The organism is Algoriphagus winogradskyi (assembly GCF_900182815.1).
Lineage (GTDB): Bacteria > Bacteroidota > Bacteroidia > Cytophagales > Cyclobacteriaceae > Algoriphagus > Algoriphagus winogradskyi.
The window spans coordinates 57,672-173,014 of sequence record NZ_FXUA01000004.1 but is presented as its reverse complement, the minus strand read 5'-3'; the positions used below and the strand labels follow the sequence as shown (position 1 = coordinate 173,014).

Annotated in this window: 93 protein-coding genes and 1 riboswitch (2 of these 94 cut by a window edge); of the genes, 50 read left to right on the top strand and 43 right to left on the bottom strand. The window is 39.5% G+C overall.

From position 1 onward, the window contains the following. Window positions 1–918, bottom strand: the 5' portion of a protein-coding gene (locus QOL76_RS12245; protein ID WP_283413256.1) for a RagB/SusD family nutrient uptake outer membrane protein. It extends 708 nt beyond the left edge of the window; 918 of the gene's 1,626 nt are visible here — the first part of the coding sequence; it begins with the start codon at window positions 916–918; its stop codon lies beyond the left edge, outside the window. A gap of 123 nt (window positions 919–1,041) precedes the next feature. Beyond that, window positions 1,042–4,089, bottom strand: a complete 3,048-nt coding sequence (locus QOL76_RS12240) for a SusC/RagA family TonB-linked outer membrane protein (RefSeq protein WP_283413255.1) — start codon at window positions 4,087–4,089, stop codon at window positions 1,042–1,044. A 749-nt stretch (window positions 4,090–4,838) separates the two neighbouring features. Beyond that, window positions 4,839–4,953, top strand: a riboswitch (TPP riboswitch). Between the two features lie 30 nt (window positions 4,954–4,983). Here QOL76_RS12240 and pnuC point away from each other — a divergent pair. The 5 genes from pnuC to QOL76_RS12215 all read left to right on the top strand — a co-directional run bounded on the left by pnuC (window position 4,984) and on the right by QOL76_RS12215 (window position 11,550). Then, window positions 4,984–5,610 (top strand): nicotinamide riboside transporter PnuC, encoded by a 627-nt coding sequence (pnuC, locus tag QOL76_RS12235; protein WP_283413254.1) that lies wholly within the window; start codon window positions 4,984–4,986, stop codon window positions 5,608–5,610. Continuing rightward, on the top strand, window positions 5,588–6,661 hold the full coding sequence (locus tag QOL76_RS12230) for an acyl-CoA dehydrogenase family protein (RefSeq protein ID WP_283413253.1): 1,074 nt from the start codon (window positions 5,588–5,590) through the stop codon (window positions 6,659–6,661). Before pnuC ends, QOL76_RS12230 begins: the two co-directional genes overlap by 23 nt. A gap of 218 nt (window positions 6,662–6,879) precedes the next feature. Next, on the top strand, window positions 6,880–8,379 hold the full coding sequence (locus QOL76_RS12225; RefSeq protein ID WP_283413252.1) for a rhamnogalacturonan acetylesterase: 1,500 nt from the start codon (window positions 6,880–6,882) through the stop codon (window positions 8,377–8,379). Between the two features lie 62 nt (window positions 8,380–8,441). Beyond that, window positions 8,442–8,759 (top strand): L-rhamnose mutarotase, encoded by a 318-nt coding sequence (gene rhaM / locus QOL76_RS12220; protein ID WP_283413251.1) that lies wholly within the window; start codon window positions 8,442–8,444, stop codon window positions 8,757–8,759. A gap of 10 nt (window positions 8,760–8,769) precedes the next feature. Next, a complete protein-coding gene (locus QOL76_RS12215) occupies window positions 8,770–11,550 on the top strand; it encodes a glycosyl hydrolase (protein ID WP_283413250.1) in 2,781 nt (926 codons plus the stop codon). A 115-nt stretch (window positions 11,551–11,665) separates the two neighbouring features. Here the strand turns inward: QOL76_RS12215 and QOL76_RS12210 are convergent, their stop codons facing one another. Beyond that, window positions 11,666–11,887 carry a hypothetical protein gene (locus QOL76_RS12210; protein ID WP_283413249.1) on the bottom strand — a complete coding sequence of 74 codons (222 nt, stop codon included), beginning with the start codon at window positions 11,885–11,887 and terminating at the stop codon, window positions 11,666–11,668. 97 nt (window positions 11,888–11,984) lie between these two features. Between QOL76_RS12210 and QOL76_RS12205 the strand changes: the two genes are divergently transcribed. From QOL76_RS12205 to QOL76_RS12170, 8 genes are all read left to right on the top strand, one after another. Next, complete coding sequence (locus tag QOL76_RS12205) at window positions 11,985–13,409, top strand: purine-cytosine permease family protein (protein ID WP_283413248.1); 1,425 nt, start codon at window positions 11,985–11,987, stop codon at window positions 13,407–13,409. 2 nt (window positions 13,410–13,411) lie between these two features. Continuing rightward, a complete protein-coding gene (locus QOL76_RS12200) occupies window positions 13,412–13,600 on the top strand; it encodes a hypothetical protein (RefSeq protein WP_283413247.1) in 189 nt (62 codons plus the stop codon). Between the two features lie 102 nt (window positions 13,601–13,702). Next, window positions 13,703–14,980 (top strand): sugar isomerase, encoded by a 1,278-nt coding sequence (locus QOL76_RS12195; protein ID WP_283413246.1) that lies wholly within the window; start codon window positions 13,703–13,705, stop codon window positions 14,978–14,980. A 302-nt stretch (window positions 14,981–15,282) separates the two neighbouring features. Next, window positions 15,283–15,513: an acyl carrier protein gene (locus QOL76_RS12190; protein ID WP_283413245.1), complete on the top strand. Its 231-nt coding sequence runs from the start codon at window positions 15,283–15,285 to the stop codon at window positions 15,511–15,513. Window positions 15,514–15,612: 99 nt separating this feature from the next. Further along, on the top strand, window positions 15,613–16,824 hold the full coding sequence (locus QOL76_RS12185; protein ID WP_283413244.1) for a hypothetical protein: 1,212 nt from the start codon (window positions 15,613–15,615) through the stop codon (window positions 16,822–16,824). A 244-nt stretch (window positions 16,825–17,068) separates the two neighbouring features. Continuing rightward, window positions 17,069–17,650 carry an RNA polymerase sigma-70 factor gene (locus tag QOL76_RS12180; RefSeq protein ID WP_283413243.1) on the top strand — a complete coding sequence of 194 codons (582 nt, stop codon included), beginning with the start codon at window positions 17,069–17,071 and terminating at the stop codon, window positions 17,648–17,650. A gap of 12 nt (window positions 17,651–17,662) precedes the next feature. Continuing rightward, complete coding sequence (locus tag QOL76_RS12175; protein WP_283413242.1) at window positions 17,663–18,637, top strand: FecR family protein; 975 nt, start codon at window positions 17,663–17,665, stop codon at window positions 18,635–18,637. Window positions 18,638–18,782: 145 nt separating this feature from the next. Then, window positions 18,783–20,498, top strand: coding sequence for a peptidase associated/transthyretin-like domain-containing protein (locus QOL76_RS12170; RefSeq protein WP_283413241.1), 1,716 nt, complete (start codon window positions 18,783–18,785; stop codon window positions 20,496–20,498). Between the two features lie 137 nt (window positions 20,499–20,635). On the opposite strand, the gene QOL76_RS12165 is transcribed toward QOL76_RS12170, so the two are convergent. Beyond that, window positions 20,636–21,550, bottom strand: coding sequence for a DUF4097 family beta strand repeat-containing protein (locus QOL76_RS12165; RefSeq protein ID WP_283413240.1), 915 nt, complete (start codon window positions 21,548–21,550; stop codon window positions 20,636–20,638). 219 nt (window positions 21,551–21,769) lie between these two features. Between QOL76_RS12165 and QOL76_RS12160 the strand changes: the two genes are divergently transcribed. Together QOL76_RS12160 and QOL76_RS12155 are read left to right on the top strand one after the other, a co-directional pair. Continuing rightward, on the top strand, window positions 21,770–21,907 hold the full coding sequence (locus QOL76_RS12160) for a hypothetical protein (RefSeq protein ID WP_283413239.1): 138 nt from the start codon (window positions 21,770–21,772) through the stop codon (window positions 21,905–21,907). 188 nt (window positions 21,908–22,095) lie between these two features. Beyond that, on the top strand, window positions 22,096–22,413 hold the full coding sequence (locus QOL76_RS12155; protein WP_283413238.1) for an antibiotic biosynthesis monooxygenase family protein: 318 nt from the start codon (window positions 22,096–22,098) through the stop codon (window positions 22,411–22,413). 314 nt (window positions 22,414–22,727) lie between these two features. On the opposite strand, the gene QOL76_RS12150 is transcribed toward QOL76_RS12155, so the two are convergent. Further along, window positions 22,728–23,297 (bottom strand): hypothetical protein, encoded by a 570-nt coding sequence (locus QOL76_RS12150; RefSeq protein ID WP_283413237.1) that lies wholly within the window; start codon window positions 23,295–23,297, stop codon window positions 22,728–22,730. 284 nt (window positions 23,298–23,581) lie between these two features. On the opposite strand from QOL76_RS12150, the gene QOL76_RS12145 reads away from it, so the two are divergent. Together QOL76_RS12145 and QOL76_RS12140 are read left to right on the top strand one after the other, a co-directional pair. After that, window positions 23,582–24,169 (top strand): hypothetical protein, encoded by a 588-nt coding sequence (locus QOL76_RS12145; RefSeq protein ID WP_283413236.1) that lies wholly within the window; start codon window positions 23,582–23,584, stop codon window positions 24,167–24,169. A 4-nt stretch (window positions 24,170–24,173) separates the two neighbouring features. Then, window positions 24,174–25,241: an alpha/beta hydrolase gene (locus tag QOL76_RS12140; RefSeq protein WP_283413235.1), complete on the top strand. Its 1,068-nt coding sequence runs from the start codon at window positions 24,174–24,176 to the stop codon at window positions 25,239–25,241. 45 nt (window positions 25,242–25,286) lie between these two features. Here QOL76_RS12140 and QOL76_RS12135 read toward each other — a convergent pair whose 3' ends face one another. From QOL76_RS12135 to QOL76_RS12080, 12 genes are all read right to left on the bottom strand, one after another. Continuing rightward, window positions 25,287–27,188 carry a sialate O-acetylesterase gene (locus tag QOL76_RS12135; RefSeq protein WP_283413234.1) on the bottom strand — a complete coding sequence of 634 codons (1,902 nt, stop codon included), beginning with the start codon at window positions 27,186–27,188 and terminating at the stop codon, window positions 25,287–25,289. A 96-nt stretch (window positions 27,189–27,284) separates the two neighbouring features. After that, window positions 27,285–29,069 carry a glycoside hydrolase family 9 protein gene (locus QOL76_RS12130; protein ID WP_283413233.1) on the bottom strand — a complete coding sequence of 595 codons (1,785 nt, stop codon included), beginning with the start codon at window positions 29,067–29,069 and terminating at the stop codon, window positions 27,285–27,287. Between the two features lie 8 nt (window positions 29,070–29,077). Next, complete coding sequence (locus QOL76_RS12125) at window positions 29,078–32,416, bottom strand: VCBS repeat-containing protein (protein WP_283413232.1); 3,339 nt, start codon at window positions 32,414–32,416, stop codon at window positions 29,078–29,080. Between the two features lie 288 nt (window positions 32,417–32,704). Further along, the gene (locus QOL76_RS12120) at window positions 32,705–33,913 is read right to left on the bottom strand and encodes a glycan-binding surface protein (protein WP_283413231.1); all 1,209 of its coding nucleotides are present in this window, start codon (window positions 33,911–33,913) and stop codon (window positions 32,705–32,707) included. Between the two features lie 90 nt (window positions 33,914–34,003). After that, window positions 34,004–35,668, bottom strand: a complete 1,665-nt coding sequence (locus tag QOL76_RS12115) for a RagB/SusD family nutrient uptake outer membrane protein (protein ID WP_283413230.1) — start codon at window positions 35,666–35,668, stop codon at window positions 34,004–34,006. An 18-nt stretch (window positions 35,669–35,686) separates the two neighbouring features. Next, window positions 35,687–38,845, bottom strand: a complete 3,159-nt coding sequence (locus tag QOL76_RS12110) for a SusC/RagA family TonB-linked outer membrane protein (RefSeq protein ID WP_283413229.1) — start codon at window positions 38,843–38,845, stop codon at window positions 35,687–35,689. 430 nt (window positions 38,846–39,275) lie between these two features. After that, on the bottom strand, window positions 39,276–40,274 hold the full coding sequence (locus tag QOL76_RS12105; RefSeq protein WP_283413228.1) for a glycoside hydrolase family 5 protein: 999 nt from the start codon (window positions 40,272–40,274) through the stop codon (window positions 39,276–39,278). A 228-nt stretch (window positions 40,275–40,502) separates the two neighbouring features. After that, a complete protein-coding gene (locus QOL76_RS12100; RefSeq protein WP_283413227.1) occupies window positions 40,503–44,612 on the bottom strand; it encodes a hybrid sensor histidine kinase/response regulator transcription factor in 4,110 nt (1,369 codons plus the stop codon). 151 nt (window positions 44,613–44,763) lie between these two features. Beyond that, entirely contained in the window at window positions 44,764–46,077 is a 1,314-nt protein-coding gene (xylA, locus tag QOL76_RS12095; RefSeq protein WP_283413226.1) for a xylose isomerase, read from the bottom strand. 45 nt (window positions 46,078–46,122) lie between these two features. Then, window positions 46,123–47,622 (bottom strand): xylulokinase, encoded by a 1,500-nt coding sequence (locus tag QOL76_RS12090; protein ID WP_283413225.1) that lies wholly within the window; start codon window positions 47,620–47,622, stop codon window positions 46,123–46,125. A 12-nt stretch (window positions 47,623–47,634) separates the two neighbouring features. Continuing rightward, a complete protein-coding gene (locus tag QOL76_RS12085; RefSeq protein WP_283413224.1) occupies window positions 47,635–49,278 on the bottom strand; it encodes a sodium/sugar symporter in 1,644 nt (547 codons plus the stop codon). A gap of 121 nt (window positions 49,279–49,399) precedes the next feature. Beyond that, window positions 49,400–50,212, bottom strand: coding sequence for an aminotransferase class IV (locus tag QOL76_RS12080; protein ID WP_283413223.1), 813 nt, complete (start codon window positions 50,210–50,212; stop codon window positions 49,400–49,402). A gap of 168 nt (window positions 50,213–50,380) precedes the next feature. Between QOL76_RS12080 and sdaAB the strand changes: the two genes are divergently transcribed. Genes sdaAB through QOL76_RS12065 form a run of 3 tightly spaced genes read left to right on the top strand, consistent with a single transcriptional unit; the run spans window position 50,381 to window position 53,720 of the window. Beyond that, entirely contained in the window at window positions 50,381–51,058 is a 678-nt protein-coding gene (gene sdaAB, locus QOL76_RS12075) for an L-serine ammonia-lyase, iron-sulfur-dependent subunit beta (RefSeq protein WP_283413222.1), read from the top strand. A 7-nt stretch (window positions 51,059–51,065) separates the two neighbouring features. Beyond that, window positions 51,066–52,403 (top strand): TolC family protein, encoded by a 1,338-nt coding sequence (locus QOL76_RS12070; RefSeq protein WP_283413221.1) that lies wholly within the window; start codon window positions 51,066–51,068, stop codon window positions 52,401–52,403. Between the two features lie 3 nt (window positions 52,404–52,406). Beyond that, entirely contained in the window at window positions 52,407–53,720 is a 1,314-nt protein-coding gene (locus QOL76_RS12065; RefSeq protein ID WP_283413220.1) for an efflux RND transporter periplasmic adaptor subunit, read from the top strand. A gap of 81 nt (window positions 53,721–53,801) precedes the next feature. On the opposite strand, the gene QOL76_RS12060 is transcribed toward QOL76_RS12065, so the two are convergent. Genes QOL76_RS12060 through QOL76_RS12050 form a run of 3 tightly spaced genes read right to left on the bottom strand, consistent with a single transcriptional unit; the run spans window position 53,802 to window position 57,166 of the window. Continuing rightward, entirely contained in the window at window positions 53,802–54,389 is a 588-nt protein-coding gene (locus QOL76_RS12060) for a Maf family nucleotide pyrophosphatase (protein ID WP_283413219.1), read from the bottom strand. After that, the gene (locus QOL76_RS12055; protein ID WP_346771408.1) at window positions 54,373–55,719 is read right to left on the bottom strand and encodes a DUF1015 domain-containing protein; all 1,347 of its coding nucleotides are present in this window, start codon (window positions 55,717–55,719) and stop codon (window positions 54,373–54,375) included. The genes QOL76_RS12060 and QOL76_RS12055 overlap by 17 nt, the downstream gene beginning before the upstream one ends. Continuing rightward, window positions 55,670–57,166, bottom strand: a complete 1,497-nt coding sequence (locus QOL76_RS12050; RefSeq protein ID WP_283413218.1) for an acetyl-CoA carboxylase biotin carboxylase subunit — start codon at window positions 57,164–57,166, stop codon at window positions 55,670–55,672. The genes QOL76_RS12055 and QOL76_RS12050 overlap by 50 nt, the downstream gene beginning before the upstream one ends. A gap of 178 nt (window positions 57,167–57,344) precedes the next feature. Between QOL76_RS12050 and QOL76_RS12045 the strand changes: the two genes are divergently transcribed. Both QOL76_RS12045 and QOL76_RS12040 read left to right on the top strand, forming a co-directional pair. Continuing rightward, the gene (locus QOL76_RS12045) at window positions 57,345–58,595 is read left to right on the top strand and encodes an aminotransferase class I/II-fold pyridoxal phosphate-dependent enzyme (protein ID WP_283413217.1); all 1,251 of its coding nucleotides are present in this window, start codon (window positions 57,345–57,347) and stop codon (window positions 58,593–58,595) included. Between the two features lie 101 nt (window positions 58,596–58,696). Further along, window positions 58,697–58,873 carry a histone H1 gene (locus QOL76_RS12040; RefSeq protein ID WP_057938062.1) on the top strand — a complete coding sequence of 59 codons (177 nt, stop codon included), beginning with the start codon at window positions 58,697–58,699 and terminating at the stop codon, window positions 58,871–58,873. Window positions 58,874–58,943: 70 nt separating this feature from the next. Here QOL76_RS12040 and QOL76_RS12035 read toward each other — a convergent pair whose 3' ends face one another. From QOL76_RS12035 to QOL76_RS12005, 7 genes are all read right to left on the bottom strand, one after another. After that, on the bottom strand, window positions 58,944–60,785 hold the full coding sequence (locus tag QOL76_RS12035; protein WP_283413216.1) for a M1 family metallopeptidase: 1,842 nt from the start codon (window positions 60,783–60,785) through the stop codon (window positions 58,944–58,946). 121 nt (window positions 60,786–60,906) lie between these two features. Then, window positions 60,907–61,959: a dTDP-glucose 4,6-dehydratase gene (gene rfbB, locus QOL76_RS12030; protein WP_283413215.1), complete on the bottom strand. Its 1,053-nt coding sequence runs from the start codon at window positions 61,957–61,959 to the stop codon at window positions 60,907–60,909. Window position 61,960: 1 nt separating this feature from the next. Next, on the bottom strand, window positions 61,961–63,013 hold the full coding sequence (locus QOL76_RS12025; RefSeq protein WP_283413214.1) for an NAD-dependent epimerase: 1,053 nt from the start codon (window positions 63,011–63,013) through the stop codon (window positions 61,961–61,963). Between the two features lie 130 nt (window positions 63,014–63,143). Further along, window positions 63,144–64,310, bottom strand: a complete 1,167-nt coding sequence (locus tag QOL76_RS12020; protein WP_283413213.1) for a glycosyltransferase family 4 protein — start codon at window positions 64,308–64,310, stop codon at window positions 63,144–63,146. An 89-nt stretch (window positions 64,311–64,399) separates the two neighbouring features. Then, entirely contained in the window at window positions 64,400–65,344 is a 945-nt protein-coding gene (locus tag QOL76_RS12015; RefSeq protein WP_283413212.1) for a hypothetical protein, read from the bottom strand. A gap of 134 nt (window positions 65,345–65,478) precedes the next feature. After that, window positions 65,479–65,679 carry a helix-turn-helix transcriptional regulator gene (locus QOL76_RS12010; RefSeq protein WP_283413211.1) on the bottom strand — a complete coding sequence of 67 codons (201 nt, stop codon included), beginning with the start codon at window positions 65,677–65,679 and terminating at the stop codon, window positions 65,479–65,481. A gap of 43 nt (window positions 65,680–65,722) precedes the next feature. Beyond that, window positions 65,723–66,139, bottom strand: coding sequence for a hypothetical protein (locus tag QOL76_RS12005; RefSeq protein ID WP_283413210.1), 417 nt, complete (start codon window positions 66,137–66,139; stop codon window positions 65,723–65,725). Window positions 66,140–66,322: 183 nt separating this feature from the next. On the opposite strand from QOL76_RS12005, the gene proC reads away from it, so the two are divergent. Beyond that, entirely contained in the window at window positions 66,323–67,123 is an 801-nt protein-coding gene (proC, locus tag QOL76_RS12000; protein WP_283413209.1) for a pyrroline-5-carboxylate reductase, read from the top strand. 285 nt (window positions 67,124–67,408) lie between these two features. On the opposite strand, the gene QOL76_RS11995 is transcribed toward proC, so the two are convergent. The 3 genes from QOL76_RS11995 to alaS are packed head-to-tail and all read right to left on the bottom strand — an operon-like array spanning window position 67,409 to window position 72,628. Further along, the gene (locus QOL76_RS11995) at window positions 67,409–68,506 is read right to left on the bottom strand and encodes a redoxin domain-containing protein (RefSeq protein WP_346771407.1); all 1,098 of its coding nucleotides are present in this window, start codon (window positions 68,504–68,506) and stop codon (window positions 67,409–67,411) included. A gap of 15 nt (window positions 68,507–68,521) precedes the next feature. Beyond that, on the bottom strand, window positions 68,522–69,982 hold the full coding sequence (gatB, locus tag QOL76_RS11990) for an Asp-tRNA(Asn)/Glu-tRNA(Gln) amidotransferase subunit GatB (protein WP_283413208.1): 1,461 nt from the start codon (window positions 69,980–69,982) through the stop codon (window positions 68,522–68,524). 21 nt (window positions 69,983–70,003) lie between these two features. Then, on the bottom strand, window positions 70,004–72,628 hold the full coding sequence (alaS, locus tag QOL76_RS11985) for an alanine--tRNA ligase (protein WP_283413207.1): 2,625 nt from the start codon (window positions 72,626–72,628) through the stop codon (window positions 70,004–70,006). Between the two features lie 615 nt (window positions 72,629–73,243). On the opposite strand from alaS, the gene QOL76_RS11980 reads away from it, so the two are divergent. From QOL76_RS11980 to QOL76_RS11970, 3 genes are all read left to right on the top strand, one after another. Continuing rightward, window positions 73,244–74,350, top strand: coding sequence for an alanine racemase (locus QOL76_RS11980; RefSeq protein ID WP_283413206.1), 1,107 nt, complete (start codon window positions 73,244–73,246; stop codon window positions 74,348–74,350). Between the two features lie 77 nt (window positions 74,351–74,427). Beyond that, on the top strand, window positions 74,428–75,006 hold the full coding sequence (nudK, locus tag QOL76_RS11975) for a GDP-mannose pyrophosphatase NudK (protein WP_283413205.1): 579 nt from the start codon (window positions 74,428–74,430) through the stop codon (window positions 75,004–75,006). 375 nt (window positions 75,007–75,381) lie between these two features. Then, the gene (locus tag QOL76_RS11970) at window positions 75,382–75,501 is read left to right on the top strand and encodes a DUF2306 domain-containing protein (protein ID WP_283413460.1); all 120 of its coding nucleotides are present in this window, start codon (window positions 75,382–75,384) and stop codon (window positions 75,499–75,501) included. Between the two features lie 268 nt (window positions 75,502–75,769). On the opposite strand, the gene QOL76_RS11965 is transcribed toward QOL76_RS11970, so the two are convergent. Further along, window positions 75,770–76,357, bottom strand: coding sequence for a copper resistance protein CopC (locus QOL76_RS11965; RefSeq protein ID WP_283413204.1), 588 nt, complete (start codon window positions 76,355–76,357; stop codon window positions 75,770–75,772). A 478-nt stretch (window positions 76,358–76,835) separates the two neighbouring features. On the opposite strand from QOL76_RS11965, the gene QOL76_RS11960 reads away from it, so the two are divergent. The 6 genes from QOL76_RS11960 (at window position 76,836) to QOL76_RS11935 (ending at window position 83,426) form a co-directional block, all read left to right on the top strand. Further along, complete coding sequence (locus tag QOL76_RS11960; RefSeq protein WP_283413203.1) at window positions 76,836–77,930, top strand: hypothetical protein; 1,095 nt, start codon at window positions 76,836–76,838, stop codon at window positions 77,928–77,930. Window positions 77,931–78,212: 282 nt separating this feature from the next. Then, window positions 78,213–79,073 carry an ATP phosphoribosyltransferase gene (gene hisG / locus QOL76_RS11955; RefSeq protein WP_283413202.1) on the top strand — a complete coding sequence of 287 codons (861 nt, stop codon included), beginning with the start codon at window positions 78,213–78,215 and terminating at the stop codon, window positions 79,071–79,073. A 40-nt stretch (window positions 79,074–79,113) separates the two neighbouring features. Beyond that, window positions 79,114–80,409 (top strand): histidinol dehydrogenase, encoded by a 1,296-nt coding sequence (hisD, locus tag QOL76_RS11950; RefSeq protein ID WP_283413201.1) that lies wholly within the window; start codon window positions 79,114–79,116, stop codon window positions 80,407–80,409. After that, window positions 80,406–81,473 (top strand): histidinol-phosphate transaminase, encoded by a 1,068-nt coding sequence (hisC, locus tag QOL76_RS11945; protein ID WP_283413200.1) that lies wholly within the window; start codon window positions 80,406–80,408, stop codon window positions 81,471–81,473. Before hisD ends, hisC begins: the two co-directional genes overlap by 4 nt. A 3-nt stretch (window positions 81,474–81,476) precedes the next feature. Then, window positions 81,477–82,574 (top strand): bifunctional histidinol-phosphatase/imidazoleglycerol-phosphate dehydratase HisB, encoded by a 1,098-nt coding sequence (gene hisB, locus QOL76_RS11940; RefSeq protein ID WP_283413199.1) that lies wholly within the window; start codon window positions 81,477–81,479, stop codon window positions 82,572–82,574. Window positions 82,575–82,694: 120 nt separating this feature from the next. Then, window positions 82,695–83,426 carry a tetratricopeptide repeat protein gene (locus QOL76_RS11935; protein ID WP_283413198.1) on the top strand — a complete coding sequence of 244 codons (732 nt, stop codon included), beginning with the start codon at window positions 82,695–82,697 and terminating at the stop codon, window positions 83,424–83,426. Between the two features lie 35 nt (window positions 83,427–83,461). Here QOL76_RS11935 and QOL76_RS11930 read toward each other — a convergent pair whose 3' ends face one another. After that, the gene (locus QOL76_RS11930; protein ID WP_283413197.1) at window positions 83,462–84,337 is read right to left on the bottom strand and encodes an ATP-grasp domain-containing protein; all 876 of its coding nucleotides are present in this window, start codon (window positions 84,335–84,337) and stop codon (window positions 83,462–83,464) included. A 101-nt stretch (window positions 84,338–84,438) separates the two neighbouring features. Here QOL76_RS11930 and QOL76_RS11925 point away from each other — a divergent pair, with 101 nt between their 5' ends. Then, window positions 84,439–85,194 carry a polyprenol monophosphomannose synthase gene (locus tag QOL76_RS11925; protein WP_283413196.1) on the top strand — a complete coding sequence of 252 codons (756 nt, stop codon included), beginning with the start codon at window positions 84,439–84,441 and terminating at the stop codon, window positions 85,192–85,194. Here QOL76_RS11925 and QOL76_RS11920 read toward each other — a convergent pair. After that, window positions 85,169–86,386, bottom strand: a complete 1,218-nt coding sequence (locus QOL76_RS11920; RefSeq protein ID WP_283413195.1) for an ABC transporter permease — start codon at window positions 86,384–86,386, stop codon at window positions 85,169–85,171. The two genes, QOL76_RS11925 and QOL76_RS11920, sit on opposite strands and share 26 nt — an antisense overlap. A gap of 237 nt (window positions 86,387–86,623) precedes the next feature. On the opposite strand from QOL76_RS11920, the gene fmt reads away from it, so the two are divergent. From fmt to QOL76_RS11890, 6 genes are all read left to right on the top strand, one after another. Further along, on the top strand, window positions 86,624–87,550 hold the full coding sequence (gene fmt, locus QOL76_RS11915; RefSeq protein WP_283413194.1) for a methionyl-tRNA formyltransferase: 927 nt from the start codon (window positions 86,624–86,626) through the stop codon (window positions 87,548–87,550). 99 nt (window positions 87,551–87,649) lie between these two features. After that, entirely contained in the window at window positions 87,650–88,582 is a 933-nt protein-coding gene (locus tag QOL76_RS11910; RefSeq protein WP_283413193.1) for a DUF4412 domain-containing protein, read from the top strand. Between the two features lie 64 nt (window positions 88,583–88,646). Beyond that, window positions 88,647–89,147: a dihydrofolate reductase gene (locus tag QOL76_RS11905; protein WP_283413192.1), complete on the top strand. Its 501-nt coding sequence runs from the start codon at window positions 88,647–88,649 to the stop codon at window positions 89,145–89,147. 1 nt (window position 89,148) lies between these two features. Beyond that, the gene (locus QOL76_RS11900; protein WP_283413191.1) at window positions 89,149–89,934 is read left to right on the top strand and encodes an SDR family oxidoreductase; all 786 of its coding nucleotides are present in this window, start codon (window positions 89,149–89,151) and stop codon (window positions 89,932–89,934) included. A 4-nt stretch (window positions 89,935–89,938) separates the two neighbouring features. Then, window positions 89,939–91,189 (top strand): competence/damage-inducible protein A, encoded by a 1,251-nt coding sequence (locus QOL76_RS11895; protein ID WP_283413190.1) that lies wholly within the window; start codon window positions 89,939–89,941, stop codon window positions 91,187–91,189. 95 nt (window positions 91,190–91,284) lie between these two features. After that, on the top strand, window positions 91,285–92,580 hold the full coding sequence (locus tag QOL76_RS11890; protein WP_283413189.1) for a dihydrolipoamide acetyltransferase family protein: 1,296 nt from the start codon (window positions 91,285–91,287) through the stop codon (window positions 92,578–92,580). A gap of 74 nt (window positions 92,581–92,654) precedes the next feature. On the opposite strand, the gene QOL76_RS11885 is transcribed toward QOL76_RS11890, so the two are convergent. The 5 genes from QOL76_RS11885 to QOL76_RS11865 form a co-directional block, all read right to left on the bottom strand. Beyond that, window positions 92,655–95,522, bottom strand: a complete 2,868-nt coding sequence (locus QOL76_RS11885; protein WP_283413188.1) for a PAS domain-containing hybrid sensor histidine kinase/response regulator — start codon at window positions 95,520–95,522, stop codon at window positions 92,655–92,657. Then, entirely contained in the window at window positions 95,522–96,529 is a 1,008-nt protein-coding gene (locus tag QOL76_RS11880; RefSeq protein ID WP_283413187.1) for a cysteine protease, read from the bottom strand. Before QOL76_RS11880 ends, QOL76_RS11885 begins: the two co-directional genes overlap by 1 nt. A gap of 22 nt (window positions 96,530–96,551) precedes the next feature. Further along, on the bottom strand, window positions 96,552–96,791 hold the full coding sequence (locus QOL76_RS11875) for a hypothetical protein (protein WP_283413186.1): 240 nt from the start codon (window positions 96,789–96,791) through the stop codon (window positions 96,552–96,554). Beyond that, window positions 96,788–97,204 (bottom strand): OsmC family protein, encoded by a 417-nt coding sequence (locus QOL76_RS11870; protein ID WP_283413185.1) that lies wholly within the window; start codon window positions 97,202–97,204, stop codon window positions 96,788–96,790. The genes QOL76_RS11875 and QOL76_RS11870 overlap by 4 nt, the downstream gene beginning before the upstream one ends. A 77-nt stretch (window positions 97,205–97,281) precedes the next feature. Then, window positions 97,282–100,659 carry a methylmalonyl-CoA mutase family protein gene (locus QOL76_RS11865; RefSeq protein WP_283413184.1) on the bottom strand — a complete coding sequence of 1,126 codons (3,378 nt, stop codon included), beginning with the start codon at window positions 100,657–100,659 and terminating at the stop codon, window positions 97,282–97,284. A 230-nt stretch (window positions 100,660–100,889) separates the two neighbouring features. Here QOL76_RS11865 and QOL76_RS11860 point away from each other — a divergent pair, with 230 nt between their 5' ends. The 3 genes from QOL76_RS11860 to QOL76_RS11850 all read left to right on the top strand — a co-directional run bounded on the left by QOL76_RS11860 (window position 100,890) and on the right by QOL76_RS11850 (window position 104,465). After that, window positions 100,890–102,182, top strand: coding sequence for an acetyl-CoA hydrolase/transferase family protein (locus QOL76_RS11860; protein ID WP_283413183.1), 1,293 nt, complete (start codon window positions 100,890–100,892; stop codon window positions 102,180–102,182). Window positions 102,183–102,265: 83 nt separating this feature from the next. Beyond that, on the top strand, window positions 102,266–103,612 hold the full coding sequence (locus QOL76_RS11855) for a sugar porter family MFS transporter (RefSeq protein ID WP_377918654.1): 1,347 nt from the start codon (window positions 102,266–102,268) through the stop codon (window positions 103,610–103,612). Continuing rightward, a complete protein-coding gene (locus tag QOL76_RS11850) occupies window positions 103,602–104,465 on the top strand; it encodes a carbohydrate kinase family protein (RefSeq protein WP_283413182.1) in 864 nt (287 codons plus the stop codon). Before QOL76_RS11855 ends, QOL76_RS11850 begins: the two co-directional genes overlap by 11 nt. Before the next feature lie 81 nt (window positions 104,466–104,546). Here QOL76_RS11850 and QOL76_RS11845 read toward each other — a convergent pair whose 3' ends face one another. From QOL76_RS11845 to rsmA, 5 genes are all read right to left on the bottom strand, one after another. Further along, window positions 104,547–104,939, bottom strand: coding sequence for an HIT family protein (locus tag QOL76_RS11845; protein ID WP_283413181.1), 393 nt, complete (start codon window positions 104,937–104,939; stop codon window positions 104,547–104,549). A 41-nt stretch (window positions 104,940–104,980) separates the two neighbouring features. After that, window positions 104,981–105,454, bottom strand: a complete 474-nt coding sequence (gene greA / locus QOL76_RS11840; RefSeq protein ID WP_111611179.1) for a transcription elongation factor GreA — start codon at window positions 105,452–105,454, stop codon at window positions 104,981–104,983. Between the two features lie 151 nt (window positions 105,455–105,605). After that, the gene (locus QOL76_RS11835) at window positions 105,606–106,541 is read right to left on the bottom strand and encodes an NAD(P)-dependent oxidoreductase (protein WP_283413180.1); all 936 of its coding nucleotides are present in this window, start codon (window positions 106,539–106,541) and stop codon (window positions 105,606–105,608) included. A gap of 10 nt (window positions 106,542–106,551) precedes the next feature. Continuing rightward, a complete protein-coding gene (gene mgtE / locus QOL76_RS11830) occupies window positions 106,552–107,919 on the bottom strand; it encodes a magnesium transporter (RefSeq protein WP_283413179.1) in 1,368 nt (455 codons plus the stop codon). Continuing rightward, window positions 107,906–108,691 (bottom strand): 16S rRNA (adenine(1518)-N(6)/adenine(1519)-N(6))-dimethyltransferase RsmA, encoded by a 786-nt coding sequence (rsmA, locus tag QOL76_RS11825; protein WP_283413178.1) that lies wholly within the window; start codon window positions 108,689–108,691, stop codon window positions 107,906–107,908. The genes mgtE and rsmA overlap by 14 nt, the downstream gene beginning before the upstream one ends. A gap of 121 nt (window positions 108,692–108,812) precedes the next feature. Here rsmA and pdxA point away from each other — a divergent pair, with 121 nt between their 5' ends. From pdxA to QOL76_RS11785, 8 genes are all read left to right on the top strand, one after another. Beyond that, complete coding sequence (gene pdxA, locus QOL76_RS11820) at window positions 108,813–109,835, top strand: 4-hydroxythreonine-4-phosphate dehydrogenase PdxA (RefSeq protein ID WP_283413177.1); 1,023 nt, start codon at window positions 108,813–108,815, stop codon at window positions 109,833–109,835. 108 nt (window positions 109,836–109,943) lie between these two features. Next, window positions 109,944–110,513: a YceD family protein gene (locus QOL76_RS11815; RefSeq protein WP_283413176.1), complete on the top strand. Its 570-nt coding sequence runs from the start codon at window positions 109,944–109,946 to the stop codon at window positions 110,511–110,513. 18 nt (window positions 110,514–110,531) lie between these two features. After that, a complete protein-coding gene (rpmF, locus tag QOL76_RS11810) occupies window positions 110,532–110,723 on the top strand; it encodes a 50S ribosomal protein L32 (RefSeq protein ID WP_057938136.1) in 192 nt (63 codons plus the stop codon). Window positions 110,724–110,950: 227 nt separating this feature from the next. Beyond that, on the top strand, window positions 110,951–111,949 hold the full coding sequence (locus QOL76_RS11805) for a beta-ketoacyl-ACP synthase III (protein ID WP_283413175.1): 999 nt from the start codon (window positions 110,951–110,953) through the stop codon (window positions 111,947–111,949). 29 nt (window positions 111,950–111,978) lie between these two features. Further along, window positions 111,979–112,542, top strand: a complete 564-nt coding sequence (efp, locus tag QOL76_RS11800) for an elongation factor P (RefSeq protein WP_283413174.1) — start codon at window positions 111,979–111,981, stop codon at window positions 112,540–112,542. A 95-nt stretch (window positions 112,543–112,637) separates the two neighbouring features. Continuing rightward, on the top strand, window positions 112,638–113,117 hold the full coding sequence (gene accB, locus QOL76_RS11795; RefSeq protein WP_283413173.1) for an acetyl-CoA carboxylase biotin carboxyl carrier protein: 480 nt from the start codon (window positions 112,638–112,640) through the stop codon (window positions 113,115–113,117). Window positions 113,118–113,141: 24 nt separating this feature from the next. Further along, on the top strand, window positions 113,142–114,491 hold the full coding sequence (gene accC, locus QOL76_RS11790; protein ID WP_283413172.1) for an acetyl-CoA carboxylase biotin carboxylase subunit: 1,350 nt from the start codon (window positions 113,142–113,144) through the stop codon (window positions 114,489–114,491). A 258-nt stretch (window positions 114,492–114,749) separates the two neighbouring features. Further along, window positions 114,750–115,343, top strand: partial view of a PSD1 and planctomycete cytochrome C domain-containing protein gene (locus QOL76_RS11785; protein ID WP_283413171.1) — the beginning only. Its footprint extends 1,719 nt past the window's final position; 594 of the gene's 2,313 nt are visible here — the first part of the coding sequence; it begins with the start codon at window positions 114,750–114,752; the stop codon falls past the right edge of the window.

Sequence of the window (115,343 nt, the reverse complement as noted above, 5' to 3'; positions counted from 1 at the left end):
TGGAAGTAAATTATAGGTCTTGTATGGCGCATTCCCAGCTACTTCAGAACCTCCTAAATATGGCCCATTGTAGTTTTGCTGTTGATTACCAATTTCGGATGGATCTGAACTGATAGATCCAGGACTAAACTGAACGGAGAAGATCACTTCTTCATTCATGTCATTTCCAGGAGTCCATAGTTCTTCTGAAGACAAATTCAAACCCTGTCCAGCAATCACATTCTCTGCATAACTTGCAGCTTTTGCGAAATCATCGCTTTCAGCAAAATCCTCATAGGCTCGGGTTAGGTGTACTTTTGCTAACAAGTTTTCTACTGCTCTTTTATTTACTCTTCCGGTGTAATCCCCAAAAGAAACTTCATTCATAGCTATTTCCAATTCAGAAATTATCAATGAATAGACTTCTTCAGCTGAGGATCTGTCAAAAGAGAGAATAGGTTCCGCAATGAAATCAGTGATTATCCCTACTCCACCATAAGATTGAACAAGAAGAAAATAGGCATTGGCTCTTAGGAATCTCACCTCTCCTACATACTGAGCAATGTTTGGAGATGGTGCAGTCTTATCAGCATAATAGATGGCAGTATTTGCTAACTGTATAGCTTTGTAACTATTAGTATATAGGAAATCCACACCCTCTGAAGAGGAATTCAATTGTGAGTATTTGCTCAAACCCTGCGGTTCAGGTGATCTGCCCTCTTCGTAAAGGTCAGTACCACTCATAAACATCCATGGAGCTTTTCCATAGATATTTCTCAAAGCCGAATAATTAGAATTGATCAATGCTGCATACCCTTCTTCAGTTGCATAAAATTCTTCAGCTGTTACATTTGATCTGTTGTCCTCTTCTAGAAAATCAGCACAACCTGTGTTGACTAGAATAAGGGCTATTGCGAAAATTGAAAGTATATTTTTCATCTCTTTATAATAGATTTTTTTATTGTCAGATAGCCTTTCCCGATTCTCGGAAGGATCTCGTGAAGCTGATATTCATCCCTTGTGTGGAGTCTATCATCATGCTCGATTTCATATCTATTTTATTTAAAACTTTAAGCTTAAACCAAATTGGGTAGTTATGCTGCTCACTCGCCCTACGCCCAAGGAAGCCTCTGCCCACTCTGGATCCCATCCATCGTAATCTGTGAAAGTGAATGGATTGAGCACATTTACATAAAGTCTCAGGCTCTGCACATTGATCTTGCTTAGCAAGCTTTGTGGAATGGTATAGCCTAGGGATATGTTATTGATTTTCACAAATGAAGCATCCTTATAATAAGCTATTCCATTTCCCCAATACTGGCCCTCTGCTCGTGGCTGAGGATATTTATTGGTATATTGAGTAGGTACACCTACACTGTTTTCAGGAACATAAAACTCACCGATATTTGCTTTTTGTCTACCTCTATCTTTCACATCGGTGAAATTTTTGTGAAAATCACTGAAAGCCAAAACTCCTTGTTGAGTAGCCAAAGCAATATTCATATCAAAGGCACCAACTTGTAGTCTAGAAATCAATCCTCCTGTCCAAGAAGGATTAGATGATCCTAAAATAACTCTATCATCATTTGGACTGATTTTTCCATCGTTATTTACATCAACTACTTTAGCCTCCCCTTCTTTCTGATTGTAAGCGGCAGCATCTTCATTAGCTTGCCATACGCCGTCATACACAAAGTTGTAATGTGAATCAATTGACTCACCAATGAACCAGCCATTTCCTACGTCATCAGTTTCAGATTGACCATAAATAGATTCTATTGTATTGGTGTTTTTGGTAAAAGTGAACATGGTGGACCAAGTCACTAAGTTGGTTTCCAGATTTATTGTATTCAACATAACCTCAACCCCGGTGTTTTTCACAGATGCAGCATTTGATCTGATGTTACTAAAACCAATTTCCAGCGGAAGCTTTTGACTTACCAGTAATTCGTCAGACAGTCTATCATACCAATCAATGCTACCAGTAATGCGGTTATTAGCAAAACCAAAGTCCACACCTAGATTAATTTCTGTGGTTTTCTCCCATGTAAGGGATTTGTTGGCAAGTGAATTCTGTACCCAACCATTAGCAGTAGTGCCATTAAAATCATAATAAGTCTGATTGGTCAGTGTATTTACCGTAGTATACGGAGCCACGTTGTTGTTACCTACTGTGCCGTATCCCGCTCTCAATTTCAAATCTGAAACAGTGCCGGAATTAACCAAAAAGTCCTCTTCACTCAATCTCCAGCCTAAAGCAACTGAAGGAAAAGATTGCCACTTGTTTCCTTCTGATAATAGAGAAGATCCATCCCATCTATTGGAAACTGTGACTAAATATTTATCCTTTAAGGCATAATTTAAGCGTAGAGCAAAAGAAGCTAACTGATTCTTACGAAATGAATTTCCTAAAGAATAAGTAGACTGTAACCCTGATCCTACATTGTAAAACTCTGTTTCGAAAGGCTGCTGAGTCGAGCCCATGTAGGCAGTTTCAGTGCGATCCACAAAAATGCTTTGTAATGCAAGAAAGTTGAACGCATGATCGCCAAAAGCTTGATTTACATTAAGTTGGTTATCCCAAGTGTAATTCAATTTATCTACAAATTCCAGTTCGGAAGATGGTAAATTACCATTGCTGATACCAGTATTGGTCATTGCTCCCCAGTATAATCCTCTTCTATTATTATTCAATCCAACAGAAAATGTAGATTTCAAGCTTAACCATTCTAATGCATCATATTGTAAGAAAGCATTCCCAACTCCACGTATAGTGCGTGTCTCATCACTTGTATTGGCTATCTCCAAAAGGGGGTTGTATGTACTTGTCTTATTTACTGCAAATGACCCATCAGGGTAAGTCAATTTACCTGGCTGTGGGAAGAGCTCTCCACTTATCTCATTTCCATTTTCATCAACTGCATAAGGAGTTAAAAATGGATTTAGCCTAAATGCTTCCTGCATTGCTATGCTACTCCCTCTTTGATTTGTGCCAAAAGAAAAAGCCATATTCGCTCCAGCGGTTAGCTTATCGTTTATACTTTGGTTGATATTTATGTTGAATGTGTACTTATCTAAAGACTCATTCTTCAAATTCCCAGTTTCATTTTGATAACCTATACCCAAATTGTAAGTGGATGCACCATTTCTATGCGAAACAGATAGGTGGCTGTTTGTCTGAAGACCGTTTTGTAGCACACCATCATACCAGTCGTAGCCTTCCAGATTATCAAATCTTTCCTTCAAGACTGCATTTGAGCCCCCTATCACCACATTTTCATAATCAGCAGGGGTCATACCAGCGCCATTTTTGGTAGTTCCCAAGTACGCAGCATAATGATAATCCCTCCATTGCTCCAAGCTCATCATTTCTGGCAATCTGGCAGGAGTCTTCACACCGTAAAAAGTCTCGAACGAAACATTTGTCTTATTTTGTGATGTGGTTCCAGTCTTAGTTTGTACTATCACTACACCACCAGCAGCTCTAGAACCGTAGATAGCAGCCGAAGACGCATCCTTTAATACTTCTATTTTTTCAATATCATTTGGATTTAAAAAATCAATCCCACTAGTAATCACTCCATCGACTACATAGAGCGGAGATGAACCCGCAAGTGAATTATTACCACGAATGGTCATATTAAAACCATCTCCTAATCGACCTGTGCTATTACTGACCTGAACACCAGCCACTGTTCCTTGTAAAGACTGAATAGCACTAGTAGTTCCTCTTTCAGTGATGATTTCACTATCCACTCCCGCAATAGCCCCTGTTACATCGGCTCTTTTTTGTGTACCATACCCTACTACTACCACAGACTCCAGCTCGGTGATGTTTACACCAAGCTCAACATCTACAATTGACCTTGATCCTACCACCTCTTCCTGAGAGTTGTAGCCAATAAAGGAAAAAACTAATACGGATTTTTCATCCGGCACAGATAACGAATACTTTCCATCAACATCACTCGTGGTTCCAGTGGTGGTCCCCTTAATTAGAATTGAAACACCGGGTAAAGCAAGTCCATCATCTGATGAAATTATCGTCCCGGTAACTGTCTGCTGAGCAAAACCTGAAATAGAAAAGCAAATTCCTAATAGGAATACCAAATACCATTTTTTTAAAGAATTACTCCGTGGAGGAGATTCTAGAGACGGCGGAATTTTGGGTAAATTTTGTACCATGATAAAATTTAGGTTTAGTGTTAAAATTATAACTACGCCCTATCGATTGCGCAATCGATTGCATTATAACACGTATTTTTTTTGCCTCCAAATCAAAATCAAATTATTTTTAGTTTTCCCAGTAGTAACTAATGCCTAGAGCAATTTCAGCCAATGAAATTTTAAGTAATCTTAGTTTAACAGAATATCTAGCTTTCAAGTGGTTTAGGTAGAGTGAGCAGATCAAGCCCTTCCATAAACTACTTTAAATAAAAAATATCAATCGAATCTTCTTTTATAGTTTGAAAAAGCACACAATTGAACCTTTTACGCTCACTTGTATTAAAAAAAACTGTAAGGATGCTTAAAAACCGTGGCATTTTTTTTTGGCCTTTTGTTTCAAAGAAGGATTGCTCAGACTGGAGTTTTTGACTTGGCAACCGTAATAGAAATGTAGATTAATAGTTTGAAAATATTTGTTTAGAATAAAAAGTAGAGATTATTTTCACTGGATTATAAGAATTGAAGTGCAACCGATAGCACATATTTTTTCTAACAAAAGACCCTTACTAAGTACCATATCTTGCATTGCTTTTGCCTCCTTATTGTTAGAAAATCAGATATACAAATAATTAAATTCAAGCAGCTTCTACATCAAATCATCTAGCTCTCGAAATAATAATTCTATATTTGACTCATCAATTAAGGGGTGCCCTAAAAGTTACGGGCTGAGATCATACCCATCAGTGAGTGATCACTGTACACCTGATCCGGGTAATGCCGGCGTAGGGACTAGATTACTGTTCTCCCTTTTTTGAATAATCATAAAACGTTATTCAAATGTTAGTATCGATTGACCTGAGTCTGCTCGCTGAGCAGATCAAAGCCACCAGTTTACTGGAATGGATTGCTGTGAGTTTTGGAGTCACTGAAGTGCTTCTTGCTCGCAAAAATAATGTCCTACTCTACCCTGCTGGAATTATTGGAATTCTGTGTTCAGGCTTTCTGCTCGTGGATGCCAAACTCTATGCAGAAACTTTACTCCATGCTTACTACCTCGTCATGAGTATTTACGGCTGGGCTATGTGGAAAAATCGCTCTGCCAGCGGAGCTTCTTCTATCTCCAGAAGTACGGCAAAAGAACAGAAAATCACTTGGGCCATTGCTTTACTAGGCTGGGGATTTCTCTATTTTATGCTCACCAATTTCACAGATTCGGATGTGCCAGTGGTTGATGCTTTTGTTTCCTCAACGGCCTGGGCTGGTATGTGGCTTTTGGCCAAAAGAAAGCTGGAAAATTGGATTTGGCTGAACGTATCGAATATTATTGCCATTCCCTTGCTCTTTCATAAAGACTTGATTTTAATCTCATTACTGACCATTTTCCTTTTCATCGTAGCTATTTTCGGCTACTTCGATTGGAAAAAAGAACTGGACCAACCCAATGCAAAACTCAAAACTGTTTAATCAGGAACTTGCACAGGAGGCAGAAAAATTGGGAAAGCTTCCAAAAGAGTGGCTGACAGAAATTTATGCTAAAAAGTACTTTAAGCTTTTCGTTCCAAAAGATCTAGGAGGCCTGGAATGCACCTTACCCAAAGCGCTAAAAATCGAAGAGAAATTGGCAAAGCTGGATGGAAGTTTGGGCTGGACCGTGACTCTATGCGCAGGCGCAGCTTGGTTTGTGGGATTTATGGATGAGTCAGTGCGCAAAGACATTTTTCCTGACGAAAAACTCTGTCTAGCTGGAAGTGGCTTTGTAGGAGGAAAAGCCGATAAAATCGGAGAAAACTACTTGATTTCGGGAAGCTGGACCTATGCTTCGGGAGCTTTACATGCCACACATCTTACTGCAAACTGTGAGATTTATGAAAATGGAAAAGCGCTTCTTGATAAAAAAGGAAAGCCAGTCGTAAAAGCCTTTGTATTGGATAGAAAAGACGTGGAGATTCTTGACGGCTGGAATTACATGGGAATGATCGCAACCGGAAGTCATGCTTTTAAATGTGAGAACTTAAGCGTTCCTCTAAGTCGCTGCTTTGAAATCCTTCCCAACAAAGCTCAATTGAAAGCTTCAGTTTACCAATATCCATTTTTACAATTTGCTGAAACTACACTGGCGGCAAATATTCTAGGCATTTCCAAACACCTAAAAGAATTGATAGAACAGTCTTTCTGGAAAAGACATGAGTATAGAAAGTATGACAAAAAACACCTTCGCTACTTCCAAGATCTTCTAACTAAACAAGATAAAAAGCTTCAAAAACTCAGAGATGAATTTTATAGCCAAGTGAACTCATCTTGGGAAGAACTGGAGCAAAAGGGCAGAATCTCTCATGCAAGATTAAAGAAAGTCAGCAAAATCAGCCGTAAACTTACCCAGCAGTGCAGAGAGATAAACGGGAAACTTTATCCATTCTCCGGTTTGGAAGCTGCAAAAACTCACACAGAATTGAATCGGGTATGGCGTGATTTTAATACTGTGGGACAGCACGCCTTGCTGATATTTCCATTTTAGCCAAGGTTAACTGACATTTTCCCGCAGACCTGCTCAGATTTATTTCGCAGGTTCGTGCAGAGAATTTTCTTTTTAGGTTTCAACTGTTTACAATCAAATTTATAGGCAATTCGATCAAATACACCTTTAAAAGGTAAGCACAGGCAGGTTGGTCAACTATTCTTCCTTACATTGGGTCAGTAAAAAACAGCGATTGTTATTGCAAACCCTTCTAACAAATGAATAGTAAAGCAGCCCTAAAAACCTTTTCAATCCTTGTTCTAGCACTACTTTTTACTGCCTTTCATCAATACAGAAATGATAAGAAAACTCTCTACTTAATCGGTGATTCTACAGTTAGAAATGGTGGAGAAGGCAATTTGCAACGAGGTTGGGGAAATGTACTTCAGGAGTTTTTTGATAGCACAAGACTTGAAGTAAGCAACCAAGCCATGGCTGGCAGAAGTACCCGAACCTTTACCAAAGAAGGCCGATGGGAAAAAGTTCTAGAAACCTTAAAGCCTGGGGACTACGTAATTATGCAATTTGGTCATAACGAAGGTTCTGTTCCTGATACCACAAAGGCTGGTTATAGAGGTGTGTTACGCGGAATGGGAGATGAAACCAAGGAACTCATCTGGCCAGATGGAACAAAAGAAACTGTACATACCTATGGCTGGTATCTTGAAAAGTTCATCACCGATACCAAAGCTAAAGGCGCAACTCCAATCGTGGCATCCATGATTCCACGCAATAAATTCCAGGATGGAGATGTAGAAAGAGCCAATCAAGACTTTGGGAAATGGGCCAAAGATGCAGCAAGAAGACATGGCGTTCCATTCATTGACCTCAATTCAATAGTTGCAGATCAATATGACAAATGGGGTCAGGAAGTCGTAAAAGGACTTTTTGAAAGAGATCACACGCATACCAATGAAGCTGGGGCAAGAATCAATGCTTGGTCAGTTACGGAAGTTTTGCGAGATCTGAAGGATTGTGATTTGAAAGATTATTTAAAAAAGGATAAGCCCACGCTATTTCTAATTGGTGATTCTACGGTGAAAAATGGACAAGGTGATGGCGCGGGAGGACTTTGGGGATGGGGAGATTTTATCGCTACATATTTTGATGGAGAAAAAATCAAAGTGCAAAACCATGCGTTAGGTGGAACCAGTAGCCGTACCTTTCAGACTTACGGCATGTGGCAGAAGGTTTTGGATAAATTGGAACCGGGAGATTACCTGATCATGCAATTTGGTCACAATGATTCAAGCCCGCTGGATGATGAAGCTCGTGCTCGCGGTACAATCAAAAGTGCTGGTTTGGAAGCTGAAAACATCTACAACCCAATCACAAAAAGTCAGGAAACAGTCTATTCCTATGGCCAGTATTTACGCCAGATGATTTTGGCAGCAAAAGCCAAAGGCGTCACTCCTATTGTTTGCTCGCTAATTCCTAGAAATAGCTGGAAAGATGGCAAAGTTGTCACTGCTGAAAATGATTATGGACTTTGGGCAAAACAGGTTGCTGAAGATACCGAAACCGCCTTTATCGATCTCAATCAATTAGTAGCTGATCAATATAATGAACAGGGTGAGGAATATGTAAAAGCCCATTATTTTAACGATACCGATCACACACATACTATAGAAGCAGGAGCTAAATTGAATGCCAAAATTGTGGCAAATGCCATAGAAAGTCTAAACGGAATAGCACTTAAAGACTTCTTAAAAAAATGAATAACTTTTAATTCTATAACGCCTAATCCTTTCTTTTTTGTAACGTACAAACTCAACCCAAAATGCCTCAAAAACTAGCCTTTCGAATGAAACTGATTCCAGGTTTTGAAGAAGAATACGAAAGAAGACATCGTGAAATTTGGCCTGAATTGGTCACTTTACTCAAAGACACAGGAATCATTGATTATCAGATATTTTTGGATAGAGAAACTTCTAACCTTTTTGCCTTTCAGGTAATAGCAGGAGAAGCAAATTCTCAGGATCTTGGAAGTACCGAGATCGTCCAGCGCTGGTGGAAATACATGGCTGATATCATGGAAACTAATCCTGATAACTCTCCTATTTCTGTCGAACTTCCAAACGTTTTCGACCTCAAATAATCAATTTTCTATGCTTTCAAAATCAAGGTTCCTGCTTTTACTTTTCCCTATTTTACTATTCTTTGGCTTTCAACTAATAGAACAAAAATCCCCCGTTTCTAGCGATTGGCCTGAGATCACACAAACTGCCAAACCTTGGACGCGCTGGTGGTGGATGGGAAATGCTGTAGATGAAAAGAATCTCTCCAAACTGCTGGAAACGTATAATGAAGCTGGACTTGGCGGTGTGGAAATCGCTCCTATCTATGGCGCAAAGGGCTATGAAGATCGATACATAGACTTTCTTTCTGAAGACTGGCTGAGCATGTTAGACTTTACGGTCACGAAGGCTCATTCACTTGGAATGGGAGTTGATATGACCCAAGGCACGGGCTGGCCATATGGTGGACCCCAAGTAAGTGTGGAGAATGCCGCAACTCGTATGGTGATTCAGGATTATGAAAAGGTAGATGGTCAACCTTTGTCAACTCCCATTACATTCCAAAAGAAAAGAGAAAATCAATATGATGCTGAGCTTGTAGCAGTAATGGCTTACGACAAAAACTTAAATTCAAAGGATATCACCTCGTATGTAAATGCTAGTGGGCAACTTGATTGGAACGAAGCCGGAGCTTGGCATATCAAGGCTATTTTTCTAGATAAAACAGGTCAAATGGTAAAACGTGCAGCTCCAGGCGGCGTTGGCTTCACGCTAGATCACTTCAGTAAACCTGCTGTGGATTCTTACAATTCATATTTTGAAAAGGCATTTGCAGGAAAGAATTACGGTTTCCGTTCTTTTTATAACGACAGCTTTGAAGTCTATGGTGCGGATTATACAGGCAACCTTTTTGAAGAGTTCCAGAAGCTAAGAGGATATGATTTGAAAGAATTTCTTCCGTATCTAGAAAGTGAGAAAAACACAGAGCTAGTTCGAAGAGTCAAGTCCGATTATAGGGAAACTATCAATGATCTCCTATTGAATAATTTTACTAAGAACTGGACTGATTGGGCACATGAACAATCCAAACTCACCAAAAATCAAGCACATGGATCGCCGGGAAACCTTCTTGATCTCTATGCCGCAGTTGATATTCCGGAATGTGAGACTTTCGGATCCAGTTACTTCCCTATTCCTGGACTGAGGAGAGACAGCGCAGATATCAGAAATGTAGATCCTGATCCTATTATGTTGAAGTTTGCATCTTCCGCAGCTCATTTGACTGGAAAAAATCTAGTTTCCTCCGAGACTTTCACTTGGTTGGGAGAGCATTTCAAATCTTCCTTTTCCCAGATGAAACCTGAAGTGGAGCAGGCGTTTTTGGCAGGGGTAAATCACATTTTCTATCATGGGGTCACTTACAGTCCTGAAGATGTCTCCTATCCAGGTTGGCTTTTTTATGCATCGCTGAATCTGACGCAACAAAACAGTCTTTGGCCACATTTTAAAGGCTTTAATGATTACATCGCTAGATCACAAGCCATTTTGCAAGCAGGTCAAGCAGACAATGAATTGCTGGTTTACTGGCCTGTTTACGACGTTTGGGCGGAGCCAAAAGGCAAAATGGAAATGATCACGGTTCATGCTGTCGATGAATGGCTGCATCCAACGGAGTTTTACAAGCAGTCGAAAAGCTTAATGGAAGCAGGTTATTCCCTCGATTTTATCTCGGATGAAATGATAGCAAATTCATCCGTGAAAGATGGGCACATTCAAACCTCTCCTACTAACTCAGCGAAAGTGTTACTCATTCCTGAGACTGAGTTTATGCCTTTGGAGACATTGAAGGATATCTTGAAATTAGCTGAAAGTGGTGCGAAAGTTATCTTTCAATCTAAGCCAAAATCAATCCCAGGATATCATTCTGACCAAAAGTCAAAACAAGCGGAATTTGATGCATTATGGGCTTCAATAGCATTTCAAGATGGAAAAGTAAATTTTGGAAAAGGCCAGGTCATTCTGAATAGAGACTCACGTGCAGCTTTGGAAAGCTTAAAAATCAACAGAGAAAAGTTGGTGGATTCTGGACTTGATTTTATCCGTAGAAAAGTTGCTGACGGCACCTATTATTTCTTGGTAAATCACAGTGCAAATACTATTTCTCAAAGCATTTCTCTAAATGCGAAAGCAGGAACAGTGATGATAATGGATCCACTGACCGGAAAAACGGGTACACTTCCTACCACCTATAATTCAGAAAACACAACTGTTTCCATCTATTTAAAATCAGGGGAATCCATTTTTCTGAAGACTTTTGAAGATAAAGTAAACTTAGCTATTCCTGCTTGGCCTGACTATTCCCAATCATCAAAAAGCACGGACATTTCGAATAACTGGAAACTTACCTTTACCCAAGGCCAGCCAAAGCTACCAGCAGCACAAACCATGGAAACAATCGAACCATGGACAAGTACAAGTGATGCAGAGGCGGATGACTTCTCTGGTCAGGCCAGCTATACCAGTGAATTTGAATTTAAAAAGGTAGAAGGCAAGCAATACTTATTGACAATTGATAAGGTCTATGAATCTGCCAAAATATGGATTAATGGAGAGTACGCAGGGAATATCTGGAGCATTCCGTACCAATTGGATGTCAGCGAGCAATTGAAAAATGGCAAAAATTCAATCAAAATAGAAGTTGCAAACCTTATGGCTAATAGCATTCGCTATCTTGATAGAAATGGAATCGAATGGAGAAATTACCACGAAATCAACTTTGTGAATATAGATTACAAACCCTTTGATGCCAGTAACTGGAAAACTATGCCATCGGGATTAGAAGGAAAAATTCAGATATTAGAATTTGATTAGTGTTGAATATGATTGTTTGCAATGATGTCAGTATACTTATTTTCTTTGATTTGCTGGCTCGAAGACCGAAGACGGGTGACCGAAGTAGCCTCAAAGCTAGAGTTAATCAATTCCCCTAGTACTTATTGTTCTTTTCAGGTAGAAACTGATTTAACAAAACCAAATATAAAATTATGTACATCCGCTTTTCTACCAGTAAGGTGTCAAAAGCAATGTATGATCTGTTATACTTAAAAATTGAGGCCACTTCTGCCTGTCCCGCCACTGCGGGAGTCATCGGTCTTCCAACCTGATAAGCAAAGAATCTAAGGTGACTGGCATCATTGCGGATAATCATATAAAATAAACACTAAATGCACTCCCCACCCATATAGCACAGGATACATGAAACTGTCCTCTAACCTAATTTCATCTTTAAGCCCAAAAGAAAATCAATGTCTGAAAAACAAAATCTTAAACAACGGCTCGAAGCTGTAAACGAATACGAACGCACGCCCATTCCAAAAAACAAGCTTAAAGGCTGGAAAAGCTTTATAGGAACCTATGCCGGTGAGCATACCGCAGGAACAGAGTTTGTATTAGGCCCACTTTTCGTAGCTCATGGAGCTTCTGCTGGTGATCTGGTGAGTGGTCTGATTGTTGGAAATATTCTCGCCATTCTAAGCTGGGCATTTTTCACAGGAAAAGTAGCTGTGAAGACCAGAACTACATTGTATTATCAATTGGAGAAAATTGCTGGAAATCGATTTACGATGATTTACAATGTCGTAAATGCAGCTTTATTCTGCTTTCTGGCAGGTTCTATGATAGCAGTCTCAGCCACAGCAGTTGGCATTCCCTTCAATCTTCCTATGCCCTCTCTCACCGATGTCTATCCAAATAGTGTAGGTTGGATTGTCACAGTATTTGCGATTGGTACTATCACTACTTTTGTAGCCATGTTTGGCTTCGGTGTGATATCAAAATTCGCCAATATCGCCGCACCATGGATGATTATGATCTTTATCGCTGCAGCAGTGGGCGTACTTCCTAGATTAGGAATCACCTCATTTTCTGAGTTTTGGCCTGTAGCAGACAGTACAATTTGGAATGGAGTTCCTTTAGAAGGTCAAAGCAAATTCACCTTCTGGCATATCATGTTTTTTGCTTGGTTTTGTAACATGGGCATGCATATAGGTATGGCTGATATGTCACTTTTGCGCTACGCAAAAAAATGGACCTATGGATTTTCATCTGCAACAGGCGTTTTCCTAGGTCATTTTATCGCATGGATGGCCTCTGGAATTTTGTATTCTCTTTTCCTATTGGAGTCAAAAGGCAGTTTAGTATTTGCTCCTGGCCCTATTGCTTATGAAGCAGCGGGAATAGCAGGCGCAGTTTGCGTAGTGATCGCGGGTTGGACTACTGCGAATCCAACTTTATATCGCGCTGGACTCGCTATCCAATCTATCAATCCGAAATGGAAAACCTGGAAAGTGACTTTGTTTGTAGGATTGATAACAACAATCGCCGCTTGTTTCCCAGCTTTGGTAATGCAGTTATTGGAGTTTGTTGCGCTTTATGGATTGATTTTGATGCCACTTGGAGCCGTGATTTTCTTGGATGTATTTGTCCTGCCAAAAATGGGACTTGCCAGCAACTATGCAGAATTGACCAAATCACATTTCAATCCGGCAGTAGGAATTACTTGGGCCATCTCGCTCATTTTCTGTTTAGGTTTGAATATTTATGGAGGAGTTGAAATCTTCTTCCTAGGACTTCCTGGTTGGTTTGTAGCAGTGATTGTTTACTTGATTGCTTCAAAAGCTATCCAGAAAAAAACAACGAATGTCTCTCCTACTATTCCTTTAACCTACTGATTATGAAAAGTGTATTAAAAATAATATCATTCGCTGCTTTAGCACTGACACTTATCCCTTCCTTTCTGGTTTTGAAAGGAAGCATTACTCCTGAACTTTCCAAAACCCTGATGCTGATCGGCACCATAATCTGGTTTGGCACTGCTTCTTTTTGGATGAATAAGTCCGAAGAGGAAGAAGTGGAAAGTTGAATTAAAGTCCAGCTTCTGGAGAAGCAAGACATCAAATATATTCACTATTACTCTGTGTACTCCGCGTGAACTCCGTGTCCTCTGCGGTTAAAATCTAAAACAATGAAACTTACATTAGATCAAATACAAGCTCAAAATACATCTCTTAGCGCCGACCACACAAGAAGCTTTGAATTCCTTGCCGAAAGCCTGGACAAAAAAGGAAACAACGTAGAAGAACTGATTTCCAAGATTCAAGCCTTACAAATCGCAATACCAAGTTGGGCGCTGGGAACAGGCGGAACACGATTCGGGAGATTTTCAGGAGGTGGAGAACCGGCAACCTTAATCCAGAAAATTCAGGATGTGGGAATTCTTCATGCGTTAAACCAATCGAGTAATGCCGTTTCCCTGCATATTCCCTGGGATATTCCATCCGATTACCAAGCGATAAAAGATAGTGCATCAGAGGTTGGAATAGGCTTCGATGCTGTCAATTCCAATACTTTTCAAGATCAGGCAGACCAAACGCATAGCTATAAGTTTGGTTCTTTGGCAAATTCCGACGCTGCCGTCCGTGAATTAGCTGTGGAGCATAATAAGCAGGTAATAGAGATTGGAGAGAAACTGGGTTCCAAAGCATTGACTGTTTGGCTGGCAGATGGCAGTAGTTTCCCTGGGCAGCATAGTTTGAGAAAAGCGCTGGAAAACACGCATTTATCCCTTCAGGAAATCTATAAAGTAGTTCCAGAAGACTGGAAGCTTTTAATTGAATACAAGCCATACGAACCGAACTTCTACAGCACAGTGATCCAGGATTGGGGAACGTCTTTTCTGCTAGCTAATAAGCTTGGTAAAAAGGCTTATACGCTCGTAGATTTGGGACATCATTTACCAAATACAAATATTGAGCAGATTGTAGCGACGCTGATGACTGAAGGTAAACTGGGTGGATTTCACTTCAATGACTCTAAATACGGAGATGATGATTTGACAGTTGGAAGTGTAAAACCCTATCAATTATTCCTGATTTTCCAGGAATTGGTGAAAGGTTTTAGCGAAACGAATAATCCCCCACTTTCATGGATGATCGATGCAAGTCACAATCTAAAAGATCCAATGGAAGATTTAATTCAGTCTGTTCAGGCCATTAAGCTAGCCTATGCGCAGGCACTTTTGGTAGACAGCAAGAATCTAGAAGCTGCTCAGGAAGTCCATGACGTGGCTGCTGCGCAGGAGATTTTACAGGACGCTTATAGAACGGATCTTCGTCCATTACTTGCCGAAGCAATGCGCAGATCCGGAGGAGCAATTGATCCAATCAAAGCTTTCCGATCACTTAAAGTAAGAGAAACTCTAATTGAAGAAAGAGGCTTAAAATCAATAGCTTCTGGATTGTAAAAAATATTATTATCCGTAATCTTGCCAATAAACATAATTTCTTTGCTCACTAGGTCTGAAGACAGAAGACCGGTGACCGGTGACCGGTGACCGAAGCTGCCTCACTCCTAGTGTTAACCAAATCCTTATTTGGTTTAATCTTATAACATGTGGAAAAAAGGATATAAATAAAAAAACATCCATATTAAATTTCACAAAGAGCTGTACTATAAGTGCGGCTCTTATTTTTTGATTTTTTGAATCCTAACTAAGGGTAATCTCCACCCGAGCTGTCATAGACGTAACATCACAAAAATGACAACATGGGAAAATATAGCCAACTCAGAAAAATCACTCAAGTGTTCAGCGAATACGGAATCGTATTAACTGGTGCTCGAAAGCACGACCACTTCATCTTTGACCTAAGAATGGACAAAATCTTCCTTAATGGATTGATTTACGAATTGGAATATGCTCTCAATATAGAGCTCGAGGACTATAAAGTCATCAATGTGGATGCCCCATCCCAACTGATCGCTTTGCTGCTTGATTGATTCATTCAGCAAAATTTCACACATCATTATCATTCTACATTCCTCCGACTAGCACATCGTGCTGTGGTCTTTGGTCTATGGACTAATTATACAAACGCTATGAAAGCTCTCCAATTAAAAGCACCTCTCTTCACCTTTCTGTTTTTCACTTTCATCTCTATTTCCTACGCTCAAGAGAAAAGCCCTGCACATTTAGGCTTTTTCTACCCCATTTCTACCCATGGAACTGAAGCTGCGAATTACACCAACAATTTCAGTTTACATGTGCTCACAGGAATCTCCGGAGGAGAAAATGGAGCGGCTATTTATGGATTGGCAGGAATGGTCAAAGGAGATGTAAACGGAGCTCAAATTTCCGGACTTTGGAATCATGTCACTGGAAAAGTTGTCGGCGCTCAAATCGCTGGATTACTGAATCAAAGTTCCGAAGCTAGTGAAGCAGCTCAGATAGCTGGTTTAAGCAATATTAACCTAGGCAATTCGGCTTTCCAGGCTTCAGGTATCTTCAATAAGGCAGTTTTGGTAAATGGGGGGCAGTTTGCTGGAATCTCAAATATTGCAAATCAGATTGACGGAATCCAAGCTTCTGGAATTGCCAGTCTTTCAAAATCAGTGACTGGAATGCAGGTTTCGGGGATCGCAAGTATTTCTCCCAAAATAGATGGAGCACAGATAGCTGGCATTGCAACTCTATCGAAAACTGTCAAAGGAGTCCAAATAGCAGGAATTTCCAATGTAGCTGAGCACGTAGACGGAGTTCAGATTTCCGGACTTGTCAATCAGGCTAAAACAGTAAAAGGAATGCAAATAGGATTAATCAATATCGCTGATAGCAGTGATGTGACGATTGGTTTGATCAACATTGTGAAAAATGGAGATCATAGATTAGGTGTCTCCATAGATGAAAACTTCAATTCCTTTTTGACTCTTCGCTCAGGTGGAAAGCGAGTTTATGGAATCCTTGGATTAGGAACTAATTTGGAAGTAAAAGACCTGAAATACGGTTTTGAAGCTGGTTTAGGTCTAAATCTAGCAGAATCCAGGCATTTCAGACTAGATGTAGAAGGAGTCAGCAAATATTTGACAGATTTTGAAGGCAGCGATTTCTCCAAGTTCAGCTTTCAATTACTTCCAACTTTGAAGATTTCCCAAGGCATACATCTCTTTGCTGGACCGAGCCTCTCCTATATGCATTCAAGTGATATTGAAGCTGTAGATCATACTGGCTTGACAATTTGGGATGAGACTTGGAGAGAAAATTACCACGCGGCCTTATTGGGTTTTACTGCGGGAATTAATGTGAGGTTTTAAATTAGACGGAAGACAGGAGACTGAAGTCGGAAGAATTCAAGCATCATAGCCCTATTATTATTTAAAAGCGGCTGTTATGAAATCCTTCACTTTTTCGGCTAATCAATGAAATTGAGCCAACTTCGGTCTTCCGTCTACTGCCTTCCAGCCTACTCTGATGTAAAATCTTAGTATTTTTACCAAATGCACTAAGGGTAAATTCTGTTCAGCTTGTCATTTTAATGAAAGCATCAAAAAATTGAAAGTGACTGAGATACACTTAAATCCGTCTAACCCTCCCACACTCGTTGATGAAGAGTCATTCGAGGCCGTTTTCAAAACCTATTTTAAGGCTTTGCATGCCTATGCCATGGCGATTCTCAAAGAATCGGAAACTGCCGAGGAAATCGTACAGAGCGTTTTTCTTAAGCTTTGGGAAAAGCGGGAAACCTTAGAAATCAGCAGTTCGCTAAAGGCTTACCTCTACCGAGCTGTTTACCACGACAGTCTAAACCACATCAAGCATCTACAAGTGAAACGAAAGCATTGGGACCATGCACACTACGAAATGACTCAGGGCAAACCTGAGCAGGTCGGCGAGCAGATAAAGGGCCAGGAAAATGAATTATATGAGCGCTATCATTTGGCTTTGGAAAAACTGCCAGAGAAATGTCGGATGGTATTTAACCTTAGCAGGTTTGAGGAATTGAAGTACCAAGAAATAGCCGATCGGCTAGAGATCTCCATCAAAACGGTGGAAGCACATATGGGAAAAGCACTGAAAACTTTGCGGGTGGAACTCGCAGAATTTCTTCCGCTGCTTTTGATGTTTTTGATAAATCTATAAGCTATGGAAACCATGAACGAAGAAAAATTGATCAAATATTTGCTTCAGGAAAGTGACGCCGAGGAGACCAAAGCTATACAGAAATGGATTTCGGAAGATGAAGCAAACCAAAAACAGTTTGAAGAAATCAAGTGGATCTGGGATTCCAGTAGCTTGCTTTTGGAGAAAAGTGAAGTGGATGAAAACCGAGCTTGGCAGAAATTCACACAGCTTAGAGACAAACACCAAGCTAAAAAACTGCAGTCGAATCAACGCTTTTTACAGAGCAACTGGGTTAGAGTAGCAGCTGCAGTTACTTTGATTTTCGTATCCGCTTGGGTTTATTCGACATTCCTACCACAATCGGGAAAAGCATATTTTAGCTCCGTTGAACTACAGTCAGAAAATTCTCCTATCGAAGTTCCGTTACTTGATGGAACCCAGATCACGTTAAATAAGAATACTGCTTTAAACTATTCCCAAAAACTTTTCGCAAGCCAAAGAAAAGTTAACCTGAAAAGCGGAGAAGCCTTTTTTGATGTGAAAAGGAATGAAAATAAGCCGTTTGTAATTCACTCTGAAGGCGTTCAAATCACTGTGCTTGGAACAAGTTTTCATGTAAAAACAACTGGAAATATCACTGAGGTAATCGTTGTTACTGGTTCAGTGCAAGTTGAGATTGATGGTAAAAAAGAAGTTCTAAAACCTGAAGAAAAACTTACTGTAAATCAAGAAACCGGAGAAATGCTGAAGACTACGCCATCCAATAACCTTTACAATTATTACGTCAGCAAAAGATTCCAAGCTGATGGAATTCCGTTGCAGGAATTAGTCGCGTCATTAAATGAAGCCTACGATTCAAACATAGAAATTGCTAGAGGAGAATTGAAAGCATTGACCATCACCACCACGTTGGAATATGGCTCACTAGAAAAGAATCTTGAAGTGCTAAGAGAAACGCTAAACCTCACAATCGTTCAACAAAGCGGGAGAATAATCATACAGTAAGAAACTTTCTCATGGAAATAAAGGACTATGGTTGAAAAAATCATAGTCCTTACTTTGTTAAATTACCCCAGATTTTAATCCTAAGTTATCAATGCTGCGATTCAACTCATTTTTTAGATACTGTCTCCTTCCCCTGGCTTTTTTGATGTGTTCATTAGAAGGTTTTTCACAAATGATGCTTGAAAAGAAAATCAAAATAGAATCAGATGAAGAATTGAGTTTACGGCAAATGCTTGACTCCCTTTCGGCACAAAATAATTTCTATTTCTCCTACGAAAGCAGCCTTTTGGAACTGAACAAAACGCTGGAAGCCCCCAAATTCTCAGGTTCCATAGGCGATTTTTTACTGAAAGAATTGGGAGATGACTATGAATACAAGGAACTCCCCGGCTATATTATCATTCGATTTGCTCCTGAGAAGCTAGATCTGGATGCAGAAATGGACACCCGATTCAATACCGTAACGGTAAAGGGCTACATAAAAAATGTACAGACACAAGAGGTGGTGAGCCAAGCAAGTATTTATGATAAAAACAGCCTTGCTTCCACCCTGACGGACAAAAATGGCTATTTCAAATTAAAATATAAAAAGAAGGATTCTTCAATTTGGCTTACCCTGAGCAAGGAAAATTATCGTGATACCACCTTTTTGCTTTTGCCAACGGTGAGTATTGTAGCAGAGAAGGAGAACCGTCGCTTCCGATATATCCCTGGTGATAGTGCCACCAAAGCATTGGAAGAGAGTTTTCTCGGTAAAGCATTTATAGGTTTTAAGCAAAGGCTTCAGGGCATCAACATGGGAAATTTCTTTGCTGAAAGCCCTGTGCAAATGTCCTTGATTCCTGGTTTAAGTACAAAAGGAATGTTCAGCAGTCAAACGATTAGCAAGTTTTCGCTCAACCTAATCGGCGGATATACAGCTGGAATCGAGGGAATGGAAGTAGCTGGGATTTTTAACATCAACAAGCGGGATGTTAAGTCACTACAAGTAGCCGGGATTTTCAACTTGGTTGGGGGAAGTTCCAAAGGCTTGCAAGTAGGTGGAATTTATAATTCTGTCTATAAAAATGTGGATGGACTGCAAGTTGGTGGAATTTTAAATCAAGTAAAGGGAAATGTAAAAGGCCTTCAGGTAGGCGGAATAGCCAATTATGTCAAAGATACAGCTACGGTGCAAATTGCCGGAATTGTAAATCTCGCTGATCAATCTCTACACTTTCAACTTGCCGGAATCACTAATAATACCTCAAAATCAGCTGGCTTCCAGTTAGCGGGCATATCAAATATCGCAGGAGAGTCTGTTGACAATCAAATAACCTCCATTTACAACCGAGCCAAAGTTGTCAATGGATTTCAATTTGCTTTGATCAATAGTGCCCAGGAAAGTGATTATCCTATTGGCCTGTTGAACTTCATAAAAAATGGAGAGAAGAATCTTGGACTTTCCATTGATGAGTCTGGGTTCACGCATTTTGACTTTAGATCAGGTGGCAGAAAAATGTATGGAATTCTCGGAGTGGCATACAACCTTAGAGATATAGATACTCCAATCGGGCTTGAAGCAGGATTGGGTATTCATCTGATTCCTGAAAAGAAGTTTTCTTTGGACACAGAATTTGTCTCGCTTACAGCAAGTGATTTTGTGGAAGTAGCAAACCACATTCAGTCTTTTCGACTCTTCCCTGGCTTTAAATTCGGGAATCATCTGCGAATCTTTGCTGGCCCGAGCTTGAATTTTGCCTTCCTAGATCCTGGGCAGGAGGATTTCACCAAAGGTTGGAATATCCTGGAAAAAACTACGTTAAATGGCATTTACAGGAGTTATGGAGGCGTTAGTGGTGGGTTGCAAGTGATTTTTTAACATTAAGCAGTTCTTCTATTCCTCTACAAAACATCAGGTCTATAATGTTTCGGCCTTACTCTGAAAAATCCGGCAATTACCTGAACAAAAAACCCGGCCTTAGCCGGGTTTCTGGGTGATGTGAAAACAACTTTTCACTAGTTCCCTATTTTAATGTTGCCACTTGAAACAACACCTGACACGGTATAAGGAGACCCGTTATCTATCTTCAAACTGCCAGAAGAATTACTACCTCCAACTCTAATATTTCCACTGGAGGTTTTAAGATCAAAGTTAAAATCGCTCAAATCGGAATTTGTCTGTATGTCAAAATTTCCAGAAGATCCTTCAAATTGAGTATTTGAACCAAAGTAAGAATTGTTAACAGTATAATTTCCTGAGGAAATCTTCAATTTGCCTAGCTCCTGAACTCCGTTCAAAATTCCATTTCCTGAGTTTAAAGAACTATTAACCTTTCCACTAATCAATTTGAAGTTAAACTTCCCACTTGATCCTACTGCATTCAAATCTCCTTCTAGATTGGAAATACTTGCATTCCCAGAAGAAATTTCCAACTCAACATCTCCAATGAGATCATAAGCATTAATCTTACCTGAACTTAATTTCAATTCCAAAAGCGGTGCTTTGATATCACCTAGTTCAATATTTCCAGAACCTCCATCGAATTCAAATTTCTGAGCAGTCACTTGATGAATTTGAATATTTCCTGAACCTGCCTCCAAATTCATATTCATATGTTGAGGTCCCGTTAGATTAATATATCCGCGGCTGTTTCCGCCTCCGATTCCATGTCTTACTACTTCTATGATCAGCGTATTCTGATCCACTCTGTATTCGATCGCAAAATTTCCAGCTTTACTGGATTCCAAAGCCCCAATTAGCTGTACAGACTCCATATCAGGATTTCCTATATAGGATACATCCAAAAAGGATGATTCTATTTCTATTGAATTCACCTCGGTGAACTCTTCATTGATTGACTGCACCAACTCAAGGTTAGTATCACAAGACGTCAAAGAGGCAATTGTAGTACTCACTAGTGCAATTGCCACTAATCGAAATTTACTTTGTTTTGTTCTCATAAACAGATAGCATTTCAGAATTAACTGTTGGAAATATAAATTAACTAGTCTGCTTGCATACCATAGTACGCCGAGCTGAATTTCAGGTTTCTAAATAAAATATTCCTTGATTTAGATCAATTGACCATTGGAGTTTATCTATCCATTTCCTTTGTAAAGCCAAAAACCACATTAACCATATTATAGAATATGATTATCCGCACTGATGCCAGTCACCTTAGATTTTTTGCTTACCATGTTGGAAGACCGGTACTTCGGCTTCGCTCAGAATTAGTGACCGAAGACTCCCGCAGTGGCGGGACAGGCAGAAATGGCCATAGTTCTTAAGTTTAACATATCTTATATTGCCTTTGCCACCTAAGAATAAGAAAAACGGATTTACATAGTATTGAAAATTAGAACCTTATTTCAATGATCTTTAATCTGAAATATTTGAAATTGAACCTTAACTCATCTCAAGCAGATATAGTAAGGACAGCTTACTTTACATTTACCCTTATTGAACTATTAAAAAAATGATAGCTACAACTCCAGCCCCTCCCTACTACGCGGTTATATTTTCAAATATTCGAACAGAAATTGAAGATGGTTACGAAGAAACTGCTGCAGAAATGTTGCGCTTAGCTGAAGCTCAAATAGGCTACCTTGGCCATGAAAGTGTTAGAGATGGATTAGGAATTACTGTCAGTTACTGGTCTAACTTAGATGCCATTAGAAATTGGAAACAGCAAACCGACCATCTCCTTGCTCAAAGAATGGGAAGAGAAAAATGGTATTCAGCATATAAAACAAGAATTTGCTTGGTAGAACGGGATTACGACTTCTCCCTTTGAAGTTCAATTCACAATTGAACTGAACTGATTTTCAATTACTTTAGTAAAAATAAGTCAGGATCTTATTTACTAAAATAGGCTTAGGATTTTTTACCCTAAGCCTATTTTAGAATTAAGCTTATTTGATTATCCGCAAAGATGCCAGTCACTTTAAATTCTTTGCTTATCAGGTCGGAAGACCGATGACTCCAGCACTGGCGGGACAGGCTGAACTGGCCTCAATTCTTAAGTTTAAGCTATCCTTTTTTGCTATTGACTTCATACTGGAACAAAAGCGGATATACTTATAAACGTATTTAGCTCAAGTAGTTTGTTTAAAAGGCATATCCGAGTCCAACCCCTGCAAATAGAGGCCAAAACCCATTGTTATTAAATATAGGATTCAAGTTTATTTTCCACATAAAACCGCCATCAGTAGGAACTCTTCTATAGCCAAAATTCATCACGCCCATAATTGAAGGAGAGCTATCTATATCAAGAATAAAACTGGTGTAACCACTTTCTGAATAGGAGTCGCAGACATAATTTCCATTACCGTCATAATAGCAACTCTCGTAGTAGTAATTTTGATTATTGAATGCCAAAAAAGTGGCTCCAAAACCCATTTCAAAAAAATGGTTTCCTTTTCCGTAAAGCTTATTCACCATTACTGGAAGAGAAAAAAATGAATCTCCATCCACAGCATATCCTCCAAAGCCTACTCGCATTCCCCAAGAGTCAATTCTAGTTTTATCAAATCGGAAATCATAGTTAAAACTATATGGAAGTCCTGGTCCACCCAATTCCATATAAATTGACTGAGTTGCCAATTTGGGTTCGCTCTCTTGTGCATGTACTACTTGAGTACTTATCAGCAATAGCAATCCTAGGATCAAATGTTTCATAAATGTTTGTTTAAGATATATTAATACGAATAAACGCTATTTGCTCTAAATAGATGTTTAGATTTGATTATATTTTACTGTTTTATTAGTTTTTAAATATTGAAAATTATGATTATTCGCAATGAGGCCAGTCAGCAGAGATTCACGGCTTATTTTGCAGGATGTCCTAATTTCTAAGCTGCTAAAACAAATATGTTTAACAATCAAAATTGTCCTTGCCTGCTTTCTGGCAGAAAAGCTGATATTCGTATTGAAAATTATTATCCTGACAAAAGATTACTAGTATGAATACAAAAAAACTGAATTTGACTGTAGCGATGGTTTCTGCCTATATGGTGCTGATGGTTTTTGTAGCATGTGTTGATGATCCCGAAATCAACCCTTTTGGTGAATGTGGTGGTTCAAGTAAGGTAAATGCAAGGGATATATCTTTATATTATGAACCTTCCCAAAATAGTGCGTCCGCTACGGAGTCTGATACAGTGAATTTTAAAGACTTCAAGGTTTACCTTAGAATTAATTGGGAAGTAGTATCTGAAGCTCCAACTAGCGCGAGTTTTCCGGGAATGGCGTATGCTCTTTCCTGCGCTCCCAATTTAAATTTTCAAAATATAACAGGCATTAGAATAGAATTGCTTGCGCCCTATGGAGGGAAAGAAGCAGGAACAGATATATCTAATTTAGTAAGCACACACGAGGATATTAAAATTTCTGAATTAAAGAATTTTACCGGAACTACGGGTCAGTATAAGCTCAAAGTCGATCTCCAGCCTAGCAATAAAAGTCAATTGAAAACCAAAACGGTTTTAATTCTTAAAGATGGCTCAGCTAAAATCTTAGAATCCACCTCTCCAGTACTTTTAACTAACTGATTTTATGCTTAGAAAAATCCTACTTGGCTTTTTTGCCGCAGCAATGGTACTTGCCATTGTTTACATGCTGGGTCCTAAGCTTCAGGATCAAGAATTAACTATAGATTATCCGCAGGTTCCTACTCGCTTAACAGAATTGCAAGACTACGTCAACCAGCGGGAAGACACAGTCATTGGCCTAAAACCTGGTAATGAAGCCTATATCGTCTGGGCAGATAGTTTGAATAAGCACAAGACTCCGTATTCCATTGTATATATCCATGGTTTTGGGGCCAGTCCAATGGAAGGAGATCCAGTACACAGGTTTTTAGCAGCACATTTTGGTGCCAATCTATTTGTAACAAGGCTTCCAGATCATGGCATAAGAAGAGAGAATGGATTAGAATATGTAAGTGCACAGGCGTTGGCAAATGCTGCCGGTGAGGCATACCAAATCGGAAAGAGTCTCGGAGATGAGGTAATAGTAGTGGGAACCTCCATGGGAGGCGCATTGACTTTACTCTTGGCTAGTCAACAACCTGATATCAAGGCAGTAGCAGTATATTCTCCGGCTGTTAGGGATTATGGTGAAAAGCTTTCTGCATTTTTCTCTCCATGGATGCAAAAATTAATGCAATGGACAATGATGAAAAATAAAATAATTCATCAGGATAGAGAAGGTGAAAAAGCGATGTATTGGTCTGAAGATTACCACATGAATATTTACGAAAGTCTGGCAATCATCCTATACAGTAATATGAATGAAAGCACCTTCAGTAAAATTAAACAGCCCTTGTTTCTAGCTTATTATTACGAAAATAAGGAAAACCAGGATGATGTGGTCTCGGTGCCAAAAATGCTGGAAATGTATGATCAACTCAGTACCCCATCTGAAATGAAAAGAAAGAAAGCATTCCCAAATGCAGCAGACCATGTAATAGGTAGTTCTATTACCTCTGGTGACTGGGAAGGAGTTCTTTTTAGTACAATTGACTTCTTAGAAAATGTGGTGAAAATCCCAGCTAAACCGGAGTATCAGGAGAAAATTGATGATCTTCTGAAAATTCAGGATTCGATGGGAAAAATTGAATAAATAACAAAAAAGACCAAGCTGTAAACTTGGTCTTTTTCGTTTCCTTTATTCAAACTTTGCTCTGAACGGCTCAGTGGGAAGACCTAAATTATTTGTAAGATTTACTTCCGGGTTGTCCGCCCAAGCGTAGCGAATTTCACCAACTTCCATTCCTTCAGGTATCATTATTCTTACAGATGACTTATCAGAAATCATGGCGGAAACCTGTTGAAAATCACCATTATCTTTACCTACAATAAAACCTTTCACTTCTTCTCCTTCAGTTAATTTCAAACCTTCGCCTATAGATTTAAATTTGACTAATAATTCATTGCCTTGTCTAGATAGAGAATCAAATTGGGGTCCGGAAGCAAGGTTCTTCTCTTTAAAAGCAACTTTTTTGGCTTGGAGCCAAAGTCGTTCCCCTACGTCTTTTTTATTTTTAGGATGTATATCTTCAGCTTCCCCTATGTCAATAATTGTAGCCATTCCCGTATTTGGCAATTCCAAAGTTTGGGCCTGAGCCTCCCTTAAAAACGCCCAATTACTATCAGGCTGTACATCTTTTCTCTCCATGAAATTTGCCAGTTGAACAAACAAGAAAGGGAAATCTCCTAACCCCCAATCCCTTCTCCAATTGGTTATCATTGTAGAAAATAGCTCTTTATATTCCTCATGACGACCTGCATTGCTTTCGCCTTGATACCAAATCGCACCTTTAATCGAGTATTTAGCAATGGGTGCAATCATCGCATTGTACATCATTCCAGGCATCCAATTAAAAAATTCAACTTTTGGTAGATGAGGCTCTACAATTGAATTTGAATAGGCCCAAGTTCCTTCCAGAGATACTTTGTTGCCCGATTCTAACAGATACATTTCGCCTTTTTGACCTATTCTAGGCTGATTATTCCAAGTATTTATAGCTCGAATAGTTAACACATTGCTACCCTTTAGCAGCATTTCTGAAGGAATTGCTATTTCCGGCAATGAGACTCCCCAGTCTTTGTATTTGAGCAACTTCCCATTCAGATACACATAAGCCATTTGGTCTATGGTGGGAATATGTAAGCTTACCTCATCCGTTGCCTTAAGATTGAATTTCTTACGAACCCAAGCTATATGCTGCAGTGGATTGGCATCAGGCAAGTTTATTTTTCTCCAACTTGAATCATCATAATCTGTAGAGGAAACATTCCTAGCCGCAAGTGTATCGGGGTTGCTCACCATAGAGTCCCGCAAATGCTGATTCATCTCATTCACCTGCAGCTTTGAAACCCAAGCATCTCTATTTTCTACCACTTCTTTTGCCTGAGCCAGAAAGGAACCTTCCATCTCAACTAATATCTCAGCATCTGTCCAGCCTTCTACAGGTGTACCTCCCCAATTGGATTCTATGATTCCTACAGGCACTTTCATTTCTTGATTATTTCGCTTCGCAAAAAACCAAGCTACAGCCGAAAAATCCTTCATATTCACTGAATCAGCGATTTTCCATTCTCCTCCCACTACATCATCCAGTTTCTCAGCACTATATGAGTTAGGAACTTTAAAAAATCGGATCTCTTGGTTTCCACCTTCTGCAAATTCTTTTTCAGCACCAATTACCTGAGACTTTAATCGCCATTCCATATTGGATTGACCTCCAGCTACCCAGACATCACCAATATATACATCGTTGATTTTCTGACGATTAACCTCAAGAACAAAAGGTCCTCCTGCAACCAATTCCGGCAATTGCAACAACCAGGTACTATCAGCTTCTACAGTTCCACTTGTAATTGCTCCAGCCAAACTTACACGGACATTTTCTCCTGGAATACCCTTCCCCCAAACAGAAATGGCCTCTTGCCGTTGTAAAACCATGCCATCGCCAAACAGCCTAGGCAAGGTAACTTCCGATTCAAATTTTGAATACTCACATGAAAATAAAATCAGAAGGGTTAATAATTTCCAGGTATGTTTCATAGATTTTTATTAATTCTAATGGAAAAATGCCTAAAAAATCTGAAACATCTAAACATAATACCCTTTATAAAGGAGCGTAACACGTTCTACTAGAATTTATTGATTAATCGCTTCCAATGAATTGGCTAAATAAGCAAATGGAGCATTCCAATTAATTGCAATTTCATTTGACGCATAGCTGCAACTCTCATCTGTATAAGATTCATCTGGAAAGGAACTGGTATAATTACACCCATCTTGTTGCCGTGGATTTGGGCCTCCCACCATAAAACCAGGCAAAGGAGGTAGATCAGGTCGGGAAGTGGCTAATCGATGGTGCGGGTGCATGGGAGATTTCGTTCCAAAACCTGTAACATAGGAATATCCAGTAGCATTTCTGCCAAGGATATAATCCAGATTATCTAATGCCTTTTCAAGAAATATGCGCTCATTGCTTTGCTTAAAAGCACTTATCAATAGGATTCCTTGATTAGCCGCAACTGCATTAGAACCCCATATAAAATTCTTAGAATCGGTTTCCATGGGAGTGTTGAAAGCCGTTTCCTCTGTCCCTTCAATTTGCTCTCTAGCAGCAGCGAGCAGGTTTATTTTTAGCATTGCTATCCATTCTTGTGGCAGTAAAGTAATGTGGTCTTGATGCCTAAGTAGTGAGTAATAACCTAACCAAGCCACTTGGTTCCAGGATGGAAGTTTGAAACTTTGATCAGCATTAGCCAACTCTTCCCAATAGGTTAAATTATGAGTGGTAATAAAAAGCTCGGATGCAGCCCATATCCATTCGTCACCGCTACTATTATCCCCATATGCACCAGTGACTACATCTGGATCAAAAGCTTCATTCAATTCATTTTGCTTGTAGAGGACATCCGGATTCGCTTTTGCCCAACTCCAAGCTTTCTCTGCTGCTTTCAAATACATCACTGATTCTTCAGGAAAATAGGCCTTGTAAATACGTGAAGCTTGAGCCATCACTGCTGCAAAATCCAGAGTCGCGGTGGTACTTTTGGCAACAAAATAACGCTGGGAAACTGCCAAATGAGGTTCAACCATTCCTTCAAACTTGGCTGTAGTTAGCTTATGATAAACTCCCCCATCTGCAGGATCCTGCATTGAAAGCATCCATTCCATATTCCAGCGAATTTCATCCAGCAAATCTGGAATTTGATCCCCTGATTCTGGAATATTCAACTCGAGTTTATCAAAATAAGTTGGATAATCCTCATAAAGGGACAACAGGGTTCCTACTGTAATTCCTGAGTTCACTACATATTTGTTGTAATCTCCGGCATCATACCATCCCTTTGGAGATGAAAACAAATCTCCAGGCTTTCTAGAACCGGAAGCAGCTGAAGGATGAATCATCACCTGATCATCAGGATGTCCCAGCGGTCTAGCCCAAATACCGGCTTGACTCTGGTCCAATTCCAAACCTGCCCTTTGAAAGTAAAATGCCTTTATACTAGCTTTTCCTAGTTCTTGGTTGATTTGAGGATGGATCTGAAATGAGTAAGATTTTCCCACGCCGTTTAAAACTAGCGTATAATTTCCAACCTCAGTAAATGCAGAGAAGTCAGCAATTCTAGCGTTGTTTCCGGAAAATGATTGTTTAATAGTCTGAGCTAGCTTTCCTTCAAATACAATGTTTTTTCCGGCCGTGTCCCATATCACAAAATCTTCCACGTCTTCATGGTTTAAGATCACAGCCAATTTTTGTTGATTTGGGTAGAAGCCAATCTGATTGAGACGAATAGCTTCATCCACAGGTAGACTTTCATCAATCATTGGAGCTTTGCATCCTATAATAACGATCAAGAAAAATAATGCTGCCGCAGTAGCATTCCTTTTTCTTAAATTACTGATACATAAAATATTATTACTCATTGATTCAATTAAAATAGATATCTAAAAGCTCCTTTATTGGGAATCCCAACCCAGAGTGTATTATCAAAATTCAAAGAACTGGAGACATTTGATTTCAAATCCATCCCATTGTTCTCTCGTTTTAAAACTTTCCATTCCCCATCTTCACTTTTCCTCAAAACCCATCCAGGGTTTGCATCGATTCTTCCGATTTTCAATCTTGCTTCCAATTGATTTCCCAGAAATATCAAATCATATCCAGCACCTTTTTTCAATGCATTTACTGCCTGAATAGGAGATGATTGAACTATAGCGGGTAAAGCTATTTCGTCGAATTGCCCATTCGTCAAAGTAAACATCTTCGTTTCCAAATTTTGAGCTTCCACTTTGTTGGCTTTTTCTAGCTCATCAGCAGTAAGAATATCCTGGATTCTAGCTTTGGAAAATGACTCGTGAGAAGGGAACATGGCCTTCTTTTTGTACATTTGGGCAGCTAATTCATCTCTGGAAAAGAAAGGGAACTCCTCTCCCATCACCGGAAAAGTCATCAGGGGATCAACTGATCCATTATTGTCAAAATCTTCAAAATAGATCCGAACTGGATTATTTTCGTCAGTTTGCAATCTGGAATTCAAACCCCAATTTCCAGCGATCATTTCAGGACTTCCATCTCCATCCAGATCCTGAATCAAAATAGCAGACCAAAGTCCTGTTTTTCCACCGGGTAAAAACTCTTCCGAGCGATCTACAACTTTCCCTTCTTTAAGATTCAGAATTCGGATTCTATCAAACTCAGATGCAACAATCAGCTCATCAAGCCCGTCCTGATCTAGGTCATAGGTTTGGGAAGCCTTGACTCTGGAAATAGAACCGAGTGAAATCGGTGAGAAAGTACCATCGCCTTTTTTGATCCATATTTGGCTAGAAACTGATTCTGGCCATCTTCCAGGTGAATATCCTGCACCTACAAAGAGATCCTCCAATCCATCTCCATTGGCATCCCAAGTCGAGACAAACTCAGTGGGAAATGTACCAAAGTCGAAAGGGGATTCGGTAAAAACGCCATTTCCCATATTAATCAAAAGCACATCCTTCTGCCTTTCGTCCCCTTCTGTCAAATCAAAGTATCCGCCTATGGCGACATATAAGTCCAGATCAGAATCTCCATCTGCATCCAATGCCACCATTGAAGTAATGGTTGGGTTTTCAGATGAATAAAGCAATTCAAATTTCTCCTTGTATCCCGCAGCCTCTCTTGGATAGGATTTGATCGATGATCCATCAGATACAATTATTTCCTCTATACCATCACCATTCAAATCCGCTGAAAGCATAGAAACTTTGTTTTCTGAAAGGCTATAGAGCAACTGGCTTTGCCGCTTGTAATCATTCGGAAGAGTTACTTTTTTATCAATCAAAAACTCCCCCAATGCAATAAAATAGGGTTCTGTTTTAGCTTCAATTCTATATTCTATTTCGGCATCAGCTTCAGAAACTTCCAGAATTTGATTGATGTCGGCATACTTTATCCTGTTGATTTTGCTGTTTTTCCATCGTACTTCGATTGAATCTACTTTCGCATTGCCCAAACCGAAGTGCAAGATGGAACTTACATTTCCTTGGTAGCCTTTGTATATCTGCTGCTCTTGATAGTTGATAATTCCATTTTGATAGACTGTTACGCGAGCACCAATTCCATCCTGATTTCCTTCAAGACCTTTGAGTTTGATTTGAAGAAAATTGGATTTAGAACGCTCAGAAGTCATATTTTTGAAAACTTGGGCTGGTTCATTAAGATTATTAATTACCAAATCCAAATCCCCATCTTGGTCTAAATCTGCATAAACGGCTCCGTTCGAATTTCCCGGGACATCTAGTCCCCAACTTTTAGATTGATTCTCAAACTGAATTCCGTTGACATTTTTGAAGGCATAATTTCCAACCTTGGTCGCGGGCATTTTCTCTATCAGCGCGTTGATCCCTGCAGCAGAAACCTTTTCATTTTGCAGGTATTCATTTCTATAGTTGATAAAATCCAGATTGGTAAAATCCTTTAAAAACCCATTGCTGACGAAAAGATCCGTAAAACCATCGTTGTCAAAATCTGCGAATAATGGCGCCCAGCTCCAATCTGTAGCACTTATTCCTGCCAATTGACCAATCTCAGAGAATGTTCCATCGCCATTGTTCAGCTGTAACATATTTCGCATCAGCTGATGATGCAAACCTGCCTTTAGGAAGAGGTTATAGTGTTCGTAGTTTTCAGGAGTGAAAAGTAATTTCTGTCTTGAGTTATCCTCTGGAAGCATGTCCAAACTGATCAGATCCAATTTCCCATCGCGATTGATATCGGCTGCATCCACTCCCATCGTATAAAGACTGGTATGACCGATAGCCTCCTTCACTCTATTGATAAAAGTACCATCTCCTTGATTGATGTAGAGATAATCCGGAGCTGAGTAATCATTTCCAAGATAAATATCAGGATAGCCGTCTCCGTTGAAATCTGCGATCGAAGCACCTAACCCGTAGCTCAAGCCCGTTTCTGTTAATCCCGATTCTTTGGTGATATTTCTAAAAATCCCACCTTCATTCTTGAAAATCTTGGTGCTGCTCATCGAATCTGCCGAATTCAGCATGGTTTCGAACGCATTGATATTGAGATTACTGAATAATCTCGGATTATGATTGAGAAGGAGCATGTCCAAATCCCCATCCTGGTCTAAGTCTGAAAAGTATGCTGCGGTACTGAACCCCGGATCATCCAATCCATAGTCAGCAGCCATTTCTTTAAAAAACGGAATTCCTTGCTTGTCTAATCCCTGATTGACAAACAATTGATTTCTTCGCTGATCATCTGATAAATCGCCAGAATAGCAGAGATAAATATCTTTTAGGCCATCTCCGTTGATATCAACTATCGCTGTGCCAGTAGTCCAGGCATTAGCTCTGCCAGCTGTACCGGTTGCCAAGGTAATATCCCGGAATTTCAGGTTACCCTGATTCAAAAAAAGCTTATTTTCACCTTGATTGGCTGTGAAGTAAAGATCTTCAAGGCCATCATTGTTAAGATCCCCTATTGCTACTCCGCCTCCATTGTAAAAATATTGGTAGGTAAGGATATTAGCTACCTCAGTTTCTTTGATCTGATTAGTAAAAGCAAGTTTAGTAGAATCAGAACTTACCAATTCAAAAAGTGTATGTGGATTTTCCTCCTTTTTATCCTGACAGGAGAAAATGAAAAATAGTGCTCCCAGTGCCATGACTTGGAGTGATTTTACTAGTGTATTCTTTCTAAATTTGAGTTGGGGGATCAAGCTCAGTGATTTATTGATTTTGTAATTTCCCATAATGGGGAAAGTGCTCATAATTTCTTTGTTCATCGGGCGGGAAGACAGATGAAAGTTGACCGAATTACCCTTTCCTGTGGAGTTCTATCGCTCGTGATCATTTAGAAAGCTTTTGAAGCTGCCTAGGTCATTCTCGATCTATAGCCCATTTTTTCACTGCAACAAAAGAGGATTTAATTAGCTGCGCTCTCTGCGAAATATTGGCATTCTCTGCGGTTAAAGAGACTATCTAGGTTTTAGTAAAAACTCCGAGACAGAACACTCTGCCCCGGAGATTGAATTAATAAACCTCTTATGCTATACTATTTAATTTACTGCTCTAACCACTCGAACATTATCCACTCCTAATACTGCTTGAATATCATTTGAAGTGGTATTGATAACTACCAATCTCAACTGCTTAACTCCACCACCGTCTCCTTTCAAGAAGTCACCATAGGTATTCAATCGAGTAGATCCATTTGTTAATCGAGTCATATTAGCAGACAAAGTATGCCAGCTACCATCAGTAGTTTTAATAAAATCGCTTAAAGGAATGTTATAGCTCAATTCATTGCCTTGGCTATCTGGATACCAGATTTGCATCTCCAAACCAGCTATAGAGGCTGTGGTATTGATTGCTACCTCAAAACGAATATCATAATTAGTAGCTGGGGTACTTGGTTCATAACCTTCACCTTCAGGGAAAATTTGTACACCGCCCCAATTTGTAAGATTGATTACCTTGTCATTATTCCATCCATAATTTGCCGGAAATGCCTGATTCATTCCTCCGAAATTTCCGTCTAAACCGGAAATACCTGGCTGAGAAGGCAGAATCATCTCACCGGATATACCCCATCCCCAATTCCAAGGCCATTCTAATGCGCCATTGGTATCAAAGTCGGCAACCATTCCTCTGTCAGCATAAATCTGCGTATTTCTATTGGTTGCTGAACCTCCTGACTTAGTTACCACTCTAATGGTTTGTCCTTCTGAAAAGTCCAAATTATCAGGAACTTTGACTGTTAGGGAAGACCCTGCAGCGTTGGTAGTGATACCAGTAGTCACAAAAGCGTCTTCACCTGGGAAATAAACTGTATCCACGAAGTAGAAATATCTGCCAAATAGAGTCAAGTCATCCCCTGCTTTTACGTACTGATTTTTAACCTGTGTGATCTGAGGTGCTGGAGGAAGTGTTTGGAATTCCATAATCGCTTCACCAGCCTTATTCACCAATCGCAATGTATTTGGGACATTTGGATTAGTAGCTACAGTTGGTACTGAGTCGCCTACCGTTACGATCACAGTATTATTAGTGACGTAAGCAGTATTCACACCCAGTGGGTAGTCATTCAGATACACTTGCTGGGTACCCAATAGATTATTTCCCAAAATTGCCAAGGTACTTCCTAAGGTAGCAGAGGTAAATGCACTATCTGCTGTGGTTGGATCTGTATTTCTAACCCGCTCAATAGTTGGAGGTCCAACATTAATTTCATCCTCCTCAGTACATGCACCAAGTGCAAGTACCATAAGTAGCGCTGAGGCTACTAGCACTGAGTGTGAGGATCTTATATTATTAAATATTTTCATATGTTTAGCATTTCAATGTAAGTCCACAAATTAATTTTCTGCTGAGAAATCATACGGTACAGCAGGCTTTCTCAAGTTTGGAGCTCTAGACAATTCTGCTGAGGGAATTGGAATTAAGAAATTCGATGCGTTTACATCAAAATATCTTGGAGAGGTATCGCTGTCCGGAATTTCAATTTCCCAAAGAGTAGGATCCGGAATTTTGTCGGCATAGACTCTGAATGTTCCTCTATCTTGGTTAGAAAGGATATCGTAAGCCTTTGCTGGATCATAATAGTGCAATTTGGTAAATTCATACCATGCTTGACCTTCCATTGCAAATTCTTTGATTCGCTCCTCAAATACATCTTGCCATGTCACAGATGTAAGCGGGCTCACACCAGCTCTTGCTCTTACCATGTTCACATATTTAAGGGCTTCTGCAGGGTTTTTCCCCAAAATAGCTTCAGCATAAGTCAAGTAAACATCTGCCAGCCTCAAAATGTAGGTGTTGATCTCTGTGCCTTGCTGAACAACTTTGCCTGCGTTATCCTCAGGACGTCCAACCACATATTTCTTTACCCATGCACGAGAATTATAATCTCTGCCACCTTCTGAACCTCTAGCAGGAACTCTCAGCTCTTGCGCAGAACCTCCAGGAGGTACTTGAGTAATGTATGAATAATGATCACCAGGGAACATGAAGGTTCCTTTTCTTCTTTCGTCAAACACCAAATCATCGTATAGATCTAGCATCCATTTGGAAGCTCCGATATCTCCTCCCCATCCGTCACCGAAACCGGTGATTTCAGAACCGAAAGCTAAGAAAGCCTGTACCGAATTTTGTGCTCCCCATGCGCCAGCTTGACCTGCATTGTAGGTCCATTGTAAGGCTGCAAGTGTCTCTACATTGTTATTGTTTGCCGTTTTGAACAGGTCCTCATAGTTTTCAAGCAATGAAGCTCCTGAATTATCGATCACTCGCTTAGCGAAGTAAGCAGCAGAATCAAGGTCTGACTGGTTTCTCGTTCCCCCAACACCTGCTTTGGTTAAGTACATTTTTGCCAGCATACCTTCAGCGGACCATTTAGTCAAACGTCCAGTTTGAACGGGACTCTCTGGCAGATTTTCCACTGCATAGCGGAAGTCATTGATGATGAATTGCCATACAGACTCCTCAGTATTTCTTGCGATTGTAGTATCCTGTAGAAGAGTCGTATTATTCGTAATGATCGGAACTGGACCCCAGTTCTGTACCAGGTAAGAATAAGCCAATCCTCTCATGAATCTACCTTCTGCGATACCATGATTTTTGATTCGCTCTGTCACATTTTCACCTACGAAAGCATCAATGTTATTTATTAATGAGTTGGACTGAGCTACTACATTATAGAAAGCTCTCCATGAGGCACCGTTTTCGGCAGTTTCACCAGTCGTATTGAATCGCACATTTTCTAGCTGGTACGATCCTGAGGTAAGTGTACCACCTCTCGCGTCACCAATACCATGGCTGGCTTTATCATTGTAGGCAAACCATACAATGTTATATAATGGCGCAGAAGCTGCTAAAATTTGATCGTCCGTTTTATAGAAGTTAGCATCTACGATTGCGTCCAATGGGGGTCTATCCAAGAAATCTTCTGAACAGCCCACCATTCCTCCAAGTAGCAAAGTAGCTCCAAGGACTATTTTATGGAATTTCGTGTTTGTTTTCATTTGTTTATGATTTTTGGATTAGAAGTCAACACCTAAGCTGAAGGTATACATTCTGGTTTGTGGGTATCTACCGTAGTCAACACCGATCAATTGGTTACCTGCTGACACGTTATTACCTACTGAAGCACCTACCTCTGGGTCATATCCTTTGTATTTGGTAAATGTGTATGCATTTTGGACACCGAAGGCTACTTTAAGACCTCTAACAATATTTTGTTTTCCTAACAATTCATTAGGAACCACATAAGAAAGGTTGATATTTTTAATCCTTACATAGGAACCATCTTCTACAAACTTATCTGAGATTCTAGTTCCGTTACCATTGAGGTCTGTACCGGTAATTCTTGGCACTTCTGTTCCTGCATTGGCAATAAAAGGATTACCTGATTGATCCATTTCAATTCTTGCATAATCGTAGGTTTCCAACAGCATGTTTCTACCCAAGTTTACATTGTTTGGGTTGATGTTCAGGAATCTGTTATAGTTATAGATATCTACTCCAAGTGCTCCTGTAAACAATACATCAAGTGCGAATCCTTTGTAGGTGAATTGCTGAGTCATACCAAAGGTGAATTTTGGCCAAGGATTACCGATGAAAGTCTGGTCACGCTCATCAATTACTCCATCGTCATTCAGATCCTTGTACTTAATATCACCTACATAGATACCGTTATTCTGATCTACTTGAATAGGATTTCCAGAGTTGTCTACTGGTCTTGGAGAAGATTCTACTTCCTCAATAGTTTGGAACAAGCCATCAGCTTGATATCCGTAGAATAACCAAGGTGCAAAACCAGGCTGCGCTCTAGCTGTAAAATTATTTAACCACCACGCTGTACGATCGATAAAAGCAGATTCAGAGAAGAATTTGGTTACTTCAGTCTGGAATCCTGAGAAGTTGTAATTGGAACTCCATGAGAATCCACTTGCTCTATTATCGATATTGATCGTGTTGATCGTGATACCGTAACCTCTGTTTTCCAAGGCCCCAATGTTAACTGTTGGCGTACCTATACTTCCTTCAGCCGAAGTACCCATGTACCAAGGTAGTGGATTAGGCAAAAGCAGGTTATCAGTTTTCTTCAAGTAGAAATCACCTTCAACTTGGATTCTATTGTTGAACATGTTCAAGTTGAAACCCAAGTTCACTGTAGAAGTTTCTTCCCATTTCAAGTTTGGATTACCGAATCTGGAAACCAGGAATCCACCTCCCCAAGGAGTAGGAATACTTGGAGAGCTTAGAGGGGCGAAAATAGCACCCGCATCACCTTGGTTACCTGTAAGACCTGTTTCGAATCTAATTTTCAATTCATCCATCCATGTAGCATTCTGCAAGAAGCTTTCTTCAGAAACTCTCCATGCTGCGGATACAGAAGGGAAATAACCCCAACGATTCTCAGGGCCGAAATTCGCAGATCCATCTGCTCTGAATGCACCTAATAAGATATACTTTTCATTGAAGGTATAATTTGCTCTCGCAAAGTAAGATTCCATAGCCCAGTGACTGGCTCCACCACTATTGGTAGCACCTTGAGCTGAACCAAGACCCAGTTCCTGCAGATCATTTGACGGGAAGTTTACTCTACCCGCATTCATAAACTCGTACTGAGATTCTTGTGCTTCGTGAGATGCCATCACGTCTAAGGCATGCTTGCCCCAAACTGCGCTGTAAGTCAACATCTGATTCCAGTTCCAGTAAAAGCTATTGCTGGATTCCTGAGAAAGTGTATTTGTATCATTAGTCACTACACCCAATGTGTAGGTAGGTGTAAAGAAGTGTCCGTTATTATAGTTGATGTTTGTGTTCACCATAGTTCTGAACTTCAAACCTTTCACTATATCAATCTCAACATTGAAACCACCCTGAGCGCCTCTTCTTTTGTAACTTCTATCCAAAAGGTTAGCCAAAGCGATCGGGTTAGCTGGCGTAAACTGCAAGCTAGATCCATTGACAGGATCCGCACCACCCCAAGATCCATCAGGATTGGTAACTGGTACATTTGGAGCCATTTGGATCGCATTGTTAATCACATCAGAGCTACCGGTTGCCAATTGCTCATCCGTGTGGAAAAGCTGAAGGTTTAAACCAAGCTTCAACCATTTTCTTGTCTGGTTGTCGATATTCGTTCTGATAGAATAACGATCAAATGAAGATCCTATCGCGACACCTTCCTGATTGAAGTATTCACCGGAGATGAAAAACTGGGTTTTTTCATCACCACCAGTTAGGGTGATATTATGCTTATTCAAGGGCGCAGTTTTGAAGAGCGCATCTTGCCAGTTAGTTCCTTCACCTAAAATTGAAGGGTCTAGGAATGCCGCAGGTGGTTCACCACCTGTTATTTCGCGAATATCATTAGTCATAGTTGCATATTGACTCAATGACATCACCTCTAGATTCTCAGGCTTATCCTGTAGCGTATATAGGTAGTTGTAAGAGATTTTGGTTTCGCCAGATTTACCACGTTTTGTAGTAATCATAATCACACCGTTTGTACCTCTAGAACCATAGATTGCTGTTGCTGAAGGACCTTGAAGAACTTCCATTGATTCTATATCACTTGGATTCAAACCTGCCAAAGGATTTGTAGATGAGGTATTACCATAAGAAACAGCAGAAGGCTGAATCTGTACACCATCGATTACATACAAAGGCTGATTAGTTCCACTGATGGAGTTGATACCCCTAATATTTACTGATATCCCTCCTCCAGGAGCACCTGTATTTTGAGTGACATACACACCGGCAGCTCGACCTTGAAGGGCTTGCTCTATGGTTGTATTGACCGTACGCTCTATATCTTCAGAAGTCACAGAAACCTGTGCACTTGACATATCACGTTTTTTCATAGTACCATAACCTACTACCACAACTTCATCCAGAGAAGCCATATCTTCTTCCAGGGTAATGTTTATTGTAGATTGGTTACCTACTACTACTTCCTGAGACTTATAGCCAATAAAGCTATAGACAAGGACAGATTGTGAAGAAGGAGCCGTAATTGCATACGTTCCATCAACTTCAGTTGCTACACCAGTGGTGGTTCCTTTCACCAGCACTGTTACACCTGGTAAAGCAAGTCCATCAGCTTCAGATTTTACGGTACCAGTGACCGTAACTTGAGCCTGAACTACACCTACCAGAAGCATGAGCCAAATCGGTAATAGTTTTTTCATCATGAGGGGTTTAATTGTAAGAAATTGGTATATAGGTTTTGAGCGGGAAAAGGTATTCCCAAGGCAAATTGTGAAGGTTGTAATAGATTGATATGCTTCATTCAGTTTGGGTTTTGTTTAAAAATCTTAGCTACAAACACCAAAAACTGAGATGAATTCCTAATACTGAACTTAACTATCCAGTACGAATTGAATTTTGAAAAATTCAATAGATGAGAAATTAGATCAGGTTTTTGGGTTTATTTTTTTGATCCGAATAAATGTAGTTTGACTTATCTCTGCATAGGGTATTCAAATGTTTTTATTAGGGGTATCAAATGTTAACCCTTATGAAATCGATTGAAATCAAGGTTTTTAGGCTATTATCTTCAGTTTCAATGGCTGAAAAATTAGATCAAAGAGATTTATTTTATTTCTGTCTATCTCTAGTCTATTCCAAATTCTTTTTAAGTGCATTTCTAACCACAGCCCCCCAAGGCTTTATTTGAGATTCTTTCCACTCTCCTTCTGAGGAAGCTACTGGTAGTAACATGGAACAAGTCTCATCTTTATCAGCTATGGACCAGGCTGCCCAGGAAATTTTTCTACTTTCCATCCAATTCAACCAATTCGCCCAAGAGGCTGCATCAATAGGTCCATCACCGGTAGCTTCCATGCCTGCACACTCAGACACGAAAATTGGAAGACCTGCCTGAAAGGCTTTCTCCGCACGGTCTCTCAAATAGTCCTTGTGCGTCGCAGCATAGAAATGAAGAACATACATAAGATTTTCCTGATTTTGAATGGGGTTTTCTGCTACCAAATGTATATCCTGACTCCAGGTAGGAGATCCTACCAAAATCAAATTATCTGGATCATATTTCCTGATTTCAGTAATAATCTCTTCACTGTAAGCTTTCACTTCGGCCCAGGTTTCATAATCCGGCTCATTGAAAAGCTCATAAATCACGTGGGGATTTTCGCCATAGGTTTGCGCCATTTCTGCAAAAAAATCCTTAGCCTGCTCAGGATACAAGTCATGACTATGCCAATCAATGATCACATAGATGTCCTCTGCAATGGCAGCCTCTACTACAGCTTTTATTTTTTGAAGGGCAAACTCAGGGTTTTCCAGATAGGCACCAGCAGGGTCCACTCCCATTGCTGCTCTCACCAAATTGGTATTCCAGTCGCTTTTCAGCCACTTTACAGCTGAAGCATTATAAAATCTTGGCCACCAATTATGCCATCCAAAGCTTACCCCCCGAAGCATCACTGCTGATCCACTAGCGTCTGTTAATTTGCCATCAGTCACTTTAAGCTGTCCAAAAAATTTGACTTCGCCCGTTGGATCTGGGTTAGAAACTGGAGGCGTCGGAACTGGGTCAGGCGCTGACGCTTCTGTGCAAGATGATAAAATCAATCCTGCTATAATTAGGAGTTTTTTCATTAGTTAGGGTTGTTAATTGATGTCCAATTATACACCTACCTATATTCAAACATGGGTATTGATTGTTACCAATATGGGTAATGATCGTTAAGTGAATTGAATTTTGCGCTTTCCAGCATCCCCTCTGGTCGAAATTGAATCAGCAATAAATAGATTCAATTCAACTTTGTGTAAACCTAATTCTGAAAAAAATAGCCCCGAGGCAGGTTTTACTAGGGATAAGTTAGCTTATTGTGATTGTTCAGTAGTTATTTCCTGCTGACGGGCAGCATATTCTGATGGAAGAATTGAAAACTCAGCCTTAAAATGCTTTGCAAAATATTTCGCATTATTATACCCAACCATATATGCAATCTCAGAAACATTCAGTTGACTTTTAGCAAGTAATTGAGAAGCGCGTTTTAAGCGGATGAGCCTGATAAATTCTATAGGACTCTTCCCAGTGATGGATTGCAGTTTTTTGTACAAATGCACCCTACTCATTCCCAATTCCTTACTAAGGAATTCTACAGATAGCTGAGGGTCTTCCATGTACTTTTCTACCAATGCAACCGCCTTTAGAATTAATTGATCGTCAAGAGAAGTTACGTTTACCTCTGATGCATTGATCTGAATTTTATTCCTGTTTTGTTCCTGGATGATATTTCGCTCCCGTAAAAGGTTCTTGATACTTAGCTGCAATACTTCAAGATTAAAAGGTTTCGTCAGATAAAGATTACAGCCACTATCTAATCCCTGAACCATCGTTTCCTCGGATTTTTTAGCTGTGAGCAAGATTACAGGGATATGAGAGGTTTTAATGTCAGTTTTTACTTTTTGACAAAACTCCTTGCCATCCATCTGAGGCATCATCACATCAGAAATGATCAAATCTGGTATATGCTGCTGTGCCAAATCCCAGCCTTGAGCCCCATTAGTAGCGGTAAGAACCTGATAGGAGTCCGAAAGACATTCTTTAAGATAATTCCTAAATTCCACATGATCTTCCGCTATCAGGATCAAATCTTTTTGATTGGCTCTTTCAATCACGTGATCGTCGTCCTCTACTTCCTCCCAATTTTCTTGGATAATCAGGTTAATAGGAATACTCAAGGTGAATACGGAGCCCAAACCAGGTTCGCTCTCTACTCGGATTTCACCATTCATCGTCCTGGCGAAATCCTGAACTAGAGACAAACCAATACCACTCCCTTGGTTGAGTTGCTGCTTGTGCCCCTCCGTAGTATAGAATCTGTCGAAGATCTTATGTTGATCTTCTAGGGAAATCCCTATTCCAGTATCCGAAACTGATAAATTCAAAATCGCCAATTCTTCATTCTCCTGTTGAAGTTCTAAAGTAACAGTGATCCCACCATCTTCTGGCGTGAATTTGAACGCATTTGATAGCAAATTGAAGATGATTTTCTCCAGCTTATCCGGGTCAAAAATAGCTTGCTGACTATTTTTATTTGTCTCAAAGCTCAGGTGGATATGTTTATTTTCAGACAATTCATGAAAATCGGCTACACATTCCTTGATAAACTGAACTATATCCCCTTCTGAAGGATGAAAAACTAGTCCACCTTTCTCAACATTTTTAACATCCAATAGCTGGTTTATCAACTTAAGCAAACGCCTAGCATTACGCTGAATGATTTTATACTGACCTAGCAACCCTATATCATCAGTCTCCGAAATGAGGTGTTCGGTTGGGGTCAAAATCAAGGAAAGTGGTGTCCTGAATTCATGACTCAGATTGGTGAAAAACTTAGTTTTCAATCGATCCAAATCCTGTACTCTTTTGGCTTCCTGCATCGCCTGTTCCCTATCAAATTTCTCCCGTTGCCTTGATATAAGTTGATTTCTGAAATAGAAAATTATGGCAACAATGACTATAAAGTATAAGAAATACGCAATAGGTGTCTTCCAAAAAGGCGCCAGAATTTTTATATCTAATTTGTATTCATGCAAACTCCAGCCATCCAAAACGGTCCCTGGCTGCACTACAAGGGTATAATTCCCAGGATCTAGGTTGGTGAACGTGACTTTCGCCAGATCATCGTTTAGATAAATCCAATCGTCATTAAACCCAATCAATTTGTAGCGGTACTTATTCTTTTCAGGATAAAGGAAATTCAATGCACTAAAACCAATAGAAAATATATTCTCATCATGCCTAAGCACTAGTCTGTCCATATTCTCCAGAGATTTTGGCAAAAGCACTCTATTGCTTAAGATGTCCCCCACTTTGACTTCTTCATTGAACAGCTGGAAATCTGTAAAAACTACAGCAGGATTATTCCGTTCAAAAGCGAAATTTTCAGACTTGAAGATGTTATACCCATTTGGTCCACCAAAAATAAATTCATCCTTACTGGTTCTTATTGCTGAATTTTTGTTGAACAAAGCCGCTTGAAGACCATCTTTTTGGTCAAAATTCTGAAATGTGATGGAATATGGTTCAACATTTCTATTAATCTCGGCAAAAATCAGCCCCATCTGAGAACTGATCCAGAAGTTGTGATCATCGTCCTCTAATAAATCTACAAGATAGGAAGTGGGCAAGCCTTCTTCTTCTCCATAATGAACAAACGAGCTATCCGAAGTATTAAAATAATAGAGTCCAGTCATGCTAGTTACCCAAAGCACACCCTCCTTGTCCATAAATAAATCGGTGGTATTAGAGTCTACTAATCCATTTCCTTCAGTTTCTGAATAAAACCCATTTTCTCCAGTTTCATAGTTCAGCACATTAATCCCACTCCCACCCGAAATCCAAATATTCCCTGATTTGTCTTCGGCAAAACCAGTGATATACTGATTATTAGGGTAAAAAGGAGCGCTACCAGCTGGGTAGTTGTGAAAAACCTTTCTTTCTTTATCCAGCATAGAAATACCTGAACGCAGAGTTCCAATCCAGATTTTGCCAGTACTATCTTCGAAAAGCTTCCAAATACTTGGCCCAGGAATGCCTGCTTGTTTATCCGGTTGATACTGATAGTTTTTAAATTCCTTTCCATCGAAGCTACCCAAGCCATTTAGATAAGTCCCTATCCAAAGAACTCCCTCCCTATCTATCATCAAATCAACTATTACATCACCTATCAGACTGTTTTTAGATTCAGGATCATGTTTATAATGCTTATAAGTGTTTGATTTCCTATCATGATAGTAGAGACCACCTCCATTAGTCCCAATATATAAGTTGCCTAAGCTGTCTTCTGCAAAGGCGTTGACATCATTGAAAGGAAGAGAATTCAGGTCAGAAAAATTTTTTCGGACGTGAGAAAAGCGCAGTAATCCCTGATGGTAGTAGGCAACACCTTTTTTATGAGTTCCTACCCAAATAATATCTTCATTATCTTTATATAAAGAATAAATCACATTATGAGGCATGGTATTATCCAAGGCGTTCTCACCTGTTAAATACTTCACTTTGCGACTAGATTTATCAATCACATTAATACCTCCATGATCTGTACCAAGCCAAATTTGACCTTTCTTGGCTTCAACCACCGATTTTACCATGTTATTATTCAACCGATAATTCCCTCTATCCTCTTGGTTCACCTGCACTTCATGTGTAAAACCATCAACTCTAAAAACACCCAAATCCCGATCAGGGTCATAAATCCAAGCATCTCCATCTGAGTCAATCGTCATTTCATAATTAGCAACAGTTGGGATTTCATCCTTCGGAAGTTTCAGTGTTTTAGTAACAATCAGCCGGTTGGGATCTAGCAAATCTATTACTCCAGTTTGGTGAACCACCCAAATAAGACCATCCGGAGCTTCTCCTACAGCAACTATTTGATTTGAGAATAGGCTGCCGATTTCATTACTTTTTTGCACATAAACAGTTTTCCCTGAATCTTGGTCATATATACTGATGCCTTTTGATGGATGGGTAAACCAAAATCTATTTTGGCGATCTTTCATCAGCATCCCAACTGAGTCCGATGCTAAATGATAAACCGATGAAAAAACTTTCACACCCCTTGAAAATTGCTCATTTTCAGGATTATAAATATCAAAAATACCGTTTACATTTTTGATCCATAGCTTGTCATTAGGGCCTACGAACAGCCTATGGATATTATTATGAGAAATAGAGGTAGAATCTTTTGTATTTAAAAAAACTTTGGTTCGCGTACCATCATATCTGTACAAACCATACGCAGTGCCATACCACATCATTCCGTTTGCATCTCTGATAATGCTGAGAATATTTGAATTTGATAGTCCTAGGTTTTCATCCAGGTTTCTAAAAACGAGCTTCTCAACTTCATCCTGAGCAGAAACAGGTCCTGCCCAAAGCATAAATAAACACGCAATTCCAAATACCACAATTCCTTTCATACACGACAAACTTAGTCATCCAAATTATGAGTTTAAAAAGTAAAATCTTACTCCGCTAACTAAAATTCACAATCCTAGGTTATTTTTTTTAGCAAAAAAGTCCGATTGAATGAAATCAACCGGACTTTTACAAAATTTTAAAAAAAGAAGCTTAGATGAATCTATTTAATAGATTTTCAAAGTATTCTTGCTTTCCACTTGTCTGGATTGGCTCCCCTACTTCTGCTGCATAATTTCTCAAATCTTCAAGAGTAAGTTGTCCTGTTTCGAAGGACTTACCTTTACCAGAATCGAAACTAGCATAACGGTTCTTTCTTCTTTCTAAGTAATCTGACTTTTCCAAGATATCCTGAGCAATCAACATTCCCCTGGCAAATGCATCCATACTTCCGATGTGTGCCAAGAAAAGATCGTCCATATCTGTAGAGTTTCTCCTGATTTTGGCATCGAAATTCACTCCGCCACCTTGAATACCAGCTGAAGTTAACAATACAAGCATTGCTTCTGTCATCTCCTGTAAGTTCATAGCAAACTGATCAGTATCCCAACCATTTTGATAATCACCTCTGTTGGCATCAATACTTCCTAGCATTCCTGCATCGGCACAAACTTGAAGCTCGTGTTGGAAGGTATGACCTGCAAGGGTGGCATGGTTTACTTCAATATTCAATTTGAAGTCTTTATCCAGACCATGCTGTCTCAAAAATCCAATCACAGTTGCAGCATCGTAATCGTATTGGTGCTTAGTAGGCTCCATTGGCTTAGGCTCAATGAAGAAAGTTCCTTTAAAGCCGTTCTTTCTCGCGTAATCACGAGACATGGTTAGAAATTGAGCAAGATGTTCAGTCTCACGCTTCATATCTGTATTTAGCAAAGACATGTAGCCTTCACGACCTCCCCAGAACACATAGTTTTCACCATTCAGCGCTATAGTTGCATCAATGGCATTTTTCACTTGTGTGCCTGCCCATGACACGACATTGAAATCAGGGTTAGTAGAAGCACCGTTCATGTATCGAGGATTGCTGAATACGTTTGCAGTTCCCCATAGCAATTTCACCCCAGTTTCTGCCTGCTTTTGCTTCGCATATTCAGTGATGATTTGCATTCTTTTCTCATATTCTGCAAGACTAGGCCCTTCATCGATCAAATCGATATCGTGGAAGCAATAATAAGGAGCTCCTATTTTTGTGATAAATTCAAAAGCAGCATCCATTTTGTCCTTTGCTCGCTGAATTGGGTCTGCAGCAGCATCCCAAGGGTGAACGATAGTCCCTGGGCCAAATGGATCTCCACCCGTTCCACAGAAGGAATGCCAATAGGCAATAGCAAATTTGAAGTGCTCCTTCATCGTTTTGCCTGCGATGATACGGTTCTCATCGTAAAATCTAAAAGCCAACGGATTATCGCTTTCCTTACCCTCAAAAGGGATTTTATCGATTGAAGAGAAATAAGTTTTTGACATTTTTACTTTGGTTTATTTGGTATTTATAGGTTTGAAATTTAACTCTTAACTCATTTTTCGGATTGACTCTAGATGGTCTTTCCAGGTGGAGTAAACCTCTTCGTAGGGTTCATAGAAATTTTCATTTGGTTCTATTGTTTCCAGCAAATCAAGACCGGCAAAAGCCTCCCTTTCATTTGCAAAAACGCCAGCACCGATCCCCGCCCCTCTTGCAGCTCCCTGAGCTCCGTCCGTATCGTAAAGTTCCAAAACTACTTTATTCATGTGAACAAATGTTTTTCTGAAAACTGGACTTAGAAACATATTTGCTTTTCCTGCTTTCACGGTAGTAAGGTCTAGCCCCATATCCTGCATGATCCGGAAACCAAAGGTAAGCGCTGAAACTATGCCTTCCTGAGCAGAACGAATAAAATGTCTCTTATCATGCTTCAACAGGTCCAGCCCCAGCATATGTGCACCTACATGCTGGTTTTGCATTATACGCTCAGCTCCATTACCAAATGGAATGAACGTCAAGCCTTCAGAGCCAATTGGAGCAGAGCCTCCAAGGTTATTCATTTCATCATACTCAATGTGGGCGGCACCCATGACTTTTTTCAACCAGCTATTTAAAATTCCGGTACCATTTACACAGAGTAGAACTCCATAGGAAGGTTTTTCTTTGGTATGGTTTACATGTACAAAGGTATTTACTCTGGACAGGGGGTCATGAAGAGGTTTATCAGCTACCCCGTAAACGGTGCCTGATGTACCTGCTGTTGTAGCTAATTCACCAGGCTTTAAAACTTGAAGTGAAAAAGCATTGTTAGGCTGATCACCAGCCCTATATGAAATAGGTATTCCTTCTTCCAGCCCGGTGATTTCAGAAGCAAAAGCAGAGACTCTTCCTTGTATAGAATAGGAAGGAACTACGTCAGGAATCCAAGATTTAGAGATCTGATAGTTTGCTAATACTTGATCACTTAGTCCATTTTTTTGAAAATCCCAAAATATCCCCTCAGACAAACCTGTCTCGGAAGTACAGATTTCCCCCGATAATCTCATCGCGATGAAGTCTCCAGGAAGCATCATTTTATGAATTTTAGCCGCAATAGCTGGCTCATTCTCTATGACCCATCGTAGTTTGGAAGCCGTAAAATTACCTGGTGAATTCAAGAGGTTTTTCTGACAGTATTCTTCTCCAAGATCTAGATAGGCTTTTTCTCCTATCCCTACTGCCCGGCTGTCGCACCAAATGATTGATGGTCTAAGTACATTTTGATCTTTATCGACCAGCACAAGACCGTGCATTTGGTAAGCTATACCAATCCCTTTCAATTCGCCTTTCTTAACTGATGTTTTGTTCAGAACATAGCGAATGGAATGCTGTACATATTTCCACCAACTATCTGGATCTTGTTCAGCCCATCCTTTTTCGGGAGAATTTATAATCATTTCCTCCTCTGGAAATGCTTTTGATAATATTGACTTACCTGTATCAGCGTCAAGTAGTGAGGTTTTGACAGAGGAGCTTCCAATGTCAATCCCTAATAATAATCGTCTCATTTAAACTATTTTTTACCAGAATACGATGTACAAAGCTGCAGTTATTCCCGCAATCAAAACAGCACCAATTTTGAACTTGGTACTTGTCTTAAACAATTCTTTGTTGATCTCAATACTGTTTGGATGATCTTTTCCTTTACCTTCTACCAAACTTATGATGATCATAAGTGCGGCTAAAACCAAGAAAACTACCCCCATTCGATCTAGGAATGGCAGATTAGGGAAAACAATCTTTAAAACCACTGAGAGTGGAATACTTAAGGCCGCACCTGTTAATGCAGCGTTTGAAGTCGTCTTCTTCCAAAATACACCAAAGAAGAAAATGGCAAACACACCTGGACTAATGAAGCCTGTATATTCCTGAATAAACTGGAATGCCTGATCCAATGCTCCCAGAGCTGGAGCAACAATAGAAGCTATTCCAAAAGCAACAAGTGCTGTAATTCGTCCTACTTTCACCTGATCGGCCTCAGTAGCATCTTTCTTGATGTATTTATTATAGATATCCATCGTGAAAATAGTAGAGGTACTATTGGCCATAGACGCCAAGGAAGATACAATAGCTGCTGTTAATGCTGCAAAAGCAAGGCCTTTTAGCCCAACTGGCAACAATTGAAGTAAAGTAGGATACGCTCTATCAGATTTAACTATTCCGGTCACTGGATCCTTCATTGACTCAATAAAGCCAACGTCAATTCCATCTTTCACTATAACCCAGGCTGCAATTCCAGGAATCACCACGATAAGTGGCATCAATAATTTCAAAAAGCCTGCGAAAATCATCCCCTTCTGCGCTTCATCCAGGCTCTTAGCTGCCAGCGCTCGCTGAGTGATGTATTGGTTAAATCCCCAATAACTCAAGTTGGTAATCCACATACCACCCACGAGCACAGAGATCCCCGGAAGGTCAAGGTAAGCATCACGCTCTCCTCCAGCGCCATCTGGAATCATCATTTCTCCTTTACTCAAAATCATAGAAAAGTGACCAGGTACTTTTTGGCGAAGCAAATTTAGACCTTCCCAAGCGTCACCACTTCCTACCATCTGTAGCGCGATGTAAGTAGTCGCTAGACCACCTGCGATCAGAAATACTACTTGAATCACATCTGTCCAAGCTACAGCTTTAAGACCACCATAGATGGAGTAAATCATAGCGAAAAGCGCCAGTCCAAAAATACCATATCCTAAAGGCACATCTAAAATGGTATTTAAACTTAATGCTCCCAGGTATAATACAGATGTCAGGTTGACAAAAACATAAAGAAGCAGCCAGAAGATGGCCATGGTAGTTCTTACACGAGTATCGTATCGATCAAGTAAGAATCCGGGCATGGTGTAAATACCCTTTTTGATATAAACTGGCAGGAAGAAAATTGCAACTACTAATAAGGTGACCGCAGCCATCCATTCATAAGTAGAAATGGCCAAACCTAGGGCGAAACCCGAGCCTGACATACCAATAAACTGTTCTGCTGAAATGTTTGAAGCAATTAATGAAGCTCCTACAGCCCACCAAGGCAATGCCTTAGAAGCGAGAAAATAATCGGAAGAGTTTTTAACGTGCCCCTTCTTTTCACGTGATACAAAAATACCCATCCCTATGATGAGCAAGCAATAGCCTATAAAGACGGCTAAATCTAAAGGTTCTAAGAGCATAAATGTTAGGTTAGGTTTGGGAGGTTAGTATTCTTGGGTATTAGACTAATCTTGGTAGAATAGGCCGTTAAAGATAATATTTTCATTATAATGACCGTCATAAAAAGTAGCTATTTCCAAATCATTCAAATAAATCATTTAAATATTGAAGGGGAAAAGTGGAGTATCGAACCTTCCTAAAGCTCTCTAAATAACTGACTCCCGTACAGTTACTAACAAATACTTGATCTGCATCTTCCAAGTCTAAGGGTAAAAACTCACCTTCTTTAAAAGGAATTTTCATTAAGCCCAAATAGTTTAAAATCACCTGACGACTTACACCATTAATACAACTACAACTCAAAGCCGGTGTAAAAACAACTTGATCTTTAATCCAGAATATATTTGATGATCCAGATTCTGAAATGAAACCCCTATGATCAAGAAGTATAATTTCATCTAACCCTCTTTCTTTTCTCTCCAGGTTCGCCAGAACGTAAGACAAAGCATTAAGCGTTTTAAAGGAGGACCAAACGGAAGGAAATACTTGTATTTTTAATGCGACATCAACACTCTTCTTGACTTTAGGTGCTGGTTTGAATTCAGATATTTGAATTGTTTGTGTGACTTCATTTCTTTCTGGTGTGTATTTGCCTTGGCCACTTCTATAGACATTCCATCTGACGCGTTTTCGTTGATTTGGGAAATTATCGGCAAGAAACTGAATTAGTCCTTCCGCATTAATACTTGTTTCTTCAAGGCTTAAAAGTCGCATTCCATCTGTAAGCCTCTTGAGATGTTTCTCGAAGAATCTTATTTCTTTTAGATCCCAAAGCATTGTTTCAAACAGTCCATCACCAAAGTTCATAGCTCTATTGGGAAACTCAACGGAATCCAGACATACCCAATTAGTGGCAGAAGAAGAATTAATATACATTGTTTCGATTTCGATCATAAAACTGTTCATTATCGGTCATAAAGACTTTTTGTTTACTAATTTCTATGTTAAACTATGTCAACACATGACCATTTAAATCCTATTCTATGCAATAAATAAGAATTTTTGTATGATTTACATACAACGATTTTACCTTAGCATCAAAATTGGAACATACAGACCTAGATGGCAAATAAAAGTAGCGTTTTTGATATGATCGGACCGATAATGATAGGGCCATCCTCCTCGCATACTGCTGGAGTAGTTAGAATCGCTAGAGCAGCAATCCGTGTTTTAGGAGGAGTTCCTGACGAAGCAGTCATTACATTTTATAACTCATTTGCCAGAACTTATGAAGGTCACGGCAGCGATCGAGCAATAATCGGTGGCTTGATGGATTTTAAAACCGATGATGCCAATATTAAAAACTCGCTTGAAATAGCTAAGGAAAAAGGTTTAATCTATAAATTTAAATCCATCGGAAATTCCTCTATTCATCACCCTAATACCATTAAACTCAATTTAAGAAAAGGAGAAAGAAAAGTAGAAGTGGTAGGTGAAAGCCTAGGCGGAGGTGTTATTAATATTGCCGAAGTGGATGGTTTTGTAGCTAATTTCTCAGCAGCAGACCATACTCTTATTATTAAAGCTGAAGATATTGCAGGCGCAATCGCTTTTATATCCTCTGTCATAGCACAGTCAAAAGCCAACATAGCCACCATGTCTGTTTCAAGAAAAGGGAAAAATGACCTTGCTTGTCATGTGATCGAAATGGACTCTGGCCTCAATAAAATAACCTTAGAATACTTGAAATCACTATCCTGGATTACCGAACTAATTTACATACCTGACATTGACCTTTAACCACACCATGAGAAAATTCCTACTGGGTATTACCCTAGTTTCAGGAATTTGTTTTTCCACTATTGCACAAGAACCAGTGGTTCCTACATTTCCTTTAGATTTGGAAACGGCCGTTGATATTGCATTGAAAAACAACCTGACGCTGAAAAGAAGTGAACTAAACCAACTTTCCAACGAAGCCACGCTCTTACAAAATCAAGGCGCAAGATATCCTAGTTTATCAGCAGGCGGTTCTACTAATTTTAATTGGGGTAGATCTATTAACCCTGCTACTAACCTATTTGAAACGCAGAGAATTGGTAACATTAATCTAAATGCCTCTGCAAATGCTACGTTGTTTAATGCTGGAAGAATCAATAATACCATCAATCAGACGAAAACAATTTTGGAGCAAGGCCTATATAATATAGAGGCAACCAAAAATACAATTACATTAAATGTCATCAATTTCTACATTAATGTAATCTTCAATCAGGAACAGGTAAAAATTGCTGAAAACCAGCTTTTAACTACCCAAGAGCAACTGGAACGAACCACAAAATTGGTTGATGCTGGTTCGCTCCCATATTCTGACCAGTTAGACCTACAATCACAACTCGCTACCAACAACGTAGATTTGATTAATGCCAAAGCGACATTGAACGGATCTCTGTTAAACTTGGCTCAAGCACTACAGGTGCCTTACTCAAGTGATTTCCAAATTGAAAAACCTGAACTTACCATTGACGACAACTTCATGGTCTCTGAATCTCCAACGTCCATCTTTGAGACGGCAGTAGAAACTATGCCAGAGATCAAGGCAGCTGCCCTTGGAGTAGAAAGTGCTAAATTAGGAATCAAAATAGCAAATGCAGGCTACTATCCTTCCGTTTCAATAGGCGGGAATTTAGGCACCAACTATGTAGATCTATATGACCTTGAATTTAGCGAGCAGGTAAATACGAACTTTTCACAATCTGCCGGTATATCCCTAAGTATTCCTATCTTCTCTAGGATGAATAATAAAGCTTCAGTGCAGCGGGCAAGAGTTCAGCAACGATTGGCAGAAGTTTCAGAATTGGAAGCAAGAAATACGCTGAGACAAGACATAGAGACAGCATTTACAAATGCAAATGCTTCGGAGCAGTCCTATCAGGCATCCCTATCTCGAATCGAGAGTTTGAAAGAGTCATTTAGAATCGCTCAACAAAGGTTTGAACTAGGGGCAATTAACTCAGTGGACTTTCAGGTAGCTCAAAACAACCTGTTTTCTGCGCAATCACAACTCGTTTACGACAAGCATACTTATATTTTCAGAGTAAAAGTTCTTGATTTTTACCTAGGTAACCCCATTAATTTAAATTAAACCATGGCCAATAAGAAATCAAATAAGCTATTGTACTACCTATTAGGAGCTATAGTAGTACTAATCATATTCGCAGTAATCGCAAGAAATGCCGGATGGGTAGGTGGAGAAAATGAAACCCAGGTGGAAGTTGCTACTGTTAAAAAAGCGGCCATCATAGAAAAGGTATCTGCCTCTGGAGAGATCCAACCTGAAGTGGAAGTCAACCTGAGCCCTGATGTTGCTGGGGAAATTATAGAATTGAACGTGAAAGAGGGAGATTCTGTAGCAGTTGGAAAGCTTTTGGTGAAAATCAGACCTGATAACTTTATTTCAGCATTAGCTAGAACCAGAGCCAATTTCAACCAGCAAGAAGCTAACCTTTCTCAATCAAAGGCTGCCCTACAGAGATCAGAAGCCCAATTCACTCAAGCTGAGCAAAACTTCAACAGGCAAAAGACGCTATATGAGCAAAAAGCTATTTCTCAGGCAGACTACGAGCAGGCACAAGCAACCTTCATCTCAGCTCAGAAAGACCTTGAAGCTGCGAAACAAAGTGTACTAGCTTCAGAATTCGTTGTGAAAAGTTCTCAGGCATCTGTGAATGAAGCTGAAGAAAACTTAAGATTGACAAATGTATATTCCCCTGTAAGTGGTATCGTTTCCAATCTTTTGGTAGAGCAAGGTGAACGTGTGGTAGGTACACAGCAAATGGCTGGTACGGAAATGTTGACTATCGCTGACCTATCTAAAATGGAAGTTAGAGTAGATGTAAACGAAAATGATATCGTGAGATTGAGTCTGGGTGACACTACTATCATTGATGTTGATTCCTATGCATACACTGGAAAAACTTTCAAAGGAGTTGTTACGAGTATAGCAAACACAGCGAATACTAAAGCCTCTGCAGATGCCGTGACCGAATTCAAGGTGAAAATTAGAATTCTTAACGATTCCTACCAAGAGTTAGTAGATGAAGGCAAAAAATATCCTTTCAGACCAGGAATGACTGCTTCAGTTGAGATAATTACCAATTCAAAGAGCAATGCACTTTCAGTTCCTCTGGCAGCAGTGACTACAAGAGAAAATAAACTTGATACTATAGGAGCTGGAACTACCCGATTGAAAGAGTTGGTATTTGTGAATGAAGGTGGAGTTGCTAAGTTGAAAGAAATCAAAACTGGCATCTCTGACTTCCAGAATATAGAAGTTTTGGAAGGCCTTGCCGAAGGTGATCAAATTATCTCTGGCCCTTATTTTATTGTAAGCAAAGACCTGAAAGAAGGTGATAAAGTAGCCCCTATAGAAGGAAAATCAACTGCGATAAAGCAAGATTAATTTGCTTCCGTAATTAAACCTCAAAGAAAAAGCCCTGTGAATTAAAAATTCGCAGGGCTTTTCAATGTTACGATAGTCCAGTTACCATTTTTTCAATTGGGCATATACCAAATGCAAAGGAAAGCCCATGACATTATAGTACGAACCTTCAATTTTCTCCACACCGATATATCCTATCCATTCCTGAATACCATAAGCCCCTGCTTTATCCATGGGTTTGTAGTGATGGATATAATGCCATATCTCTTCCTCTTCAAGAAATCTAAATGTCACTATAGTTTCATCTTCTAGGGTTATTTGTCTGGAAATATCTCTTATAGTGACTGCAGTCATCACGGTGTGTGTAGACCCCGAAATACTTTTAAGCATATCAAAAGCTTCTTCCTCAGTGTTGGGTTTGCCAAGCACATGTCCATTTTCTATAACCACAGTATCTGAAGTAATGAGAATTTCATTTTCAGCTAATTGTCCATCAAAAGACTCAGACTTCAATTTCGAAAGATAGGCAGCAACGTATTCGGCTTGAAGGTCCTTAGGGATAGTTTCGTCAACGTTATTCACCCGGACTTCAAATTCAACTTCCAGGCCCTTTAAGAGTTCTTGGCGCCTCGGAGAGTTTGAGGCGAGGATTAGTTTCTTTCCGCTTAGATTACTAAAGAAAGGATTCATATTCGAAATTAAATTCATCTTGTTTAATACTGGCGAAAAGTAAGCCGCCTAATGCTTTTGGATAGAAATAGGTAGATTTTTGAGGCATCACTTGACCGCTTCTGCACACCTCTAAGACCTGTTCCAATTCCAATTCCCGAGTAATCACAGCAAAGCTTGCTTCACCGGATCGAACCTGATGAATGCACTTTGAGAAATTTCTCTCATAGACAATCTGATCAGAATTTCTTTGTTCAGCTACCGGAATGTTCAATATCCTCGCAAATACAACTTCATGGAGAACAGAAAGATCCAACTGCCTGATACTTTCAGGTAGATGTAAATTGATTTGGTCTATTTTACCTGCTTTCAGCTGTAAAGTGTAGCTCTCCTCTCCCATTACCAACCCAAAGGTATGAGGTTTATGAAAAGCATATGCACCTAATTCTTCAGGATCGGCAAATTTTTTAACATGAAACCAATCTTGGATCTTTGCTAGAAAATTTGCTTGGGCTAATTCCAATCCATAATATAGACGATGGGTTGGAAGTATTTTCAGGTGATTTCCGCTGGTATTTGTGAGGTACATCAGGTGATAATCATAGCCTTTCCATTTCTCATTAGGCAATTTCCCTTTCATTGATTTCCGATATTCAATAGCACCTTCTAATCTATGATGCCCATCTGCCAAAATCACTTGTTTGTTTTTTAACACTTTTAGAAAATGCTTAATGATTTCAGGTTTTTTGATAATTGCCATGACTTCTCTTACCCCCTGGTAATCTTCCAACTCGTAAATGGGATCTGCAATAGCTTCGTCCATATAGTGCTCTAACTGCTCGTCTTTATCTTCATACAGGCCATGAGTAGGACTTGCTTGAATTTGAGTCGTTTTTAGCAAATCTATCCTATCATTCACCGCAGAGACAATAGTATTCTCATGTCTTAGAATGACTTCCTCCTCCCATTCATAAGCTTTAATCTGAGCTATAAAACCTTTTCTACATCGCTCGTCATGTTCGCCCGGAAGACGGAAATATTGATAATAGACATAAATCCCCGGCTGCTGATCCTGCTGAATTACTCCCTCTGATTTCCATTTTAGAAGGGTTTTCAAAGCAGTTTGAGGAGGAATATCTCCCTGTGGCACAGAAAGGTGAATACTATTCAACGGATTATTGTAGAGCAATTGACGCTGGCGCGCCGAGACAACATCAAAAAGAGGAGCCGTTAATTCTTCCATTTTTGGAGCCAAAGCCTCTTCATATCGCCAAGCTTTGAGTGGTAATATTTCCGCCATTTTAGTGTAATCTATTTCTCCAAGCACTTTTAGCCTTTGGCTCAGAGCCATTTTGTAAAGTGGTTTGGGAACTATTCTGAGTATAAAATTCAACGGCTAAAGCAGATAACAATTCCAATTCTGAATCAGAAAATTGCTGCTCCAGAACAGATGGCTTAAAAAAGTTCTCTACAAACTTCGTATCAAAATTTCCACTTACAAAAGCTTCATGAGTAATAGCAAACTTGCAAAATTCAAGCGTAGTCTGAATACCTACAATCTTATAATCCTCAATTGCTCGTACCATTTTTTCAATAGCAGCAGTTCTGTTTTCAGCATGCGTAATCAATTTCGCAATCATAGGATCATAATAAATAGGAATCTTCATTCCTTCTTCAAATCCATCATCCACACGGATTCCTGCACCTTGTGGTCTTTGGTAGGTCTCAAGTGTTCCGATGTCTGGCAGGAAATTATTACTAGGGTCTTCGGCATAGACTCTTACTTCCAAAGCATGCCCATTAATTTTAAGATCTTCTTGCGCAAAAGAAAGAGGATTTCCTTCCGCAATTAAAATTTGCTCCCGAACAAGGTCTTTTCCTGAGATCATTTCTGTCACTGGATGCTCCACTTGTAAACGAGTATTCATTTCCAGAAAATAGAAATTCAAATTCTCATCGACAATAAACTCAACAGTGCCAGCCCCATAGTAGTCACAGGCTTTTGCCACGCCTACGGCTGCCTCACCCATCGCTTTTCTCATCTCTGGGGAAACAACTGCCGAAGGAGCCTCTTCTATTACTTTTTGATGTCTTCTTTGAATAGAGCATTCTCGCTCAAACAAGTAAACAATAGTCCCTTGTTGATCTCCCAGTATTTGGATTTCTATATGCCGCGGTGACGAGATGTATTTCTCTATGAAAACAGCACTATCACCAAAAGAAGATTGCGCCTCACTCACAGCCCGCTGCATTTGCTCTTCAAATTCCCCTTCATTTGCTACAATACGCATTCCTTTTCCACCGCCCCCAGCACTAGCTTTAATCAAAATAGGGTAACCTATTTCAGCTGCGCGGGCCTTGGCAAAAGGAATATTAGATATTGCTTCTTCTGTCCCCGGTACCAGAGGAATATTGTATTTAGAAACTGCCTGCTTGGCAGCAAGCTTTGATCCCATCACTTCAATTGACTCTGGGGAGGGGCCGATGAATATTAACCCCACATCCTTTACTTTCTTGGCGAAATCCGCATTTTCTGAAAGAAACCCGTAACCCGGATGAATCGCATCAACTCCTAACTCCTGACAAACGGCAATTATTTTATCACCGAGCAAATAGGATTGTGACGAGGCTGGGGGACCTAAGCATACTGCTTCATCGGCAAAAATAACATGCGGGGATAGTCTATCTGCCTCACTATAAACTGCTACTGTAGTAATGCCCATTTCTCGGGCAGTCCGCATGATTCGAAGACTTATTTCGCCTCTGTTTGCAACTAGAATTTTTTTGATTTTGGCCATTATCTCTGATATTATAAGCTAGAATTTGGGTTTTGGCTAAATAAAGAAATTTATCTGAGCTTTGTTAAGAATCATTTGTTTCACTGTTGTTTTTTGCTTGGGAGGCTTTAAAGTTTTATTTTTGTCGGATTTTAATGAACAGATCATTAAATCCCTTATCACTTAAATTCGAAACACTTTGGATCTATTTGCAAAATTAAAAATGAACATGGGCCCCTTGGGCAAACACTCAGAGTTTGCAGACGGCTATTTCTCCTTCCCAAAACTTGAAGGGGAAATTGCTCCTAGAATGAAATTTCAGGGGAAGGATGTTCTAACCTGGAGTTTGAATAATTACCTAGGCCTAGCAAATCATCCTGAAGTACGTAAAGCTGATGCTGATGCGGCCGCTGAATACGGTGCCGCTTATCCTATGGGCGCACGTATGATGTCAGGACAAACTACCCTTCACGAGCAATTAGAGGATGAATTGGCAGCATTTGTCAAGAAAGATAAAGCCTACCTATTGAACTACGGATACCAAGGTATCATGTCGGTGATCGACTCGCTTCTTGACAGAAAAGATGTGGTAGTTTACGATTCAGAATGTCATGCATGCATCATTGATGCACTTAGAATGCACCTGGGTAAGCGCTATGTTTTTCCTCATAATGATATTGAAAACTGCGAAAAGCAGCTGGAAAGAGCTACTAAACTTGCCAATGAAACAGGCGGAGGAATCCTTGTCATCACCGAAGGTGTATTTGGAATGACTGGTGATCAAGGAAAGCTAAAAGAAATCGTTGAGCTTAAGAAAAAATTTGAATTCAGACTTCTGATTGATGATGCCCACGGCTTTGGTACCATGGGTAAAACCGGGGCAGGTACAGATGAAGAGCAAGGTGTACAAGACCAGGTTGATCTTTACTTCTCCACTTTTGCAAAATCAATGGCTAGCATAGGCGCCTTTATCGCTGGCGACCCTGAAGTAATTTTGTTTTTGAGATACAATATGCGTTCTCAGATTTTCGCTAAGTCGCTTCCAATGCTTTTGGTAAAAGGTGCCTTGAAGCGTCTTGAATTACTGAAAACTCAGCCTGAGCTTAAAGATAATCTTTGGACAATTGTAAATGCACTTAGAGATGGGCTTCATGAGAATGGATTTAGCACTGGCAAATCAAATTCTCCTGTTACCCCAGTAGTACTGAACGGTACTGTCGGTGAAGCTGCTGCCTTGACAAAAGACCTTAGAGAAAACTTCGGTATCTTCTGCTCTGTAGTGATTTACCCAGTGATACCTAAAGGAATGATTATCTTGAGGTTGATTCCTACTGCTGTTCATACGTTAGAAGATGTAAAAGAAACGATCACCGCATTTGCAGCTATAAAAGAGAAATTAACAAGCGGGATTTACAAAAATTCTGAGTTTGCAATATCGGTTGGCGAATAAAAATAATTCAAAAAAAACGCCCTCAGGATTGAATTAGCAAGTATTTGGGCTATATTGAATTATAAATAAACTTTCATCAACTTTAAAAAAACACTTTTACTATGAGCAAATTTAGTGAAGTAAGCGAACTGGTTAATTCTCTTAAAGACGATTTTGAAAAGTTCTACGAAAAGGGAAATCAGGCAGCTGGTACCCGTGTAAGAAAAGGAATGCAAGACTTGAAGAACATGGCTCAAGACATCAGAAAAGAAGTTCAAGACATGAAGAACGCAGGTTGATTCCAACAATAAAAAAAGGTGACTAAATAGTCACCTTTTTTTATGCATAATGAGAGTTAAGAAGTGAATTTTAATACTCCACTTTATTATTTTCCTGAGCTATATCAGCTAATCTTTTTGAAGGATCAATCTCGATCGATTTAATAGATTCTAACTTTTTATTGATAGTAATAGTCTTTGTGAGATTTGTCCATGGCCAATCTTGAGAAATCACCCTAGTAGGGGCACCAGCTTCAGGAGCTTTTTCACCTCTCATGATTTCCAGAGGCAAATAAACCATCTCAGAAGTACCATCTTTATACGTAATCACCAAATCAATCGGCATTGGCATCAAACCTATTCGCTCTAGGGTAATTTCAGTTCCTTCACCTTGGGATTTCACCGATTTTATACCATAATCGATTGTCTTGGTGGTATATACAAAGTATTCTTTGTACCAATCCAGTTCCAAGCCGCTCTCTTTCTCCATAATGCGTACAAAATCATTCACATTAGGGTGCTTGAAACTCCACTTGTCGAAATAGCTATGAATACCTTTGTCTCTAGCTTCTTCACCTATAATATATCCCATTTGAGCCATGAATACGGCTCCTTTGGAGTAGGCTGCGGAACTGTAAGCTGCATTTGTATGATAGTGATCCGAATGTGTGCTCATCGGCTCTTCTTTACCTGAACTCACCAGTCTATAGTATCCAGCATAAGAACCTCTGAGCGGATTTTCACTAGGACGGAAAATAGCGGAAGAAGTAAGTGAAGATGCATAACTAGTAAAACCTTCGTCCATCCAAGGATAAAGTGCCTCATTTGTTGCTATCACGCCCTGATACCAGCTATGTCCCAGTTCATGAATCATCACACCTACCAAACTATTCAAATTACGGCCACCAGTAACTAATGTGGACATAGGATATTCCATACCACCGTCACCACCTTGAATCACTGAAAACTGCTTGTATGGATATTGACCAAAATGTTCAGACATAAATTCTATTGCCTTCGGGGTATAATCCATAAGTTTCACCCAGTTCTCGGTAGCTCCTTCTTCAGGGATATACAGGTGATGTACAGTTATACCATTATCCATCAAAAATTTATCGTGTCGATACTTAGGATCACCGGCCCACATAAAATCGTGTACCTGTGGGGCTTTGAAATGCCAAGTCAGGTTCTCTCCTTTTGGCTCAGGTACATTCACTCCTGCATCTTCATAGCCATGACCAATTTCGTTTGGGTTTTGCAAGTAGCCCGTTCCTCCAAGTACATACGTTTTATCAATGGTGATTTTCACATCAAAATCTCCCCAAATACCATAAAATTCGCGACCGATGTAAGGATTCGCATGCCATCCTTGCTCGTCATACTCAGACATTTTAGGATACCACTGAGACATAGAATACCTCACTCCTTCTCCACTATCTCTCCCAGATCTTCTGATCTGTAGCGGTACTTGGCCGTTGAAAGACATTTCAAATGTAGCTTCCGAATTTGGCAAAATCGGCTCTGTAAGGTCCACTTCAAGAATGGTCCCTACTTCATTATATTTCACAGGTTTACCATTCATGGTCAGGCTATTTACTCTTAAATAACCTATCTCATCTGGCTTTAATTTGCTGATGCGATCTCCCACCCTTCGGTCAGGATCAGCGATACTTCTGGATCTTTCATCCATCATGCTACCAGGCTGAAAGGCATTGTAATACAGATGATAAAAAACACGATGAAGCGTGTCAGGTGAATTGTTTGTGTAAACCAACACTTGTGTTCCTGTGTATTGGTTAGTTTTAACGTCCATATTGACGTCCATTTGGTAATCAGCAGCTTGTTGGAATCTTCCTGTCTGAGCAAAGACTCCGCCGCTTAGTACCATTAAAAGAAAAAGCCCGTAAATAGGCTTAGCCAATTTAATATGCATAGTGATTAGTTTTTTGACAAAGAAAACTAAATCCAAAAGCGTTCCAAAACCACCCGTAAAAAACAAGGGCACCAGAATCACTCTGGTACCCTTGTATGGAATATCAAGTCTTAAAAACTATTCAACTTTCATAATGTTTATCGTAATACTCCTGATACGCTCCTGAAGTCACGTGGTCCAGCCACTCCTGATTGTTCAAGTACCAATCAATGGTGATTTCTATGCCTTCTTCAAATTGTAAACTTGGCTCCCACCCGAGTTCTTCTTTGATCTTAGTAGCATCGATCGCATAGCGCATATCATGGCCAGCACGGTCTTTTACATAGGTGATCAGTTTTTCAGAAGTTCCGGCTTCTCGACCAAGCTTTTGATCCATTTTTTGGCAAAGCAACTTCACAATATCTATGTTCTTCCACTCATTGAACCCACCGATGTTGTAAGTTTCTCCAGGCTTACCTTGATGAAAAACTGTGTCAATAGCTCTGGCATGGTCTTTTACAAATAACCAGTCACGGATATTCTCACCTTTTCCATAAACGGGCAAAGGCCGATTGTTTTTGATATTATGTATGCAAAGAGGAATTAGTTTTTCAGGAAAATGGTTCGGTCCATAATTGTTAGAACAGTTAGAAACCACCGTTTTCATGTTGTAAGTGTTAGCATAAGCCCTAACAAAATGGTCTGATGCTGCTTTAGAAGCAGAATAAGGAGACTGAGGATCATACGAGGTAGTTTCTAAAAAGAATCCACCATCGTGTAATGAACCATAAACTTCATCTGTAGACACATGATAAAACAAGTGTTCAGATAAATTCTCGCTCCAGAATTCCTTAGCAGCATTAAGGAGATTTACTGTCCCAAAAACATTGGTCTTCACAAATGCCAATGGGTCAGTAATCGAACGATCCACATGCGATTCTGCTGCCAAATGAATGACATCAGTAATGGAATGCTTCTTAAAAATGGCAGTCAGCGCCTCTACATCTTGAATATCAGCTTTTTCAAAAGTATAATTTGAAGCGCCTTCCACCGCTTTCAAATTCTCCAAATTTCCTGCATAGGTCAAAGCATCAAGATTTACAATTTCATACTGTGGGTACTTGTGCACAAAAAGTTGGATCACATGACTACCTATGAATCCGGCCCCACCGGTGATTAATATTGATTTGCTCATTTTATTTTTTATAATAATCTAAATACCAATCTGTGAAAGATTTCACTCCCTGGTCAATTGGTGTATTTGGTTTGTAGCCTGTATCTCTTACTAAATCAGAAACTTCTGCATGAGATGAAAGTACGTCTCCTGGCTGCATTGGAAGCAAATTCATTTCGGCTTTTTTGCCCAATCCTTTCTCCACAGCATGTATGTAATCCATCAATAAAACTGGAGTCGAATTCCCAATGTTGTATACTTTGTATGGAGCTACAGAACTTCCCGGATCAGGATTCTGCCCATCAAAATCAACATTTGGACTTGCGGGCCTATCTGCAACTTTGATCACACCTGTCACTATATCATCTATGTAAGTGAAGTCTCGCTTCATTTTGCCATAATTGAACACCTGAATCGGCTCACCTTTCACGATAGCTTCTGTAAACAGGAATAATGCCATATCTGGTCTACCCCATGGACCATAAACCGTAAAGAATCGCAAGCCTGTGGTAGGAATATTGAACAAGTGACTGTAGGTATGCGCCATCAGCTCATTAGACTTCTTTGAAGCTGCATACAAACTGATTGGATGATCTACTGAATCAGAAGTGGAGAATGGCATCTTCTCATTTGAACCGTAGACAGAACTGGAGGAGGCATAGACCAAGTGCTTGACAGGATGAAAGCGACAGGCTTCCAGTATATTCAAGAAAGCGACAATATTACTTTCTATATAAACTTCAGGATTGCTCAATGAATATCGAACACCCGCTTGAGCAGCTAAATGGATAACCACATCAAACTTTTCTTGTGCAAAAAGATCAAGAAGTGTTTCCTTAACAGCAAGATCCTGCTGGATAAACCTATAGTCCGGGATAGAATTAGATTGTACTAGTTTACCTTTTTTTACTAAGTCACGCTGAATTCCCATATGGGCCAAACGTGCATATTTCAGGTTGATGTCGTAGTAGTCATTTATTACATCCAGACCAACAACCTCATCACCTCTCTCCAAAAGCTCCTTTGCAACGTGAAATCCAATAAAACCGGCAGTTCCGGTGACCAGGTACTTCATGGGTTTATAATTTTATTGACATTGGTCTCACGAAATCTCGCAGGATTGAAAATCTTTCCAGAGGCTGAAGGATTACACTTGCTAGATTTCATAAATAAAAATTCAAAGGTTATTGATGAGCAAATATAAGTTATTCAGCGCTACTAGCCTGCTTTAATACACGTTCGTATTGTGCAAAAATCCCTTTTTGCACCTGAGTCCTTTCATAATTTTCGCAGACGTGCTGATATAGATTAGCCGCCAATTCAGCCATTTTATCCCGTTTCACGTAAGCGAATTCCATTGCTTCCTTAAGTATCTCTACGTTTTTCACAGGAAATATTAAACCTGTTTTTTGCTGGGTGATCACGTCTGTATTGCCAATGATATCAGAGCAAATCACAGGCAATTCCATCGCTCCAGCTTCTAAAAGCACATTAGGGAAGCCTTCACGATGAGAAGGATGAACCAACACATCTGCCAACGCAAGGTAATGAGCTACATGATCTGACCAGTCTATCTGTACTATCCGAGGGTGATCGGTTATAATTTTAATAGTCTCTGGACTGAGCGGATTTAGGTCCTGTTCAAAACTTCCAAGAAGTACCAGTTTGGACTTACCCACAATCTTTGAACTCAAGAAAGCATCCACCAATTCCTGAATCCCCTTATCTCTAACTAATCGACCAACCGATAATATGATGAAATCATCTTCGCCAGGAAGTATCCGCATGGTGGCAGCCACTAGGTGATTTTCTTTCAGAACTCCACGGTTGAATTTCTCCAAATCCACACCATTTGAGGAGCCTTTACCGATAACTGTCAATTTCTCAGATGAACAGAGATTATTCTCAATCACAAAGTTTTTTAAGCCAAGAGAATTTGGCCAAACATGAGAAGCATAACTATAGGTAATTTTCTCCATTTTCTCGAGTAGACTTTTCTTTCCACCTTCGGCAGCCATGTATGGAATTCCCGCCAGCGTATGAATTCTTATATTCACACCAGCAAATTTCGCAGCAATCATCCCCAATAATCCCGCTTTTGGCGTATGTGTGTGCACAATATCAGGTTGTTCTTTTTTGATCAACTGATACAATTGCCACAGACATTTTAAATCTTGGAATGGAGTGATTTTACGGGTAAAAGGAATCACCTCATGCCTCGCCCCTTCCTCCTTGACTAATTTGGGAACTTCTCGGCCATCGGCACTTACCATCAGTACATCCCAACCCTGCTCCCTCATAAACTTCATTTGCCCAGCAAGTAGCAGTTTGAGAGAAATCGGAACGGTGGTTATTCGAATAAGTTTAGGCATCAAAAAGGGTTTCTATCTAAAACGACGAAGGTAAGACTTTTGAGTCTTTTAACCCTGAAAAAATGCAAATGGTATTCCAAAAAGTAGGCTTATAGAATTTCAATTGTTCGGATTTCGACTTTAATTTTTTGATCAGAGCCAACACTTCTTATTTCTTCTGAATAAATAGGCCAACCCCAACCATGAATTACTGAAACATTTTCTACAGTATTTGAAAGTGAACCAACTTCAGCCATCAACCCATTTAATTCTTCCTCCGTGGCTTTTGGCATCATTGTTTTCAATACCAATCTGGTTTCGGAAGTTAATTGTTCAGCGTTTGCTTCGGAAAACGATACTATCCTGTAATCATTATCTTCTGGAAAAATCTCCTCCAAAAGGACATAAACCTGAGTTTCCAACCTATTCTTTCCTAATACATTTGGAGAGTATAAAATCCCGGACAGTTCCTCTCCAAGTTTGTATTCAGCCCCGTGAAAATTAAGAAACTGCAAGACATCCTTGATACTTTGTGTTTCAATAGAATTCTTGGTTCTATAGATTGTGAAGGTTTGATCCACCATTGCATCAATCTGAGGGATATTTCCAAACATCGACTTAAGAGTATCCCCGCTCTTTCTATAAAACTCACTAATATCTTCCCAGTTTGTCACCTCTTGAAAAGCTCCATATTCATCTGTTCGAAATTTCACCAATGAACCTTCCGAAATTGTCATCAACTTTTCCATTAAATTTTGGTATGCAGAATCCCTTTCCCCTAGATTCAATACAAAATCCCGATACGTCCAAGACACTTCATAACTGCTCTCAGTACTATCCAAAATCTCCATATCCACTACATAAGAAATTTCATTCCAATTGCTTGTGTCATTATCTATTATTTCAAATGATTCTAGCGCGATATGGTAGGAGTTAGTCTCTTTTATTTCCCAGTAAGCTATCGTTCTTACTGTGGAGTCCTCCATGTTAATTTGAGAAAAGGCGATTTGAGAGATGACCATGAGAATGATCAATAGCGATACTTGTTTTTTCATAAACATTAAAATAGTCCGCAAGAAAGCTATTTTCTCGAATCAAACTACTTTTTGTTTTTTCAAAACTTTTAAAAATTTACGAAGTTTTAGATACAATTGAGTTGTTGTCCATACCTAAAACAGTAATAACTAATTTAATCTCCTTCTTCCAACTCAAAAATCTCCTCTAGTCTAATTCCAAAGATTTTGGATATCTTAAGTGCCAAGACAGTGGAAGGCACATACTTCCCCGCCTCAATACTGTTGATTGTCTGCCTTGATACACTGACTTTTTCCGCCAGATCCTGTTGCGTCATGTTGTGCCTTGCTCGCTCGACTTTTATGGAGTTTTTCATTTATGGCAAAAGTACTTTCGGTAATCAAACATAGTACAACACATTAATCCTTTGAAGCCATGAACTTCTGATATTGAAATGCCGCGTAGATGTAAGCATTCAACAAGAACAATACTAAATAGGCTGTGAATATCTCTGAAGTAATTCTATCAAAGCGCAGGTAATTGATCAGCATTAATGCAGCAATACCCCAAATCAGCCAATAAGAGCCTGTTTGAAATGCCTGAAGTCTAAAAGACTTAATCATCTCATCTTCATCTTTCTCTCTGGAAAGATTCAGCAACCCAAAGCCAATTGCCCAGCAGCCGTAAATCACTTGAGCAGATTCGTCTGGACTTATATCCATTCTAGCTATCGCCATCCCAATGACTAGAATAACAGGAAGCGGAAAAAACATAAACGCTACTTTCTTCCAAACTGGAGAAAGCAAGGGCACATGTAGAATTGATTTCTCTTTCATAAGACAAGTTATTTTTACCAAATGTAAAACAAACTTTACTATATGACAAAATATTTTGTCTAATAAATTTGTAAGGCGTTTTGGATTAAATCATCACACCTTCATAATATTTTATGAATTCACATAAAAACAGCTGTATTGTTTACCTTTATGCAACAAATCCAATCAATAATTAAATTTTCAATGATTTCGACAATGAAAATAGCCATCATTGGCTGTGGCAACCTAGGAGCTTCTATCGCAAACGGACTTTTGAAACGCGATGATTTTGATCCAAAAAATCTCACCCTAACAAAACGACATGTGGATAGCCTCAGTGGTTTTGCTGTCTTGGGGGTAAACGTTCAAAGTGATAACGTTTCTGCCGCTGCAAATGCAGACATAATAATCCTCGGAGTGAAACCGTATAACGTCGCTCCTATTCTGGCTGAAATCAAGCCATCATTGAAATCAAAGGACCAAATCATCATATCTCTGGCCACAGGAATAACACTTGCAGAGATGTATCAAGTCATAGACTCTAGTAGTATCACCTTTCGGGCTATGCCAAATATCGCTGCAGATATCCAAGAGTCAATAACCTGCATCTGTGCTCAAAATGCAGATTCAGATCAAATCAAACTCGTATCTGAATTATTTGACGGAATAGGATTCACCATACCTATTGACGAAAGCTTGATGGAAGCAGCAACAGTGTTGGGTGCCTGCGGGATAGCATATGTATTACGATTTATGCGAGCGATGATCCAAGGAGGGATTCAGATTGGGTTTGATTCGGTGACTGCCAGCAAAATCGTAAACCAAACAGTAAAAGGTGCTGCTGAGCTTATGATTCAAAAAAATATGCATCCAGAGGCCGCTATTGACAAAGTGACTACCCCAAAAGGCTGCACTATAGTAGGGTTAAATGAAATGGAACATCAAGGCTTCAGTTCTGCAATGGTTAGAGGTGTTATTGCCAGTTATGAGAAAATTGCGAAATAATTGATTTGGTAATAAATTAGTAATATTCAAGGAATATTGAATCAAAATCAGGAAAAATTACTATTTAATTGAATAAGAATAATTTTAAGATTGTTTTTCTTTTGAATCTTTTCACTAGATTTGTCTCGGGTGATAAACAACTTTTGCTATTCCTTTTTCAATGACACGATTTTTAAAGGAAGGACTGTTTGGTACTTTTTCTTCCTTCCTTTCATATATTTCCCAATAAAAAAGCCTTCCCATTTTAAATGAGAAGGCTTTTTTGTTGGTTTATATCAAACTGAACTAGTCAAATATCTCTGCTAGTTTTGCTTCTAAGCTTGGACCTCTTAGGTCTTTTCCAATTATTTTCCCATCTGGATCGATCAAATAGGTAGCTGGAATGGCATTTATCTGGTATAGCTCTGCAGCAGCTGAATTGAAATATTGCAAGTCGGAAACTTGTGTCCAAGTCAATCCATCCTCAGCAATAGCATCTACCCAAGCCTCTTTCGTACGGTCTAGAGACACTCCAAATACCTCAAATCCTTTTTCATTATATTCATTGTAAAGCCTCACTACATTTGGGTTTTCTTCACGGCAAGGCTTGCACCAAGCAGCCCAGAAATCAATCATGACATACTTACCTCTTAGGTCAGAAAGTTTGATAATTTCTCCTTCAGGATTAGGCAACTCAATTTCAGGAGCTATTTGTCCCATTGAAAGTGCTCTCATCTCATCCAATTGCTGCTTTATCTGAATAATTGACTTAGTCTCTGGGTATGTTTCGTCAAGTTTTGCAACCAGACTATCCATAAACTGAAATTCATTTTTAGGATTCAACAGACCGATAGCCGCCAGTGATGCAAAACTATCCCCCATACTATTGATCACATTCTTTACTTCTGTAGACTGGTTACTTTCCAATGCCATTGCATCAGTCTGAATTTGTTTAATCTCTTCGGTATTGTTTTCGCCCATTGCTTTATAATAAGCCTCGTTGAGGGCATTGACCTTGGCTTGATATGCCTCCATCAACTTTTCGATTTTCAGCATTTCTTGTGAATCTTTGGAGCCCTTTATTACTAAACTTTCAGGGTTAGCAAAATCATAAGAAATATTCACATCCTCTTTGAAGAGAGCTAGACGAATAGATTTTTCTCCATACATATTCAACTCGTAAAAAGTTGGAGTATTGACTTCCACTTCATAGCTGAAATTGCCTTTGTCATCTACCTCCAGCGTATCCAAAACTTTAGGGCGACTATCTGTAAACTGCGAAAGTATTACCGCACCAACCCTGGAGTTCTCAAGGTTCCCTGTGATTTCTACTTTCCCATCATTTACTTGCTTTTCCTCACAAGAGAAAAAAGATAAGAGTAGTAGAAATACTATTGCGTTCATTTTGTTCATCATGGGTTAATTCTGTAATAATTCTGTTAATAGTTTTGTAGCAACTTTTGGGTCAGCTTTTCCTTGAGACTCCTTCATCACCTGTCCCATGAATAAACCCATCAAGCCTTTTTTACCTGATTTATATTCTTTTACTTTCGCCGCATTGGCAGCCAGCACCTGTTCTACAATTGGTTTCAGTGAAGATTCATCGCTTTCCTGAATCAAGTTCAATCGCTGTGCTATCTCCATTGGATTCTCACCTGTGTTCTTCAGCAACTCGGGAAAAACATGCTGTGCAGCTGCCGTGTAGCTTACTTTACCTTCCTCCACTAGAGTAATCAAAGCAGCCAAAGTCTCATGGGTAATAGGATAAGTCTCTTTTGATAACGATTGCTCACCAAGCGACAATTTCACTGGCCCCATCATCCAATTAGACGCAGCTTTGTAATTAGTAGTTTTAGTGCAAAGTTCATTAAACCACAAAGCAACGTCTTTAGACTCGGTCAAAAAGCTAGCATCGTAATCTGGTAAACCAAACTCTTCCACAAACTTTTTGTGAAGATCTCTCGGCAAAACAGGCATAGTGGCTTTCACTGCATTCAACCACTCGTCTGACACTACCACAGGACTCAAATCTGGCTCTGGGAAATACCGATAGTCATTCAAATCTTCCTTGGTACGCATACTAGCAGTTAGCCCCGTAGTTGCATCGAAGGTTCGCGTTTCAGAAACAACTTCTTCTCCTGCTTCAATCAAACCTATCAATCGCTCATGCTCATGCTCGATCGCACGAAACACATTCCTGAAGGAATTCATATTTTTCACTTCTACTTTTTTGCCTAGCTCTTTTGAGCCTTTCAGCATCACGGACACGTTGGCATCACAGCGAAGCGATCCTTCTTCCATATTTCCATCACAGATATCAAGGTATTTTACCAATTTCTTCACCTCAGTCAAGAACGCATAAGCTTCCTCTGGACTGTGCAAATCAGGCTCAGTGACGATTTCAATCAATGGAGTGCCAGCTCGGTTAAAATCTACCAAAGTATCAGTTTCCTCAGCTAAGTGAATAGATTTACCTGCATCTTCCTCCATATGAACACGATTCAGAATTACTTCCTTTTTGCGGCCATCCGCCAATTGAATCGGTACAGTACCTCCTAAGCAGATTGGACCTTTGTCCTGCGTCAACTGGTATCCTTTTGGAAGATCTGGATAAAAGTAATTTTTCCGTGCGAACACGTTGTGTCGAGTAATTTCAGAATTACAAGCCAATCCCATCTTGATGGCAAAGGCTATCGCCTTTCTATTCACCTTGGGTAAAGTACCAGGATGCCCAAGGGTAATTGCAGAAATCTGTGTATTTGGTGATTTCCCATACTCGTTAGCATCAGCTGCAAACATTTTACTCTCAGTCAAAAGCTGCGCATGCACCTCCAAACCGATGATCAACTGATATTTATTCCTTAATTCTTCGCTTAGCATTCGCGCGTTTTTTCAGTGTTTTTAAAGGTACAACTCTCTGGCTTTCACCACTACATTTTCTAGCCCTGCGAGGTTTTTTCCTCCTGCAGTGGCAAAAAACGCTTGTCCTCCACCTCCCCCTTGTATTTCTTTTGCCAATTCTCTGACAATTTGACCAGCATTTAAATTTTTCCTTGCAATCAAGTCCTCATCTATGATTACAGCAATTTGCGGTTTATCATCTACTTTGGCTGCCAAGATCACAAAAGCATTCGCGATCTCATTCTTCAGCTCATAAGCTAGCTTTTTCAATGAATCCGCATTTGGCAGTTCCACCTGAGCAATCAAAGTATTGATACCTTCATTGGCTACAAATTGCTTAAGCAATTCTACTTTTACACCTGATGCTTTCTCTAAATGCAACGCATCAATCTCTTTCTTCAAGTCATTTCGCTCTTGGAGTAAAGCCTCGATTGACTTCGTCAGATCTTTAGGATTCTTCAGCAGCTCTTGAATTTCCTTTACCAAATGTTCCTGCTTTCGGAAATAGTCTACAGCTGCTTTTGCAGTGATCGCTTCAATCCTACGAACACCAGAAGCACTGGAAGCTTCAGAAACGATCTTGAATAATCCAATTTTACTTGTCTGAGGTACGTGAGTTCCTCCACAAAGTTCCACAGAGAAATCCTTGTCGAAGGTAACCACACGTACGAAATCACCATATTTCTCCCCAAAAAGCGCTGTAGCACCTTGCTTTTTAGCTTCTTCAATTGGGACATTTCTTTGTTCTGAAAGCGGAATATTTTCTCGGATTTTCTCATTCACAATATCCTCTACCTTAGAAATCTCCTCTTCAGTCAATTTACTGAAATGGGAAAAATCAAAACGTAGTAAGTTTTGATTTACTAAAGAACCACGCTGCTGAATGTGGTCTCCAAGAACTTCTTTCAACGCTGACTGAAGCAAATGAGTAGCTGTGTGATTATTTTCTGTTAGAAAACGCTTTTCAGCATCCACTTCTGCCCCGAACTTTGCTTCGGGATTTGCAGGGAGCTTTTCCACAAAATGAACGATTAAGTCGTTCTCTTTTTTGGTGTCAATTACTTTAACTGTTTCAGTATCAGAAATCAACAAACCTGTATCCCCTACCTGTCCACCAGATTCCGCATAGAATGGAGTTTTATCCAGTACAAGTTGGTATTTATCTCCTTTTTTATCAGAAATCACGCGGTACTTGATAATCTGCGCATGAGCTTTAAGAAAATCGTAGCCTACAAATTCAACTCCATTGTCTTCATTCACGATTACCCAATCACCAGTTTCGGATTCAGATGCGGCACGCGAACGCGTTTTCTGCGCTTCCATTTCCTGCGCAAAGCCTTTTTCATCAAGAGAAAGTCCGCTTTCACGTGCAATCAATGAAGTCAAATCAAGCGGAAAACCGAAGGTATCATAAAGCTCAAAGGCGGTTTTCCCCGGAATTACATTTTCACCTTTCTCAGACAATTCAATTTTAATCTGATCGAGCATTTTCAAACCATTATCCAAGGTTCGGAGGAATGAAGTCTCCTCTTCGAAAATCACCTTCGCTATAAACTCCTGCTGCTGTCTTACCTCTGGGAAAATATCTCCAAAATTATCAGCGATCAGACTTGTCAACTCATATAAAAACGGTTCATGGAAACCTAAGAAAGTATACCCATAACGAACCGCTCTTCTCAGAATTCTACGTATCACATAGCCTGCCTTATTATTGGAAGGCAATTGCCCATCAGCGATTGTAAATGAAATCGCACGAATGTGATCCACGATCACTCGGAATGCAATATCAGTAGGCAAGTCCTCACCATAAACTTTGCCTGACTTCTTAGCCAAAGCAGCCAAGAACGGAGCAAATAGATCGGTATCGTAATTGGAAGATTTGTGTTGAATAGCTCTCACCAAACGCTCAAAACCCATTCCTGTATCTACATGAGTAGCCGGTAAAGGTTTCAAAGATCCATCAGAAACTCTATTGAACTGCATGAATACCAAGTTCCAGATCTCGATCACTTGTTCGTGATCGTTGTTTACCAAATCCTTACCCGCTATAATAGCGCGCTCAGCGTCTGATCTTAAGTCAATGTGGATTTCAGAGCAAGGACCGCAGGGTCCCACATCACCCATTTCCCAGAAGTTGTCCTTCTTGGAACCCATTATAATTCGATCCTCAGGAACTATAGCTTTCCAAAGATCATAGGCTTCCTGATCAAGATCTAGGCTATCACCTGCATCACCTTGAAAAACAGACACATACAATCTGTCTTTATTAAGTCCATATACCTCAGTCAATAACTCCCAAGCCCATTCGATCGCTTCCTTTTTGAAGTAATCTCCAAAAGACCAGTTGCCCAACATCTCAAACATCGTGTGGTGGTAAGTATCCACTCCCACTTCTTCCAGATCATTGTGCTTGCCACTTACCCGAAGGCATTTCTGTGAATTGGCAACGCGGGAGTATTTGGCGATTTCATTACCTAGAAATGCGTCTTTGAACTGGTTCATTCCCGCATTTGTAAACATCAGAGTTGGGTCATTTTTAACCACAATCGGTGATGAGGGAACATAGTGATGTTGCTTGGTTTGGAAAAACTCAATAAAGGTGCTCCGTATTTTCTTTGCTTCCATGAAGGTTTTGAGGCAATTAAGAATGCTATTTAGGCCAATTTTAGCCTTTTTTATTGGGGGACAAAATTAGCAGAATTGATGGTGTTACCTGCATAGGGGGAAGAATTTCTCTCTTTGTAAATCTCTCTCCATGGCGCAAAGGCGCAATTTCATATTTCTTAACCTTTGGGGTTTTCGGAACCTCGAAGGTTTTCGAATTTATACTAAAAGGAATTAACAAATTTCCCCCGATGGCACACATGAAATTTATAAGACGACCTGCCCTAAAAAGGCAAAAAATACTTTTCTGGGAAATATCGAACCAAATTCAATTAAAAATCACACCCTTTCAGGGCTAAGGCATTTACGCTTTTATATTACGATGGGCTTCAGCCATCGCTTGTATATGCAGCCCTTATAGGCTAAAAACAAAATGTTCTATCTCCTGATTCAATCGGTATTCTCAGCTTTGATATCTCCATAAATTGTAATTCTGTTCATAAGTTTTATAATCAACTTTCGCTGCGTCGCTGCGAGCAAAACCCGTTCATCTCCTTGGAAACTCATAAATCCTATTTCTCACTTCGTAAATCTTTCTTACTTTCAATAAAACTTTTAAAATCTCAATTATAACGAATGAGCTATCTGGATAAAATAACCTCCCCTACGCTACTTCTTGACGAAAAAATCTGCCGGGCAAATATCAAACGTATGGCTGATAAGGCTGAACGTCATGACATGAAGCTTGTTCCGCACTTCAAAACTGCTCAGTCCAACCAAATTGGCGATTGGGCTAAAGAATATAATATCACCGAAGTGACTGCTTCTTCCATCCAAATGGCTGAATACCTCGCAGGGCAAGGATGGGTAAACATCCACATTGCTTTCCCATTCAATCCTCTTGAGATCCCGAAGCTTAATAAAATAGCTGAAAGGCAATCTATTTCAGTTCAGGTAATCAATGCAACTACTGCCCAAATGCTAGTAGATCAATTGGAATACCCAGTTGGTTTTTTCATAGAAATTGATGCTGGTTACGGTAGAACAGGCGTAGAAGTGAGTGATTTTGGTTTGATCGAGGAGATTTTATTGATCGCCAAGAAGTCAGACAAACTTAACTTCAAGGGCTTTTATTTGCACGCAGGTCATTCCTATTACATGCCTGATATACCTGCACTTTATGAGCAAACCCGCAATGCCCTGAGTATGCTAAAACATAAATACAATTCAGAATACCCAAAATTGGTCACCAGAACTGGTGATACTCCTGGCTGCGCAGTGATGGAAGATTTCGGGGATATCGATGAGATGGGGCCTGGTAACTTTGTTTTTTATGACTTGATGCAAGCAGAATTGGGCGGGTGCGACAAGGAAGACATCGCCGTTTGCTTAGCTGTTCCAGTCGTGGATATCAAAAAAGATCGAAAGGAAATTCTAATTCATGGTGGCGGAGTTCATCTGGCAAAGGATGTTCTTGTAGGAGAAAATGGCCTGAAGAACTTTGGAGAAGTAGTCTACCTAAACGAAAAGGGTTGGACTATTCCTGAAAACAAATCATTCCTTAAAAGTATATCTCAGGAACATGGAATCATCAAAGCTTCCGACGAATTACTAGCAAAAGTAAAAGTTGGTGACATCCTTGGAATCCTTCCTGTTCACTCCTGTATGACTGCTGACTGCATGGGGGAATACTTGACACTAGACGGGAAAATAGTGGATCATGCGGAAGGAAAGAGAAAGTAATTAGTTTCACTTTTCAGTAAATTTTCAATTAAACCCAGACCATAACTCTGGGTTTGTTTTTAGCACAAGACTAAACCATGATTAAAGACATCAAACTTTTAAATACTGAAGTGCTCTCAGACAATTGGTATACACTTCGTAAAATCACTTTTCAATTCACCAAGAAAAATGGCGAGGTTATCACTCAGGATCGTGAAGCTTACGATCGAGGAAATGGTGCCACCATTCTCTTATATAATCAGGAAAAGAAATCAGTCATTCTTACCCGTCAGTTTCGCCTACCAACCTACAGCAATGGCAATAAAACAGGCATGATGATCGAAGCATGTGCTGGGCTTCTAGACAAGGATAATGCTGAGGACTGCATTCGAAGAGAGACTGAGGAGGAAACTGGCTATGTGGTCAACGATGTGAAAAAGGTCTTTGAAGCCTACATGTCTCCAGGTTCAGTTACAGAAATTCTGTATTTCTTTATTGCCGCTTACTCAAAGGACATGAAAGTAAGTGAAGGTGGTGGCGTAGATCATGAGGAAGAAAACATCGAAGTGTTGGAAATTCCTTTCGAAGAAGCTTTGGAGATGGTCAAAAATGGAGAGATCAAAGATGCCAAAACGATTATGCTGATTCAGCATTTGAGATTACAGGGCATTCTTTAAAATCAAAATCAGTCACTTATTTTAAAGGTCTATAATCTTTAAAAATGTGGAAATGATCAAAATAAAAGGTAGTAAGACATAAATTAGTTAAGTTCCCCTACCCCCTTTGAAAAGGGGAAGCTCAAACAAATACAAGGTTATTACACATTGCGTGAGCATTAGCTAAACGAATAAAACTTCATAAACTTTATTCATACTGTACCTACGCCCAACTCGAAATCACCCGCTATTTTACTCAATCCAAAGAAGAAATTTACTATGCTTCACAACCGCAACTAGCCTTGGAGGCACAGAAAGGTTTTCCATGGAAGTGCGGACATTCGAATTTTATTCAGAAGGTATTTTTCACTTTGTCCTTAAAGGTAAGGATGGCTTATTGCCAAAAAGCTGGATGTTGATTCACACGAAAACTGGATGATCTTTAGCTATGCAGCATGCTTCGCCGCAGTGACACTGAGAATCTGGCTACCAATCCTAGTCACGGTGGATCAATGAGATTTTATCCCAGCCTATCCCATAGTCGCTTGCCTGTGGCAGGTTCCAAATATGGCGGCGGCTTTCTTGATGGTTAGGAGAAGGAAAGTTGCACAGACAGTAATTAAATTTTGCTCTCTTTAAATTCCATGGCCATCAACTTTATATACTAGCTCCAAAAAAAAATCAGCGAAAATCCATGGCCGTTGCTGTGAACATCAGAGGAAAAAAGGAGCTCAAAAAAAGCCCTGATCTATAAATCAGGGCTGTTGATAATAGTTGGCTTAATTTAGAAATAAAGGGTTTTGCTTCGACCTTTTGAGTCTGTTACTCTCACGTGGACATCCTTCGCATTAAACTTGCTGAATGAATAATCCTTTTTAAAACCTTCTTCTTGGGATATTTGCTCTGTGTAAATCACTTTACCGCTTTCGGAAGAAATAATTTCTACTTCAACGCCGGGCTCATTTAGCCCAAACACTGATAGACTTACGGTATTATTGTCAATAAGTTTACCTGAAGCCATCAGCGGCAATGCTGAATCTGGGGTAGGTTTCTCAAATGTCTCTACTGTGTAAGTAACTTCCTCCTCTTCTGTAACGATTTTGACCTGATAGTCTCCAGCTGGCATGTTTTCCATATTGTAAGGAACCATCAAATTCTCACCTTTGACGCGCACATTTCTGTTATTTAATACTTTGCCGTCCGTGGATAAAATAGTGATTTTCGCCTTGCCTACTCCCTCATTGAGCGTCACATTGATTTTTTTGTAATTGGAATTTACTGCAGAAAGAGCTCTCAAATCTTCACTTGCATTTGCTACGAATGAGCCAAAAGATAAAGTACTTGCAAGTGCTACTGTGAATAAAGTTTTCATAATATGTTGGTTTAGAAGTGTTGTGCTATACCTATTGCGAAGTGCATACCAAAGCAAAAAACAATCTTTGCTAAAAGACTTAATTAATTCTAGATATTAATTTTTATAACAAATAATCAGAATTAAATTTTGAAACAAATCCAAATAATTAACAAAACCTGTATAAAAACTGATCACATCTGTGACCGACTGTAATGTCAGCGGACAGTTTTAGACGGATTACAGCATTTCTGAGGTTGCACCATGTTACACTTGTTAATAAAATTTAATTTTGAAAAAATCGAAAAAACAGTTCATTAGATTACGCTACTAACAAATAACATGTACGCTTATGAACACACTTTGTCCGAATGAATACAAGTAGGTGATCAGATTTAGAACTAACTTTCACCTACTTTCTAAAACTTGCTACCAGTGCTATTCGTTAGGCTTAGTCTGATTAATCAATCCCAACTGATTTTATTTTCTTTCGCCATACATGAGAATCTTCCCACTTACTATAGTATATATTCTGCTCTCTATTGGGATAGCAATAGGTCAGCAATTGACTTTGAAGCTCACTCCTAACAGTACTATTGGACAGAGGAAAGAATATATTTTTAGTAAAGTGATGGATTCAAGAGTTCAAAAATCAGTAGGACAGGTATACGATTCAGAGCGGAATAAGCTGACAGCTACCTTTGACGGAAAATTAGCTGAGCAAGCAAAGTTTTTTTATAATTCAAGAATCACATCAGATCAGAATACTTCATATAATATTCTAGTCAAAATTTACAATTTAGATCTTAAAGAAATCTACCAAGCTAATCAGCGAGGATATAAAGGAGAGATTCAACTAAGTCTTGGCTTTTTTGTCCAAGGTGAAGGAAATCCAGTTCATTTAGTTGACTTTAATGGAAAAGCTAACTATGGAAGACCTGCCAATCAAACTACAAACGTGCAAAAAAGTGTGCAGCAATTATTTGAAAATAGTTGGGAATACTTCGATGCTTGGTTTAGCAGCCAAGCGCCTACCAATAGATCCTTGGCAAAGACTGTAAAGTTGAATATTCTTGACCCTATCCTACCTAGTACCAAGGACACTGTCTATTATGATCCAGAAAGGCCTTTGACATGGGACGATTTCTCTGAATCTCCAGACCCTACAAGCTCCTTCAATGCAACCATTTTTAGCAGCTTGTCAATCGAAGGAAACGCAGAAATAGTAGCTGGGGAAATCATCCAGACAATTTTCATAAAAGTATATATGCTACCAGATCAGTCTTGGGTGAAGAATGCAGATGACTACGCAAACAATCATGAGCAGAAGCATTTTGACCTGACCAGAATTGCTGCCGACCGAATGATCTACGCATTAAATAACGCAGATTTGGAACCGGCCTTCTTTGAAGCAACACTCAATGACATCTATTTGGACGCCTATCGAGAGATGAATAAGCTTCAGGAATTGTATGATGGCCAAACCCGAAATGGTTTAAACAGAGATGTACAGGCTAGATGGAACCAGATAATTAAAGAGTCGCTGACTGGAAATTGGGAAAAGCTAGATCACTTATTGGAAACAAATAACTAAAGTATGTGGTTAGCTTATCAGTTTTGGGTAATCAACAAACTTTCAAAAAAACTCATCTCAATTTGCATTTTCTCATTCACCTCCTATCTTTGCCAACGATAATGGAAAACAGCAATAGAAATATTGATTTTTTAGCGACTGCACATCAAGGCAACTTGATGCATCATTTCCATCATTCCTCCTGAGGAATATTTTTACACACACGGTGAAGCCGATGATAGGGATTCCGCTTTTCACCATTATTTACTTACAATCTTTTATTTCATAGCGTAACTTGCCAACATGGAAAAAATTATCCGTATTGCCGTGCAGAAAAGCGGCAGACTATCTGACGATTCACTCAGCCTCATCAAAGAATGTGGCATCAAATTTTATAATGGAACGGGCAAACTCAAGTCCACTTCCACCAATTTCCCAATCGAATTCTTGTTTCTTCGTGACGACGATATTCCAGGCTATGTAGCTGATGGAGTAGCTGACTTAGGTATTGTAGGTCAGAATGAGGTGGTAGAGAAAGACAAGAATGTCACTACAATGAAGGCTTTAGGATTCTCTAAGTGCCGACTTTCCCTTGCTGTAGCAAAAGGTCAGGAATATAACGGAGTAGAGTTTTTCGAAGGAAAAAACATTGCTACATCCTACCCAAAAATCCTTGGAGATTACCTTAAAAGCCAAAATATCAACGCAGACATTCACGAAATTTCAGGTTCGGTTGAGATCGCTCCAAGCATAGGATTAGCGGAAGGAATCTGCGATATAGTCAGCTCTGGCTCCACACTGATGATGAACGGGCTGAAAGAAGTAGAAGAGATCTTCAAATCCGAGGCTGTCCTGATCGCAAATAACGATTTGCCAGATTGGAAAAAGGAGATCGCGGAAAAATTACTCTTTAGAATCAATGCGGTTCAGAAAGGGAAAAGCAGCAAATACGTGCTACTAAACGCACCAAATGAATCCATTGAGCGAATTATAAGCTTGATTCCTGGTATGCGTAGCCCTACGATATTGCCACTTGCTCAAGAAGGCTGGTCATCTGTGCACTCAGTATTGAATGAAGATCAATTCTGGGAAAATATCGAAGAACTCAGAGCTGCCGGTGCAGAAGGAATACTAGTCGTTCCTATAGAAAAGATGATTCTTTAATTCTGCAAAGCTATTTGTATAACCCTAGCCCAGAAATCAAATGAATATCCTGCATAATCCTAATCAAGGCACTTGGAAAAAGCAGTTGGCTCGACCAACGTTCAAAACCAAGCAGATCAATAAGATCGTAAAACCTATTCTGAGAAAGGTGAAGAGAAATGGCGACAAAGCCCTTTTCAAGTTCGCTATGGAATACGATCATGTAGAATTAGAATCTCTTTTCCCTTCGGAAATAGAAATTCAAGCAGCTTCGGCTGCATTATCTCCTTCTTTAAAAGAAGCTATAAACGTTGCTAAAGCTAATATTGAGCGATTTCATAGGGCCCAGGCTACGCCAGAGTTGGTGGATGAGGTGATGCCTGGAGTTGTTTGTATTAGGAAAAGTGTACCTATCCAAAAAGTTGGTTTGTATATCCCAGGAGGAACGGCACCTCTTTTCAGTACGGTATTAATGCTTGGAATTCCCGCGATCTTGGCAGGATGCAAGGAAATTGTGCTTTGCTCACCTCCGAGCAAAGAGGGGAAAATCCATCCTGCAATACTCTACACTGCTTCGCTAATTGGTATCACCAAAATCGTAAAAGTAGGCGGAGCTCAGGCGATTGCTGCAATGACTTTTGGAACTGAAAGCGTACCCAAAGTGGACAAAATTTTTGGCCCTGGAAACCAGTTTGTAACTGCTGCAAAGCAAATAGCTACCAAGTATGGAGTTGCTATAGACATGCCTGCTGGGCCTTCAGAAGTTTTGGTTTATGCAGATGAATCAGCAAATCCAGCCTTTGTAGCTGCAGATTTACTTTCACAGGCAGAGCATGGCGTGGATAGCCAGGTTATTTTGGTGACTGATACTGAGAAATTTGCGAAGCGAGTCATCAAAGAAATAGATGAGCAACTGGAAGAGCTACCGAGGAAGGATATTGCTAAAAAAGCTCTTGCAAATTCCAGAGCTGTGATTATTGACAGCCCAGAAAAAGCTATGGAACTTATAAATTTCTACGCACCAGAGCATTTGATTATAAGTGTTGCGCAGGAAGATGAAGCAGTCAATGCCGTTTATAATGCAGGATCTGTTTTCATTGGAAACTACACACCGGAATCAGCCGGGGATTATGCATCCGGTACAAATCATACATTGCCGACTTACGGCTATGCAAGAAATTATAGTGGCGTATCTCTGGATAGCTTTGTGAAGAAAATCACCTATCAAAAAATCTCTCCTGAAGGATTGAAAAACATAGGACCTACCATTGAAATAATGGCAGAAAATGAATTACTAGAGGCACACAAAAATGCCGTATCAATAAGACTCAAACATCTTAAAAAACAGAAGAAATGAAGTTTGACTTAACCCCATTACTTAGACCTCACATCGTAAACCTTCTTCCATATACCTCCGCTCGTGATGAATATACCGGCAAAGAGGGCATATTTTTGGATGCAAATGAAAACCCATACGGATCAGTGACAGATGCAGATTATAATCGCTATCCTGATCCCTATCAGTTGGAACTAAAGGATGAAATCGCCAAAATCAAGAAGGTGAAAGCATCCCAAATCTTCTTAGGAAATGGCTCTGATGAGGCGATAGACTTGCTATTTAGAGCATTTTGCAATCCTGGAAAAGACAATGTAATCCTACTTCCTCCTACTTACGGAATGTATGAGGTGAGTGCAGGAATCAATGATGTGGAAACACGCAAAATCCCATTGACTCCAGATTTCCAGCTTCAGCCGGATTTGATTTTGAAAGCAGTCGACGAAAATACCAAGATTATCTTCGTCTGCTCACCGAATAACCCAAGTGGAAATAAGGTACACCGTGAAGATATACTAAGGTTGCTTCGCGAATTCAGAGGCTTGGTCGTTGTGGATGAAGCTTATATTGACTTCAGTGATGAGCCAAGCTTTACTACCCACATGGAAGAATTCGGAAATCTCCTGGTAATGCAAACTTTCTCAAAAGCCTGGGGACTCGCTTCTCTACGACTTGGGATGGCTTTTGCCAGTAAAAAAATGATCAAAATTCTAAATCGTATTAAGCCACCTTATAATATCTCTGGATTGACTCAGGAGACTGTCTTGGCTGCAATACAAAAAGTAGATAAGGTCAATTCTATGATTGCCGATATACTTCAGGAACGTGATTTCCTTAAAAAAGAAATGAGCAAACTGGATTTTGTGCAAAAAATCCATCCTTCACATGCCAACTTCCTTTTGGTACAAATACCTAATGCTAGCCATGTGTACGACGATTTGATTGAAGAAAAAATCATTGTCAGGAATAGATCAAAAGTACAGCTTTGCGAGGAATGCCTTCGAATCTCTGTGGGAACTAGAGCCGAGAATGAAGCCTTTATAAATGCTTTGAAAAAAATCTATGAAGAAAGCTATAACCTGTAAACCATGAAAAAGAAAGTCCTTTTTATAGATCGTGATGGAACCATCATCAAAGAACCACCAACTGATTTTCAAGTAGATAGCTTAGAAAAGTTAGAGTTTTTGCCGAAGGCGATTTCTAACCTTCGCAAAATTGCTGAAGAGACTGATTATGAATTGGTCATGGTTACCAATCAGGATGGGTTAGGAACCGATTCATTTCCTGAAAACACCTTTTGGCCAGCACAATTTAAAATGCTAAAAACGCTGGAACAAGAGAATGTATTCTTCCAAGCAATACACGTCGACAAGACTTTTGAAAGTGAAAATGCACCAACCCGAAAGCCAAACACTGGTCTTCTGACAGCATATTTTTCTGATGAATATGACTTGGCTAACTCCTATGTAATCGGAGATAGACTTACAGATGTGAAGCTTGCCGAGAATCTTGGAGCCAAGGCGATTTTCATTGGAAAAAAAGTAGAAAATGCAGCGTTGAGCACAACGAACTGGGATGAGATTTATGAGTTTTTGAAAATGCCTCCTAGATCAGCCGAGGTAATCCGTAAAACTTCAGAAACTGATATTTATATCAAGCTAAATCTAGATGGCAACGGCCACTGTGATATCAAAACTGGCTTGCATTTCTTTGATCACATGCTTGAGCAACTAGGCAAACATGGAAGCACAGATCTAGAGATTAAAGTAAATGGTGACCTACATATTGACGAGCATCATACAATAGAAGATACAGGATTAGCGCTTGGAGAAGCTTATTTAAAAGCTCTTGGAGATAAAAAAGGAATCTATCGATACGGGTTTCTACTTCCTATGGATGATGTACTGGCACAGGCAGCAATTGACTTTGGCGGAAGGCCTTGGATGATGTGGGATGCTGAGTTCAAGCGTGAGAAGGTGGGCGACATGCCTACAGAGATGTTTTTCCATTTCTTCAAGTCCTTTTCTGACACTGCCAAGTGCAATCTGAATATAAAAGCAGAAGGAGATAATGAACATCATAAAATAGAGGCGATTTTTAAGGCTTTTGCGAGAGCTATAAAAATGGCTGTAATGCGTGATCGTAGAAATATCAACCAACTTCCAAGTACGAAGGGAGTTCTTTAATAACCAGCAGAGTATAGTCTTTTCTACATGCGAAAGGGTTATTTCTGAAAATTTCGTAGGGATTAGGAAAATTTCACATAGAAAGTTTTTCCTAATCCCTATTTTTTTGTTCATTTAGTCATGAAACGACTTTTACGTACCTTACCTATCCTTTTAATACTAATTATAGGCAGCTCTTGCTCCAGTAGTCTTCAAAAGGCTGAGCAACAATTCAATAATGGGCAATATGAGGAGGCAATTTCACATTTGAATTCATACCTTTTTTTTAACGTCACTGATATAAAAGCATTGCATATTCGTGCGAGGTGCTACGAAGAGCTGGGAGAAATAGAAAAGTCCAAATCAGACTACGAGCGAATCATATCCATAGATAAGGAATATGCCCACGGGTATGGAGGTTTGGCTAAACTACTTTTTGAGCAAAAGGATTATGAAAATGCAGAATCCATGATTCTTCGAGCTGCTACATTAAATCCCGAAGATTTTGACATTATGTATCTCCTTGGTCGGACGATGTTAATGAATGGTAAGTTCAAAAAAGCTGAGGAGTTTCTAAGAAAAGCAACAGATTTGAATCCTGATTATGCCCAGGTTTATTACTACACAGGAATGGCTCTAGCTTATCAGGGAGATGCCTTGGGATGCGCAGCTTCCTTTAATTCTTATGTCAGCAGAGAACCAAATAACATGGTAGGCCGCTACAATCGTGGGTTTGCCTATATGAATGCAGGTTTTTTAAAATGGGCTTTAGAGGATTTTGATGCTGTGCTGGCGCAAAACCCTAAGCACACGGAAGCTTTGGCAAAAAAGCAACAATGCTTAAATTATTTAGGCTTGGCAGCAGCTAATTAATCTCGAAATAAAGAAATCTTAAAACTTCAAAGCTGCTATCTCAACCGCTCCATAATAGCTTTCTTATAATTACTAACAGCCTGCTCACTCAATCCTAAAAACAAGTACGGCTCGATCATTTCCAGTTCCATTAAGTGGAACTCGCCATCTATTTCCACCCCATCTACTCGGACATATAGGCTTTCTGAGGCGAATTCATCTATGAGATTTTGGCATGAAGCCAGCATAGAAGATGATGGGTGAATCGGTTTTATCGTTCCTCCAAAATAATGTTGAACCCGGAAATCTTTGCTTGCTGGAGTTTTCAGTACTGCATGGGAAAACTTTCCATTGAAAAAAATAAGTGAATACTCTCCTACCCGTTCTATTTCAGGGACAAAAGGTTGGACCAGGAATGCTTCTTCATTCACCCATGCTTGAATTTTTTCAATATGTTGATCCCAATCGTTCCCACTAATTTTCAGGGTATTCTTCGCTCCGCCGCTCACTAAGGGCTTAACAACCCAAGTTTCAGTTTTAATTTTTGAAGCTATTTTTTCTTTTACTAATGGCAGTCCCTTTTCTAAAATCATCCCAGCAATTACTGGAAAACCTTTAGATGCAATTTCCAGAAGATATCTTTTCGAAGAATTCCAACGAATAGTATCCATGCTATTTAAGGCAGGGATGCCCAGCTTTTTGATTTTGTCTATCCAAGTCAAAAATTCAGGGTAAAAGTCAAAATAATCCCATGTTGACTTGATTAGCAAGAGAGAAAACTGCTCCCATTTAACTTCAGGATCAGACCAACTTACAATCTTATGAGGAATTTGGTGTTCGGATAGAATTTCGGACAACATTTGATTTTCATCGAGTGTATTGTTATCATACGCCCCAACTGAGAAATAACTTACAATAGCTACATGGATCATTCTTGCTAAATTTTTACTCAAATCTATACTTTAACCAAAATTTATAGTCACCACTCTTCTAAAATCGGTCTTTAGCCTTACTTTTGGCCTTTGCCCTAGCTATGAACCATCGTAAACTCGTCATAATCCCAACTTTTAATGAGAAGGAAAACATCGTAGACATGATCCACGCGGTCATGAATCTGGAGGGTGGATTTGAGTTATTAGTGATCGACGATGGGAGTCCGGATGGAACCGGGAATTTGGTAAAAAGTCAACAGGTTGTTTTTCCTGATAGGCTTCATCTACTAGAACGGAAGGGAAAGTTAGGCTTAGGAACAGCCTACATCAAAGGCTTTAAATGGGCTTTAGAGAAGGATTATGATTTCATATTCGAAATGGATGCCGATTTTTCACATAATCCTAATGACTTAATTCGACTTTATGAAGCATGTGCAGACCGGAGTTTTGACCTCGCCATTGGTTCACGGTACATTACAGGAGTGAATGTTGTAAACTGGCCTATGGGCAGAGTATTGATGTCCTACTTCGCCAGCGTATATGTAAAATTCATCACCGGACTACCTGTCAAAGACGCCACAGCAGGATTCAAATGCTATCATAAATCAGTATTGCAAGGAATCAAACTTGACGAGATTCGATTTGTAGGCTATGCATTCCAGATAGAAATGAAATTTACCTCTTGGAAACTAGGATTTAAGCTGGTAGAAATCCCAATTATTTTCACTGACCGAACTAAAGGGTTGTCCAAGATGAGTCCAGGTATTTTTAAGGAAGCTGGATTTGGTGTAATATCAATGAAAATCAAAAGTATTTTCAATCCTTATCAGGCTAATCAAAGCGGATCGACCGAATAGGGTCTACCTTTGAGATCACCATAACAGGTATCCATAATACGGCTGCAGTAAGCAGAACAATCCCAATATTTATAGAAATAAATGCTATCCAATTCCAATCGATTGGGACATAGCTCATGTAGTAGCTTTCAGCATCTAATGGGATAAGTCTGAATTTATCTTGCAAAAAACCGATTCCTAATCCAATTGCATTCCCTATAAGCATTCCCCGCAGCAGGATGTTGATTCCATTCCAAAAGAATATCCTTCGAATTTGTTGATTAGTAGAACCCAAAGCTTTGAGTAAGCCGATCATTTGGGTTCGTTCCATGATCAAAATAAAGAGGATTGCCCCCATATTAAAGATTGCTACAAAGCCAATCAAGCCAATGAACACATAGACATTGTTATCCAACAGACTCAGCCAGTCAAAGATCTCTAAAAATTTATCTTTACTTTTAATCAACTTTAAATCATAATCCATATAATCCTCTATAAGAGTTGAGTATGATTCAGTATTGTTAAAGTCATCGACGAAAATTTCCATACCACCTACCTGATCTTTTCTCCAGTCATTTAGATTTCTGATCGTTTGTAGCTCACCAATTATAATCTTCTCATCAAAGTTTTCAAGATAGGTTTGAAAGATTCCTACTACTTCGACTCTTCTATATCTCGGGGGATCTTGTACAAAATATAGGGTGATCTTATCTCCAACTTTTAACAAAAGTTTATTAGCAATGAATTGGCTTAGCATCACTTCATTGCTTGTTCCTTCATCAGGAATCTGAAGCATTCTACCATCAACCACATACTTTTTGAATCCTAGCGTATCAAAATCCTGACCCACACCCTTCATCAATACACCTTCTACTTCTTCGTCACCTTTGATTAAAGCCGCTTTGTGAGCAAAAGACTGAACCTTGGTAATGAACGGAAGTTCATGATAAGTTTTATTAAACTCTGAATTTAAAGAAAATGGAGCCTCTTCGAATGCATTACTCATTGTGAATCGCTGCACTTGAAAGTGACCTGTGAAGCCGTAGACTTTTTCGGAAACAGTGCTTTGAAAACCTCCCAAAACCATAAAGGAAACAAGAGAAACTGCAAGCCCAAGCGCTAGGCTTCCTACTGCAATTTTATGTATAGTGGCCGAAAACCCACCAGCTTTCTTGAAACTGATTCTTTTGGCAATGAAATAGGAAAGGTTCAAAGGACTGCTTTAATTTGTTCTATGAGACCGCAAAATAGCATGAAGCAAACGAAACTTTCGCCCTTTATTTACTTTTTGAGTATAGCACCGTTAATTCTTTCAAATTCAGTTCAGCCTTGCTAAGGTCATTGCTAGTAATAGTTAGGAACCTACAAGCTCTGTTTTGCGAAATGCCTTATCAATAATTGAGTTTGAATATTTCAAATTCTATATTTCAAATTTAAAATCAACTTCACTATGAATAAAAATCTTCGAATCATTTATATGGGCACTCCTGAGTTTGCAGTGCCTTCTTTAGAGTTGTTGGTAGAAAATGGTTGGAATATCGTAGGTGTGATTACAGCTCCGGATAAGCCTAAAGGACGGGGACAAAAGTTAATTCCTTCGCCAGTAAAAGAGGCTGCGCTTAAGTTGAATTTGAATATTCTTCAACCTACAAATCTAAAGTCTCCGGAATTCCAGAATGAGCTTCGTGCCCTTAAGGCTGATTTACAAATTGTGGTAGCATTCCGAATGCTTCCTGAATCAGTATGGAATATGCCTCCATTAGGCACCTTCAATCTTCATGCATCTCTTTTGCCAAATTATCGAGGAGCTGCACCTATAAACTGGGCTATAATTAATGGAGATAAAGAGACCGGTGTTACCACTTTTTTCCTTAAGCATGAGATCGATACTGGTAGTATTATTTATCAGGAAAAAATAAAAATCCTTAAAGAGGATGACCTTGGATCTGTGTATGAAAAATTAATGAACCTTGGGTCACAGTTGGTTCTTAAAACAGTAGAAGACATTGCTGAAGATAAAGTCGAACCTACTCCTCAGGACGAATCCAAAGCGATTCATCATGCCCCAAAAATCTTCAAAGAAACCGGTGAAATCAACTGGAGCAACTCAGCAGAATCGATACATAACCTTGTAAGAGGACTTTCTCCCTACCCTGCTGCATGGACTAAATTTGACGGGAAAATCTGTAAAATTTACAAAACAAGTTTTTCTTCCAACCAATCAACTGGTAAGCCAATCGGGGACTTGGTAACTGACAATAAAAGCTATTTGAAAGTCCAAACGGGTGAGGGCGTGCTAGAGATTTCAGAACTTCAATTAGAAGGTAAAAAGCGGATGAAGGTGGATGATTTGCTTCGGGGCTACAAATTCAATTAAAAAGGGTTTTTATAGAAAAAAGAGCAAAATATATTATTTTTAACCTGATTTTAAGGAACTTAAGGACAATATCTACACCAATTTTTAAATCAAAAAATCATGAAAAATCTGAGTCGTATATCCATAATAATAGTATTAATCACAGCACTATCTTTTTCAGCTGAAGCACAATTCATCAAAAAAATCCAGAAAGCCGCAAATAGAGGCATGGAGAAAGCAATACAAGACAAAGTAGAAAAAGAAGCAACAAAAATGACCGAAAAGCAGCTTGAGAAGTTGTTTTCCGACATGTATGGTGATGGATCGGATAGTTCTTCTACGGGAGGTTTTGACATGAGCAAAATATTGGGTGGACTAGGAGAACCAGTAGATACTGAAGATGAATATGATTTTTTTGGATACCTAGTTATCGAAATGATCAGCACAAATGAAAAAGGAAAGACTGAGGATCCTTTTCTCTTGAAATCCTATCTAGCTGAATCGGCCGATTATACTGGAATGGAATTAATAGATCCAAAAAATCCAAAAGCTTCCACTTCAATGGTTTTCGATGTGAAAAATCAAGCCTCAATTGTTTTCCTGGATAATAAAGGGGAAAAATCCAGTTTCGCATACAAATTGGATATGGATGAGCTCGATACAATGATAGATGAAGAAATAGATGCTTCCAGCGATGAATACGATGTCACAATTAAAAAAACGGGGAATTCCAAAGAAATTTTGGGCTATGCCTGCGAGGAGTATCATGTAGTCAGTGAAGATGGAGAAGGCTACTATTGGCTGACAGATAAACCAATCGGTGGGTATGCATCTTTTTGGGGTGCCAATAGTCCCATGATGACTGCAAAAGCGCAAGAAAGATATGCGCAGCATTTTAAAAATATGCCTGAAGGCAATTTTATGGAATTGACTTTCACCTCCAAAGACTCTGAAAAAGTAGAGATGAAAGTGATAGAAATAGATGAATCCTCTCCTAAATCGCTTACAATGTCGGAATACCCGAACATCATGAATTCAATAGAGAAGGAGTAATTCTAGCTTTTTTTATTTTATATGGTGTCAAGGCCTGTTATCTTCAAGGCAAGAAGGATTTTGCATGAAGATATCACTAATAGCCGCTTTGGCCACCAACAATGTAATTGGTAAAGAAAACGATCTAGTTTGGCGATTGCCAGATGATTTTAAGCGATTTAAAAGACTCACTTCCGACCATTTTATTCTTATGGGAAGAAAGACTTTTGAGTCATTGGGAAAACCTCTACCAAACAGAACCCATATCGTAATTACCAGAAATAAGAACTATAAAGTACCTGAGGGGCATTATGTATTTGAGAGTGTAGAAAGCGCATTTATTTTCTGCCAAAAGATGAATGTTGAACATCTCTATGTCATCGGTGGTGGTGAAATCTACCGTCAAACATTACCTATGTCTGATGAGTTGGTACTCACTGAAGTTGATGCCTCGCCTGAAGGTGATACTCATTTCCCAGAATTTAATATGGAAAACTGGAAGATAACTTTCAGAGAACATCATCCTGCTGATGATCGAAATCAATATCCTTTTACCTACGTCAATTACGAAAGAATACACAAGTAGCATGTCTAAAAAAGTAATCTGGATAACTGGAGCTTCCTCTGGAATTGGAGAAGCCTCAGCTTACAAATTTGTAAATGAAGGATATCAAGTAATTCTTTCAGCGAGAAATGAAGAAGCACTTAAAAAAGTTAAAACAGCTAGTTCACATCCTGAAAACTGCAAAGTACTTCCACTTGATCTGGTAGATCAGCACTTATTTGCAGAGAAAACTGCTGAAGCTATTGCTGCTTTTGGGCATATAGATTCGGTCTTACATAATGGTGGAATTAGTCAGCGTTCTTTGATTAGAGATACCCCAATTGAAGTAGACAGGAAGCTCATGGAAGTAAATTTCTTTGGAACTGTAGCTCTTACAAAGGCAATACTTCCTCATTTTATTGAAAGAAAAAGTGGACAATTTGGAGTGATTTCATCTCTAGTGGGAAAATTTGGCTCGCCCTACAGATCAAGCTATGCTGCGGCTAAACATGCACTTCATGGGTTCTTCGAATCTTTGAGATTAGAGCATTTTGAGGAAAATATTTCAGTTACTATGATCTGCCCTGGTTTTATCAAGACGGATGTTTCGAAAAATGCACTGACAGCTGACGGCACTCCTCTCAATGAAATGGACAAAGCGCAAGAAAATGGAATGAGTGCTGATGAATGCGCAAAGCAAATCTACAGTGCACTTAAAAAGCGAAAAGAAGAAGTTTATATCGGTGGAAAGGAAACAATGGGAATTTACTTAAAGAGATTTGTTCCTACAGTTTTCACAAAAATACTACGTAAATCAGAAGTGAGATAATAAGATGAAAGTAGTTAGAGCTGAAATAATAGCCATAGGAGACGAATTGCTCTATGGTCAGATAGTGGACACAAACAGTCATTGGATCAGTCAAGAATTGGACCTTATGGGCGTCAAGGTGGTTCGTAAAACCACTGTAGGCGATGACAGAAAAGACATTCTGGCGGCATTTACTTCAGCTGAAGCTAGAGCTGACATTATTTTGATTACCGGAGGACTTGGTCCCACACAAGATGATCTGACCAAACCATTGATGGCAGAATACTTTGACTGCCCAATTGTTGAAAATCCCGCTGCAGTAGAGGCTGTTACAGAGTTTTTCAAAAGACGAGGAAGAGAAATCACGCCTTTAAATATTCTTCAAGGACATTTACCTTCCTGTTGTACTTATGTACCCAATGAGGTGGGCACAGCTCCGGGCATGTGGTTTGAAAGAAATGGAACTTACTGGATGTCTATGCCAGGAGTACCACACGAAATGAAAAGGTTGATGACCGACTTCGTCTTACCAAAGCTGCCTACCCTATTTCCTCTACCTATCATTGTGCATCGGATGGTCAAAACCGTCGGTATTGGAGAAAGTTGGCTAGCAGATTTGATACGGGAATGGGAAAATGCGCTTCCAAAAAATATAAGGCTGGCATACCTTCCATCGTTAGGTCATGTCAAGCTCCGACTTACAGGTTTTGGGCAAGTCAAAGAGGAAATCGAAAAAGATATCCAAGTACAGATAAATTTGGTCTTATCGAGTATTGAGAAATACGTATATGGTTATGATTCTGAGTCTTTAGAAACGGCAATTGGTAAGCTTTTGACATCAAATGAGAAAACTGTAGCATTAGCTGAAAGCTGTTCTGGAGGCTACATTTCACATTTAATAACCAGTATTTCCGGGAGTAGTTCGTATTTTAAAGGGGCAGTAGTACCCTATCACAATCAATTCAAAAATGAAATCCTTAAGGTTAGGAATGAAACTTTAAACTCTTTTGGAGCAGTTAGTGAAGAGACTGTCACAGAAATGGCTAAGGGAGTGCGAGATTTATTCCATGCCGATTTTGGACTAGCTAGTAGTGGAATCGCTGGTCCAAATGGAGGTACAGAAGAAAAACCAGTAGGTACAGTTTGGATTTCCTGTGTGGGAGAAGGATTTATTGAAACAAAAAAACTTCAACTGACACAAGACAGAATGCTTAATATACAATTGACTGGAGTAGCAGTATTGAATCTCCTTAGGATTTGTATTTTAGAGAAATAACAAATAAAATTTCTATTGAAAGGTTTGTGATCCTGTTTTATAAAATTTAATTTTAAAACTTGTATATAAACCCAATAAATCATTAATCAATAACCATGGCGATTGTAGAAATGCTAATGCCCAAAATGGGCGAGAGTATCATAGAAGGTACAGTGCTTACTTGGCTTAAAAAAGAGGGTGACACGATTGAACAAGATGAATCCGTATTGGAAGTAGCTACAGACAAAGTAGATACTGAGGTTCCTTCTATTCATGCTGGAGTCCTAAAACAAATCCTTGCTCAAGAAGGTGATGTCATCGCCGTGGGTGCTCCGATTGCAATTATAGAAACTGAAGGCGAAGTAGGTTCAGCTCCTTTAAATTCAGAACCAAAAGCTGATTCACAGAAAGAAGACCTTATTTCTTCTGCCCCTGAAAATACTGCTGCTATTCTTAAAGCGCCAGACAATTCAAATTCAGAAGCTGATGGAGACGATAGATTCTACTCTCCCCTTGTTCAAAGTATCGCAAAAGAAGAAGGTATTTCTAAAGCTGAACTTTCAAAAGTTCCCGGATCTGGAAAAGATGCACGCGTGACCAAGCAGGACATGTTGAATTATCTCGAAACAAGAAATACTCCAGTTAAAGAATCTGCTTCTATTCCATCTATTTCTGCTCCAAAAGTACAGGTTAGTGTTTCTGGTGAAGACGAGATCATAGAAATGGACCGGATGCGCAAGATGATTGCGCAGCGAATGGTAGAGTCGAAACGTATTTCCGCTCATGTCACATCCTTTGTTGAAGCTGATATGACCAATATTGTTTTATGGAGAGAGCGTCATAAACTTGATTACAAAGCTAAATTTGGAGAGTCAATTACATATACTCCATTTTTTATTGAGGCGGTAGCAAAAGCAATAAGAGATTTTCCAATGATCAATATCTCTGTAGATGGTGATAGACTTATACGGAAAAAGGACATCAACATCGGTATGGCTGTAGCACTCCCAAGCGGTAACCTAATTGTCCCTATCATCAGGAAAGCAGATCAGCTTAATCTTGTTGGCATTTCGAAAAAAGTAAATGAGCTTGCCAACCTTGCCAGAAACAATAAGTTAAATGCCGATCACCTTGCTGGTGGTACCTATACCGTTTCCAATGTAGGCTCTTTTGGTAATGTAATGGGAACTCCTATCATTCCACAGCCTCAGGTAGCAATTATGGCTGTAGGAGCTATTGTGAAAAAACCTGCGGTCGTAGAAACGCCAACTGGCGACGTGATTGCAATTAGACATAAAATGTTCTTATCTCACTCCTATGACCATCGAGTGGTAGATGGTTCCCTAGGTGGGAAGTTTGTCAAGCGTGTTTCGGATTACCTCGAAGCATTTGATATCAATACTCCCCTATAATATTAAAAGCCGGTTTGTGAACTAGCCCCCATAAGTGTCAAACTTTTTGGGAGCATATCATTAGCCGGCTTTTTTTATACTTTTCCATGTGATAATTCAGCCTTTAAGGAGTACTCCTTCAATTTTTCTGCTAATGAAAATAACCTAATAGGCTTGGTCAAATAGTCATCCATACCCGCTTCTACAGCTTTTTTCTGATCTTCATCGAACACATTGGCAGATAAGCCTACAATAAAAACTCTCCCTTGCTCACCCAACTTTCTGATTTCCCTTGACGCATCCAAACCATTCAAAACAGGCATTTGCACATCCATCAGTATAAGGTCAAATTCCTTTTCTTTTACCATCTGCAATGCTTCTTGCCCGTTTTTAACCACCTCGAATTCATAGCCCAGTTGATCAAACATAAGATGCATAAGCTGAAGGTTTAATTCATTATCCTCTGCTAAAAGAATTCTAAGTGGATATTCTTTAGCCATACCATTCCAATTTACCCGCCTTGGCTGTTCATTTAAAGTAAATTCTGTTGGTATTTCGGGAGCTTTTTTCACTATTACCGAAAAAGAAAAAACAGATCCTTTCCCTAGTTCACTAGATATAGTCAGCTCTCCTCCCATCAATTCCACTATCTTCTTTGCAATCGCTAATCCAAGCCCAGTCCCTTGATAACTTCTTGAACTTGAACTTTCAACCTGATAAAATGGATCCGTTAGTTTGGGAATTTCCTCTGCTGGAATACCTATTCCACTGTCTTGAACTATACATTTTAAAAAATTGATTCCTCCGGAAATATTTTCAATTTCTAGCTTTGCCGACACTATTCCACCCTTTGGGGTAAACTTAACCGCATTCCCAACTAGATTCAGAATAATTTGGTTGATTTTCTCCACATCTCCTTCTATCATCTCCTCTGTTTTTGGTTGATGGGTAGTTTTAAGAATAACTCCTTTCTTTTGAGCTAATCCTGATAGAATTTGGACTTGCTTTTCAAGTTCATCTGCAGGACAAAAAATATTTGTATTGATTTCTATTTTTCCAGCTTCAATTTTAGAATAATCAAGAATATCCTTAATAATGCTTAGCAGTGAATTACCTGAATTTTTGATAACCTCCAAGTATTGAAGTTGCTCATCATCCAAGTTGGTTTGGCCCAACAAATCAATTATGCCCAAGAGCCCGTTCATTGGTGTCCGTATTTCATGACTCATATTCGCTAAAAATTCAGACTTGGCTCTACTCGCCTGATCTGCAGCATTCATGGCTTCAACTAATCCCTTTTCCCAAACACGCTGGCTGGTGATATCTTTGGTAATAGACATCATTCGTTTGGTATCTAAGGGGAAAAACCGAATCTCAAAGTATTGACTTTCTTCCCTAGAATTGAAATTTAAATCGACAGTTTGAATTTGCCCCGTTCTTCTTGCAAGGTCAAAAGCAAATTTAGTCTGATCCCGTTGCTTTTCCGGAACCAAATCAAAAACAGACTCACCTATCACTGAGGTGCCTAATGATTTTAAAAATTTTTGGTCTTTAGCATAAGACTCTAATAAAATCCCATAATTATCATACGCAAAAATGATATCAGGAATATTATCAATCAGGTTTTGGAGGCGTTTACCACTTTCAATCAACTCTTGTTTGCTTTGAAATTGATCAGAAATATCAGTGCAAATCCCAAGTCCACCATTAAATCTACCTGACTTATCAAATACTAATTTTTCAAAGATTCTTAACCTAACTACTTTTCCATCAGGCTTTTTGAAATCGTATTCAAGGTCCACAAAGGACTTATTTTGACTTAAAGCTCCTTTTACTAATTCTCTCACATTCAGAACATCTACATTCTTGGTATTACTTCCAAATGCTTCCAAAAAATCAGTTTTAGAATGTCCTAAGATTTCATCGACTTCTTCACTTACCCGAGTTATCTGCCCTTTAAAATCGTGAAAAAACACAAACCCCCTCAGCTCTTTAAGTAAAATGTTTTGTTGATCAAATAATTCTGAAATCTCCTGAGCACTTTCTTCAAGTAGTTTTTGTGACTTTAATCTGTTCTGAATTGAAAGTGTAAAAAAGACAACCGTACCAATTAATAGTATTACAAACCCGGCAAACAAAAATAGGTAAGTACTATAAATCCCACTTGTGATTGAATTGGATTCAATCATAAATAATAGGGCTACGTTTTCATAAATACTTCCAAAATCAAAAGGGTATTCTACCAATACTCCAATGCCAGCCTCTTCTTCCTCCTTCCAATCAATTTCGTAAATTCCAATTACCCCAATTGACGCATCATTTTGAATATTTTGATATGAAACGGAGTCAATTTCTAATGTTAATTGTTCATCCTCAAGATCAAGACTTATCAATTCTTCATCAATTAGGAGCAATTTTGTCCCTCCATTATTCAGATAATAATGAGTGACAAAATTCTTGGTAAACCTAATCGGGTTTAACGAAAATGTAACCTCAAATCCCTTCCCATTACCAGCGGTATAGTATAGAAAATTTCGACTTCCTTTTAGAGGTACCTTCTTTATATATCTATTTCGAATGAAATCATTTCGATCAGTTTTGGTCATATACACCACCGAATCCTGAAGGTTTACCCACGCAGTATCAATAAGACCTGGATAGTTGTTATAAATCTTTCTAACGGCTTTGGTAAGATCATCTCTGAAATCATCCCCATCCAAGTCTTCGTCTTCAAGATAGTCTGTAAGCCCACTTGCATTCTCTTCGAATCGATCAATAGCGAGCTCAATCTCAGAAGCGGCTAGTTCTGTCTGTTTTATCAAGAACTCCTTTCTAGCCTTAATCTCAGCATCAGAAATAGCAATAAAAAAACTAACCCCTAGTAATACCACCATAAATACCAACCCACTGCCAATGACAAGCGTTAGCCAAAAATCTCTACGGTATCCTATTCTATTATTCATTATAAACTAGGCTCAATTTCTACTAAATACCAATCTAGGAGATTAAAAGGGGCAGAATAAGCAGCTATTGGACTAAACTCATCTTTGAATTGAAAGAATATTTCCTTATTCAAGAGAAGAGATTTTGCCATCTCTCTGACTTCTTTGTTCTTGCTATTAAATAAATTATAGTCCGAAACTCGATAGTTGTCTGATTGAATTGTTTCATTATAAACGTGATTTAACAAAGGAGGAAAACTAAGTGCTTCGATAGCCCCGGAATTTCCTGCTACAATATCGCCTTTACTATTTACTATCAAATACTCCCCTTTTTTGTTATCTAAATATCGCTCGAAAATCTCTTCTACGGTGATATCTATACCTAAAACAGCATACAATTCACCATCCAATTGTACTGGATGTACCAAAGATAAAATCCAGCCTCTTCCGGCAGGGTCAACATAGACCTCAGGTATCCATTTGGCACTCTTTTCAGGATTATGATTAAAATCCCCTTCATAGAAAAAATTAAAGCTTGTCACGTCGAGATTTGGGTCTAAAAGTGTTTTAGAATCGTAAGCAGGAAAAACCCTGGAAACTTGATCTATGGCATTGTAATAGACTTGAGCAATGATACCATACTTTTCAAGAGATTTCTTAAAAAGAGAATCCATACTATTAGTAATCAACACACTTTCCATCGATTTATCAAAATCTTTGGTTGTATTAAATATAACTACGGTGCTTAGGTATTCTGAATCTTGAGGGGTGTTAATAGAATACCCACCATCAAAACTATACTTTGTACGATCTGCCTTTTGTAGAATATTATGCCTGTTTTCTAGGAGAAACTCAAAGTGATCTTTCAATAAAATAATCTCCTCCTCCAATATTTTGAGCTCGGACTCCATCTCAACAATAATGGAATCATCAAAACCTGTACTATGGTCACGCTGAAGTTTATTAGGTGAATTACAGGAGGCTAAAAGAAGGAAAACGGGGAAAAGCGAGAGGAAAAAAGACTTCATGAGATTTAAACTAAGCAGGAAATTATAAATTTCCCACTTCAGCCCTAAATGATTCTCCCATTTCTTTGAATCTTACTTTAACTTTTTCAAAAAAAATTCCATTCCAAAAAACTTCTAAATCAGCTTCATCTAGAACATCCGTTTCAGGCACTTTGAAAGTCTGTTCCATTGGCCCCAATTCAAATTTTAGGATATACTTATTATTCCAGGAGAATAAGCTTATTCGAATATCCTCCTGGATAAACTCCTTAACAACTCTCATGAGTCAACTTTTACTTCTGATGAAAATGTGACAGTTGACTTCAAGGAGGAAGCTACAGAACAATATTTCTCTACCGATAGTGCTACCACTTTTGCAAACTCCTCCTCTTTGGCATCTGGAGAGATCAAGATAAACTTCAAATGGATATCAGTATAAAATGAAGGTACTCCATCGTTTCTAATTCCTTCTACCTCTACGATCAAATCATTCACCGTTTTACGTTTCTTTTTCATCATTAAAACAGCATCCACCGATGCACATGATCCTAGTGCAGACAGCAGCAAATCCATGGGTGATTGAGCTTTTTTCTCCTGAGGATCATACATATCGATCTGTACTACATTCCCTTGTGGATTTACAGACTCATACTCGTGATCCGCTTTCATCCGAACTTTCACATTTCTCTTTGCCATTTTTTCTCTAATTAATCAATAGACTTATTTTTCTTAAGATTTTTATTATCTGCCAAGTTTTCAATCATGAAATAAGATTACATATTCCGACGGTACTGCCCACCTACTTGGTATAATGCGTGCGTAATCTGTCCAAGTGAACAATACTTTACCGCCTCCATTAGTTCCTCAAATATATTTTCATTGTTTACAGAAACCTTCTTCAATTCCTCTAAGTGTTTATTTACTAACTCTGGATTTGCCGAGTGAAGTATTTTCAAGGTTTCTATTTGCGCCTCTTTTTCTTCCTTTTCGGCACGGATCACTTCGCCGGGAGTTACAGTCGGAGAGCCATCTGAAGAAAGGAAGGTATTAACACCAATTATTGGATATTCTCCAGTATGCTTTAGCATTTCGTAATGCATACTTTCCTCCTGAATTTTGCCCCGCTGATACATGGTTTCCATAGCACCTAAAACTCCGCCTCTCTCAGTAATTCTATCAAACTCTAGATAAACAGCCTCTTCAATTAAATCTGTCAACTCCTCAATAATAAAAGCTCCCTGGATAGGATTTTCATTCTTTGCTAATCCCAGTTCTTTATTGATAATCAACTGTATAGCCATTGCTCTACGAACTGATGCTTCAGTAGGCGTGGTGATCGCTTCATCATAGGCATTGGTATGTAGCGAGTTACAATTATCATAAATGGCATACAGTGCCTGCAGCGTAGTCCTGATGTCGTTGAAGTCGATTTCCTGTGCATGAAGTGAGCGTCCAGAGGTCTGAATATGATACTTCAGCATCTGAGAGCGTTCATTTGCTCCGTACTTTAACTTCATGGCTTTCGCCCAAATCCTACGTGCAACTCTACCTATAACCGCGTATTCCGGATCAATGCCGTTAGAGAAAAAGAAGGAAAGGTTTGGTGCAAATTGGTTGATGTCCATTCCACGGCTTACGTAGTATTCTACATAAGTAAACCCATTGGAAAGTGTTAAAGCCAATTGCGTGATTGGGTTTGCACCTGCTTCGGCAATGTGGTAACCCGAAATGGAGACAGAATAAAAATTACGGATGCCCTGATTAATGAAATATTGCTGCACATCCCCCATCAGTCTAAGAGAAAATTCTGTAGAGAAAATACAGGTATTCTGAGCCTGATCTTCTTTCAGAATATCTGCTTGAACAGTTCCTCTCACTTTCTCAATAGTCTCCGTCTTGATTTTCTGATATACTTCTGCCGGCAATACTTGATCTCCAGTCACCCCTAGTAACATCAAGCCTAAACCATTATTTCCTTCTGGAACCTTACCGTTGTACGTAGGTCTAGGTAAATTTTTCGTTTTATATAGCTGATTAATTTTCTCATTAATCTCATCTTCAAGCCCATTTTCCTTGATATAGACCTCGCATTGCTGGTCAATTGCTGCATTCATAAAGAAGGCAGTCATGGTAGCAGCAGGACCATTAATAGTCATTGACACAGAGGTCATTGGATCAACTAAGTTAAAGCCAGAGTACAACTTTTTTGCATCATCCAAACAGCAAACACTCACTCCAGAATTCCCGATTTTACCATAGATATCTGGTCTGTGATCTGGATCTTCCCCGTAGAGGGTTACCGAGTCAAAAGCAGTAGAAAGGCGTTTAGCAGCCATATCTTTGGACACATAATGGAAGCGCTTATTTGTCCGCTCAGGTCCACCCTCTCCCGCAAACATCCGGGTTGGATCTTCTCCTTCTCTTTTGAAGGGAAAAACTCCTGCGGTATATGGGAACTTGCCTGGTACATTTTCGCGCAAACCCCATTTCAATACATCGCCCCAAGCCTCGTATTTCGGCAAGGAAACCTTTGGAATTCTTGTATCAGAAAGTGACTTAGAGTAAGTCTTAATCTTGATTTCCTTATCCCGCACTTTGAAAACATAAAAGTCTTCCGCGTATTTGGCTGCTTCGGTTGGCCATTCCTCCAGCCATTTTTTGTTCTTTGGATCAAACTCCAATTCTACCTGCGCATACACTTCCTGAAGTTCCTTGATCAATCGATCTTTATCCTCCACTTTCGTGTTTTGAATAGCTTCTATGGACTTGGAAATGCTATAAAGCTGCTGAGCAATTTCCTTTTGCTCTTCCACCCATACATCGTAATTTCTATTGATTTCAGAGATCTCAGATAAGTATCTAGTCCTCGCAGGCGGTATTATATAAATCTTCTCAGAGCTCCCAGCAGTCAGCTCAAAGTCGCTTTTCATTTCAGGATGACTCTCTGCAATTTTAGTAATCAGCGTACGATAAAGCTGATTCATCCCAGGATCATTGAATTGGGAAGCAATGGTACCAAAGACTGGAAGATCTTCGTCTTTGGCTTCCCAAAGATTATGATTGCGCTTAAATTGCTTTTTCACATCACGAATAGCATCCAAAGCACCACGCTTATCAAACTTATTCAACGCAATCACATCAGCAAAATCAAGCATATCAATTTTCTCCAGTTGGGACGCTGCACCATATTCTGGAGTCATCACATATAAAGAAAGGTCTGAATGCTCAATAATCTCTGTATCTGACTGGCCAATACCAGAAGTCTCCAGAATCACCATATCGTAACCGGCAGCTTTTACAGTATCTACAGCGTCCTGCACATATCTTGATAGTGCAAGGTTAGATTGTCTGGTAGCTAAAGATCGCATATACACTCGAGGATGATGAATCGCATTCATACGAATTCTATCGCCAAGTAGTGCTCCACCAGTTTTTCGCTTAGACGGGTCAACAGATATGATAGCCAAAGTTTTATCTTCGAAGTCCATAATAAACCGTCGAACCAATTCGTCAACAAGTGAAGACTTTCCAGCACCACCAGTACCAGTAATCCCTAGAACTGGCGTTTTACATTCCTTGCTTTGTTTTCTTACTTTTTCTAACAGCTGGGCGGAGTTTTCGGGAAAGTTTTCAAAGGCAGAAATAGCTCTGGCGACATGCTCTTTGCTCTCTACTCCGAGCACCAATCCTTCAGACAATACATCCCCGATGGGGAAATCACACTGACTTACCAAGTCATTTATCATCCCCTGCAATCCCATAGAACGTCCATCATCTGGAGCGTAAATCCTGTTGATGCCATAATCCTGAAGCTCTTTAATCTCTTCAGGAAGGATCGTTCCTCCTCCACCTCCAAATATCTTCACATGTCCTGCGCCCTTTTCACGAAGCAAATCATACATGTACTTAAAAAACTCCACATGCCCCCCTTGGTAAGAAGTGATCGCGATTGCCTGCACATCTTCTTGAATTGCGCAATCAACTATTTCCTGCACAGAGCGATTATGACCTAAATGGATTACCTCACAGCCAGTGGACTGAATGATACGGCGCATGATATTGATTGCTGCATCATGCCCATCAAATAAGGAAGCAGCAGTAACAATTCTAATGTGATTTTTGGGTTTATAGCTCTCAGGAATGGTAGTCATGGAGTTGGGTTAGCTTATTGTAGTAATCGATTTTCATGAGTCAGGATTAGTTTGATCCTAATTACTCACAACAAATATAGTAATTATAAAGGCGCTCTACTTTCGCAGTTAGTGGAAAAACAAAATATAATTTGGCACATAGATTTTATGAATTTTATCATAGCTAAACTTAGTCGGTAATTTTTCCGACATTAGAACTTAAAATTTGACTTTTATACCATTTTGCAATTATGATCAACTACGTCAGTCCGGAAGTTGCCGTTTCGTCTATTCAGAGTAATCAACGCGTTTTTATCCATGGTAGTGCAGCTACTCCTACTACCCTTCTATATGCCTTGGCTGCAAGAAAAGATGAACTCAAGAATGTGGAAATTGTAGCTATAACTACCCTTGGGGATATGCCTTTAGCCTCGGATGAATGCAAAGATAGCTTCTACATGAACTCACTGTTTGTTTCTCAGAATGTACGAGCGGCTGTCAATTCCGAACATGGTGGTTACGTTCCTATTTTTCTAAGTGAAATAGGACACTTGTTTAGACAGAATATTCTAAAACTAGATGTGGCCATCATCCAAGTTTCCGAGCCGGATTCACATGGATTTTGCTCCCTTGGAACCTCCGTCGATGTTGCAAAACCAGCAGTGGAAACTGCCAGAACAATTATAGCTCAGGTCAACAAACAGATGCCTAGAACGCATGGGGATGGCCAAATTCACATTTCAAAGTTTCATGCAGCCATTCATGTGGATGAGCCACTACCAATTGTTGATTATGGTGAAAAAATCACAGAAACAGAACGAAGAATAGGCAATCATTGCGCGGCACTTATTGAAGATAGATCTACACTGCAAATGGGAATTGGTGCTATTCCAGATGCCGTTCTGGACTCACTGAAGCAACACAAGGATCTTGGAATTCATACCGAGATGTTCTCTAATGGGATTTTAGGACTCCTGAGATCAGGTGCCATCACCAACAAATACAAGAAAAAACACCCTGGGAAAATAGTATCATCTTTTGTAACTGGAACTAGGGAGCTTTACGATGCGATTGATGATAATCCTGAATTTTCCTTCCATGAGGCAGCTTACGTGAATGACACAGCGGTCATACGAAAGAATCCTAAGGTGATTTCTATCAATAGCTGTGTGGAAATGGATCTGACTGGTCAAGTATGCGCAGATTCCATAGGTAGCTACCAATACTCAGGTGTAGGTGGTCAAATGGACTTTATGCGTGGTGCCTCTCTCTCTGAAGGAGGAAAACCAATCATGGCCATGACTTCCGCTACTCGAAAAGGAACTTCCAAAATTGTCCCGTTCCTAAAGGAAGGTGCAGGTGTAGTCACTACCCGAGCACATATGCAATACGTAGTCACCGAATACGGAATGGTTAATCTTTACGGAAAGAACTTACGTCAGCGGGCTTATGAACTAATGCGCATCGCTCATCCAGATCATAGAGAAGCACTTGAGAGAGCTATAGTAGAAAGATTTGGAAGTTTTATATATCCATTTCGGTAAATAAGAAGGTAAAGTGTATTACCAGATTTTGATATATTGTGCTTCTCTTTAGATTAGCATCCTAAAATACCCCAAAACAGCTGATGTCCTCAAAAAAATATGCCTTTTTCCTCTCAATCACGGCCGCATTGGGTGGCTTTTTATTTGGATTTGACACAGCTGTAATTTCCGGGGCTGAGCGAGCTATTCAAGATGTCTGGAAATTAAATGATCTCACCCATGGATTGGCGATTGCCATGGCCCTTTATGGTACAGTAATCGGAGCTTTATTTGGAGGAATACCAGCAGACAAATTTGGTAGGAAAAAGAGTCTGTTCTGGATCGGAGCATTGTATCTCATCTCTGCAGTGGGATCAGGAATGGCTCCAGACGAGTTTTCCTTTATGTTTTTTAGATTCATAGGAGGCTTAGGAGTCGGAGCTTCTTCAGTGGTTGCTCCTATGTACATTTCTGAAATCGCACCTGCCAAAAACAGAGGCTTACTTGTGGCTCTATATCAATTCAATATCGTATTCGGTATTTTGATGGCTTATCTTTCGAACTATTTGATTGGCACAGCCGGAATTGAAAATGACTGGAGATGGATGTTAGGCATGGAAGCAGTTCCCGCGTTGATATATACAGCGATGATAGTTAAAATTCCAGAAAGTCCAAGATGGTTAATCGCTAAGTTCAATGACCAAGTCAAAGCAAGGGAAATTCTGACAAGAACTGATCCTGACGGAGTAGATGAAGCAATTCGTCTGGCAATCATTGAAGAGCAAAGTATTAAGCAAAAAGGAAGCTTTTCTGCACTATTCAGCAGGGCATTCCTATCTACCACCATGCTGGCGATTTTCATTGCCTTTTTCAATCAGGTTTCTGGGATCAACGCGATCATATATTTTGCTCCCCGAGTATTTGAAATGGCAGGTATATCCACAGAATCTGCTTTATTCTCAACCATTGGAATTGGTGTAGTAAATTTATTTGCAACCTTTGTTGGCTTATATATGATTGATAGAATAGGCAGGAAAAAACTGATGTATATAGGGTCCATTGGTTACATTATTTCACTTTCCCTTATGGCCTATAATTTTCTGGTGGGAGGAATTGATAACTTCTGGTTACCGATATTTGTGTTTGCATTCATTACTTCACATGCCGTAGGACAAGGATCTGTTATTTGGGTATTTATATCAGAAGTATTTCCTAATGAACTTCGAGCTTACGGTCAATCCATCGGTTGTTTCACACATTGGATTCTGGCAGCATTGATTGCAAATGTTTTTCCCTATTTTGCCAATCAATTTGGTCCAGGATATATCTTTGCCTTCTTCGCATTGATGATGGTCTGGCAATTACTTTGGGTGAAATTCAAAATGCCAGAAACCAAAGGACGATCCTTGGAAGAGATTCAACAAGACTTACATAATACCGATGCAGCATAAAGTAGTCATTTTCGGAGAAATGCTTTGGGATTGCTTACCCTCTGGCCCAGTGCCTGGAGGAGCCCCGATGAACGTCACTCTAAATCTTCATCAGCTTGGACTGAATTCCCGGTTAATCTCCGCTATAGGAAATGATGAGGATGGCCAAAAACTTATTGACTTTTTACAAACCTTTGATTTACCAGTTGATCTGATTCAGGTAAATGAGGAGCATGAAACCTCAAAGGTATTGGTAAATGACGACGACCCCGAAAATATCAAATACACCATCGTCTCTCCCGTAGCTTGGGATTTTATTCAATGGAATAACACTATAAGTCAAGCTGTGGCTGAATCAGAAGCATTTGTTTTTGGAACCCTAGCTGTACGCAATGCTGGTAGCTTAATTACCCTCCTGAAGTTGCTTCATCATAACACCTTACGCATTTTTGATGCGAACTTCCGTCCTCCTTTTTATGATTTTGAGCTGGTAGTAGTTATACTGGGTTTTACAGATATTTTAAAAATTAATGAGGATGAGCTGGTGATCTTTGCAGACTACTTTGACATAGATCCAAGTGTGGAAAGTGTTTGTAGTCATTTAGATCAGCATTTCCCTATAGATTTGATTTGTGTCACCCAAGGATCCAAAGGCGCTTTGATCTATAAAGGCGGGAAAATTATCAGCCATGAAGGTTATAAAGTAAAAGTAGCAGATAGTATCGGCGCTGGTGATGCATTTCTGAGCGGCTTTATCAAAACCTATCTAGACAAACAACCTTTGGATCAAGTACTGGACTTCGCCTGTAAACTTGGAGCCTTTGTAGCCAGTAAAAAAGGGGGAACTCCGAGGTATGAGATTACGGATATATAAAGCGGGCAGCCTCAGTATTCAGTAGCGTTGAATACTGAATACTGATCCCTGCAAACTGCGACTGATCACAGCGAGTATGAACTAAACTGCTTCACGAATACGCTCAGAAATTTCCGCCAACTCTTCATTAGAAAGTTTCAGTTTTGGGCGATTGAAATTAATATCCTCCATACTACTAAGAGGCACAAGATGCACATGTACATGAGGGACCTCTAATCCAATCACAGCAACGCCAACTCGTGTGCATTTGATTGTTTTGTCTATGGCTTTTGCTACTTGCTGCGCAAAAAGATGTAGGCCAGAAAGTACTTCAGGCTCCAAATCAAAAATATAATCAACTTCCTTCTTGGGAACGACCAATACGTGGCCTTTGACCAAAGGCATGATGTCTAAAAAAGCGATGTAATTCTCATCCTCGGCTACGATGTGACCGGGGATTTCTCGATTAATAATTTTTGTGAAAATTGTGGCCATAATCTTTAAAAATAAAATCCCGACATAAGCCGGGATTAATGTTAGAATGTAATATCCAATATTTCAAATTGTAGAGTCCCTGCCGGAGCTTTTACTTCAGCTATATCTCCTACTTTTTTTCCTACTAACCCTTTTCCAAATGGAGAGCCCAAGGAAATTTTGCCAGCTTTCAAATCAGCCTCTTGTTCAGAAACTAACGTATAACTGACAGTCATTCCATTTTTTACATTTTTAATCTTCACTGTAGTGAGGATTCCTACTTTGGAAGTATCCAACTGAGAGCTATCCAAAACTCTAGCATTACCTACCACAGCTTCTAGCTTTGCGATCTTAAGCTCTAAGTGACCTTGGGCGTCCTTTGCCGCATCGTACTCAGCATTTTCACTTAGATCTCCTTTATCTCTTGCCTCTGCTATTTGCAAGGAAATATCAGTTCTACCTTTAGTTTTAAGCATTTGAAGTTCGTCCTTCAATCTCTTTAGGCCTTCTTCAGTATAATATTGTATTTCTCCCATAATCAACTCTATTAAAAGCCACAAAAACAAAGTAACGGTCGCAAGACGGGACCGTTACCTTGTTATTGGCTTGTATTTGATGTACAAAGATAGCAAAAGCTTTGAAACAAAGCAAAGCGACTATTTCTTTGTCTTACTATTAAATACTGGGTTAATTGTCTTTAAAAGCCTTTTTGATCCTTTTGGCTAAAACTTTATTAATCTTCTCGTATGACTCAAAAGTCCAGCCGGCTACGTGGGGACTAAACAAAACATTTTCTCTTGCCGCCAATTTCTCAAACTCAGCTTTTTGCTCGTCCGTAAACTTCTGAAACTTCTCATTTTCCAAAACATCCAACAAAACTCCTCTCAGAACCCCAAGATCCAAAGCCTCATTTAAGGTCTTGAAACTAATCACCTCTCCCCTTGCAGTATTAATCAGCCAAAAAGGTTTTGCAAAACTTTGCAGCTCTTTTAGAGTAAAAAAATTCTTTGTCTCCGGAGTAAGTGGAATATGAATACTCAAAATATCAGCTTCAGCTTTCAACTTTTCCCACATCACTTCCTGTACAAAATCATCAGCAAAGTCAAACTTGTACTTATCGTAGGCCAAAATATTCACCTTAAATCCCCTAAGTCTATCAGCAAATGACTTCCCCATATTCCCATATCCCATGATCCCAACTGTCTTTCCTATCAGCTCATGACCACGATTTCCTTCTCGGTCCCAAATCCCTTTGCGAACTTCCTGGTCAGCTTTTTTTACATTATTGAAAAGCGCTAAAAGCATTCCGACAGCATGCTCTGCCACAGCATCCCTATTTCCTTTGGCTGCATGGAAAAGCTTAATTCCCCTTTCAGCCATATATTCTAAATCAATTTTGTCCAGCCCTGCTCCCGCTCTTCCTATAAATTTCAATTTAGTAGCCTTCTGCAAAAGCTCCCTATCCATAGGAGTTTTGGATCGAATGATCAACCCATCAAACTCAGCAATGCAAGCTGCAATTTCATCACGGGTTATTTTAGGAGCATAAATAACTTCATGCCTATCTTTTTCCAACATGGGCATAATGCTGTGATGCATTTCATCAATGATAAGAATCTTCATTTTCTGATAATTAAATGTGTAAAAGCGACATGGCAACCAAAAAATAAACTGCCAGTCCAATCAGATCATTTGCTGTGGTGATAAATGGTCCCGAAGCCAAAGCCGGATTAATTCCAATTTTATCAAGTATAATCGGCGTGATCGTCCCCATAAATGAGGCAAGTAACACCACTGAAAACAAAGCAATTGAGACGACCATCGCGAATGACACGTCGGTCTTGTAGAATAAAACTACCACGCCAAAGACAAATGTGGCTAGAATCAACCCATTTAAAATCGCGACTAAAAGCACTTTCAGGAATCTTTTGGCCATGGAATCATCGAAGATGGATTTACTGGCAAGAGACTGGACTACGATTGAGGAAGTTTGAATTCCTACATTCCCGCCAGTTGCAGTGATGAGCGGGATGAAAAAGGCAAGTGCAGTAACCTTACTTAGCCCTTCTTCAAAAAAGCCAATAAATCCAGCACCAAGTAGTCCACCGCAAATTCCTATCAGTAGCCAAGGGAGCCTAGCCTTGGAAAGCTTGATAACACTGTCATACTCATCGACGGTATCAGAAATACCTGTCATTGCCTGAATATCTTCCTCGGCTTCCTCACGGATTACATCTAGAATATCATCGACTGTAATTCTCCCAACCAACTTATTCTTACTATTTACCACTGGTAGTGATTCCAAATCATACTTTCGCATGACCTCAGCCACCTCTTCCTGATCCATGTAAGTAGGCACTGAGATCACTTCTTCCTCGTAGATATCCTCAATCTTTGTTTCATCTGAAGCCAATACAATGCGCTTCAGCGAAACAATTCCCATCAATTGCTGCCGATTATTCACAACAAAAATGGAATATATCTTACTTACATTTTCTGCCTGACGACGGATCTCATTGATGGTCTGAACTACATTCCAGTTCTTATTGGCCCGAATATATTCCTTCGCCATAATACCACCCGCGGTGTCTTCATCATAGCGTAAAAGTTCCAGAATTTGATCTGACTTTACCTTATCCTGAAAATGGCTGATGATATCTTCCCGTTCTCTTTCGAGGAAAAGATTTAAAATATCAGCTCCATCATCAGAGTCCATCAACTCAATCAGGTTAGCCATTTCCTGAACTTCCAGCTCCTTTAATACCCGGTGCTGATTTGTAGCTTCTAACTCGATGATAATATCCGCCGCCAACTGAGCGTCCAGCACCCTTAGCACAAAGATTGACTCGGCCATGGACAACTCATCGAGCAAAGCGGCAATATCTGCTACATTGACCCCGCTAAGGGTCTCTTGAATAAAGTTCAAGTCCTCTGCTTCAATCGCCTGCTGCAGGCTTTCTAAGTACTCCTTCGAAAGTTCAAACTGCTTAATGATTTCCACGGGAAGCTTCAATTGTTTGGGTTAGAAATATGAATTCAGCTACGTCCAATTGTTCGGCACGTAGATTCAAAATGGGATTTGAATTAAACTCTTCAGGAAGGTTAAAAGGCTTCAGACAGTTTCGAAGGGTTTTCCTTCTATTACCAAATCCTGCCTTTACAACCTGCTTAAATAACTTTTCGTTGCAATCTAATTTTTCAGTCGCATTTCTGGTTAGGCGGATAACACCAGAATTGACTTTTGGAGGCGGGTCGAAAACATGAGGTGGGACTGTGAATAGGTATTCTATATCGTAATATGCTTGTAAGAGCACTGACAAAATTCCGTAGTCTTTATTTCCCTTTGGCGAAGCGATTCGTTCGGCCACTTCCTTCTGAAGCATACAAACCACTTCTGTCACCTGATCTTTTACCTCAAGTACTTTAAAGAAAATCTGCGATGATATATTGTAGGGGAAATTACCAGCGATGGCAAACTTATCAGTAAAGACTTCTTCAAGGTTCATTTTTAGAAAATCCCCTTCAATGATCTTATCTCCTAGCTCCGGATATTTCTTATGTAGGTAAACAATGGATTCCTTGTCAATATCGATTAGATATAAATCCAGATTTCCCTTCATTAAGAAATCAGTAAGCACCCCCATACCTGGCCCTATTTCCAGAACTTTTGATACTCCGTTATGCCCTTTGACCGCTTGAGCTATTTGCTCCGCAATACTCAAATCGGTCAAAAAATGCTGTCCCAAGTGTTTCTTGGCTTTGACCTTTTCCATCGGTTAGCTCAGATAAATTTTTATAAATTGCAATCTCAAAATTAAGAGAATAATTCTAAAGGACTAGCTTACATAAGGAGGCTTGACCAAACCTTAACACCTAGTCCACATTATAATTAATATGCATCAACGAAAGATCAAACCCATTATCGGAATTAGCATTGGCGACATTAACGGCATAGGCGTAGAAGTTACCATGAAAGCTTTGCTAGACAATAGAACCTATAAGTCATTTACCCCGCTGATTTATGCACATGGTAAAGCCCTGACTTTCTACAGGAAACAACTTGGCTTAGATGATTTCAATTTTGCACAGATCAGAAGCATAGACGAGATTCAGCATAAGCGAATCAATGTAATCAATGCTGCCGAAGAATGTCCTGAAGTTATTCCAGGTGTGGAAACTCAGGAAGCTGGAAAATTTGCTTTGGAAGCCTTGAAAATGGCTGTAAATGATTTGAAAGAAGGAAAAATTCAAGCCTTAGTCACTGCGCCACTTAATAAAAACAACGTCAATTCAGAAGAATTACACTTTGTTGGACATACTGAATTTATTACCGAGGCGGTTGCATCAAAAGACAGCTTAATGCTTATGGTCGCCGAGCAATTCCGTGTAGGTTTAGTAACAGGTCATGTGCCGTTGGCAAAAGTGGCGGAAAATGTAACCCAAGAGCGGATTATTGAAAAAGCCAATATTCTTCTCAAAACATTGGAAAAAGACTTTGGTATCAATAAGCCAAAGATCGCCATTCTAGGCCTAAATCCCCATGCTGGCGAAGATGGACTTTTGGGTGAAGAGGAAGAACAAATCATCAAACCTGCTATCCATGCGCTGAAGGATCAAAATAAAATGGTTTTTGGGCCCTATCCTGCAGATGGATTCTTTGGTATGGCACATCAGACTAAATTCGATGGGGTGTTGGCCATGTATCATGATCAAGGATTAGTACCTTTCAAATCAATGGCATTCAGCATCGGAGTAAACTTTACCGCAGGCCTTCCCGTAGTTAGAACTTCGCCTGATCATGGCACAGCTTATAATATTGCAGGGAAAAACATTGCAGATGAAGGCTCTATGAGAGCCGCTATTTTCCTTGCAGCAGACATTATTCAACAACACAACCCGCAGGAATCAGAGAATTAAGCGTAAAAGGAGAGATTTATTGAATACAACCAAAGATTATTTTAAAATCTCTTTCATCCTTTTATAATAATTCACTATTTTTGCGGTCTTAAATCGAGAGGAGGTATCGTGAAATTCTGGAGAACATTTGATATTGAGGTCATTAAGTTCCTCGAAGGCATCCACGAAATTGACTTCGAAATTGGAGATTCATTTTTCCAACACTTCGAAGACAACGAACTTGTTAAAAAAGGCAATTTGATCGTACGGATCAAAATGAAAGTCGGAGCCAACTTAATTGAAATGGATTTTCATATTGCGGGGAAAGTAACCTTGACTTGCGATAGAAGTCTGGAGCCTTTTGAGCAGCCGCTTGACTTCCATGAAAAAATGATCTATAAGTTTGGTGCTGAGGAAAAAGAAATTGACGAAGATGTAATCATGATCACTCGCGATACACCGAAAGTCAATGTAGCTCAGCTGATTTACGAATTTATTTTATTGGCTTTGCCTCTAAAAAAGATTCACCCCGATTACAGAAATGAAATGGATGATGAGGATTACGAAGGAGAAGGAATCTACGCGTACATAGATGGGCAAGATTCAAATAACTCCGAAGAAGACTCTGATTCTGACGAAGATAATAAACCAGTGGATCCTAGATGGGATCTTTTAAAAAAGTTAAAAAACAAGGAATAATCATAAACCACGCATAAAATGGCACATCCTAAACGAAAAATTTCGAAAACCAGAAGAGATAAAAGAAGAACTCATTACAAGTTAGAGGCTCCAGGTTTGGCTAAATGTCCTACTACAGGCGAAATGCACCTTCCACACAGAGCTTTCTGGTTGGACGGTAAATTGTACTACAAAGGACAAGTTATCATTGAGAAAGAAATCCTGGCTTAATCAGTCATCTCAATCATACAAAAATCCATTCGCTACTTGCGGATGGATTTTTTTTTAGCTCTAATTAAAAGAGCTTGTTAATCAAGCCAATTACCTTCCGTTAATGGATTTCTTTTGGTAGAGAATGACAATTGTAATATTTTTGCCTTCCTTACAGGATAGAACACATCCATAACATACAGTTTTAGATGATTTTGATTTGATCATCTTAACTTAAACCAAGCATAATGGACAAACTCAGAGCCATGATCACCGGAATACAAGGTTACGTTCCGGAATACAGGTTGACCAACAAAGAACTTGAGGAGCTCGTGGAGACCAACGACGAGTGGATAGTCTCAAGAACCGGTATAAAAGAAAGAAGAATACTTAAAGGAGAAGATCAAGGGACCTCTGTAATGGGTGCTGAAGCAGTCAAAGGTTTATTAGAAAAAACCGGCATTGACCCCTTAGATGTAGATTTGATCATTTGTGCTACTGTCACACCCGACATGCCTTTTCCTGCTACTGCAAACATCATAGCTGATATGGTTGGCGCAAAAAACAGCTTCAGTTTTGATATCGGCGCTGCATGTTCAGGTTTTCTATATGCTTTACAAATGGGTAGCCAGTTTATTCAGACGGGGACTCATAAGAAGGTAATCGTAGTAGGCGCGGATAAAATGTCTTCTATCGTCAACTATAAAGACAGAACTACTTGCATCCTTTTTGGAGATGGCGCCGGAGCGGTAATGCTTGAGCCAACTACTGAAGACCTTGGAGTAGTGGATGCTATCCTTAAATCAGATGGATCGGGAGCACCTTATTTACATATGAAAGCTGGGGGAAGTCGTAGACCAGCCACTCAAGAGACATTAGATGCTGATGAGCATTATGCTTATCAGGAAGGCTCTTCGGTATTCAAATTTGCCGTTACCAACATGGCAGATGTAAGTGCTGAGATTATGGAAAAGAATGGACTGACTAGTGATGACATAGCTTGGCTTGTTCCACATCAGGCAAATCTCCGCATAATCAATGCAACAGCCAATCGTATGGGAATCGGATCTGATAAAGTGATGATGAATATCGAAAAGTATGGCAACACGACCGCTGCTACAATTCCTCTTTGCCTTTGGGACTATGAAAGTCAATTGAAAAAAGGTGACAACTTGGTTCTCGCTGCATTTGGAGGCGGATTCACATGGGGTTCCATTTACCTTAAGTGGGGATACGATCCGAAATAAGTTTAAAAAAATAATACGATAATAATAGTATGGCTAGTACTGCAGATTTTAAAAACGGACTTTGTTTGGTCATGAATAATGACATCTACACGATTGTCGAATTTCAGCACGTCAAACCTGGAAAAGGCCCTGCATTTGTAAGGACCAAAATGAAAGGCATAACTTCCGGAAAAACGCTGGACAAAACATTCAGTGCAGGTGAAAAAGTAGAAACTGCTAGAGTGGAAAAGAGACCTCATCAGTTCCTTTATGCTGATGACATGGGGTACAACTTCATGGATACGACCACTTTTGAGCAAATCTCCATTGAGGAGAAGCTTATCGAACGAGCAAATCTTTTGAAAGATGGACAGCTTGTTGATATTTTAATTCATGACGAAACAGAAACTCCACTTGCTGTTGAGCTTCCTCCATTCGTAGAACTGATGATTACTTACACAGAACCTGGCATCAAAGGAGATACAGCTACAAACGCTTTAAAACCTGCAACTGTGGAAACCGGTGCAACCGTAATGGTTCCCTTATTTGTTGAGCAGGATATCCTAATCAAAGTTGATACCCGAGACGGTTCATACTCAGAAAGAGTAAAATAAGTACATAAGTCATTCTGATTTCCTTAAATTACTAAGACTTATTCTTTAATAAATCACTAACAAATTTGCCAATTGGCATTCTAAATAATATACCTATGAAAGCAAAAGAGATTCAGGAGTTGATCGATTACATCTCCAATTCTGGTTTGGCGGAAGTTAAAATCAAGACTGACGAGTTTGAACTTTCTATTAAAAAATATGCTGATTCTTCTGCCCAGAGAATGGTTGAAGTTTCCACTCCAGCACCAGCACCGGCAGTCGCTCCAACACCTGCGCCAGCTGCAGCTCCTGCTCCAGCCGCGGCACCAGCCCCAGCTGAAGCTCCTTCTAATTTAATAGAGATCAAATCTCCGATGATTGGAACCTTCTACCTTACTTCAAGCCCAGATGCTGATCCATTTGTTGCAGTAGGTGATTCAGTGAAAGCTGGTCAGACTGTTTGTATCATTGAAGCAATGAAGCTTTTCAATGAAATCGAGTCTGAAATCTCTGGTAAAATTGTAAAAATCCTGGTTAGCAATTCTACTCCTGTAGAATATGACCAGCCATTGTTCCTTGTAGATCCAGCAGGTTAATTTTTTCACCCAAAATAAATAGCTGTGTTTAAAAAAATACTAATTGCCAATAGAGGTGAAATTGCTTTAAGAATCATCCGCACCTGTAAAGAGATGGGGATTGAAACTGTTGCAGTTTATTCCACTGCGGATAAAGACAGTTTGCATGTCAGGTTCGCTGATGAAGCTGTTTGCATAGGTCCGGCTCCAAGTCGAGATTCATACCTTAACATTCCTAGAATCATTGCTGCTGCAGAAATCACAAATGCAGATGCAATTCACCCAGGATATGGATTCCTTTCAGAAAACGCTGAGTTTTCTAAAATCTGTGAAGAATACGGAATCAAGTTTATCGGTGCCAGCGCTGAGATGATCAATCAAATGGGTGACAAGGCTACGGCTAAGGCAACCATGAAAGCAGCCGGAGTTCCTACTATCCCAGGTTCTGAAGGGGTATTAGAATCGATGGAGCAAGGAATCAAGCTTGCCAATGAAATGGGCTACCCAGTTATTCTGAAGGCTACTGCCGGTGGCGGTGGTCGTGGAATGAGGATAGTTAAAGAAGAAGCTGGATTCAAAAAAGCTTGGGACGACGCAAGAATGGAATCTGGTGCAGCCTTCGGAAACGACGGCCTGTATCTTGAAAAATACGTTGAAGAACCTCGTCACATAGAGATTCAAATTATTGGAGACAAAACCGGAAAGGCTTGTCACTTATCTGAGCGGGATTGCTCAATTCAGAGAAGACACCAGAAACTGGTTGAAGAAACCCCTTCCCCATTCATCACAGATGAGTTAAGAGAAGAAATGGGAAAAGCAGCCATCAAAGGTGCAGAAGCTATCGGCTATGAAGGTGCTGGAACAGTAGAATTCTTGGTTGATAAGCATCGTAACTTCTTCTTTATGGAGATGAATACACGTATCCAAGTAGAGCACCCAATCACTGAAGAAGTTACAGATTTTGACTTGATCAAAGAGCAAATCAAAGTAGCCGCTGGTGAAACAATCTCTGGAAGAAACTACTATCCTAAGCTTTATGCTATGGAATGTAGAATCAATGCAGAAGATCCTGCACATGGTTTTAGACCTAGTCCAGGTAAAATTCAAAACCTACATATTCCAGGTGGTCGTGGTGTAAGAATCGACTCGCACGTTTATGCTGGTTATGTAATTCCACCTAATTACGATTCCATGATTGCCAAGCTGATTGTCAGTGGACAGTCGAGAGAAGAAGTGATTGTGAGAATGAAAAGAGCGCTTGAGGAATTTGTAATCGATGGGATCAAAACAACCATTCCTTTTCATATCGCTTTGTTGGAAAACGAACAATTTAAAGAAGGAATCTTCACTACGAAATTCTTGGAAGACTTTGACTTCTCAGTGATAAAAGGATAAATCAAAAATCCATAAAATGAAAAGCTGCCTATTTGATAGGCAGCTTTTTTTTGTTTATAGACCTTCTACTTGTCCTGTATTGAAAAATCTATGCTAGTTATTTCTAAAAATCACAAAACAATCTTCTAATAAATAATATTTTACACAAAGTTAATTTCCTTTTATTAAAAAAGAGCAAGAAAATAATACCAATCATGACAGCTTTTGTACAAATTATTGCTAGTTTAAGAGTGATTTAACTATCGATTTGACCCAAAAATGACGTACCCAAACTTATATAGACTTCTTGCCTTCTCGTGTTTCGGATTAACATTTTTTAGTTGTAACACCAAGCAGTCTAGTGAAATACAAATTTCGGAGATTGAACAGGTTAGCTATAACTTCCATATTCGGCCAATACTTTCAGACAAATGCTTTGTATGCCATGGGCCAGATGCAAATAAGCGGGAAGCTGATCTTCGACTCGATACAGAAGCAGGAGCTTATGCAGCGCTAAAGGATGATCCATCACAATTCGTGATCATGCCAGGGAGTGTAGAGGAATCCAAAGTTTATCATAGAATCATTTCTGAAGACCCAGGTGAGTTAATGCCACCGCCAGAATCCAATCTTGCTTTGTCAGAAACGGAAATTCAATTGATCAAAAAGTGGATTGAACAAGGAGCAAAGTACGAACCGCATTGGGCTTTTATCAAAGCAGAAAAAGCTGAATTACCGGAAGAAACAGACTGGACGATCAATGAAATCGATCGCTTCGCATTAAAAAAAATGAAAGAGAAAGGTCTAAAACCTAACCCTGAAGCTGAACCACATGAATTGATCAAGCGGGCAAGTCTAGACCTTACAGGCCTA

Coding starts and splice junctions, on each gene's coding strand:
- pnuC (WP_283413254.1), top strand. CDS start 4,984: ATGTTAGTATCGATTGACCTGAGTCTGCTCGCTGAGCAGATCAAAGCC.
- QOL76_RS12230 (WP_283413253.1), top strand. CDS start 5,588: ATGCAAAACTCAAAACTGTTTAATCAGGAACTTGCACAGGAGGCAGAA.
- QOL76_RS12225 (WP_283413252.1), top strand. CDS start 6,880: ATGAATAGTAAAGCAGCCCTAAAAACCTTTTCAATCCTTGTTCTAGCA.
- rhaM (WP_283413251.1), top strand. CDS start 8,442: ATGCCTCAAAAACTAGCCTTTCGAATGAAACTGATTCCAGGTTTTGAA.
- QOL76_RS12215 (WP_283413250.1), top strand. CDS start 8,770: ATGCTTTCAAAATCAAGGTTCCTGCTTTTACTTTTCCCTATTTTACTA.
- QOL76_RS12210 (WP_283413249.1), bottom strand. CDS start 11,887: ATGATTATCCGCAATGATGCCAGTCACCTTAGATTCTTTGCTTATCAG.
- QOL76_RS12205 (WP_283413248.1), top strand. CDS start 11,985: ATGTCTGAAAAACAAAATCTTAAACAACGGCTCGAAGCTGTAAACGAA.
- QOL76_RS12200 (WP_283413247.1), top strand. CDS start 13,412: ATGAAAAGTGTATTAAAAATAATATCATTCGCTGCTTTAGCACTGACA.
- QOL76_RS12195 (WP_283413246.1), top strand. CDS start 13,703: ATGAAACTTACATTAGATCAAATACAAGCTCAAAATACATCTCTTAGC.
- QOL76_RS12190 (WP_283413245.1), top strand. CDS start 15,283: ATGGGAAAATATAGCCAACTCAGAAAAATCACTCAAGTGTTCAGCGAA.
- QOL76_RS12185 (WP_283413244.1), top strand. CDS start 15,613: ATGAAAGCTCTCCAATTAAAAGCACCTCTCTTCACCTTTCTGTTTTTC.
- QOL76_RS12175 (WP_283413242.1), top strand. CDS start 17,663: ATGAACGAAGAAAAATTGATCAAATATTTGCTTCAGGAAAGTGACGCC.
- QOL76_RS12170 (WP_283413241.1), top strand. CDS start 18,783: ATGTGTTCATTAGAAGGTTTTTCACAAATGATGCTTGAAAAGAAAATC.
- QOL76_RS12160 (WP_283413239.1), top strand. CDS start 21,770: ATGATTATCCGCACTGATGCCAGTCACCTTAGATTTTTTGCTTACCAT.
- QOL76_RS12155 (WP_283413238.1), top strand. CDS start 22,096: ATGATAGCTACAACTCCAGCCCCTCCCTACTACGCGGTTATATTTTCA.
- QOL76_RS12150 (WP_283413237.1), bottom strand. CDS start 23,297: ATGAAACATTTGATCCTAGGATTGCTATTGCTGATAAGTACTCAAGTA.
- QOL76_RS12145 (WP_283413236.1), top strand. CDS start 23,582: ATGAATACAAAAAAACTGAATTTGACTGTAGCGATGGTTTCTGCCTAT.
- QOL76_RS12140 (WP_283413235.1), top strand. CDS start 24,174: ATGCTTAGAAAAATCCTACTTGGCTTTTTTGCCGCAGCAATGGTACTT.
- QOL76_RS12135 (WP_283413234.1), bottom strand. CDS start 27,188: ATGAAACATACCTGGAAATTATTAACCCTTCTGATTTTATTTTCATGT.
- QOL76_RS12130 (WP_283413233.1), bottom strand. CDS start 29,069: ATGAGTAATAATATTTTATGTATCAGTAATTTAAGAAAAAGGAATGCT.
- QOL76_RS12125 (WP_283413232.1), bottom strand. CDS start 32,416: ATGAGCACTTTCCCCATTATGGGAAATTACAAAATCAATAAATCACTG.
- QOL76_RS12120 (WP_283413231.1), bottom strand. CDS start 33,913: ATGGTACTTGCACTTGGTGCATGTACTGAGGAGGATGAAATTAATGTT.
- QOL76_RS12115 (WP_283413230.1), bottom strand. CDS start 35,668: ATGAAAACAAACACGAAATTCCATAAAATAGTCCTTGGAGCTACTTTG.
- QOL76_RS12110 (WP_283413229.1), bottom strand. CDS start 38,845: ATGAAAAAACTATTACCGATTTGGCTCATGCTTCTGGTAGGTGTAGTT.
- QOL76_RS12105 (WP_283413228.1), bottom strand. CDS start 40,274: ATGAAAAAACTCCTAATTATAGCAGGATTGATTTTATCATCTTGCACA.
- QOL76_RS12100 (WP_283413227.1), bottom strand. CDS start 44,612: ATGAAAGGAATTGTGGTATTTGGAATTGCGTGTTTATTTATGCTTTGG.
- xylA (WP_283413226.1), bottom strand. CDS start 46,077: ATGTCAAAAACTTATTTCTCTTCAATCGATAAAATCCCTTTTGAGGGT.
- QOL76_RS12090 (WP_283413225.1), bottom strand. CDS start 47,622: ATGAGACGATTATTATTAGGGATTGACATTGGAAGCTCCTCTGTCAAA.
- QOL76_RS12085 (WP_283413224.1), bottom strand. CDS start 49,278: ATGCTCTTAGAACCTTTAGATTTAGCCGTCTTTATAGGCTATTGCTTG.
- QOL76_RS12080 (WP_283413223.1), bottom strand. CDS start 50,212: ATGATCGAAATCGAAACAATGTATATTAATTCTTCTTCTGCCACTAAT.
- sdaAB (WP_283413222.1), top strand. CDS start 50,381: ATGGCAAATAAAAGTAGCGTTTTTGATATGATCGGACCGATAATGATA.
- QOL76_RS12070 (WP_283413221.1), top strand. CDS start 51,066: ATGAGAAAATTCCTACTGGGTATTACCCTAGTTTCAGGAATTTGTTTT.
- QOL76_RS12065 (WP_283413220.1), top strand. CDS start 52,407: ATGGCCAATAAGAAATCAAATAAGCTATTGTACTACCTATTAGGAGCT.
- QOL76_RS12060 (WP_283413219.1), bottom strand. CDS start 54,389: ATGAATCCTTTCTTTAGTAATCTAAGCGGAAAGAAACTAATCCTCGCC.
- QOL76_RS12055 (WP_346771408.1), bottom strand. CDS start 55,719: ATGGCTCTGAGCCAAAGGCTAAAAGTGCTTGGAGAAATAGATTACACT.
- QOL76_RS12050 (WP_283413218.1), bottom strand. CDS start 57,166: ATGGCCAAAATCAAAAAAATTCTAGTTGCAAACAGAGGCGAAATAAGT.
- QOL76_RS12040 (WP_057938062.1), top strand. CDS start 58,697: ATGAGCAAATTTAGTGAAGTAAGCGAACTGGTTAATTCTCTTAAAGAC.
- QOL76_RS12035 (WP_283413216.1), bottom strand. CDS start 60,785: ATGCATATTAAATTGGCTAAGCCTATTTACGGGCTTTTTCTTTTAATG.
- rfbB (WP_283413215.1), bottom strand. CDS start 61,959: ATGAGCAAATCAATATTAATCACCGGTGGGGCCGGATTCATAGGTAGT.
- QOL76_RS12025 (WP_283413214.1), bottom strand. CDS start 63,013: ATGAAGTACCTGGTCACCGGAACTGCCGGTTTTATTGGATTTCACGTT.
- QOL76_RS12020 (WP_283413213.1), bottom strand. CDS start 64,310: ATGCCTAAACTTATTCGAATAACCACCGTTCCGATTTCTCTCAAACTG.
- QOL76_RS12015 (WP_283413212.1), bottom strand. CDS start 65,344: ATGAAAAAACAAGTATCGCTATTGATCATTCTCATGGTCATCTCTCAA.
- QOL76_RS12010 (WP_283413211.1), bottom strand. CDS start 65,679: ATGAAAAACTCCATAAAAGTCGAGCGAGCAAGGCACAACATGACGCAA.
- QOL76_RS12005 (WP_283413210.1), bottom strand. CDS start 66,139: ATGAAAGAGAAATCAATTCTACATGTGCCCTTGCTTTCTCCAGTTTGG.
- proC (WP_283413209.1), top strand. CDS start 66,323: ATGATTTCGACAATGAAAATAGCCATCATTGGCTGTGGCAACCTAGGA.
- QOL76_RS11995 (WP_346771407.1), bottom strand. CDS start 68,506: ATGAACGCAATAGTATTTCTACTACTCTTATCTTTTTTCTCTTGTGAG.
- gatB (WP_283413208.1), bottom strand. CDS start 69,982: ATGCTAAGCGAAGAATTAAGGAATAAATATCAGTTGATCATCGGTTTG.
- alaS (WP_283413207.1), bottom strand. CDS start 72,628: ATGGAAGCAAAGAAAATACGGAGCACCTTTATTGAGTTTTTCCAAACC.
- QOL76_RS11980 (WP_283413206.1), top strand. CDS start 73,244: ATGAGCTATCTGGATAAAATAACCTCCCCTACGCTACTTCTTGACGAA.
- nudK (WP_283413205.1), top strand. CDS start 74,428: ATGATTAAAGACATCAAACTTTTAAATACTGAAGTGCTCTCAGACAAT.
- QOL76_RS11965 (WP_283413204.1), bottom strand. CDS start 76,357: ATGAAAACTTTATTCACAGTAGCACTTGCAAGTACTTTATCTTTTGGC.
- QOL76_RS11960 (WP_283413203.1), top strand. CDS start 76,836: ATGAGAATCTTCCCACTTACTATAGTATATATTCTGCTCTCTATTGGG.
- hisG (WP_283413202.1), top strand. CDS start 78,213: ATGGAAAAAATTATCCGTATTGCCGTGCAGAAAAGCGGCAGACTATCT.
- hisD (WP_283413201.1), top strand. CDS start 79,114: ATGAATATCCTGCATAATCCTAATCAAGGCACTTGGAAAAAGCAGTTG.
- hisC (WP_283413200.1), top strand. CDS start 80,406: ATGAAGTTTGACTTAACCCCATTACTTAGACCTCACATCGTAAACCTT.
- hisB (WP_283413199.1), top strand. CDS start 81,477: ATGAAAAAGAAAGTCCTTTTTATAGATCGTGATGGAACCATCATCAAA.
- QOL76_RS11935 (WP_283413198.1), top strand. CDS start 82,695: ATGAAACGACTTTTACGTACCTTACCTATCCTTTTAATACTAATTATA.
- QOL76_RS11930 (WP_283413197.1), bottom strand. CDS start 84,337: ATGATCCATGTAGCTATTGTAAGTTATTTCTCAGTTGGGGCGTATGAT.
- QOL76_RS11925 (WP_283413196.1), top strand. CDS start 84,439: ATGAACCATCGTAAACTCGTCATAATCCCAACTTTTAATGAGAAGGAA.
- fmt (WP_283413194.1), top strand. CDS start 86,624: ATGAATAAAAATCTTCGAATCATTTATATGGGCACTCCTGAGTTTGCA.
- QOL76_RS11910 (WP_283413193.1), top strand. CDS start 87,650: ATGAAAAATCTGAGTCGTATATCCATAATAATAGTATTAATCACAGCA.
- QOL76_RS11905 (WP_283413192.1), top strand. CDS start 88,647: ATGAAGATATCACTAATAGCCGCTTTGGCCACCAACAATGTAATTGGT.
- QOL76_RS11900 (WP_283413191.1), top strand. CDS start 89,149: ATGTCTAAAAAAGTAATCTGGATAACTGGAGCTTCCTCTGGAATTGGA.
- QOL76_RS11895 (WP_283413190.1), top strand. CDS start 89,939: ATGAAAGTAGTTAGAGCTGAAATAATAGCCATAGGAGACGAATTGCTC.
- QOL76_RS11890 (WP_283413189.1), top strand. CDS start 91,285: ATGGCGATTGTAGAAATGCTAATGCCCAAAATGGGCGAGAGTATCATA.
- QOL76_RS11885 (WP_283413188.1), bottom strand. CDS start 95,522: ATGAATAATAGAATAGGATACCGTAGAGATTTTTGGCTAACGCTTGTC.
- QOL76_RS11880 (WP_283413187.1), bottom strand. CDS start 96,529: ATGAAGTCTTTTTTCCTCTCGCTTTTCCCCGTTTTCCTTCTTTTAGCC.
- QOL76_RS11875 (WP_283413186.1), bottom strand. CDS start 96,791: ATGAGAGTTGTTAAGGAGTTTATCCAGGAGGATATTCGAATAAGCTTA.
- QOL76_RS11870 (WP_283413185.1), bottom strand. CDS start 97,204: ATGGCAAAGAGAAATGTGAAAGTTCGGATGAAAGCGGATCACGAGTAT.
- QOL76_RS11865 (WP_283413184.1), bottom strand. CDS start 100,659: ATGACTACCATTCCTGAGAGCTATAAACCCAAAAATCACATTAGAATT.
- QOL76_RS11860 (WP_283413183.1), top strand. CDS start 100,890: ATGATCAACTACGTCAGTCCGGAAGTTGCCGTTTCGTCTATTCAGAGT.
- QOL76_RS11855 (WP_377918654.1), top strand. CDS start 102,266: ATGTCCTCAAAAAAATATGCCTTTTTCCTCTCAATCACGGCCGCATTG.
- QOL76_RS11850 (WP_283413182.1), top strand. CDS start 103,602: ATGCAGCATAAAGTAGTCATTTTCGGAGAAATGCTTTGGGATTGCTTA.
- QOL76_RS11845 (WP_283413181.1), bottom strand. CDS start 104,939: ATGGCCACAATTTTCACAAAAATTATTAATCGAGAAATCCCCGGTCAC.
- greA (WP_111611179.1), bottom strand. CDS start 105,454: ATGGGAGAAATACAATATTATACTGAAGAAGGCCTAAAGAGATTGAAG.
- QOL76_RS11835 (WP_283413180.1), bottom strand. CDS start 106,541: ATGAAGATTCTTATCATTGATGAAATGCATCACAGCATTATGCCCATG.
- rsmA (WP_283413178.1), bottom strand. CDS start 108,691: ATGGAAAAGGTCAAAGCCAAGAAACACTTGGGACAGCATTTTTTGACC.
- pdxA (WP_283413177.1), top strand. CDS start 108,813: ATGCATCAACGAAAGATCAAACCCATTATCGGAATTAGCATTGGCGAC.
- rpmF (WP_057938136.1), top strand. CDS start 110,532: ATGGCACATCCTAAACGAAAAATTTCGAAAACCAGAAGAGATAAAAGA.
- QOL76_RS11805 (WP_283413175.1), top strand. CDS start 110,951: ATGGACAAACTCAGAGCCATGATCACCGGAATACAAGGTTACGTTCCG.
- efp (WP_283413174.1), top strand. CDS start 111,979: ATGGCTAGTACTGCAGATTTTAAAAACGGACTTTGTTTGGTCATGAAT.
- accB (WP_283413173.1), top strand. CDS start 112,638: ATGAAAGCAAAAGAGATTCAGGAGTTGATCGATTACATCTCCAATTCT.